The organism is Pseudomonas batumici (genome assembly GCF_000820515.1).
Classification (GTDB): domain Bacteria; phylum Pseudomonadota; class Gammaproteobacteria; order Pseudomonadales; family Pseudomonadaceae; genus Aquipseudomonas; species Aquipseudomonas batumici.
The window spans coordinates 1-111,704 of record NZ_JXDG01000045.1 but is presented as its reverse complement, the minus strand read 5'-3'; the positions used below and the strand labels follow the sequence as shown (position 1 = coordinate 111,704).

113 protein-coding genes, 2 tRNA genes and 1 pseudogene (1 of these 116 running past the window's edge) are annotated in these 111,704 nt (G+C 59.3%); 67 read left to right on the top strand and 49 right to left on the bottom strand.

All coding sequences use genetic code 11. The features are described 5' to 3' along the window. The 7 genes from UCMB321_RS17770 to UCMB321_RS17740 all read right to left on the bottom strand — a co-directional run. On the bottom strand, positions 1-634 hold the 5' portion of the coding sequence (locus UCMB321_RS17770; protein WP_040069271.1) for a glutathione S-transferase family protein. Its footprint begins 365 nt before the window's first position; only the first 634 of its 999 coding nucleotides appear in the window; it begins with the start codon at positions 632-634; its stop codon lies beyond the left edge, outside the window. A gap of 88 nt (positions 635-722) precedes the next feature. Further along, positions 723-1,706 (bottom strand): glycosyl transferase family protein, encoded by a 984-nt coding sequence (locus tag UCMB321_RS17765; RefSeq protein WP_209437188.1) that lies wholly within the window; start codon positions 1,704-1,706, stop codon positions 723-725. A 14-nt stretch (positions 1,707-1,720) separates the two neighbouring features. Then, on the bottom strand, positions 1,721-2,056 hold the full coding sequence (locus UCMB321_RS17760; RefSeq protein WP_040069266.1) for a TusE/DsrC/DsvC family sulfur relay protein: 336 nt from the start codon (positions 2,054-2,056) through the stop codon (positions 1,721-1,723). Beyond that, entirely contained in the window at positions 2,053-2,352 is a 300-nt protein-coding gene (tusB, locus tag UCMB321_RS17755) for a sulfurtransferase complex subunit TusB (RefSeq protein ID WP_040069263.1), read from the bottom strand. Before tusB ends, UCMB321_RS17760 begins: the two co-directional genes overlap by 4 nt. Next, on the bottom strand, positions 2,352-2,714 hold the full coding sequence (gene tusC, locus UCMB321_RS17750; RefSeq protein WP_040069260.1) for a sulfurtransferase complex subunit TusC: 363 nt from the start codon (positions 2,712-2,714) through the stop codon (positions 2,352-2,354). The genes tusB and tusC overlap by 1 nt, the downstream gene beginning before the upstream one ends. Before the next feature lies 1 nt (position 2,715). Next, positions 2,716-3,108: a sulfurtransferase complex subunit TusD gene (tusD, locus tag UCMB321_RS17745; protein WP_040069258.1), complete on the bottom strand. Its 393-nt coding sequence runs from the start codon at positions 3,106-3,108 to the stop codon at positions 2,716-2,718. A gap of 113 nt (positions 3,109-3,221) precedes the next feature. Then, positions 3,222-3,890 (bottom strand): Bax inhibitor-1/YccA family protein, encoded by a 669-nt coding sequence (locus UCMB321_RS17740; RefSeq protein ID WP_040069257.1) that lies wholly within the window; start codon positions 3,888-3,890, stop codon positions 3,222-3,224. 122 nt (positions 3,891-4,012) lie between these two features. On the opposite strand from UCMB321_RS17740, the gene UCMB321_RS17735 reads away from it, so the two are divergent. Further along, positions 4,013-4,100: transfer RNA gene (locus UCMB321_RS17735), tRNA-Ser, on the top strand. A gap of 180 nt (positions 4,101-4,280) precedes the next feature. On the opposite strand, the gene UCMB321_RS31080 is transcribed toward UCMB321_RS17735, so the two are convergent. Then, entirely contained in the window at positions 4,281-4,418 is a 138-nt protein-coding gene (locus tag UCMB321_RS31080; RefSeq protein WP_167337446.1) for a hypothetical protein, read from the bottom strand. Between UCMB321_RS31080 and UCMB321_RS30790 the strand changes: the two are divergent. The 5 genes and pseudogenes from UCMB321_RS30790 to UCMB321_RS17715 all read left to right on the top strand — a co-directional run. After that, positions 4,369-4,517: pseudogene (locus tag UCMB321_RS30790) on the top strand (MFS transporter); the annotation flags it as partial. The gene UCMB321_RS31080 and the pseudogene UCMB321_RS30790 sit on opposite strands and share 50 nt — an antisense overlap. A gap of 105 nt (positions 4,518-4,622) precedes the next feature. Beyond that, complete coding sequence (locus tag UCMB321_RS17730) at positions 4,623-5,180, top strand: polysaccharide biosynthesis/export family protein (protein WP_040069256.1); 558 nt, start codon at positions 4,623-4,625, stop codon at positions 5,178-5,180. A gap of 26 nt (positions 5,181-5,206) precedes the next feature. Next, positions 5,207-6,322 carry a hypothetical protein gene (locus UCMB321_RS17725; protein ID WP_040069369.1) on the top strand — a complete coding sequence of 372 codons (1,116 nt, stop codon included), beginning with the start codon at positions 5,207-5,209 and terminating at the stop codon, positions 6,320-6,322. A 20-nt stretch (positions 6,323-6,342) separates the two neighbouring features. Then, positions 6,343-7,893 carry a GumC family protein gene (locus UCMB321_RS17720; RefSeq protein ID WP_040069255.1) on the top strand — a complete coding sequence of 517 codons (1,551 nt, stop codon included), beginning with the start codon at positions 6,343-6,345 and terminating at the stop codon, positions 7,891-7,893. Positions 7,894-7,979: 86 nt separating this feature from the next. Then, a complete protein-coding gene (locus UCMB321_RS17715; protein WP_245220828.1) occupies positions 7,980-8,711 on the top strand; it encodes a CpsD/CapB family tyrosine-protein kinase in 732 nt (243 codons plus the stop codon). Between the two features lie 44 nt (positions 8,712-8,755). Here UCMB321_RS17715 and galE read toward each other — a convergent pair whose 3' ends face one another. The 3 genes from galE to UCMB321_RS17700 all read right to left on the bottom strand — a co-directional run bounded on the left by galE (position 8,756) and on the right by UCMB321_RS17700 (position 14,106). Then, positions 8,756-9,733: a UDP-glucose 4-epimerase GalE gene (galE, locus tag UCMB321_RS17710; RefSeq protein ID WP_040069253.1), complete on the bottom strand. Its 978-nt coding sequence runs from the start codon at positions 9,731-9,733 to the stop codon at positions 8,756-8,758. 87 nt (positions 9,734-9,820) lie between these two features. Further along, on the bottom strand, positions 9,821-12,484 hold the full coding sequence (locus tag UCMB321_RS17705; protein WP_040069251.1) for a glycoside hydrolase 5 family protein: 2,664 nt from the start codon (positions 12,482-12,484) through the stop codon (positions 9,821-9,823). Positions 12,485-12,489: 5 nt separating this feature from the next. Continuing rightward, on the bottom strand, positions 12,490-14,106 hold the full coding sequence (locus UCMB321_RS17700) for an O-antigen ligase family protein (protein WP_040069248.1): 1,617 nt from the start codon (positions 14,104-14,106) through the stop codon (positions 12,490-12,492). 96 nt (positions 14,107-14,202) lie between these two features. Here UCMB321_RS17700 and UCMB321_RS17695 point away from each other — a divergent pair, with 96 nt between their 5' ends. The 8 genes from UCMB321_RS17695 (at position 14,203) to UCMB321_RS17665 (ending at position 22,413) form a co-directional block, all read left to right on the top strand. Then, positions 14,203-15,579: an oligosaccharide flippase family protein gene (locus UCMB321_RS17695; protein WP_040069246.1), complete on the top strand. Its 1,377-nt coding sequence runs from the start codon at positions 14,203-14,205 to the stop codon at positions 15,577-15,579. 121 nt (positions 15,580-15,700) lie between these two features. Continuing rightward, entirely contained in the window at positions 15,701-16,657 is a 957-nt protein-coding gene (locus UCMB321_RS17690; RefSeq protein WP_040069244.1) for a glycosyltransferase family 2 protein, read from the top strand. 8 nt (positions 16,658-16,665) lie between these two features. After that, on the top strand, positions 16,666-17,187 hold the full coding sequence (locus UCMB321_RS17685; RefSeq protein WP_040069241.1) for a serine O-acetyltransferase: 522 nt from the start codon (positions 16,666-16,668) through the stop codon (positions 17,185-17,187). Between the two features lie 52 nt (positions 17,188-17,239). Beyond that, complete coding sequence (locus tag UCMB321_RS17680) at positions 17,240-18,217, top strand: glycosyltransferase family 2 protein (RefSeq protein ID WP_040069239.1); 978 nt, start codon at positions 17,240-17,242, stop codon at positions 18,215-18,217. A 7-nt stretch (positions 18,218-18,224) separates the two neighbouring features. After that, positions 18,225-19,160: a DUF535 family protein gene (locus UCMB321_RS30225; RefSeq protein ID WP_084615092.1), complete on the top strand. Its 936-nt coding sequence runs from the start codon at positions 18,225-18,227 to the stop codon at positions 19,158-19,160. 114 nt (positions 19,161-19,274) lie between these two features. Continuing rightward, the gene (locus UCMB321_RS17675; RefSeq protein WP_040069237.1) at positions 19,275-20,477 is read left to right on the top strand and encodes a glycosyltransferase family 4 protein; all 1,203 of its coding nucleotides are present in this window, start codon (positions 19,275-19,277) and stop codon (positions 20,475-20,477) included. Next, entirely contained in the window at positions 20,474-21,661 is a 1,188-nt protein-coding gene (locus UCMB321_RS17670; protein WP_040069234.1) for a glycosyltransferase family 2 protein, read from the top strand. Before UCMB321_RS17675 ends, UCMB321_RS17670 begins: the two co-directional genes overlap by 4 nt. Further along, positions 21,661-22,413 (top strand): WecB/TagA/CpsF family glycosyltransferase, encoded by a 753-nt coding sequence (locus UCMB321_RS17665; RefSeq protein WP_040069231.1) that lies wholly within the window; start codon positions 21,661-21,663, stop codon positions 22,411-22,413. The genes UCMB321_RS17670 and UCMB321_RS17665 overlap by 1 nt, the downstream gene beginning before the upstream one ends. Before the next feature lie 38 nt (positions 22,414-22,451). Here UCMB321_RS17665 and UCMB321_RS30785 read toward each other — a convergent pair whose 3' ends face one another. The 4 genes from UCMB321_RS30785 to UCMB321_RS17655 all read right to left on the bottom strand — a co-directional run bounded on the left by UCMB321_RS30785 (position 22,452) and on the right by UCMB321_RS17655 (position 26,877). Further along, positions 22,452-22,877 (bottom strand): hypothetical protein, encoded by a 426-nt coding sequence (locus UCMB321_RS30785; RefSeq protein WP_157015994.1) that lies wholly within the window; start codon positions 22,875-22,877, stop codon positions 22,452-22,454. A 208-nt stretch (positions 22,878-23,085) separates the two neighbouring features. Continuing rightward, complete coding sequence (locus UCMB321_RS30220; RefSeq protein WP_084615091.1) at positions 23,086-24,192, bottom strand: glycosyltransferase 61 family protein; 1,107 nt, start codon at positions 24,190-24,192, stop codon at positions 23,086-23,088. An 85-nt stretch (positions 24,193-24,277) separates the two neighbouring features. Next, positions 24,278-25,420: a hypothetical protein gene (locus UCMB321_RS17660; protein WP_040069228.1), complete on the bottom strand. Its 1,143-nt coding sequence runs from the start codon at positions 25,418-25,420 to the stop codon at positions 24,278-24,280. A gap of 35 nt (positions 25,421-25,455) precedes the next feature. Further along, positions 25,456-26,877: an undecaprenyl-phosphate glucose phosphotransferase gene (locus UCMB321_RS17655; protein WP_040069366.1), complete on the bottom strand. Its 1,422-nt coding sequence runs from the start codon at positions 26,875-26,877 to the stop codon at positions 25,456-25,458. A gap of 617 nt (positions 26,878-27,494) precedes the next feature. Between UCMB321_RS17655 and UCMB321_RS17650 the strand changes: the two genes are divergently transcribed. The 7 genes from UCMB321_RS17650 to UCMB321_RS17625 all read left to right on the top strand — a co-directional run bounded on the left by UCMB321_RS17650 (position 27,495) and on the right by UCMB321_RS17625 (position 34,384). Beyond that, positions 27,495-28,163 carry an ABC transporter ATP-binding protein gene (locus UCMB321_RS17650; protein WP_040069225.1) on the top strand — a complete coding sequence of 223 codons (669 nt, stop codon included), beginning with the start codon at positions 27,495-27,497 and terminating at the stop codon, positions 28,161-28,163. A gap of 1 nt (position 28,164) precedes the next feature. Continuing rightward, positions 28,165-30,642 (top strand): ABC transporter permease, encoded by a 2,478-nt coding sequence (locus UCMB321_RS17645; protein ID WP_040069223.1) that lies wholly within the window; start codon positions 28,165-28,167, stop codon positions 30,640-30,642. Next, the gene (locus UCMB321_RS17640; RefSeq protein ID WP_040069221.1) at positions 30,632-31,705 is read left to right on the top strand and encodes a lipocalin-like domain-containing protein; all 1,074 of its coding nucleotides are present in this window, start codon (positions 30,632-30,634) and stop codon (positions 31,703-31,705) included. Before UCMB321_RS17645 ends, UCMB321_RS17640 begins: the two co-directional genes overlap by 11 nt. A gap of 672 nt (positions 31,706-32,377) precedes the next feature. Beyond that, complete coding sequence (locus UCMB321_RS31655; protein ID WP_157015993.1) at positions 32,378-32,545, top strand: hypothetical protein; 168 nt, start codon at positions 32,378-32,380, stop codon at positions 32,543-32,545. A 194-nt stretch (positions 32,546-32,739) separates the two neighbouring features. Beyond that, the gene (locus UCMB321_RS17635) at positions 32,740-33,195 is read left to right on the top strand and encodes a hypothetical protein (RefSeq protein WP_040069218.1); all 456 of its coding nucleotides are present in this window, start codon (positions 32,740-32,742) and stop codon (positions 33,193-33,195) included. 153 nt (positions 33,196-33,348) lie between these two features. After that, complete coding sequence (locus UCMB321_RS17630) at positions 33,349-33,792, top strand: DUF3592 domain-containing protein (RefSeq protein WP_040069215.1); 444 nt, start codon at positions 33,349-33,351, stop codon at positions 33,790-33,792. A 4-nt stretch (positions 33,793-33,796) separates the two neighbouring features. After that, positions 33,797-34,384: a hypothetical protein gene (locus UCMB321_RS17625; protein ID WP_040069214.1), complete on the top strand. Its 588-nt coding sequence runs from the start codon at positions 33,797-33,799 to the stop codon at positions 34,382-34,384. A 99-nt stretch (positions 34,385-34,483) separates the two neighbouring features. Here UCMB321_RS17625 and UCMB321_RS17620 read toward each other — a convergent pair whose 3' ends face one another. After that, positions 34,484-36,100, bottom strand: a complete 1,617-nt coding sequence (locus tag UCMB321_RS17620; protein ID WP_040069212.1) for a tyrosinase family protein — start codon at positions 36,098-36,100, stop codon at positions 34,484-34,486. Positions 36,101-36,369: 269 nt separating this feature from the next. On the opposite strand from UCMB321_RS17620, the gene UCMB321_RS17615 reads away from it, so the two are divergent. Then, positions 36,370-37,383 (top strand): GlxA family transcriptional regulator, encoded by a 1,014-nt coding sequence (locus tag UCMB321_RS17615; protein ID WP_040069209.1) that lies wholly within the window; start codon positions 36,370-36,372, stop codon positions 37,381-37,383. Between the two features lie 111 nt (positions 37,384-37,494). On the opposite strand, the gene UCMB321_RS17610 is transcribed toward UCMB321_RS17615, so the two are convergent. Continuing rightward, the gene (locus UCMB321_RS17610; protein ID WP_040069207.1) at positions 37,495-37,770 is read right to left on the bottom strand and encodes a metal/formaldehyde-sensitive transcriptional repressor; all 276 of its coding nucleotides are present in this window, start codon (positions 37,768-37,770) and stop codon (positions 37,495-37,497) included. A gap of 73 nt (positions 37,771-37,843) precedes the next feature. Between UCMB321_RS17610 and dmeF the strand changes: the two genes are divergently transcribed. Beyond that, positions 37,844-38,779 carry a CDF family Co(II)/Ni(II) efflux transporter DmeF gene (dmeF, locus tag UCMB321_RS17605; protein WP_040069205.1) on the top strand — a complete coding sequence of 312 codons (936 nt, stop codon included), beginning with the start codon at positions 37,844-37,846 and terminating at the stop codon, positions 38,777-38,779. Between the two features lie 37 nt (positions 38,780-38,816). Here dmeF and UCMB321_RS17600 read toward each other — a convergent pair whose 3' ends face one another. Beyond that, positions 38,817-39,719 (bottom strand): LysR family transcriptional regulator, encoded by a 903-nt coding sequence (locus UCMB321_RS17600; protein WP_040069203.1) that lies wholly within the window; start codon positions 39,717-39,719, stop codon positions 38,817-38,819. A gap of 95 nt (positions 39,720-39,814) precedes the next feature. Between UCMB321_RS17600 and UCMB321_RS17595 the strand changes: the two genes are divergently transcribed. After that, positions 39,815-40,780: an NAD-dependent epimerase/dehydratase family protein gene (locus tag UCMB321_RS17595; RefSeq protein WP_040069200.1), complete on the top strand. Its 966-nt coding sequence runs from the start codon at positions 39,815-39,817 to the stop codon at positions 40,778-40,780. Between the two features lie 22 nt (positions 40,781-40,802). On the opposite strand, the gene UCMB321_RS17590 is transcribed toward UCMB321_RS17595, so the two are convergent. After that, positions 40,803-41,507: a cyclase family protein gene (locus UCMB321_RS17590; protein WP_040069198.1), complete on the bottom strand. Its 705-nt coding sequence runs from the start codon at positions 41,505-41,507 to the stop codon at positions 40,803-40,805. A gap of 238 nt (positions 41,508-41,745) precedes the next feature. Between UCMB321_RS17590 and UCMB321_RS17585 the strand changes: the two genes are divergently transcribed. Both UCMB321_RS17585 and UCMB321_RS17580 read left to right on the top strand, forming a co-directional pair. Then, positions 41,746-43,236: a beta propeller repeat protein gene (locus UCMB321_RS17585; RefSeq protein ID WP_040069195.1), complete on the top strand. Its 1,491-nt coding sequence runs from the start codon at positions 41,746-41,748 to the stop codon at positions 43,234-43,236. A gap of 248 nt (positions 43,237-43,484) precedes the next feature. Next, positions 43,485-43,832 (top strand): DUF6124 family protein, encoded by a 348-nt coding sequence (locus tag UCMB321_RS17580; protein ID WP_040069193.1) that lies wholly within the window; start codon positions 43,485-43,487, stop codon positions 43,830-43,832. Positions 43,833-44,018: 186 nt separating this feature from the next. Here UCMB321_RS17580 and UCMB321_RS17575 read toward each other — a convergent pair whose 3' ends face one another. The 4 genes from UCMB321_RS17575 to UCMB321_RS17560 form a co-directional block, all read right to left on the bottom strand. Next, complete coding sequence (locus UCMB321_RS17575) at positions 44,019-45,464, bottom strand: heavy metal sensor histidine kinase (RefSeq protein ID WP_040069192.1); 1,446 nt, start codon at positions 45,462-45,464, stop codon at positions 44,019-44,021. Further along, positions 45,461-46,132 carry a heavy metal response regulator transcription factor gene (locus UCMB321_RS17570; protein WP_040069191.1) on the bottom strand — a complete coding sequence of 224 codons (672 nt, stop codon included), beginning with the start codon at positions 46,130-46,132 and terminating at the stop codon, positions 45,461-45,463. The genes UCMB321_RS17575 and UCMB321_RS17570 overlap by 4 nt, the downstream gene beginning before the upstream one ends. A gap of 144 nt (positions 46,133-46,276) precedes the next feature. Then, positions 46,277-46,531 (bottom strand): DUF2790 domain-containing protein, encoded by a 255-nt coding sequence (locus tag UCMB321_RS17565; RefSeq protein ID WP_040069190.1) that lies wholly within the window; start codon positions 46,529-46,531, stop codon positions 46,277-46,279. A gap of 119 nt (positions 46,532-46,650) precedes the next feature. Continuing rightward, complete coding sequence (locus UCMB321_RS17560) at positions 46,651-47,562, bottom strand: AraC family transcriptional regulator (RefSeq protein WP_040069189.1); 912 nt, start codon at positions 47,560-47,562, stop codon at positions 46,651-46,653. Positions 47,563-47,666: 104 nt separating this feature from the next. Between UCMB321_RS17560 and UCMB321_RS17555 the strand changes: the two genes are divergently transcribed. The 8 genes from UCMB321_RS17555 (at position 47,667) to UCMB321_RS17520 (ending at position 56,078) form a co-directional block, all read left to right on the top strand. Next, entirely contained in the window at positions 47,667-48,227 is a 561-nt protein-coding gene (locus tag UCMB321_RS17555) for a carboxymuconolactone decarboxylase family protein (RefSeq protein ID WP_040069188.1), read from the top strand. A 49-nt stretch (positions 48,228-48,276) separates the two neighbouring features. Then, positions 48,277-49,347 carry an acyl-CoA dehydrogenase family protein gene (locus UCMB321_RS17550; protein ID WP_040069187.1) on the top strand — a complete coding sequence of 357 codons (1,071 nt, stop codon included), beginning with the start codon at positions 48,277-48,279 and terminating at the stop codon, positions 49,345-49,347. Beyond that, complete coding sequence (locus tag UCMB321_RS17545) at positions 49,344-50,186, top strand: ABC transporter ATP-binding protein (protein WP_040069186.1); 843 nt, start codon at positions 49,344-49,346, stop codon at positions 50,184-50,186. The genes UCMB321_RS17550 and UCMB321_RS17545 overlap by 4 nt, the downstream gene beginning before the upstream one ends. Continuing rightward, positions 50,152-51,351 carry an ABC transporter substrate-binding protein gene (locus tag UCMB321_RS17540; protein ID WP_040069184.1) on the top strand — a complete coding sequence of 400 codons (1,200 nt, stop codon included), beginning with the start codon at positions 50,152-50,154 and terminating at the stop codon, positions 51,349-51,351. Before UCMB321_RS17545 ends, UCMB321_RS17540 begins: the two co-directional genes overlap by 35 nt. Continuing rightward, the gene (locus tag UCMB321_RS17535; RefSeq protein WP_040069182.1) at positions 51,348-52,115 is read left to right on the top strand and encodes an ABC transporter permease; all 768 of its coding nucleotides are present in this window, start codon (positions 51,348-51,350) and stop codon (positions 52,113-52,115) included. Before UCMB321_RS17540 ends, UCMB321_RS17535 begins: the two co-directional genes overlap by 4 nt. A gap of 349 nt (positions 52,116-52,464) precedes the next feature. Continuing rightward, complete coding sequence (locus UCMB321_RS17530; RefSeq protein ID WP_040069180.1) at positions 52,465-54,207, top strand: ABC transporter permease; 1,743 nt, start codon at positions 52,465-52,467, stop codon at positions 54,205-54,207. Between the two features lie 14 nt (positions 54,208-54,221). Further along, positions 54,222-55,544, top strand: a complete 1,323-nt coding sequence (locus UCMB321_RS17525) for an ABC transporter ATP-binding protein (RefSeq protein WP_040069179.1) — start codon at positions 54,222-54,224, stop codon at positions 55,542-55,544. 213 nt (positions 55,545-55,757) lie between these two features. Then, positions 55,758-56,078: a hypothetical protein gene (locus UCMB321_RS17520; RefSeq protein ID WP_040069178.1), complete on the top strand. Its 321-nt coding sequence runs from the start codon at positions 55,758-55,760 to the stop codon at positions 56,076-56,078. 69 nt (positions 56,079-56,147) lie between these two features. On the opposite strand, the gene UCMB321_RS17515 is transcribed toward UCMB321_RS17520, so the two are convergent. The 7 genes from UCMB321_RS17515 to UCMB321_RS17485 all read right to left on the bottom strand — a co-directional run bounded on the left by UCMB321_RS17515 (position 56,148) and on the right by UCMB321_RS17485 (position 65,735). Beyond that, the gene (locus UCMB321_RS17515) at positions 56,148-56,726 is read right to left on the bottom strand and encodes a DUF4337 domain-containing protein (RefSeq protein WP_040069177.1); all 579 of its coding nucleotides are present in this window, start codon (positions 56,724-56,726) and stop codon (positions 56,148-56,150) included. Positions 56,727-56,811: 85 nt separating this feature from the next. Beyond that, on the bottom strand, positions 56,812-58,656 hold the full coding sequence (locus UCMB321_RS17510) for a DAHL domain-containing protein (RefSeq protein WP_040069176.1): 1,845 nt from the start codon (positions 58,654-58,656) through the stop codon (positions 56,812-56,814). Positions 58,657-58,863: 207 nt separating this feature from the next. After that, the gene (locus tag UCMB321_RS17505) at positions 58,864-60,216 is read right to left on the bottom strand and encodes an OprD family outer membrane porin (protein ID WP_040069175.1); all 1,353 of its coding nucleotides are present in this window, start codon (positions 60,214-60,216) and stop codon (positions 58,864-58,866) included. Between the two features lie 202 nt (positions 60,217-60,418). Next, positions 60,419-61,795 (bottom strand): nucleobase:cation symporter-2 family protein, encoded by a 1,377-nt coding sequence (locus UCMB321_RS17500; protein ID WP_040069174.1) that lies wholly within the window; start codon positions 61,793-61,795, stop codon positions 60,419-60,421. A gap of 72 nt (positions 61,796-61,867) precedes the next feature. Continuing rightward, positions 61,868-62,968 (bottom strand): DNA alkylation repair protein, encoded by a 1,101-nt coding sequence (locus tag UCMB321_RS17495; RefSeq protein ID WP_040069173.1) that lies wholly within the window; start codon positions 62,966-62,968, stop codon positions 61,868-61,870. A gap of 16 nt (positions 62,969-62,984) precedes the next feature. Beyond that, complete coding sequence (locus UCMB321_RS17490; protein ID WP_040069171.1) at positions 62,985-63,581, bottom strand: helix-turn-helix domain-containing protein; 597 nt, start codon at positions 63,579-63,581, stop codon at positions 62,985-62,987. A gap of 192 nt (positions 63,582-63,773) precedes the next feature. Continuing rightward, positions 63,774-65,735, bottom strand: a complete 1,962-nt coding sequence (locus UCMB321_RS17485) for an oxidoreductase (RefSeq protein ID WP_040069168.1) — start codon at positions 65,733-65,735, stop codon at positions 63,774-63,776. 207 nt (positions 65,736-65,942) lie between these two features. On the opposite strand from UCMB321_RS17485, the gene UCMB321_RS17480 reads away from it, so the two are divergent. Then, positions 65,943-66,986: an ABC transporter substrate-binding protein gene (locus tag UCMB321_RS17480; RefSeq protein ID WP_040069165.1), complete on the top strand. Its 1,044-nt coding sequence runs from the start codon at positions 65,943-65,945 to the stop codon at positions 66,984-66,986. A 75-nt stretch (positions 66,987-67,061) separates the two neighbouring features. Then, positions 67,062-67,844: a class II aldolase/adducin family protein gene (locus UCMB321_RS17475; RefSeq protein ID WP_040069163.1), complete on the top strand. Its 783-nt coding sequence runs from the start codon at positions 67,062-67,064 to the stop codon at positions 67,842-67,844. A 178-nt stretch (positions 67,845-68,022) separates the two neighbouring features. Here UCMB321_RS17475 and lpdA read toward each other — a convergent pair whose 3' ends face one another. The 4 genes from lpdA to UCMB321_RS17455 are packed head-to-tail and all read right to left on the bottom strand — an operon-like array spanning position 68,023 to position 72,996. Next, positions 68,023-69,411 carry a dihydrolipoyl dehydrogenase gene (gene lpdA / locus UCMB321_RS17470; protein ID WP_040069162.1) on the bottom strand — a complete coding sequence of 463 codons (1,389 nt, stop codon included), beginning with the start codon at positions 69,409-69,411 and terminating at the stop codon, positions 68,023-68,025. Between the two features lie 2 nt (positions 69,412-69,413). Then, complete coding sequence (locus tag UCMB321_RS17465; RefSeq protein WP_040069161.1) at positions 69,414-70,700, bottom strand: dihydrolipoamide acetyltransferase family protein; 1,287 nt, start codon at positions 70,698-70,700, stop codon at positions 69,414-69,416. Next, on the bottom strand, positions 70,701-71,756 hold the full coding sequence (locus tag UCMB321_RS17460) for an alpha-ketoacid dehydrogenase subunit beta (protein WP_040069160.1): 1,056 nt from the start codon (positions 71,754-71,756) through the stop codon (positions 70,701-70,703). A 4-nt stretch (positions 71,757-71,760) separates the two neighbouring features. Beyond that, positions 71,761-72,996 carry a 3-methyl-2-oxobutanoate dehydrogenase (2-methylpropanoyl-transferring) subunit alpha gene (locus tag UCMB321_RS17455; RefSeq protein WP_040069151.1) on the bottom strand — a complete coding sequence of 412 codons (1,236 nt, stop codon included), beginning with the start codon at positions 72,994-72,996 and terminating at the stop codon, positions 71,761-71,763. A gap of 195 nt (positions 72,997-73,191) precedes the next feature. Between UCMB321_RS17455 and bkdR the strand changes: the two genes are divergently transcribed. Continuing rightward, entirely contained in the window at positions 73,192-73,680 is a 489-nt protein-coding gene (bkdR, locus tag UCMB321_RS17450) for a Bkd operon transcriptional regulator BkdR (protein WP_040069147.1), read from the top strand. Positions 73,681-73,803: 123 nt separating this feature from the next. Here the strand turns inward: bkdR and csrA are convergent, their stop codons facing one another. After that, positions 73,804-73,995: a carbon storage regulator CsrA gene (gene csrA / locus UCMB321_RS17445; protein WP_040069145.1), complete on the bottom strand. Its 192-nt coding sequence runs from the start codon at positions 73,993-73,995 to the stop codon at positions 73,804-73,806. Between the two features lie 250 nt (positions 73,996-74,245). Between csrA and UCMB321_RS17440 the strand changes: the two genes are divergently transcribed. Beyond that, positions 74,246-74,626 carry a hypothetical protein gene (locus tag UCMB321_RS17440; RefSeq protein WP_245220827.1) on the top strand — a complete coding sequence of 127 codons (381 nt, stop codon included), beginning with the start codon at positions 74,246-74,248 and terminating at the stop codon, positions 74,624-74,626. Positions 74,627-74,771: 145 nt separating this feature from the next. Here UCMB321_RS17440 and UCMB321_RS17435 read toward each other — a convergent pair whose 3' ends face one another. Continuing rightward, the gene (locus UCMB321_RS17435) at positions 74,772-75,461 is read right to left on the bottom strand and encodes an endonuclease (RefSeq protein ID WP_040069143.1); all 690 of its coding nucleotides are present in this window, start codon (positions 75,459-75,461) and stop codon (positions 74,772-74,774) included. Between the two features lie 4 nt (positions 75,462-75,465). Further along, positions 75,466-75,744, bottom strand: a complete 279-nt coding sequence (locus UCMB321_RS17430) for a DUF1654 domain-containing protein (protein ID WP_040069141.1) — start codon at positions 75,742-75,744, stop codon at positions 75,466-75,468. Between the two features lie 360 nt (positions 75,745-76,104). Between UCMB321_RS17430 and UCMB321_RS17425 the strand changes: the two genes are divergently transcribed. The 9 genes from UCMB321_RS17425 (at position 76,105) to UCMB321_RS17385 (ending at position 83,903) form a co-directional block, all read left to right on the top strand. Next, positions 76,105-77,061, top strand: coding sequence for a sugar ABC transporter substrate-binding protein (locus UCMB321_RS17425; RefSeq protein WP_040069140.1), 957 nt, complete (start codon positions 76,105-76,107; stop codon positions 77,059-77,061). A 57-nt stretch (positions 77,062-77,118) separates the two neighbouring features. Beyond that, on the top strand, positions 77,119-78,672 hold the full coding sequence (locus UCMB321_RS17420) for a sugar ABC transporter ATP-binding protein (protein ID WP_040069139.1): 1,554 nt from the start codon (positions 77,119-77,121) through the stop codon (positions 78,670-78,672). Continuing rightward, positions 78,669-79,646 (top strand): ABC transporter permease, encoded by a 978-nt coding sequence (locus UCMB321_RS17415; RefSeq protein ID WP_040069136.1) that lies wholly within the window; start codon positions 78,669-78,671, stop codon positions 79,644-79,646. Before UCMB321_RS17420 ends, UCMB321_RS17415 begins: the two co-directional genes overlap by 4 nt. A 3-nt stretch (positions 79,647-79,649) precedes the next feature. After that, positions 79,650-80,669: a LacI family DNA-binding transcriptional regulator gene (locus UCMB321_RS17410; protein ID WP_040069134.1), complete on the top strand. Its 1,020-nt coding sequence runs from the start codon at positions 79,650-79,652 to the stop codon at positions 80,667-80,669. A gap of 23 nt (positions 80,670-80,692) precedes the next feature. Beyond that, entirely contained in the window at positions 80,693-81,613 is a 921-nt protein-coding gene (rbsK, locus tag UCMB321_RS17405; protein ID WP_040069131.1) for a ribokinase, read from the top strand. Beyond that, on the top strand, positions 81,610-82,014 hold the full coding sequence (rbsD, locus tag UCMB321_RS17400; RefSeq protein WP_040069129.1) for a D-ribose pyranase: 405 nt from the start codon (positions 81,610-81,612) through the stop codon (positions 82,012-82,014). The genes rbsK and rbsD overlap by 4 nt, the downstream gene beginning before the upstream one ends. A gap of 46 nt (positions 82,015-82,060) precedes the next feature. Next, complete coding sequence (locus tag UCMB321_RS17395) at positions 82,061-83,089, top strand: nucleoside hydrolase (RefSeq protein WP_040069126.1); 1,029 nt, start codon at positions 82,061-82,063, stop codon at positions 83,087-83,089. A gap of 5 nt (positions 83,090-83,094) precedes the next feature. Further along, positions 83,095-83,400 carry a hypothetical protein gene (locus UCMB321_RS17390; RefSeq protein WP_040069124.1) on the top strand — a complete coding sequence of 102 codons (306 nt, stop codon included), beginning with the start codon at positions 83,095-83,097 and terminating at the stop codon, positions 83,398-83,400. A gap of 170 nt (positions 83,401-83,570) precedes the next feature. Further along, positions 83,571-83,903, top strand: coding sequence for an I78 family peptidase inhibitor (locus UCMB321_RS17385; RefSeq protein ID WP_040069120.1), 333 nt, complete (start codon positions 83,571-83,573; stop codon positions 83,901-83,903). A 72-nt stretch (positions 83,904-83,975) separates the two neighbouring features. Here UCMB321_RS17385 and UCMB321_RS17380 read toward each other — a convergent pair whose 3' ends face one another. Further along, entirely contained in the window at positions 83,976-84,188 is a 213-nt protein-coding gene (locus UCMB321_RS17380) for a cold-shock protein (protein ID WP_003179963.1), read from the bottom strand. 293 nt (positions 84,189-84,481) lie between these two features. After that, complete coding sequence (locus UCMB321_RS17375) at positions 84,482-84,781, bottom strand: hypothetical protein (protein WP_040069116.1); 300 nt, start codon at positions 84,779-84,781, stop codon at positions 84,482-84,484. Positions 84,782-85,153: 372 nt separating this feature from the next. Here UCMB321_RS17375 and thrS point away from each other — a divergent pair, with 372 nt between their 5' ends. From thrS to UCMB321_RS17305, 13 genes are all read left to right on the top strand, one after another. After that, positions 85,154-87,076 carry a threonine--tRNA ligase gene (thrS, locus tag UCMB321_RS17370; protein WP_040069113.1) on the top strand — a complete coding sequence of 641 codons (1,923 nt, stop codon included), beginning with the start codon at positions 85,154-85,156 and terminating at the stop codon, positions 87,074-87,076. Next, positions 87,076-87,627 (top strand): translation initiation factor IF-3, encoded by a 552-nt coding sequence (infC, locus tag UCMB321_RS17365; RefSeq protein WP_209437187.1) that lies wholly within the window; start codon positions 87,076-87,078, stop codon positions 87,625-87,627. The genes thrS and infC overlap by 1 nt, the downstream gene beginning before the upstream one ends. Positions 87,628-87,687: 60 nt before the next feature. Continuing rightward, positions 87,688-87,882 (top strand): 50S ribosomal protein L35, encoded by a 195-nt coding sequence (gene rpmI, locus UCMB321_RS17360; RefSeq protein ID WP_002553160.1) that lies wholly within the window; start codon positions 87,688-87,690, stop codon positions 87,880-87,882. A 30-nt stretch (positions 87,883-87,912) separates the two neighbouring features. Further along, entirely contained in the window at positions 87,913-88,269 is a 357-nt protein-coding gene (rplT, locus tag UCMB321_RS17355) for a 50S ribosomal protein L20 (protein ID WP_040069108.1), read from the top strand. A gap of 110 nt (positions 88,270-88,379) precedes the next feature. Beyond that, on the top strand, positions 88,380-89,396 hold the full coding sequence (pheS, locus tag UCMB321_RS17350; protein ID WP_040069106.1) for a phenylalanine--tRNA ligase subunit alpha: 1,017 nt from the start codon (positions 88,380-88,382) through the stop codon (positions 89,394-89,396). A 27-nt stretch (positions 89,397-89,423) separates the two neighbouring features. Continuing rightward, positions 89,424-91,805, top strand: coding sequence for a phenylalanine--tRNA ligase subunit beta (gene pheT / locus UCMB321_RS17345; protein WP_040069103.1), 2,382 nt, complete (start codon positions 89,424-89,426; stop codon positions 91,803-91,805). A 3-nt stretch (positions 91,806-91,808) separates the two neighbouring features. Continuing rightward, a complete protein-coding gene (gene ihfA, locus UCMB321_RS17340; RefSeq protein WP_002553164.1) occupies positions 91,809-92,111 on the top strand; it encodes an integration host factor subunit alpha in 303 nt (100 codons plus the stop codon). Further along, positions 92,092-92,448 carry a MerR family transcriptional regulator gene (locus tag UCMB321_RS17335; RefSeq protein WP_017128239.1) on the top strand — a complete coding sequence of 119 codons (357 nt, stop codon included), beginning with the start codon at positions 92,092-92,094 and terminating at the stop codon, positions 92,446-92,448. The genes ihfA and UCMB321_RS17335 overlap by 20 nt, the downstream gene beginning before the upstream one ends. Positions 92,449-92,539: 91 nt before the next feature. Continuing rightward, positions 92,540-92,616, top strand: a tRNA-Pro gene (locus UCMB321_RS17330). A 229-nt stretch (positions 92,617-92,845) separates the two neighbouring features. Continuing rightward, a complete protein-coding gene (locus tag UCMB321_RS17325; protein WP_040069098.1) occupies positions 92,846-93,199 on the top strand; it encodes a hypothetical protein in 354 nt (117 codons plus the stop codon). A gap of 1,058 nt (positions 93,200-94,257) precedes the next feature. Beyond that, a protein-coding gene (locus tag UCMB321_RS17315; RefSeq protein WP_157015989.1) for an IS3 family transposase occupies positions 94,258-95,408 on the top strand; the annotation gives its coding sequence in 2 pieces (ribosomal slippage) (positions 94,258-94,492 and positions 94,492-95,408; 1,152 coding nt in all). A gap of 276 nt (positions 95,409-95,684) precedes the next feature. Then, positions 95,685-97,817: a Z1 domain-containing protein gene (locus tag UCMB321_RS17310; protein WP_040069094.1), complete on the top strand. Its 2,133-nt coding sequence runs from the start codon at positions 95,685-95,687 to the stop codon at positions 97,815-97,817. A 279-nt stretch (positions 97,818-98,096) separates the two neighbouring features. Then, entirely contained in the window at positions 98,097-98,516 is a 420-nt protein-coding gene (locus tag UCMB321_RS17305; RefSeq protein WP_052451289.1) for a DNA mismatch endonuclease Vsr, read from the top strand. On the opposite strand, the gene UCMB321_RS17300 is transcribed toward UCMB321_RS17305, so the two are convergent. The 5 genes from UCMB321_RS17300 to UCMB321_RS30775 all read right to left on the bottom strand — a co-directional run bounded on the left by UCMB321_RS17300 (position 98,509) and on the right by UCMB321_RS30775 (position 102,138). Then, the gene (locus UCMB321_RS17300; RefSeq protein ID WP_040069092.1) at positions 98,509-99,276 is read right to left on the bottom strand and encodes a GIY-YIG nuclease family protein; all 768 of its coding nucleotides are present in this window, start codon (positions 99,274-99,276) and stop codon (positions 98,509-98,511) included. The genes UCMB321_RS17305 and UCMB321_RS17300 overlap by 8 nt on opposite strands. Before the next feature lie 88 nt (positions 99,277-99,364). Continuing rightward, entirely contained in the window at positions 99,365-100,015 is a 651-nt protein-coding gene (locus UCMB321_RS17295) for an Eco29kI family restriction endonuclease (RefSeq protein ID WP_040069090.1), read from the bottom strand. Then, a complete protein-coding gene (locus UCMB321_RS17290; protein WP_040069089.1) occupies positions 100,012-101,226 on the bottom strand; it encodes a DNA cytosine methyltransferase in 1,215 nt (404 codons plus the stop codon). The genes UCMB321_RS17295 and UCMB321_RS17290 overlap by 4 nt, the downstream gene beginning before the upstream one ends. A gap of 63 nt (positions 101,227-101,289) precedes the next feature. Continuing rightward, positions 101,290-101,571: a helix-turn-helix domain-containing protein gene (locus tag UCMB321_RS31800; protein ID WP_084615088.1), complete on the bottom strand. Its 282-nt coding sequence runs from the start codon at positions 101,569-101,571 to the stop codon at positions 101,290-101,292. 216 nt (positions 101,572-101,787) lie between these two features. Next, the gene (locus UCMB321_RS30775) at positions 101,788-102,138 is read right to left on the bottom strand and encodes a hypothetical protein (RefSeq protein ID WP_040069088.1); all 351 of its coding nucleotides are present in this window, start codon (positions 102,136-102,138) and stop codon (positions 101,788-101,790) included. A 192-nt stretch (positions 102,139-102,330) separates the two neighbouring features. Here UCMB321_RS30775 and UCMB321_RS17275 point away from each other — a divergent pair, with 192 nt between their 5' ends. Continuing rightward, positions 102,331-102,696: a DUF3742 family protein gene (locus UCMB321_RS17275; protein WP_052451288.1), complete on the top strand. Its 366-nt coding sequence runs from the start codon at positions 102,331-102,333 to the stop codon at positions 102,694-102,696. 24 nt (positions 102,697-102,720) lie between these two features. Here the strand turns inward: UCMB321_RS17275 and UCMB321_RS17265 are convergent, their stop codons facing one another. From UCMB321_RS17265 to UCMB321_RS17245, 5 genes are read right to left on the bottom strand one after another with little or no spacing between them, the layout of a single operon-like run. After that, entirely contained in the window at positions 102,721-104,226 is a 1,506-nt protein-coding gene (locus tag UCMB321_RS17265; protein ID WP_040069086.1) for a conjugal transfer protein TraG N-terminal domain-containing protein, read from the bottom strand. Between the two features lies 1 nt (position 104,227). Further along, positions 104,228-104,572: a hypothetical protein gene (locus UCMB321_RS17260; protein ID WP_052451287.1), complete on the bottom strand. Its 345-nt coding sequence runs from the start codon at positions 104,570-104,572 to the stop codon at positions 104,228-104,230. Next, the gene (locus UCMB321_RS17255; RefSeq protein WP_040069085.1) at positions 104,569-105,966 is read right to left on the bottom strand and encodes an integrating conjugative element protein; all 1,398 of its coding nucleotides are present in this window, start codon (positions 105,964-105,966) and stop codon (positions 104,569-104,571) included. The genes UCMB321_RS17260 and UCMB321_RS17255 overlap by 4 nt, the downstream gene beginning before the upstream one ends. Before the next feature lie 47 nt (positions 105,967-106,013). Next, entirely contained in the window at positions 106,014-106,961 is a 948-nt protein-coding gene (locus UCMB321_RS17250; RefSeq protein ID WP_084615087.1) for a TIGR03756 family integrating conjugative element protein, read from the bottom strand. Beyond that, entirely contained in the window at positions 106,958-107,362 is a 405-nt protein-coding gene (locus UCMB321_RS17245; protein ID WP_040069080.1) for a TIGR03757 family integrating conjugative element protein, read from the bottom strand. The genes UCMB321_RS17250 and UCMB321_RS17245 overlap by 4 nt, the downstream gene beginning before the upstream one ends. A 215-nt stretch (positions 107,363-107,577) precedes the next feature. Between UCMB321_RS17245 and UCMB321_RS17240 the strand changes: the two genes are divergently transcribed. The 6 genes from UCMB321_RS17240 (at position 107,578) to UCMB321_RS17215 (ending at position 111,635) form a co-directional block, all read left to right on the top strand. Next, entirely contained in the window at positions 107,578-108,258 is a 681-nt protein-coding gene (locus UCMB321_RS17240; protein ID WP_040069078.1) for a site-specific integrase, read from the top strand. A 133-nt stretch (positions 108,259-108,391) separates the two neighbouring features. Continuing rightward, positions 108,392-109,546 (top strand): Shedu immune nuclease family protein, encoded by a 1,155-nt coding sequence (locus tag UCMB321_RS17235; RefSeq protein ID WP_040069076.1) that lies wholly within the window; start codon positions 108,392-108,394, stop codon positions 109,544-109,546. A gap of 183 nt (positions 109,547-109,729) precedes the next feature. Next, the gene (locus UCMB321_RS17230; RefSeq protein WP_040069074.1) at positions 109,730-109,969 is read left to right on the top strand and encodes a hypothetical protein; all 240 of its coding nucleotides are present in this window, start codon (positions 109,730-109,732) and stop codon (positions 109,967-109,969) included. A gap of 488 nt (positions 109,970-110,457) precedes the next feature. Then, entirely contained in the window at positions 110,458-110,853 is a 396-nt protein-coding gene (locus UCMB321_RS17225; protein ID WP_040069072.1) for a hypothetical protein, read from the top strand. Between the two features lie 101 nt (positions 110,854-110,954). Further along, a complete protein-coding gene (locus UCMB321_RS17220) occupies positions 110,955-111,170 on the top strand; it encodes a hypothetical protein (protein WP_040069070.1) in 216 nt (71 codons plus the stop codon). 9 nt (positions 111,171-111,179) lie between these two features. Beyond that, positions 111,180-111,635: a hypothetical protein gene (locus UCMB321_RS17215; RefSeq protein ID WP_040069068.1), complete on the top strand. Its 456-nt coding sequence runs from the start codon at positions 111,180-111,182 to the stop codon at positions 111,633-111,635. Positions 111,636-111,704: the final 69 nt, after the last annotated feature.

Here is a 111,704-nt window from a genome sequence, read left to right as displayed (position 1 = left end):
ACAGATCATCGAAGGCCGCTTCATAAGCCGCCTGTGAAGTGGCGAACCCGGCCCGATAGACGCCGTTGTTCACCGCCGGGTAGATACGCTCGTTCCAGCCGTCGATCAGCGGGCGCAAGGCCTCGGGATAGAAATCCAGACGATTGTCGGTGAGCGCATTGAACGCGCTGTTGAACATGCGGATGATTTCCGACGATTCATTGCTGACGATGCGCTGCAATTGCTTGTCCCACAGCACCGGCACGGTTACGCGGCCGGTGTAGTCGGCGGCATCGGCGGTGTAGCGCTGGTGCATGAAGGCCTGGTTATCCAGCGCATCGCCACTGGAGCCGTAGTCCCGGTCGAAGGTCCAGCCGTTTTCCAGCATCAGCCAACTGACCACGGACACGTCAATCAGGCCTTCCAGGCCCTTGAGCTTGCGCAGGATCAGGGTGCGGTGGGCCCAGGGGCAGGCCAGGGACACATAGAGGTGGTAGCGACCGGCTTCGGCCTTGAAGCCGCCCTCGCCGCTGGGGCCGGGCCTGCCATCGGCCGTCAGCCAGTTGCGGCGTTGCGCCTGTTCGCGCTGGAAGGCGCCGTCTTTACTGCTTGCGTACCATTGGTCGTGCCAACGACCGTCGATCAAAAGGCCCATCGGAAACTCCTCGGCAAGTGTGCTTTGGAGTCCAGTCTAAAGACCTTTGTTCGAATAAATAGCGCAAACCCTGGGGGTTAATCATCGATCAGATCGATATATCCCGGGCATCCCAGTAGCGACGGGCCTGTTCGAAGGCCTGTTCGCGGGGCGTGCCGAGGCCGCGCAGGGCCAGGGCCATGGTCGAGATCAGGGCCAGTTGCGGGTAGCTGTCCTCGACTTCGCCACGCCAGACGGCCTTGAGGTGTTCGGGGTCCAATGTCGCCGGTTTCACATGGCGCTGCTCGGACAGCGCGGGCCATTCCTCGTCCCAGCTTTCGCCATCGGTGGTGCCATAGAGATGGCTGCTGCTGTCCGGGTTGACCTCGATTTCCCCTCCATCACCCTTGATCACGATCACCGTGTCGCCCAGCAGGCCGCTGGCCTCGCGATGCACCGCCTGGTAGCCGGGATGGAAGATGCTTTGCAGGCCGCAGCGTGCGCCCAGTGGATTGAGCAGGCGCGCCAGGGAGTGGATTGGCGAACGCAGGCCCAGGGTGTTGCGCAGGTCGATCATGCGCTGTAAGGACGGCGCCCAGTCGCCCAGGGGCATGAAGGCGAGGTTGCCGTGGCCGATCGCCTGCTCGACGGCCGCCCAGTCACGGCACAGCGGAATTCGCAGCGTGTCGAGTAGCTGCTCGGTGTAGAGACGGCCCGCGGTATGCGCGCCGCCGCCGTGCATGAAGATCCGGATGCCGTTCTGCGCCAGGCACTTGGCGGCCAGCAGGTACCAGGGCAGGTGACGCTTCTTGCCGGCGTAGGTTGGCCAGTCCAGATCGATCGCCAGCCTTGGCGCCTGCAGGCGCTCGCGCAGGGCCTGGGTGAAGCCGGCCAGTTCCTCCGGGCTTTCTTCCTTGTGGCGCAACAGCATCAGGAAGGCTCCGAGCTGGGTGTCCTCGACCTTGCCGTCCAGCAGCATGCCCATGGCTTCGCGGGCTTCTTCGCGGGTCAGGCTGCGGGCGCCACGCTTGCCCTTGCCGAGGATGCGGACGAACTGGGCGAACGGGTGCTCGGCGGGCGTTTCGGTGATCAACGGCGTGTAGTCGGTCATAAGCAGTTCGTCGGTTTGGGCAGGCCCGCCAGCTTGGCGGCGAGTTTGGCGGGAGTGCCTTTGAACAAGCGATTGAGGTGCAGGCTGTTGCCCTTGTCGGCGCCCAGCTTCAAGGCGGTGTACTTGATCAACGGGCGGGTGGCGGGGGAGAGTTCGAACTCCTGGTAGAACCCGCGCAGCAGTTCGAGGATCTCCCAGTGCTCGGGACTCAGCTCCAGCTCCTCGCGCGTGGCGAGGGCGGCCGCGACCTCCGGCGACCAGTCGCTCAGTTCCACCAGGTAGCCATCCTTGTCCAGGGCGATGGCCTGCCCGTTCACCGTCAGCGTGCTCATAGCCAGGTATTGACCTTGTCGTAACGGATCGACAGTTCGACGAACGCCGGGTAGTCGACGCTGGTGGCCCAGGCCGGGCACTCCAGGCCGCGGGCTTGCAGGTCCTCGTCGAGGAGGAACAGGCGCAGGCTGTCGCCGCGCTCTTCCAGCGCCTCGAGCGGCAGGCTGCGCGGTTGCACGGCATGCACCGCGTCGCCACAGAGCAGCAGCGCATCCTCGCTGCCCAGCAGGCGCAGGCAACTGCCCAGGCGACTGTCGGTGAAAGGGGAATGGGACAACACATGCAAGGTCGACATCAGAGGGTGATCACCTGGTCATAACGGTTAACAAGCGCACCAAGCTCTTCGGCGGTGAGCACCTCAAGGTCTTCGCCGGCGACCTGGGTTGGGAAAATCCCCCGGTCGGCCAGGCTGTCGGCGCAGGCGTACAGCGCATCGATGCCGAACAACGACAGCGCCTGGAGGTTGGCGGTCAGGTCTTTCTGTTGCAGGGCCTTGGCGTTCTGCCCGGGCATCAACTGGAACACGCCGTCGTCCATGAACAGCAGGCCGATGGGCAGATCGAACGCGCCGCCGGCCAGCACGATGTCCAGCGCCTCGCGGGCCGCGGGACCGGACCAGGGAGCCTGGCGGCTGATAATCAGCAGGGACTTGGACATTTCAAGGCCCTCCGAAGCAGATCAGGCGGTCGGCGGCTTGTACCGCATCATGCAGCTGGCCCAAGCCGGACAAGGCCCAGGGCGCCGTCAGATTGACCGCCGAACGTTGATAGCGCTGGGCTTCTTCGTCGTCCAGCACGCCGCGCCGCAAGGCCGCCGCGATGCAGACCACGCCGTCGAGCTGGTGTTCGCTGACGAAGTCCGCCCATTGCCGGGGTAGGTCCTGCTCGTCCTGCGGCGTGACCACACTGCTCGACGCGCTGTGCACGCCGTCCTGATAAAAGAACAGCCGCACAATCTCATGCCCGCCGGCGAGCGCGGCCTGGGCAAACAGCAGGGCGCGACGGGAAGAGGGCGCGTGGGGCGCGGAAAACAGCGCAATGGCAAACTTCATGGGGGACTCTGTCAGCAAACCTGTGGTCATGATAAGGCCAGAACCCTCAAGAAGCTAAATCACAGGCAACAAAAAGCCCGCCGAAGCGGGCTTTTTGCTGAGCGGGGGGGCGATCAGTCGTCGCGGCCCATGACGCCGAAGATCTGCAACAAGCTGATGAACAGGTTGTAGATCGACACATACAGGCTGATGGTCGCCATGATGTAGTTACGTTCGCCGCCGTGGATGATGGCGCTGGTCTGGAACAGGATGCAGACCGAGGAGAACAGCACGAAACCGGCGCTGATCGCCAGCTGCAGCCCACTGATGTGGAAGAACATGCTGGCCAGGGTCGCGCCCAGCAGGACGAAGAAACCAACGGTGATGAAGCCGCTGAGGAAACTCATGTCCTTGCGGGTGATCAGCACGTAGGCCGAGAGGCCGCCGAAGACCAGCGCGGTCATGGCGAAGGCCGAGCTGACCACTTCGGAGCCGCCCTGCATGCCCAGGTAGCGGTTGAGGATCGGGCCGAGCAGATAGCCCATGAAGCCGGTGAGGGCGAACGTGGAGACCAGGCCCCAGGCCGAGTCGCGCAGCTTGTTGGTGAGGAAGAACAGCCCGTAGAAGCCGATCAGCACCACGAACACGTTGGGGTACCTGACGTGCATCTGCTGGGAGATGAAGGCCGTCAGGCCACTGAAGGCGAGGGTGAGGGCCAGAAGGCTGTAGGTGTTGCGCAGGACGCGGCTAACTTCTAGCTGCTCAGCCTGCACGCTGTTAACGGCGTAATCCTGTTCGCGCATGGCGACACTCCTTCGGGTTTGAAATGTTCAGTCGCAAAGATGATACCAGAGGCTCTGTAACAAGCTATCACGAGAGTTTGACAGTGTGTGTCATTCCGGTATTATGGCGCCCGCAATGCATGGGAGGTGTGGCCGAGTGGTTTAAGGCAGCAGTCTTGAAAACTGCCGACTGTAACAGGTCCCAGAGTTCGAATCTCTGCGCCTCCGCCATATTTGTATCTGAAGGCCCCGTATTCCGGGGCCTTTTTGCTTTCTGTGATTTCTGTTCCGCCATCCATTCCCCCACGCTGCTTTTGTGTGATTTTGCTCTGCCTCCCTCTAAAGGGGTGTGAATGCAGCGGTGTGAGCATCCCCGCCTGCCCGCGAAGGTGTCTCATGGCCCGATTTTAATCAGCCCCTCACCTTGGCTTCCAAACCAAGGGCCTCTTTCTCCTCCTGTTCGCGTACGAGATCCCCAAGAATTTTGCCGCGATTACCTGTGCTGAGCGTGGTGATCGGCTTCATCCTGGCTTCGGCGTTTTCGGCCATCGTGGTCTACGCTCAAGAACAAGTACCGGGCAACGTCAGGATGATTGCCGGGGGGGCTTCGGTCTGATGTTTGGTTTCGGCGGAGCCGCCAGGAAGCTCGAGGCGATTGCTGTTTGATCGTTTCTTTGGCGTCAAGGGAGAGGGAGTGCTTTCGCACGTTTTTATGTGAATCTCTGTGCATGCTACTTGGTCGGAGGGATCCTTATGTTGCGTTTGTTATTACCTGTGCTCTGCGCGCTACTGGTCTGGCCCAGCATTACCTGTGCCGACGAAAAAGCCACGGCTTATCTGCTAAGTCCGGGTGACGTCATTTCGGTTTCCGTTTGGGGCGAAGAGAAGCTGAAACAGGAGGTGCACGTACTTCCTGATGGCAGCATTACCTTCCCGCTGGCAGGACGAGTCGATGTTGCGGGGCTTGATGCCACTGCAGTCGCAAAGAAAGTCGCTGCCAGGCTCAAGGAGTTCATACCCGATCCGAACGTGAGCGTTGTCATCACGAGCACCGCAGGCAATCTCGTCTATGTGCAGGGTAAGGTGCTGAAGCCCGGCACCGTACAGATGACAGGTCCAACTGCAGTGCTGCAAGTTTTGAGCATGTCGGGCGGGCTCGACAAATTCGCCGACAAGGAGGAGATCAAGGTCGTGCGCCGCAATGGGGCTAAACAAGAGATCCTGCCTGTCCATTACAGCGATTTGATGTCCGGGCATGACATGTCCACCAATATTCAACTCCAGGCCGGCGATACGCTGGTCGTGCCTTAGCCTTGCGCGATGCACTGGGGATTATCTTGCCTGTGCTGCGAACGGCCGGAGTCGCGACGGCCATCTTGAGCTTGCCGTGCTCCGGTGTGGTTTATGCTGCTACTTGGCAATCAGCAATCGTTCTGCCTTCGACTGTCGAGTACGACAGCAACCCGCTGCTTGTTACGGAAAACAAGAAGGGTGTGACTCGTACGATCATCGCCCCCGATTACACGCTTGTCGGTACTTCAGACCGGGATCAGTGGCGGTTCGGTCTTGGTGTGAATCTGGTGCGTTCGTCCGATACGTCCATCGTTTCGGACCGCGAAGACCCCAACTTGCAGTTGGGGTGGCAGCGCGAGACCGAAACGGGCGGTTTTGGACTCACGGCGAAGTATGTTGAGAGTTCAACGCTCTCCACTGCGGTTCAAGAAACCGGTGTGATTGCCACCGATGGTACGCAAAAGCTGACCTCGTTCGGCGGCAACTGGAAGACCGCTCTCAGTGAGCGAACGACCTTGGTTAACGAAACCGACTACACGCATGTCACTTACGACCTCAATACACTGACCAACTATGACGAGCTTTCGAACCGCCTGAGCTTGAACTACGCATGGAGCGAGCGTGTGGAGCTATTCACGCGTCTTGGCGTGAAGCGTTATGAGCCGCAGCAGGGATCTGCGGTGCCTTCCTCAAACAGTTACACCCCCACTGTAGGCTTGAACTTTGAGATCTCCGAGCGGCTCAAGGGGGCGCTTTACGCAGGTGTCAATCAAGTCTCTGGCCCGAACAGCCGCCCCCGTGGCCAAGGCGGTTTTTCGTTGCACTATACCGGTGAGCGTGTTGATACAAGTATCGACGCCGCTCGTAGTACTGTCGCCAGCGGCGACGGCGGTTTTGTCGAGGTTGATAACCTGAACGCTACATGGAGTTATGCCCTCGACGACACCAGCCGTACCGGTTTTGATACCTCATGGCAAAAAACCAAAGGGCTAACGCCTAATACCCTGCGCAATGTCGGTGTCTGGTTCAGCCGGGATCTCTCGCCTTTCTGGGTGGCGCGCCTATCCTTCATGTACAAGGAACTCCAGCAAGCTGGCTTGCCGGATGCCACTGCAAACGTCGTCGGGTTGACCTTGACCTATAGTCCCCCCGACTTCTGAAATTCAGCAGGGTGATAAATATGACCTCTGAATACGAAATGTCGGCCAATGACTACATTGCTGTCATCAAGCACCATGCCTTGCTGTTGATCCTGAGTGTCGCGGTCATACTCGCCACGAGCGTAGTGGTCGCGATCTCTATCCCACCCATCTACGAGTCATCTGGCACTATTCTGGTCGAGTCTCAGCAGATTTCGCCAGACCTGGTGGCGTCGAACAACAATACCTTTGCCGATGAGCGCATCGAAGTCATTCGCCAGCGCGTGATGACCCGTGAGCATCTGGAAGGGATCATCGACAAGTACAATCTTTTTGCTTCGCAAAGCAGGCAGTTGAGCGTTTCCGAGAAAATCGATGAAATGCGCAATGCGATTACAGTCTCCTTGGTCAGTGCTGTCATCAAGGGGCGCGGAGAAGTGACGATTGCTTTCCGTCTTTCCTTTGAGCACCGGCAGGCAGAGATTGCCAACAAAGTGGCCAACGAGCTGGTGACGCTGTTTCTGGATGAAAACATCAAGCAGCGCACCGAGCGCGCCAGTGAAACAACAGAGTTCCTGACGCAGGAGGCGGACAAGCTCAGGGTCGAACTGGAAGCCCTGGAAAACCGCTTGGCAGACTTCAAGCAAGCGCACAGCAACGCGCTTCCCGAGCATCAGGAGTTGCGCATGAATATGTTGTCACGCGCCGAAACCGAGCTCAAAGAGGTCGACCGTGACTACAAATCTGCCCGTGAGGAGTTGCGCTTCAATGAGTTGGAGCTTTCCGCAGCAGCGACCAAGCATGAATTGCCCGGCCCGGCGGTTGATAAACAGCAAGATCTGGGTAGCCTCAAGGCGGAGTACACCCGGTTACGGTCGCTGTATACGGAAGCTCACCCCGATGTGCGTGCCGTCAAACGCAAAATTGCTGCACTTGAGGCTACCAAAGGTGCTGGTGGTGCAGCGGCTCCGGCCAGTCTGGACCTTGCCAAGGCTCAGGCCCGGATCGCTGCCACAGAAGCCCGTATCAAGTCGCTGGCCGATCAAAAGCAGGAAATACTCAAGAAAATAGCCGACTACGAGGCGCAAATTCTTGAGACGCCGCAAGTCGAGCGCGGCTTGGTCACACTGATGCGTGACTATGAAAACGCTCGTAAAAAATACGAGGAAATTCGCACCAAGGAAATGAGTGCGAAAATTTCCGAAAGCCTGGAGCAGGAAAACAAAGCCGAGCGTTTTGTTCTTCTGGAATCGCCATTGCTGCCTGAAAAGCCGATACGGCCGAACCGTAAAAAAGTGGTTGCCATGGGCTTTGTCCTCGCTCCGGTGGGCGCTGGCGCATTGGTGATGCTCCTTGAGATGCTGAACCAGCGCGTGCGCGGAGCTGAAGCCTTGGCCAGTGTGCTGGGTAGACGCATATTGGTTGCGATTCCCTACATCTACACCAGGGCGGAATTGGCACGCCGTAAGCAGTGGCGAACGCGATTGATCGTCAGCGGAGTCGTGATCATCGTGCTCTTTCTGGTGCTCCTGCACTTCTTCTACATGCCTCTGGACCTTCTGATGTTTAAAGCTCTGGGCCGGTTTGCATAAGGAATATAGCCATGGAAATAATCAAGCCCGATACCGAGGATTCCGAGCAACAGCCTTCGACAAGTCTCGTGACAGTACCAAAAGCCATGACAGAGACCGGGCAGTCTGCAGGTCTGAATGCGCTGAGTTATGTGCAAACCAAAGTTGTACCGCTGCGGCCAGATCATCTCGAGCGCAATCGCATTGTGGCGTACAACAAGAATTCGAATATGGGGGGGGCTTTCGATCTGCTGCGTACGCAAGTTCTGAAAGTCATGGAAGAAAATGGCTGGCGTACGCTGGCTATCACCTCGCCAACTCCGGAGGCAGGCAAGACGGTATTGGCTATCAACCTGGCAATGAGCATCGCCCACCACACCACCAAGACGGCGCTACTGGTGGATTTCGACTTGCGTCGTCCGATGGTGGGTGCCTGCCTGGGGCTGCCGATGGAGAAATCGCTCAATGAATTGCTGGACCATGAAGCGGAACTGCAAGAGGTTCTGGTCAACCCGACCTTGCCGCGCTTTGTCGTCCTGCCGACACGAGAGCCGATCCCTCTCTCTACCGAGGTGCTGTCATCGCCCACAGTGAGCTATTTGATTGCTGATCTGCGCGAGCGCTACGACTCGCGTATCGTGATTTTCGACTTGCCGCCGTTGTTGAGTTCGGACGATGTTATTACCGTCTTGCCTAAATTCGACTGCGTCCTGCTGGTGGTCGCAAACGGCATGAACAGCAAGAAAGAGATCGAGGAAAGCCTGTATCATCTGGGGACAGCCAATCTGATTGGCACGGTACTCAACAAAGCCGATCCCCCAAACCGCTCTTACTACTAGAGCGTCACCCTTAGGCGTTCGGCGTTATGCGCCAGCGCCGACTTTCAGTGCCAAGGGTACTTCTGCTCCCAGCTCCAGGCGTGCGCCACTATCTGTTCAAGTGAGACAAATTGCGGGTGCCAGCCAAGTAATGTGTTGGCCATGCGGGGATCGGCCACAAGGCGTGGCGGATCGCCGGCGCGGCGTGGCGCTTCGCTCACGGAGATAGCTTGGCCGGTCACGGCGCGTGCAGTGTCTATGACTTGCTGTACTGAGAAACCTTGACCGTTTCCGAGGTTGAAAGCCGTGCTTGCACCACCTGCCAGTAAATAATCCACGGCCAGTGCATGAGCTGCAACGAGGTCGACAACGTGGATGTAGTCGCGAATGCAAGTGCCGTCAGGTGTGTCGTAGTCACGGCCATAGACGGTGATGGTTGTGCGCCGACCGGAGGCCGCTTGCAGTATCAGTGGCACCAGGTGGGTTTCCCGTTCACGGCGTTCACCTAACTGTCCTTCAGGGTCTGCTCCGGCGGCGTTGAAGTAGCGCAGGCAGACCGATTTGAGCCCGTATGCACGGTCGAAATCTTCAAGCATCTGCTCCACCATCCACTTGCTGCGACCATAAGGGGTGATCGCGGCCTTGGGATGCTCTTCGTCGATAGGTACATACACCGGGTTGCCATAGACGGCTGCGCTCGAGGAAAAAATGAAGTTTTTAACCCCGGCACGAACCATGGCTTGTAGCAGCGTAAGGGTTCCAGCCAGGTTGTTTTGGTAATACTTGGCAGGTTCAGTGACGGATTCGCCCACCTGTATAAATGATGCGAAGTGGAACACGGCATCAAAGTGCTGTCCCGCAAACAAGACGTCCAGGGCTTGTGTGTTGGCGATGTCCAGTTCGACCAATCTCCCGCCCATCAACGCGCCGCGATGGCCTGTTGAAAGGTTGTCTGCCACCACCAGTTCGTGACCTGCTCGCAGTAGTTGCTTGACCATATGCGAGCCGATATAGCCTGCGCCACCCACCACCAAAAAATTCATCCTGATCTCCTGGAAACTGTTGCTGTGCAAGCACAGATTGGTACGCCAGTTCGATCCGCCTGATCATTACGTTACAAGACAGGTTAGCTATTGATTCGCCTGCGCGCTGGAGGATGCGGTATTGACAGGGCCTGGCTGTGCGTTTTGCGTGACGCCTTTTTTCAGAAACAACCAGTTCGACGCCTGCAAACCGTCGAACTTGATCGTATAGCGTCCATCCAGGTAGCTGGCGGGTAGCTTCTTCATTTGTCCAGGGATGCCGTGGGTGAACAGTGTCAAGCCTTGCGGCGCCTGGATTGTCAGGGTGCCTTCGAGGGGCTCGACATAAAAAGGTGTTTTGCTGTTGTCCTTGGGGACAGCACGGGTACCCAGCGAAATCAGTAAATCCTGCGATCGGCCGACAGGCGCGTCGTCCAGGCTTTGCACCACCACACTGGCATTAGCGGTCTTCACTTGAACCTGGATGCTGCCAAGGCTGATCGACTCGCCGCCGATCCAGCCGGTTGCTGCTTGGGTGCGTGGCGTATTGATGGTGTAGATGCCCAGTTTCCAGTTGCGCTTCAACTCGCCAGTGTCTGTCGTGGACTCGCTGGCATTGGCGTCCAGCAGCGACTGGTTGGGGTCATGAAACACCTGGGCATTGCTCGGGATAGCACTCTGTTGCAACCAGGGCAATTGCGGCGTCTGTGGCATGGCGATTTCCAGCTTGCCTTTCTCCATGGCGGTGCGCAGTAGAACCGCGTTGGCGGGTGTGATGCGTTGGTTGAACAGGGTGCTTGGCGTCGGCGCGAAGACATAGGTCGTTGTGGCTTCGCGAACGTCTGCACGGCGATAAAGCAAGGCGGCGGCGGGCAGGGTGGCCAGCATTGCAGGGTCGTTATAGGCGTGCCAGTTGTCGGCCGTTATCCATTCGCCGGTTAGCGGCTCCTGGCTGTAGGCATATTGCATCAGCGCATCCCAGCCCTGGTGGCTGGCGGTGCCGGCCATATAGAGTGGCAGCGAGTGGCGGTCAGGTGCCGGGAAAGGTTCAGTGTTCCACTCGGTGACGGTCAGGGGTTTGCCTACGACTTGGCCGGCGGCAATCCAGTTCAGTAAACCGTCGCTGGTGAGCGGGTTTTTCTCCAGCTGCCCAGGGCCACCGTAGCTATGGACGTCGATCAGGTCGCCGGCGGTAAGGGCCGGTAGGGAGCTTAGGCTGTCGCCGCCCCAGCTACTGGTCGTGGCGATGGGGACCTTCACGCCTGATTCACGCAGGTGCTGAATCATGTCTACGTTGAAACGTCGCTCCAAATCGTTAAGGAACAGCTTGGCGGGGCCAGGCTCCCAGGAGCGCCAGGTCTGGCTTGCAGATAGATGGTGCTGGTTCGCAAAGGCCTCGGCCTCGGCCATGTAGATCTGGTTGTGCTTTGGCACTCGTTTGTCTGGTAATAGGGCGTTGCCAAAGTGCTGGGTGACATCGTTTTCGTTGGTAATCAGTACGGCGGCGATCGCCGGATCGTCTTTGTAGGCGAGTCCGGTGTAGGTGTTTACATGGGTCAAATAGGCTTGGGCAAAGCGCTTCATGGCCTGCTGAATGGTGATGTTTACATAGGCATAGCCCTTGAGATCGGCGTTGTTCTGGCCATTCTTTGGCATTTCATCGAAGCCATAGATGTTGTCGTTTGCCGTTAAGGCTCGCTCGACGTGCATATCGAGCCATACATAAATGCCCTCGTCTTTGAGGCACTTGATCCACCAGTCGATTTTTTTCAATGAGTCCGGGCTTAGTTGCTGAGTGTCAGGCGTGAGGTTGCTGTCGCGAAAGATGTTTGGGCTGACCCATGGGGAGTCATGGTGGTGCAGTCGTACGAGATTGAAACCGAGTGCCGACAGACGTTTGGCCTGCAGCTTGATTGCATCGTCTGGCGTACGAAACAGCGTATAGGCCGTCAGGTTAGTGCCCCAGAAGCGCGCTGGGGTGTTGTCGGCGAATAACAGTTGCTCGCCGGATACTTTGACGAAGCCGCGCTTGCCTGCAGGTTTTTCGTGAGCGTTAAGAAAGGACAGATCGACCGGCGAGGTTTTCCAGTCGAGCGTGTCACTCGGCCAGCTCCTTGTGTCCGCCAGCCCGAAACGCTCGGTTGTGGTCGGACCGAGTACCACATCGCCCGATAGGCTCAAGGTGGCTTTGAAATTTTGGCGGCCGGGTTTGATCGTGTTCTTGTAAAAAAAAGCACGCACCTGAGATTGATCACCCGGTTCAAAGTACACACTTGCCAGTGCAGGCTCAAAACGCATTTCGATACGTCGGCTTTGTGTATTCCCCCAGGACCAGCCGCGGTTGTCGGGTAGCAAGGCCGGCTGACCCATTTCTCCATCGTAAAGGGCAGGATCGAACTTGAAGACGATGCCCCCGCCCATCACGTCCGGCATCATGCTGTGTGCATCCAGGGCAATGTTCCAGGTCAACGTCTGCTCGTCTTCCTTCTGAATCTGCGCAGTCACGTCGAAATCCAGGTTTTTGTTCTTGCCTGCAAGGGAGTAGCTATAAGGGCTGTTCACCTTGAACGCGGTCGGCAAATCCGTCCATTCCCAGTGGCTCCCCCAAAAGGCGAATGAAGAAGAAACGACAGGGTTGCCACCGCGCGCCAGCATGGGCAGACCGCTGCGCTCATCCACGCTGGAGACCCAGTCCGACGCCCAGGTGCTAAACGGCCAAACAGCAAGGAGAACCACTAGCAACACATGGGCGCGGTGAAAAAAACAGGTCATGAGCGTTACCAGGGTTGAAGGTTGGCGCTCGCAGTGCTTGCCGTCTCAGTGCGCTTGAGCCTGCGCACCATCTGAGCATAGGACACACCCAGTCCGGCCACCGACCAATACACCACGGGGATCACCGTGATACTGCTAACGGTAAAGATGGTCACCAGTATCCCGGCCAGTACCGCCAACAGCGCACGTCCGAGTCGGCGCGCCTCATCGTCTTTGTTGGGGATCGAACGCATTGCTGTGCGGATGCCGAGCAGCACAGTGGCGAAAAAAACCACGAATAGCGTCAGTCCGATCAGGCCCATGTCCAGCGCCAGGGCGATATAGGTATTCACAATATCGATGACGCCCTGGCCCTGAATCATGGACTGCATCTCAGGCGTGTTGCGGTAATCGAAAGAGCCCAACCAAGGGTTGCGCCGGATGACGATCATTGAGTTATCAATCAAGCGCTGCCGGTACGTGATGTTCTCTACCTCTACCGTACCGATGAACGGTAGTAGATCCAGGACTTTTTGCCCACCGGGCACGATGGCCAGCAGGAGAAGGGCGAGCACTCCGGCGATTGCCAGAAGCATCAGGCGTTTGACAGCTTTACGGCCGGTGGCGATGAACACGGTGATCATGACGGCTGCACCGATCCAGGGGCCACGCGACAGCGGTGCAAACAGACCGCCAGCCAGCAGGAGCGCGCCGAGGCATTGCTGCAATCGGCTGCGTATACTCGCACACAAGAACAGGTAAAAGCCGATGGCCACGCTCATGACGTAACCCAGTGCGATTGCCTGGCCGGTGCTGGCGCTGGCGCGTAATGAATCACCACGAGTCAAGTAGCTGGACATTTCCCAGTGCATGTCCAGGGCATCAATCAGCGCGTTGTACAGCAGCCAATGGCGGGTAAATTCGACGAGACCAATAAGCGCCAGCAACATGGCGGCGAGTACAAATCCCAACAGGGCATCCTTGAAGTCGCTGAGTTCCTTCAGTGTCCTGCTGGCAACGTAGTAAGGCAAAAAAACGTCTGTGAACAGGTAGAGCGTCTGGCGCAAGGTGTCGGTCAGTGTGGTTTCACGCAGGTAAAGCAGGCTCGTCAGCAAGAGGTAGGCCGCTAGCAGCTTGTCAGGCCAGATGCGTCCGAACCTCAGTGTGCCTGCTTGCCTGCGTAGCCTGAAAAAAGCCGGCAACAACAGACACAATGCGAGCAGTTTGTCAGGCCAGGTGCGTCCGAACCTCAGTGTGCTGGCTTGCCCGCGTTGCATGAAAAAAGCCGGCAACAACAGACACAAGGCGAGCAGACGAATATGGTTAAGTGCAAAAAAATAGTTGATCAGACCGAAGCCGGGAACCTCTACCGGGGCCGGCGGGATGAGAAACAGCAGAAGGAAAAACAGTGCCAGAGGATTGCGTTCGCGTTGTCGTGCGACGGTCAAAATGATAGCGGCAATGCCCGCGTACACCCAGAAGCTGTGCGAGACAAAGGCCAGTAGCGTCAAGGCGAACCACAGATTGCGGCGACGAGTGAAGTCGTGGTGTGGGATCAGGTCTGCTGCTGGTCGACGCGCCAAGGCAAAAACGATGCCAGCTAAAACCAGAATGACGATCAACGCGCGAAGGTGCTCAGGCATGGATTCTTGAACTCATGGATGGGTGAGCAACGGCTAGTGAGATGACCAATTGTAGCTATAGTAACGTGCGTACCCTTTGAGTTCGGGGTTGATGTCATGCCTCCAAGTGATTTATCGCCATCGTTGAGCCTTCGCCGGCGAGCGATATCTGCTGGGGCATGGAATCTGGGTGCGCTTGTTGCCTCTCAAGCATTTCGCTTGGGCGGCAACCTTGTCATGGCCCGTCTGCTGAGGCCGGAAATTTTCGGTGTAATGCTCATCGCCACCACCGTTTCGATGGTTCTGCACTTGCTTGCCGATGTCGGTTTGCGCCAGAACATTATCCAGAGCCCGCGCGGTGACGATCCCGTGTTTCTTAATACCGCCTGGACAGTGCAGATCCTGCGTGGCGTTGTCCTTTTTGCTGCGACACTGCTAATCGCGGGCTTCACCTGGTTTGCGCAAGTCATCAATCTGTGGCCGGCCAATTCCATCTATGCCGCACCGGAGTTGCCGCTGGTGTTGGCCTTTACCGGTTTTACCGCGATCATCTTTGGGCTCCAGTCGACGAAATTCGACTTGGCCGTTCGCGATTTCCAGCAAAAGAAAGTGGTGCTCCTCGAGTTTGCGGCCCAACTGGCGGGGCTGCTGGTGATGCTGGTCATCGGTTACTTCACCCGGTCTGTCTGGTCGCTGGTGATTGCAGGTCTGGTCATGGCCATGGTCGGCACTGCTATTGGTCATCTATGGTTTCAGGGCCCGCCTAACCGTCTACAGTGGGAGCGCTCTGCGCTTAAAGAGTTAGTCGTCTTCGGCCGTTGGATTCTGTTGTCTTCGGCAGTGGGCGTATTGGCCATGTATGGTGATCGCATCTGGTTCGGCGGCAGCATGTCGGCCAATGAACTGGGCGTCTATTCCATTGCGGTGCTGATTTTGGGCACTCTTCAAGCCGGAGTGCTCAGGTTGGCCGGGGCCGTGGCCCTGCCGGCCTTCAGTGAAGCCTCAAGAAGTAATGACACCGCGCGGCTCCGCGTTTTGTATTACCGCTTCAGGTTGATTTTCGATCTTGCTTTGCTGTTTGTCTGTGGACTGTTCTTGACCGTCAGTCCGCTCATCGTGGGTTGGTTATACGATGAGCGTTATGCCGCTGCCGGCACCATGATGGCCGTTCTTTCACTTTCTTTTTTCACATTGCGCTACACGGTGGCGCATCAAGTTTGGCTTGCCTTGGGACTCACAAAGTACCAAGCCATGGATAACATTATCCGCATTGTCTCGTTATGGGTGCTCCTGCCGCTGCTGCTGGCGATGGGCGGGGTAAAATATGCGATTTGGGGCGTTGCCCTGCATACGTTCCCTACGCTGATCCTGATTGTTTATGTCAATTGTCGTGTGGGGCTGTTCGATCTCAAGCGTGAACTGGTGGTGCTGCCAATGCTGGTCGTGGGGGCTTTGTGTGGAGAGTTAGTGTTGGGCGTTGCTGAATGGCTTTGATTTGAATAGGCACCTCTTGTTTTCAGCGGTTTTGGAGGCGATCTAATGAAAATGATGTCGATTTATAAAGGGTTTTGTAATCCGACGATGAGCGTTCAGCACTTTTTGGGGGGGCAATCTAATGATTAGTGCACCTCTTGATGTGTTAGTGGTTAACTACAATACAGCGACTCTGCTGCAGCCCATGTTCAATGCGTTGCGCGAGTCAAAGAGCGCTGATCGAACGCGCTATTTAGTGGTGGACAATGCCTCTGCCGATAATTCACTGGCGTGCCTGGCAACTATTTGTCCAGAGGCATTGCTGCTGGCCAATGAAAATAATGTTGGCTTTGGTCGTGCCAACAATCAATTGGTTGAGCACCTGCAGGGCAAGTACGCGTTGCTCCTCAATACCGATGCCTTTGTGGCTGCTGATACCCTGAGCAAGACCCTCGGTTATATGGAGGCTCACCCTGATTGCGGAGTCCTCGGCGTTCGGTTGGTTGGGCGAGAGGGTGATTTGCAGCCCTCCTGTCGCTATTTTCCGACGCCGTTGAATGTCTTCCTCTCGCGTACAGGGCTTCAACGCTTTTTCCCTGTGGTGAAGAGAGTCGACGACATGGACTGGGATCATGCCTCGGTCCGTGAATGCGACTGGGTGCCCGGCTGCTATTACTTGATCCGCCGTGAAGTCATCGATCAGGTTGGCTTGTTCGACCCGCGCTACTTTCTTTACTACGAGGAGGTCGATCACTGCAAACGCGTTAAACAGGCCGGTTGGAAGGTGGTTTATTACCCGCATACCACGGTGGTGCATATCGGCGGTGAAAGTGCCAAATCGGTTGTCGAACTCAATGTGGTCAGTCGACAGATACCCAGGTTACAAATCGAAAGCGAGCTTTTGTACTTTCGCAAGCATCACGGTCTACTGGGTTTGGCCTCACATATGTTACTGGTGAGCCTGGGTGATCTGATTCTGGCGCTCAAGGCTCTATTGAAAGGCCGCGGCCGGGCCGCCATAGGGGCGTGTTGGCAGCATGCTCGTGATACTTGGGCGTTGCTGCGCGATACCCAATTGGCTAGCCAACCCACACGGTAGGTCAACTTATGTTCGAAAATATACGTGCGGATTTGCGTGCACACGCCGGTGATTGGGCGGCTCAGGGGTTCTGGGTGATGCTGGTTTATCGCTTTGGGCGCTGGCGCTACGGTGTGCGCCCAGCCTTGTTGCGTAAGTTGCTCTCCTTTATATACAAAGTGCTCTTCAAATGGGTGCAGATCGTGACGGGTGTCGAGCTGCCGTGTGAGGTGGTGATCGGTCGCAACTTCGTCATCGATCATTTCGGCGGAATCGTGATCAGTGGTTATGCTCGGTTCGGCGATGATTGCCGCATCCGCAATGGCGTGGTCGTGGGGCTCAAGAATGTGGATGAGCCGATTGCCCCGGTGATGGGGAACAATGTTGATATCGGTGCCGGGGCCAAGGTGCTGGGCAATATCCGCATTGGTAACAACGTCGTGATTGGTGCCAATGCCGTGGTGCTGACAGATGTACCGGACGACTCGGTGGCAGTGGGCGTGCCGGCGACTATCAAGAAAAGGCAGCGTGCAGAAACAAGGGAATGCTGATGAACCCTCCGCTGGACGATATCGAGCCGTTTTACATCGCTGAGTGAACTCAATGGCTACTGGCATGGGTGTCGTTGTTATCGGTCGCAATGAAGGCCTACGGCTTGAGCGTTGCCTGGCTTCACTGGGCGGTGCGGCGCAGAAGGTTATTTATGTCGACTCTGGATCAACGGATGGTTCAGTCCAGATGGCACGACGGCTTGGGGTCGAGGTGGTTGAGTTGGATATGTCGATTCCCTTTACGGCTGCGCGCGCGCGCAATGAAGGATTTGCCTGCGTGCAACGTTTATTGCCGGCGATGCGTTATGTGCAGTTTGTCGATGGTGATTGCGAGATGGTTGGTGGCTGGTTGCCCCGGGCGCAGGCCTTTCTTGATGCACAGCCTGAGGTTGCGGTGGCCTGTGGACGGCGCCGTGAACGTTTTCCACAGCGTTCGATTTACAACTTACTGTGTGATCTTGAATGGGATACCCCGATAGGTGAGGCCAAGGCGTGTGGTGGCGATGCGCTGATACGGGCTGACGCCTTCGCCGCAGTGTCTGGTTTTCGAGCGGATCTTATTGCCGGGGAAGAGCCTGAGTTGTGTGTGCGTCTGCGTGCGAATGGATGGAAGGTCTGGCGCCTGGCTGACGAAATGACCTTGCACGATGCGGCCATGACCCGCTTCGGCCAATGGTGGCGGCGTACCCTGCGTGGTGGCTATGCCTTTGCCGAGGGCACATTTTTGCATGGGGCCGCACCGGAGCAACATTGGCAGCGCGAGTCGCGCCGGGCCTGGCTCTGGGGCTTGGGTGTCCCGCTGGCGACTATGATCGCGAGTTTGATGCTGGGATGGTTTGGGCTGCTTCTGCTGCTGGTCTATCCACTGCAGGTGGTGCGCTTGGCTCGCCGGGGCGATAGATCAGCGCGCGAAAACTGGCTGCAGGCCTTCTTTCTGGTGCTGAGCAAATTTCCCGAGATGCTCGGGCAAGTCAAGTTTCTGTTGCACAGATTTGGCGCCGGCAAGACGACGTTGATCGAATACAAGTGAGACGGCTATGAATGATTGGCTGATACTAAAAAGCGTGTTTTCTTTACATGCAGGGTATTCCTTCAGGGCATTGAAAAATAAGCTTAAATTACTGATTTTAGTTGGAAAAAACTGGCCCGAGCTAAAGTTGTTTTTGCGGCGTATGTCGAATGCCCTGGGCAAGACCCGTTTTGAGAAGTTGGGAGGTGATTGTGTGGGGGTTGTTCATTGGCCGTACATCAGCAGATGCTGGAGATCTCAGGATAGACTGAGTGTGTTGGCCTCGCATTACGAAGTGGTCACAAAAAGCTGTCCGCAGCTATTACTTCTGGGACGAAATGACAGCTTGATGTTGAGTAACTTGTCGGCGTGCTCGGTGGGTTGTTCCTTGGTTCTAGATCGTCCGGTATGGTTTATGCGTGAAGGAGAGTTGGTGCTGAATTTGTTTCAGGGTGATTTGCGTATTGCATCAATAGCGTTCACCTTGTGTCGTACGGAAGTTGAGTTATGTATTTTTATCGGTGCCGTTCAAGGGATACACAAAGGCGTAGAGAGTGATAGGTCTTTGGAGATTTATAGAGCACTGACAAAAGATTTTGAAGGCCTTCGCCCAAGAAGTCTTCTGATCGAAGCCATTAAGCATATTGCAAGAAGTGTGGGTGTTGAAAGGATTTATGCGGTAGGGGATGGATATCGTCATCATCGTCATCCGTATTTTGGGGCTGAAAAAGCTCAAGACCTAGCGGCTAATTATGATGTCATCTGGTTGGAACATGGAGCGGTTCCGTCCGGGCGCGAAGATTTTTTTGAAATTCCCATGGTGCTGTCCAAAAAAGCGCTTGATTGTATTCCTGCCAAAAAACGTGCCATGTACCGCAGGCGTTATGAGCTTCTGGATGATATTTTTACAAGGATAGACAGTGTGTTAATAGGCAGCTGTGCAACTAACACAAGCGCTCATTAGGTCGATAAATGATCGGAACAAACGCCGTGGTGTTTGTTGACGTTCTTGATAATTGTACTACTGTAAAAGTACCTGTAGTAATCATTCACTGCAATGACATCTAAGCGGGTTCCTATGCGTATCGCTTATTTGATCAATCAATACCCCAAGGTCAGCCATAGCTTCATTCGTCGTGAGATTTTGGCGTTGGAGCGCCAGGGCTTCGTGGTGCAGCGCATTGCTCTGCGTGGTTGGGATGCCGAGTTGGTGGATGCCGAGGACGTGTCCGAGCGCAGTAAAACTTTCTATGTGCTGCAGGGCGGAGTCAAAGAGCTGCTAGTGCCTGTGCTGCAGGTACTGCGCGCCCAGCCGCAACGCTTTTTTTCGGCGTTGTGGCTGGCGCTACGCATGGGCCGGCATGCCGATCGGCCCTGGCCGTACCATCTGGTCTATTTGTCCGAGGCATGCCGTCTGCTGTTTTGGTTGCAGGCGTTCGGCGCTGAGCATGTGCATGCGCATTTCGGCACTAACTCAACCGAGGTGGTGATGCTGGCCAATGCACTCGGCGGGCCAGCGTACAGTTTTACGGTGCACGGCCCGGAAGAGTTCGACAAACCGCAGTTTATTCATTTGGCCGAGAAAGTCCGGCGCGCGGCTTTTGTCGCGGCTATCAGCTCTTATGGGCGCAGCCAGCTGTTTCGCTGGGTAGCTCATGCGCACTGGGCAAGGGTAAAGGTGGTGCATTGTGGTCTGGAGCGGGCGTTTCACGATGTACCTGCAGTTGCCGTGCCGTCCGTACCGCGGTTGGTCTGCGTGGGGCGCTTGTGTGAGCAGAAGGGCCAACTGTTGTTGCTTGAGGCCGCCCGTATCCTGGTAGCGCAAGCCGTGGTGTTCGAGATCGTACTGGCCGGCGATGGGGAAATACGTGCGCAAATCGAAGCGCTGATTGCACGGCATGGCTTGCAAGCGCAGGTGCGAATCACTGGCTGGATTAGCAGTGAGCAAGTGCGGGCGGAAATTCTTGCGGCGCGGGCCTTGGTGTTGCCGAGCTTCGCCGAGGGCTTGCCGGTGGTAATCATGGAGGCCATGGCCTTGCGCCGGCCAGTACTGACGACCTATGTGGCGGGCATTCCCGAGTTAGTGCGTCAGGGTGAGAACGGTTGGTTGTTTCCCGCGGGAGCGGTGGATGAGTTGGCAGCGGTGCTGGCGGACTGCCTCGCGCAACCTGTCGAGGTGTTGCAGCGGATGGGCGAGGCGGCTTATCAGAGAGTGCTGGAGCGACACGATATCGATACCGAAGCGGCCAAGTTGGCTAATTTGTTCAGGGCGCAAGGATGATCACCTTACTTGATTGGCTGTTCAGCACACTGCTGGTGCTCATAGTCCTGCCGGTGTTTGTGCTGTTTTTGCAGGTGCTGCTGGCCTGCCTGCCTGTGCGGTTGCGCTCGTCGGCGCCAAGATCGCGGCCGCGGGTGGCGGTGTTGGTACCGGCACACAACGAGTCCTCGGTGATCGTCGCGACGTTAAATACCATTCGGCCGCAGTTGCTGGAGGGCGATCGCTTGTTGGTGGTGGCGGACAACTGTTCTGACGACACGGCCGCGCTGGCTCGCACGGCGGGAGCCGAGGTGGTGGAACGCAGCAATGATCAGCAGTGTGGCAAGGGTTATGCGCTGGATTTTGGGGTGCGTTATTTAGCGAGCGTAGCGCCGGACGTCATGATCATTGTCGATGCCGATTGCCAGGTGGGTGAGGGCTCTATTGAGCGTTTGGCAATATGTTGTATCGACTCAGGGCGGCCAACGCAGGCACTTGATTTAATGTGTGCTCCAGCAGGTTCCGGGCTAAAAGTGCGGTTTGCCGAGTTTGCCTGGCGTGTGAAGAATCTGGTGCGGCCGCAAGGTTGGGCTTGGCTGGGTTTGCCCTGTCAGTTAATGGGGACGGGAATGGCTTTTGTCTGGCGGGATCTGGCTTTGATCGATTTAGCCAGTGGTCACATCGTCGAAGATTTGAAGATGGGCTTCGATTTCTGCCGCAACGGCAAGCCGCCTCTGTTTTGCCCCGATGCCCGGGTGACCAGTTATTTTCCGCGCAGTGATGAAGGTTTAAGTACCCAGCGTACGCGCTGGGAGCATGGTCATCTCGGGGTCATCCTGGGTGATGCGCCAAAGTTGCTTGTAGAGTCGATCAGCCGGCGTAACTGGAACCTCCTGGCTATGACGCTGGATTTATGGGTCCCTCCGTTGGCCTTATTGTCTTTAGCGTTGGGGACTGTTTTCAGTCTGTCATGGTTGGTGTTTATGCTGTGTGGAGCCTTGGCTCCAGCATTAATCGCTTCTGCCGGGGTGGTCATATTGAATGTGACTATCTTGCTGGCATGGAGCCAATTTGGTCGCGAGATTATATCTTTTTCAGCCTTGTTGTATGCGCCGTTCTACGCGATGAAAAAAATCCCCCTGTATCTAGGCTTTTTGTTTAAGCGCCAAGTTGAGTGGGTGCGTTCGAAGCGAGATGACAATTAATGAGCGCTTTTGCATGGAAGCACAACTGGCAAACGATTATCCAGAAACTCAGGGTGGTCAGTGATCTCGTTGATGAGCAAGGCTTGATTGAAACTTTATCCAAGCCTGACGCGGCGACAGTACTTGGATTCGTCAATTCCTTTGCCATGAACTTGGTGGCGGGCAACACCGATTACTATAAGGCGCTGTCCGCTGCTGACGTGTTACTACGGGATGGCTCCGGCATGGCTATCCTGTTTCGCCGACTCGGCTTGGTGCCGGGGCTAAATATGAATGGCACGGATTTTATCCCCAAATTACTGGCCGCGTTCAAGGGCCGGCGCGTGGCTTTTTGGGGCACTGCAGAACCCTTTCTAGCGAAAGCGGTGCAGCGTAGCGAAGCGGTATTTGCGGTCAATATAGTTTCTGCTCACCATGGTTTTGCTGAGGTGGATGCCTACATTAACCTTGCCCGGCAACTGCAGCCAGAATTGGTTGTGCTGGGCATGGGTATGCCCAGGCAAGAAGCCGTTGCTGCCAGGCTGGCTGTCAGCGGCGTGCCATGCCTGATAGTGTGCGGCGGGGCGATCCTGGATTTTCTCGGCGGCAAGGTTGTTCGGGCTCCGCAATGGGTGCGTCGCCTCGGTTGTGAGTGGGTATTCAGGCTGATGATTGAGCCAAAGCGGTTATTCAGACGCTATGTGTTTGGTAATCCAATATTTTTGTTGCGCACGCTGATCTGCAGAGATGCGCCTACATTAAGGAAACCCTGAGAATCCGACCATGGGGAGGCATTCTATGAAAGTACTACCTACACCTTCCGTCGATTGGCAAACACGATAAATCCAAACAACACGGAAGAAAATAACCAGGCTGCCGCAGGAAGCGATAACGCACGCCGTTGATTGATATAAGAATTGGCTGTCCCAGCCAGACCTATACCCTGGACATGTCGACCAACCCTGAACTGGCCATTGGCAAGCGCCGCAATTAAACTGTTACATGAAGAAGCGCCACCTGGAAGAGACAAAGGCACGTTAATGCTGTTTCTGGAAATAAACAGCGCGCCACCCGCGTGCTCTTGGATCAGCATGCCTGGTTGAGGCCTTAAGTCCTCGCCAGAGTGGCTCATGCAACTGGATTTATAGACCAAACTGGCCGCCTGAGCACTAGAAACAGTCGCGCCATTCAGGAGTGTTAATAACAAAACGGATTTAATAAAAAGTGTCAGGTGCATAATATCGCCCCCCCTGAGCAGAGGAGTATGCTTTTGTCGGACGAAGGATTCCTTATCAAGTTAAATTGAGCATAGTAGGCACATCGCTGCTACGCCAACAGTACGTCGTCACGATAAATATAAATAAAAACTCAGTGTAACTTCGTCAAAATAACGTCACAATAAACCCGTCAGTCATCAATCGAGGAGCGTGGTTCAGATCAAGTCTTCATGAAGGGAATAGGTCTAGAGTGCGTTCAACCTCATCGGGGTCGATTGTAAAACCATTGCCCTCTGGCGTTCCCACCACAAAGCCAAAATTCTGCTGATCGCGATCCGTTAGATACTTGTAGTAACAGATGAAACGATTCGGCGGCTGCAGAGCCAGCAGTGAGCCACCAGGCTGAAGTACATTGACACCATGTACGAGATGACTCCCCTCGACCCCCACCACGGTTTTTGCTCCAGCGCAGGTCGCTACGATGGTCGGAACATCGGTTTTCGAAGGGTCGAGAATGCGAAAACCCCTGCGGTTATGCAGATGTTCAGCGAGTTCCATTTCATTGTGTAACAGTCGCGATTCACCGCTGCCGCCTCGCAGAATGAAAACTCCGGGGTGAGCGCTGTACCTGACGTGCGACAGTAATTTTTCACCCATCGCGCGAAAGCGTAAATGTCTATTTCGATTTTGACTGAGATCATCGAATATCACGAGCTCACGAAAAAACGCATTGCGCAAACGAACCGGTGTTATGCCAAGCCAGTCCTCATATTCGGGAGCCTGGGGAAAGAGAGGACACCGGGTGGATGGCGCGGTCGTCACCGGAACGCCCTCGTCGCAGGCTAATGGGTAAGTTGCACAGTCTTCCATCAGCCAGGAGCCAAACCATTTGTTTCCACCTGCTGTACAGTAAATCGCCCCGCGCTCCATCTCGGTTTCCACGGAGATTTTTGGAAGCCAACCCGATCTAGGCGATAACCAGGATTTTGCGTTGCCCTTGTAGAGTGTTCCATCTATCAGCCAGACATCTTTAAGCAGGTGGCCCCGTGTTGGACCATGATCAACGCGGCCTATTCCTTCCATTGTACGACGGGGGTGTTCGTAAGGAAAAAAGCGTTCTTCCTCCCATCCGGTCACACGTTCGAGTTGATTGGGCAGGAAAAAAGCCGGCGGAGAAATGGATGTTTCGCCAGGCGCAATATTCCAGCTTTTCACCGCTGCACTTTGCGGGGTTTCCGCCGGCTTTCGCATCACCCGCGCTCTTACAATATGCTGGTATGCAGCAAGGCTCCATTTTGTCCGGTGGCTGCTCGTTAATACCCGTAATTCCGACATATTATGTTCACTCACATCCGCCTCTACAAAAAACAGTTAATGGCGCAAGCGCCTAAACTGCATTTTTTTAATATCAGAAAGCTGCTCAGGTGGATATGATCCTCTCCACAATGGGCGGGGACTTCAAATGAGCATAACGACTACGTAACCTGTCGAGAAGAAGTTCGCTTGGGCTCTTGGCGCAGTAGAGATAAATTTTGTGTAGCCCGCCAAACCCCATGTTGATATAGCGAGTTACCACTGCCTCATCGTTTTGCCCGTCCGGCAAACCAAGATGAAGTGTCAGTTTTTTTTCCTCGACAGCAAATAACGGTGTATGCCAAAGGAGTTGGGCTGCACCCACCTTGGGGAGTCGGACAAACATATAAGCGTGGTTGCCCAGCGTGTCAACATCAGCGCCACGCCTTCTTTTCCATTCGAGAAGTCCATCGTCTGGACGGGCCAGGCAAGTACCGATGTCATAATAGTCAAAGCCATTGTTTATTGCCCACTCAAGCTCCATGAATGTAGTGATCGAGTTGACTTCATTCAGCCTTTTGGCATCTGAAAAAACCGCCTCAGGATAGCCAGCGCGTATCATGCTCCAGTAGCGTTTTCCGGATCGAGTAATGACGCACGCCAGTTGGCATGCAACAATTTCGTCTTCCAACAGTATTAGATCGAGCCGGCCGACAGTCTTTGCTATCCTGAACACTTCAGGTGTGGCAATTTGCGAGGCGGCAGTGCCATGCCTTGCGATGGCATAGGGTTGAAGCATTTCCCTGTCGGCTCTTTCAATTTCGTCATCCGTCAGCGCCTGCTTCATTCGGTAGCGCGACTGGTTCTTGCGTATGTTTCGACGTAACTTACTATCGTATCCCGCGGTGATATCGTCAATGGAGCGACCCAGCGGCACGATAGCACTCAGAAAGTGAGGCACATACAACGCCCCCAAGGTTGGCATTTCACTGACCAGAACCGTACGGTTCGATTTATCCGATTCCGATTTGCTGTCGGCCACAGGAGACTCCACCCCCATGAGAACCTTGGCCATTTCCCGCTGTGCTCTCCTTCCCACATAGAGGATGTCGTAAGGACTGTCTTTGTGCAGCTTGAATCTGACAATCTCCCAGCGCCAGAAACAGGCTCGCCCAAGTAGGTCTCGCAGCCAGGCTGCGGTTTTTCTTAGCTCAAATCGTATTGAGGGAGATATGAGTTTTCGGATCGGCACCGCTAGATACGCTTTCATTTCCGGCACTCTTTTTAACTTGCCTTCAAGACTGGCTAATAGGCTTGCTTGCCGGTGAGGGCAAACAGCGTTCGCAGAAGAATGACGAAATCGAGCCAGAGCGACCAGTTGTTGATGTACTCAATATCAGACTCAACACGCTGGATCATCTGCTCTATATCTTTCGTTTCACCGCGAAAGCCACGCACCTGAGCCAGGCCTGTGATGCCAGGCTTGATATTGTGACGTGCAAAGTAGTCTACGATGCCAGGCGAGTACTGCGCATCATGCTGAATAGCGTGTGGGCGAGGCCCCACCAGGGACATTTCCCCCATCAAAACGTTGAACAACTGTGGTAGCTCATCCAGGCTGGTTCGCCGAATGAAGGCTCCCACCCTGGTCATGCGCGGATCATTCTTTTCTGCCTGCTTGACGATGCCGTCTTCCAGCTGATGGACGACCATGCTTCTGAACTTCCAGATACGAAAAACTCCACCCCACCCCATGCGCTCCTGTCGAAAGAACACCGGTCCAGGGCTATCGACCTTGATGGCAATCGCTATAGCCACCAGCAAGGGAGCCGCCAGAAGCAAGATGAGAAAAGCCAAGACTTTGTCCTCAAGATTCTTCAGAAACAGACGCATCCCCATCAACGGAGTTTCAGACAAAGCCAGCACGGGAATACCGGCAATTTCACGAACGCTGTGATTGATCAAGCGCAGTGAAAAAATGTCCGGCACCCAGTTAATAGCAATGTGCTTATCAAGCAGCTTTAAGTAAATATTTTTAATGACCTCCGAGCCATCCAGAGGTGTAACGAAATAGACGGTATGAATGGAATGTCGCACGATTAACCCGTCAAGGTCGGAGATATTACCCAGTATCGACAAACGTTGCGTGCTTTCTGAATCCTCCTTCCCCCGATCATCGCCCGCCTCAATCAACACACAACCAACCACCCGTTCACCCAGCCAGGGATTATTGCTTATTTTCTGGTGAAGGAAGCTAGCCAGCTCCCCCGAGCCAATAATAAGAGCGGCTTCCAATTGATTCGGGTGGGTCAAGAGTTTCTTCTGCACTTCGAGTGTCGCCAGGTGCAAAAGCAATTGAGCGAAATATCCAACAATAAATAACTGCGCAACCAATAAGCGCGAGTACTGTTCACTTTGTTTGGTCAGAAAGGCCATGACCACGATAAAACCAAAAGCGGCAAGCCACGCCTTTAAAAGCTTAAATGCTTTGATGGTAAATCCAACATTGCTTCGGTAAATAGCATAATGGTCGTACACGACGGCCAACGCCCCAAGCAGCAACAGGAGCATGATGACATAAGCCTGCGTGATAACGCCGATATGATAATCGATCAAATACCATGCGACACCGATCACCGCAACAAAATCGAGACCGGCCTGAATAGCGTTACTGGTACTGCTTCGTCGCTGGAGTATGGAGCGGCTACTGCTGGGTTCGAATATCATCATTGGACCTCAGCTCAAATACATCTTCATCGAATTCACCCCTTTGGAGGTCAATGCGGGATATGAGCCGCCAGCCGTGGCACAGCCAATCTCATGAAATCTTGTAAGCGCTTATCTGCAGCAGTAGGCGCTTCGCAGGCTCTCCACATCCGTCTTTCCACGGTATAGCCCAGCGCGGACAAACCATGTCATCAAACCGACGTGTTCCTCATGTTGAAAAATGGTCAGGGGTTAGGCGATCTGCCATCAAGTGCCGTCAGACAGCGGCTCTGCCTGTGGTTGAGGCATCGCAGACGCTGTAAAGAAAGCGACAAACGGTCGTAAGGCTTGAGTTAAAGGGGTTGACAAGATGTTGGTGTGTCATTTTCGAGTCATCTATTTTTTGACGCTTTGGCGCGTTAGAGGGCATTTCTTGCGCTTTAAGTGCGTGCTGCTTGTAAAAAAAAATTGCCAGTCACTCACTCGCCATACCGATCAGGAGCGAGAGAGGACTCATGACGAGATACCTGAAGGAACTGCTGCTGGTTTTGTACGTGCTCAACATCGGGAAGGGGAGACTTGGGCGTTCAATCCTGTCCGCTATCCTTGATCTCACTTTCTGTTGAACGAGCGTTCCCATGCTTGAAGTACACGGCGTGTTCAAGAGCTACGCCACCCCGCAAGGTCCGCTGGCGGTGTTGCAGGGTGTCGACTTGCACCTGGCGCAAGGCAGCAGCCTGGCGCTGATGGGCGAGTCCGGCAGTGGCAAGAGCACCTTGTTGCACTTGATTGCCGGGCTCGACAAGGTCGATCGCGGCAGCATCCGCATGGGCGATCAGCGCCTCGAACAGATGAACGAAGGGCAACTGGCAAATTGGCGGCGTGCTGAAATCGGCCTGGTGTTCCAGCAGTACAACCTGATTGGCAGCCTGCGGGTCGAGGACAATCTGGCATTCCAGGCACGCTTGGCCGGGCGTCATGACCTGCGTTGGCAGGCGCACCTGGTGGCGCGGCTGGGGCTGGGGGATTTACTCCAACGTTATCCGGAGCAATTGTCCGGTGGCCAGCAGCAACGGGTTGCTCTCGGTCGGGCGCTGGCGTCGCGTCCGTGTCTGCTGTTGGCCGATGAGCCGACCGGCAGTCTCGATGAACACACCAGCGACGAGGTGCTCGACTTGCTGCTGGAACTGCTCGATGACAGCCCCAGCAGTTTGTTGATGGTCACCCACAGCCCACGGGTCGCCGCACGGCTGGCAGAAAAAGTGCTGTTGCACGGTGGACGCCTGGTCGACGCAGGCCAACGCTGATATGGACGTTCTGCGTGAAACCTTGCGAGCGCTGCTCAGCCATTGGCGTCAGCACCCGGTGCAGTTTTTCAGTGTGCTGACCGGGCTCTGGCTGGCCACCAGCCTGTTGACCGGGGTGCAGGCGCTGAACAGTCAGGCGCGAGAAAGTTACGCTCGCGCCAGTCAACTGATTGGCGGTGAACCCCAGGCCAGCCTCAGCGCGCCGAATGGCGCGACCTTCTCTCAGGGGGTGTTCGTCGACCTGCGCCGGGCGGGTTGGCCGGTGTCACCGGTGTTGCAGGCGCGACTTCAACTCAAGGGGCATGAAGACCTGCGCTTGCAGTTGATGGGCATCGAGCCGTTATCGTTGCCCAGTGGTTCGGCGCTGGCCGGACAACACCTCGACATGGCGCAGATGGTCGATTTTGTCGGCCCGCCGGGCCGTACCTGGATTGCCCCTTCAACCTTGCAGGCGCTCGGTTTGCGTGAGGGCGCTCAACCGCAAAGCCTGAACGGGCAGACTTTGCCGCCGTTGCGCAGCCAGGTCGACATGGCCCCCGGCGTGTTGTTGGTGGACATCGGCGTTGCCCAGCAGGTGCTGGGTTTGCCGGCACAGGTGTCGCGACTATTGTTGCCCAGGGATTTCGCCGCCACCGAGCCTCAGTTACCCGCCGAGTTAGCCGGTCAGTTGCAGCTCAAGCGCAGCGGTGAGGAAAACAACCTGGCACGGCTCACCGAAAGCTTTCACCTGAACCTCGACGCGCTGGGGTTTCTGTCGTTCGTGGTCGGCTTGTTTATTGTCCACGCGGCTATTGGTCTGGCACTGGAGCAACGTCGCGGGTTGTTCAGAACCCTGCGCGCCTGTGGCGTCAGCGTGCGGAGACTGATCTTCTGCCTGAGCCTTGAATTGGGTGGGCTGGCACTGCTCGGCGGGATGGCCGGAGTGGTCAGCGGTTACCTGTTGGCCAGCCTGTTGTTGCCAGACGTTGCCGCCAGCTTGCGTGGTTTGTATGGCGCCGAAGTGGCGGGGCAGTTGAGCCTCAGCCCGCTGTGGTGGTTCAGCGGGCTCGGATTGAGCCTGCTCGGCGCACTGCTGGCCGGGGCGAACAGTTTGCTGCGGGCGGCGCAATTGCCGCTGCTGGCGTTGGCCAATCCGCAAGCCTGGCATCAGGCTCACGCGCGCTGGTTGCTGCGTCAGGCCTGGGTGGCGGCAGTCGCTGCGGTGATCGGCCTGATCGCGTTGCTGTGGGGTGACAGCCTGGCCAGCGGTTTTGTGTTGATGGCGGCGTTGTTGATCGGTGCCGCATTGAGTTTGCCGGTGCTGCTCGATGCTGTGTTGAATCGGCTTGTGCGGCGTAGCCGGTCGGTGCTGGGGCAATGGTTTCTCGCCGATTGCCGTCAGCAGTTGCCTGCCCTGAGCCTGGCCTTGATGGCGCTGCTGTTGGCACTGGCGGCCAACATCGGTGCCGGCAGCATGACAGCCGGTTTTCGTCAGACGTTCAGTGATTGGCTGGAGCAACGGCTGACTGCCGAGCTTTACGTCAACCCACAGAACCCGGCACAGGCCACCGAACTGCAGCAATGGCTGCCGGAACAACATCTCGGCGCGGTGTTGCCGAGCTGGCAGGTTGCGGTGTCGTTGCAGGGCTGGCCAGCGGACCTTTACGGGGTGATCGACCATCCAACCTATCGCGAGCATTGGCCGTTGCTTGAAGCGCTGGGCGAGCATCCCTGGGATCAGTGGGTGGCGCATGACACGGTGATGCTCAGCGAACAACTGGCCCGTCGACTCAAACTGCGGCTCGGTGACCACCTGAGCATTCCCACGCCACAAGGTGCATGGTCACCGCAGCTGATCGGGATCTATGCCGACTACGGCAACCCCAAGGGGCACTTGCTGGTCAACGCCGAACACCTGCTGCGTCACTGGCCGCAACTGACGCCGAGTCGCTTCAATCTGCGTATCGATCCGGCGCAAATCCCCGCGCTGCTGACGGCGCTACAAACGCGCTTTGCCCTGGACGACAGCCGCATTGTCGATCAGGCCCGGCTAAAGGGCTGGTCGACGCAAGTGTTCGAACGGACCTTCTCGGCGACGGCGGCGCTCAACAGCCTGACTCTCGGCGTGGCCGGTGTGGCGCTGTTCATCAGTTTGCTGACCCAGAGTCAGAGCCGTCTCGGGCAACTGGCGCCGCTGTGGGCGCTGGGCGTGACGCGCCGACAATTGATGCTGCTCAACCTCGGGCAGACCTGGTTGCTGGCACTGCTCACGCTGGTGGTGGCGTTACCCTTGGGACTGGCGCTGGCCTGGTGCCTGGACACGGTGATCAACGTTCAGGCGTTTGGCTGGCGCCTGCCGTTGCGGGTGTTCCCGCTGCAACTCGTGGAATTGATGGGGCTGGCGATGTTGGCGACGTTACTGGCCTCGGCCTGGCCATTGTTCAAGCTCTATCGCACGCAACCGGCGGACCTGCTGAGGAGCTTTGCCCATGAGGATTAACCGGGCCGTTGGCGTGTTGTTGCTGGCATTGACCGGTTGCGATGGCTCGTCGACGCACGACGAAAGTTTCGCCGGGCTGGGCAGTGAAGCGGCTGCGTTCAAACAGGTGACTCCGGGCCGGGTATTCAGCTTTCCGGTCGATCACGGTGCGCATGACGGTTACCGCGTCGAGTGGTGGTACATCACCGCCAACCTCAAGGACCCGCAGGGCCGGGAGTTCGGCGTGCAGTGGACACTGTTTCGCAATGCCCTGAAGTCCGGACCCGAGCAGCCGGGCTGGGCCAGCCAGATCATCTGGCTCGGTCATGCGGCGGTGACCTCGGCGACCGTTCACCACGCCGCCGAGCGTTATGCCCGCGGTGGCGTCGGCCAGGCCGGGGTTCAGAACGTACCGTTTGCGGCGTGGATCGATGACTGGCGCCTGAACACTCAAACCGACACCGCGAACCCTTTGGCCGAAATGCACATGCAGGCCAGCGGCAAGGGCTTCAACTATCGGCTGCGACTCACCTCAGATAGGCCGTTGGTGCTGCAAGGCGAGCAAGGCTTCAGTCAAAAATCCGAACGGGGCCAGGCGTCGTACTACTACAGCCAGCCGTTCTTCCAGGCCAGCGGCAGCCTGGAAATCGACGGCGCAACCTATCAGGTCAGTGGCCCGGCGTGGCTCGACCGTGAGTGGAGCAGCCAGCCGCTGACGGCGAACCAGACCGGTTGGGACTGGTTTTCCCTGCACCTGGACAGTGGCGCGCAAGTGATGCTGTATCGGATTCGACAGAAGGGCGCAGGGGTGTACCTGACTGGCAGCTGGATCAACCCGGACGGCAGCGTTGTGCAACTCTCGCGAGACGAAATCAGCCTCACGCCGTTGGCGTCTTCCGAGGTGGCCGGGCGGCGTTTGCCGACACGCTGGTCGATCAAGGTCCCGGGCAAAGGCCTGGACATCACCAGCAGCGCGCTGAACCCCGGGGCCTGGATGGATTTGCGCATTCCCTACTGGGAGGGGCCGGTGCAATTGAGCGGCAGCCATACCGGCAACGGGTATCTGGAAATGACCGGGTACTGATCCAGAGCGCCGCCCGGTACAAAATAAAAAGCCCTTGATTTTCAAGGGCTTTTTCGTTTCTGGAATTCAAGAAGCACACAACCGTGTGGATGTTTGTGACCACAGCAACGCGCTTTTCCTCCAGTGTCCGGCTGGCGATAGTATTTTTCCATCCTGCCGCTCTTCCCCCTGAACAAAATCGTTCTAAAAAGCCCGGCCAGCGCTTCGGGCTTTTTGCTATTCTTAAGGTCGTAGGTGAAGACGCAGACTGATGCGCAAGAGGATAGCAAGGAAACGTGGGGCGCGTTCCGAAGGGTACACGGTTAGAAAGATCTCCGCGCTGAGATCCAGCCCTTATGCCGTGTGAAGCAGAACAGCGCAAAACTGTTCTGTGAGAGTCCTGATAAACCTTGTAAGCCGGAGACCAGCACCGGCCACCTACTTGATTTTTAAAGCCCGCCATGTGCGGGCTTTTTCGTATCCGTAGGCGCAAGACTGATACCGGCTGATTTCACGGGTCAATCGCTGTCTTTGCCAGTGAATTATTGAGCTGATTTGCAGTCTGAAATTTTACCCTTACCAGCTTTTAGGACATCCAAATGAAGCGCGCAGTGATAATGCTCCTGGCCATTTCGAGCCCTCTCCTGCTGGGGGGCTGCGTGCCTGTCTGGGACGATGAAGGCGGGTACGGTTATGAATATGATCACGGTCGCAGATATGACCAGGGCGACGATAATGATCAAGGTCGAGGCCATGGATATTATCGTCGTGACGACGATCGACGGTATGATCGCCATCACCGTCGTGATCACGAGGATCAGGATGACTGATCCCTTGAGACTCAATGAAAGCCCAGTCTAGTGCTGGGCTTTGTTGTTTTGTGGAGGCCTCATACCGAACGGTCAAAACAGCCAATGAACAAAATATAAACTTTTTGGAACTTGAGGGATCAACAGTATAAGGAGTGACTTGAATCGGGATACCACCGTTTTATGGTATAGCGCTCAGTGGTGGCATCCCTGCATGGGTTCTGCAAGAACCCGGGAGTCGTCATCATGAAAACCTTGCGCTTACTTGCGGTATCGGCAGCCGTCTTGGCAGCCTTGACAAGCTTGTCTGCAACGGCAAGGCAGGCGGTCACTAACGAGCCGATAGACTACTCCGCGGTGCAGTTGGAACAACAGCAGCAAAACGGAATCGCCTATCTGTCAGGCGGTATCGGACTCGATGAGTCGAGGGCCATTCAGCAGACCAAGGGATACAACCTGCATATGACCTTCTCCACCGGTCCGAGCAATGAATATGTGCCGGATATCAACGTGAAAATCCAGAGCATGCAAGGGCATGAGCTGCTGACGCTGAATGAGGTCGGCCCTATCGTTTATGTCAACTTGTCACCTGGGAAATATGTCATTGTCGGTACTCGTAATGGACTCGAACAACGAAGCACCGTTGAGGTTAAAGGCGGCGCTGTTCGTGATCTGAACCTCCACTGGAGCGATGCCGCATAACCGCTGATGCCAGGAAGTCATTAGCCTTTCTTCAAGTGCTACACTCACAAAAAAGCCCAGCCTCGTGCTGGGCTTTGTTGGTTTTTGGATTTCCTCTCGAAGCTTTCTTGCTATCCTGAGTTTCCTCTTTCATGGACGAATACCGAGACAAGCATGGCTAACTTCACCCCGTCACGCATCGGGAAGATACTGCAGGGTCTGCTTTTTGCCCTGATTGGTATCGGCCTGTTGGGCATTACCGTCAATCTCACTCTTGAACGACGCGAACTCCTCGCCCACGCAGAGACCGCCGATGGCATCGTCAGCCACTTGAATGCCGGTGGTTCGCATCCCGAGATCGCCTTCACCACCCGCAGTGGTGAAAAGATTTCCTACCCCCAGGGCGGTATTATCTTCGGCTATCAGCAGAATCAGCCGGTGCGGGTGTATTACCTACCCGAGCAACCGGCTGGCAGCGCCGTCGTCGATGACCCGGGCGCTCTGTGGGGGCCTTCCGGGCTACTGGGTTGCCTCGGTCTGATGTTCACCTTTGTCGGTCTGGCGATAGTCATTCATCAGCGCGGTTGCGGTGCGGTTCATTCACATAAAGGACTTTGAACGTATGAGCTACAACATCCCCATCCCGGTTAATGAAAGCCGCTGGAAGTATCAGACCGCCAGTGGTGGCGGTCTGACCGTGGTCATGGTGGCGGGCAGTGGCGGTTCGATCATTTTGCGCTCGCCCCAGGGCGAGGACATCAGCTACCGCTACGGCGGCGTCGGGGTGGGTGCCGGATTTGGCGCGCGGCTGCCGCGTTTCGGCAAGATAAATATCCAGATTAAGGGTAAGGGCGTGAGTGGAGCCGGCGCGGCGGAGGCTTTTACTAGCTTCGGCAAGGTGTTTGTCAGCGACTCCTTGGTCGGTCGTGACCTGACCAGTGATGACATCACTGGGCCTTGCATGTACACCGAAGTGGGGGGTGGGCTGTTGGTCGGCGGTTCGGCCACGGCCCTGTTGTTCGGGCTTGATCCCAAGCTGCTGGCATTGGCGGCTGCTCTGAACTCCAACCCGGCAACCTCGCTCATTGCCTCCACCACGGTCAACCGGCAGTTGCTGCAGTCGGCCAAGGGGGCGGTGGTCATGGCAGGCATTAACGTTGGCGTGCAGGCCGGTGGTGGCGCCGCGATCTACATGGGCTATCTGTTCTAGCCGCGCATCGGCTCTCAAGCGAGTCGTGGCAGGGCAGGCGCAGCGACCGAAGATCGACTTCGGTCGCCGCACCGGCAGTGGGCAAAGCCCGCTGTGGAATCAGTAGGTTTCCAGTTTGAACGGCGCGTCCGCGGTGTCGAGCTTGCCGGCGCTGAGCAGACCTGCCGCATTTGGCCGCTTCAGGACCGTGTCACGGGTCTGTATTTCCACCTCGATACTGCCCTCGTCAATCGCCGAGTCATCGGCGTTGAGTGGCAGCTTGAAGGTGGCCGTGGCTTCCAGGTGCGTCTGGCAGTTCATGCAACCTTCGACGTGCCAACGGCTGAGGATCGCCCGGGTACCCAGGTACTCTCGCTTGCCGTCGACCTTGGCATAGGCCGAGATCAGGAACGAGCCACGGATTTTCGCCCGGTTGATACGGCTGACCCGTAGGGTCTTGCCGCTGGGCTGCGCTGCATCGGCCTTGAACAGCAACTGCTTGGCGGGTTGGGCATAGGCATCCAGGGAGCCCGTGCCATAGACGTAGCCCAGTTGCTTCTCGATGTTGATGCAGTCACGGGTGGTGAAGGGTTTGCCGTCGGCCTTGACGAAGGGATCGAGGCTGGTGTCCAGGCTCAGGATGGCGTTCGGGTCCAGGCCCGCGGCGCCCGCAGGGGGTTGTATTTTGTAGGGTTTATAGTAGGAGGCGCCGGGATCGTTGGGGTCGATGCTGAATTCATCGGTGGTCCCTTGCCGGCGCTGCCAGATCCAGAACACGTAGTCGATAAAGCAGTGGTGGAAGAAGAAAATCGGGTCCAGGCCGGCGGTTTCATTCTCGCCCATATCGCCGTTGGCCCCGGGAATCGCTGAACTGTCGCCCGCGCCCGGGTAGTCGAAACCGCCGACCGCCAGGTGCATGAAGTTGTGGGGTTCCTCCAGCGGCACATAGTGCGTGCCCGCCGGGGCGGTCTTGTTCTTCTCGCCGGTCGAGGTGGTATTGGAGAACAGCGTGTAGTTCGGGGCGTCCAGGCAGCTTTCGAAACGACTGAACACCTCGCCGCGCCACTTGCCACCGATCTTGATCTTGCCGCTCAGCCAGGTACTGACGTTCTCATTGAGGTAGGTGATGTTCTTCGCCGTGTCCTGGAACTGTGCGTTGTGTGCCTCCGTGGCTTTGCGGTCAGCTTCGGTGCCCACCAGCCCGGACAGCGGATAGCGCACGGTCTCGTAGCCTTCGGGCTTGCTGTAGATGATGGGGTTGTCCGGTGTCACCGGGAGCTCATCGGTGATGGTTTGCGGGAACACGAAAGAGCGCAGCGGGTTTTCGATCTTCTGCCCGTCGATCACGAAGTATTCCTGGGTCAGGGCCGAAGGAATGCCGTTTTCTCGCGACTCGTCGCTGCATTCATCCCAGAACGGCAGGGTGACGTTTTCACATTTGGGGATGCTGCGCAGCGCCTCTTCCAGGCGCCAGAGATAGGCGCGGTGCCAGCTCGGAAAGAGCACCGTGCCGTGCTGGCAGTAGCCGCCCCACCAGTTGGGGTCGGTCTTGCCTTGACCACGGAACGGCTCGCCATGCAGGCCACCGATGGCGAAGAAGGAGTTGGGGTCGTTGGCGGGAAGATCCTTGATGCCTTTCCAGGCGCGGATCAGGGCTTCAAGTTCATCTTTCTTGCCGTGGTCATAGTCGTGCTGGATATCACTGAGAGAACGGCGTACGCGTGGGGCGGATGACATGGTGACCTCCTTGTTGCCGGATGGCCCGAAAGGCTCGGGGGGGGTTACTGCGCCATCATCAGCATATCTGCGATCTGGCAACGTGCCAGTACGAGCGCCGAACGGTTGAGGTCCCGCGTTCGGGGACGCTGCGTCACGGGTTTCAGTTGGCCTGATCCGTCGCATAATGGCGCCAGAGGAAGGGATCTCTTACACTGCTGGCGCCTGGCGCGGGGCTCTATCCATGCACCGGACGACAGAGTGGTCAACGCAATCGAGTGGTTCATACAGTGATCGAACGGCGCCAATTCAGCGGAGGGATGAAGGGAAAGAACCTCCGCTACCTGAATGAAAAAACGGGTCAGTCTGGGCAAATGACCCGGACAGGCTTCCTGTTGCTCGAGCATTTCTCGCTGCCGGCGTTCACCCAGGCACTGGATACGCTGGTCACGGCGAATCTGCTACGACCCGGGTTGTTCTCTTCCCGAACCTTCGGCCTGAATGACGGGGAGGTCATCAGCGACCTGGGCCTGGTCATTCGACCCGATGCCCGTATCGATTGCGCCGCCCTTCAAGATCTCGATCTGCTGGTCGTTTGCGGCGGCTACCGGACCGAGCTGAAGGCCGACGATGAGTTCATCGGCCTGCTGAGGGCCGCGTCGGACCTGGGCGTCAGTCTGGCCGGCTTGTGGAATGGCGCGTGGTTCCTGGGCAGCGCCGGCCTGCTGGACGGGTATCGTTGTGCGATTCACCCCGAGCATCGTCCGGCACTCGCGGAAATCTCCAAGGCGACACAGGTCACCAGCGAGCCCTATGTCATCGATCGGGACAGGCTCACCGCGTCCAGCCCCTCCGGGGCTTTCCATATGGCGCTGGACTGGATCAAGGGCCTGCACGACAAAGCCCTGGTCGAGGGTATCGAGGACATTCTGGCGTTCGAGGAGTCTCGCTACCGGCGCATAAAACCGGCGGAAAATGTCTGTGTGAGCGCGCCGCTGCGCGAGGTGGTCAAGCTGATGGATGCCAACCTCGAGGAACCGCTGGAACTGGAGCAACTGGCGGTCTACGCCGGTCGTTCCCGTCGGCAGCTCGAGCGTTTGTTCAAGGAACAACTGGGCACCACGCCGCAACGCTATTACCTGGAACTGCGCATCACCGAGGCGCGTCGACTGCTTCAGCACACGGAGCTGTCCCAGGTCGATGTGCTGGTGGCCTGCGGTTTTGTTTCGCCCAGTCATTTCAGCAAATGCTATAGCGCGTACTTCGGCTACAGGCCTTCCAAGGAAACGCGGCTGGTCAAGTAAAAGGCTTCTTGAGCCGCGGCAGATGCGTGGTTCGAGCGGGCTGACGCCGTCGGGCCGAGCAGGAGAGGGCGCGCCTCCCGCGTGAGGCGTTCCGCACCAGGCCCGGCGACCTCACTTCAAATACGAACGCAGCGCCGACACCACCTCATCCACATCCTCTCGACGCTGGGCCGGCGTGACATCGTCCGCGCCCAGGTGCTCGCGGATATGACCTTCCAGCACCTCGGCCATCAAGCCGTTGATCGCCCCGCGGATCGCCGCGATCTGTTGCAGCACGGCGGTGCACTCGACTTCCATGTTCAAGGCGTTTTCCAGCGCATCGGCCTGGCCCTTGATACGCCTGACACGGGTCAGCAGGCGTTTTTTATCCTTGATGGTATGCGGCATAGAATTGTTCCATTGTGCGTTACCTATACTGGGGTATAGTATATTTCGACCTTGTCATCAGGACTGTAGCCCAATGTCTTCGCCCAATGCTACTCATCACAACTGCCATTCGAAAATCCTCAACGATGGAAATCCGCTGGCGGAGACCAGTACCCGGCGCGCGATGATCCTGACCGCGGTGATGATGGTCGCCGAGATCGCCGGCGGCTGGTACTACAACTCGATGGCGCTGTTCGCCGACGGCTGGCACATGAGTTCCCATGCCTTGGCATTGGGGCTGTCGGTACTGGCCTACGGCGCGGCCCGGCGCCTGTCCAGCGACAACCGCTTTGCCTTCGGTACCTGGAAGATCGAAGTGCTGGGCGGCTACACCAGTGCGTTGTTCCTGGTGATGGTGGCGGGGCTGATGGTGTATCAGTCGGTCGAGCGGCTGATTTCGCCCGCGCCCATCCACTATGACGAGGCCATCGTCATCGGCATCGTCGGGTTGATGGTCAACCTGGCCTGCGCCTGGCTGCTCAAGGACGGCCATGCCCACGATCACCACCACGACCATCATCACGGCGAAGCCCATGAACACGCCCACGATCTGAACCTTCGTTCGGCCTACCTGCATGTCGTGGCCGATGCGGCCACCTCGGTGCTCGCGATCCTGGCGCTGATCGGCGGCAAGGTCTGGGGCGCGGCGTGGCTCGACCCGCTGATGGGGATTGTCGGCGCGGGGCTGGTGGCGAGCTGGGCCCATGGGCTGATCCGCCAGACCAGCCGGGTGTTGCTGGACGCGGAAATGGATGCGCCGGTGGTCGAGGAAATCCGCGAGGTCATCGCCGCCAGCCCCATTCCGGCCTCCATCAGCGATCTGCATGTCTGGCGGGTCGGGAAGGGGCAGTTCGCCTGCGTGCTAAGCCTGGTGACGCGAGCGCCGGTCACGCCCGACTACTTCAAGCAGCAGTTGGCAATCCATGAGGAACTGGTGCACGTCACGGTCGAACTTCATCTGGCGGCGTGACGCAAACCGTCTATTCGCCGGGTGACGGCCTTCGAACTCATTCTTGGTGCGTGACGCGGGTATGGGCCTGGAGGCACTCCACCAGCGCATCGAACGTCGCCTTGCAACGGGGGCTGGTGCGCAGGTCCTCGTGCATGGTCACCCAGGTTTCCAGCTGGAAACCGAGCTGCTGTGGCAAGAGCCGAACCAGTGTCGGCATGCGGTTCGCCAGCGCGACCTGACAGAAGCCGATGCCACAGCCGGCGCGGATCATCGCCAGTTGCGCCAGGTTGCTGTCGGTGCGCAGCGCGAAGGCCTCGCGGTTCCAGCCGGGCAACTGCTTGCTGGCGGCGCGCAGGAACGGCGTGGGCACATCGAAGCCGATCAGCGCATGGCGTGACAGGTCGGCCAGTGTGGCAGGCGTGCCGTTGCGTTGCAGATAGTCCGCGTGTGCATAAGCACCCACTTCCACATTGCCGATACGCCGGGCGATCAGTTGATCCTGTTTCGGCGCGGTCATGCGCACCGCAATGTCGGCCTCCCGTTGCAGCAGATCCTGCACCTTGTCGGTGGCCAGCAGCTCGATCCTGAGTTGCGGATGGGCCTGGTGCAGTAGCGCCAGCGTGGGGGGCAGGACCTCGACCGCGATGATCTCGCTGGCGGATATCCGCACCGTGCCGCTCACCGCCTGGCCCTGGCCCGTGGCGGCCCGCTCCAGCGCGGCGGCGGTGTGTTGCATGGCCTCGGCATAGCCGCGCAGCGCCAGGGCGGTTTCGGTGGGCAGCAAGCCGGTCTGCGAGCGGGTGAACAGCGGTTGCTTGAACGAGGCTTCCAGCGCGGCGATGTGACGGCCCACAGTGGGCTGGGCGATCCCCAGCGTGCGTGCGGCGCCCGAGAGCGAGCCCTCCGTCAGCACGGCAAGCAACGTACGGTACAGTTCCCAACTCATGCTCTGGTCCATGCATAAATGTATGGCGGATAGCTTGTGCTATGCAATTTATTTCCAGAAGGGGCGGGGTCAGACTCTGTTCATCACCACCTTTCTGGAGAATCGACATGGCAGCACTGGGCAACAAGGTCCTGGTCCTGGGGGCAAGCGGCGGCATTGGCGGCGAAGTGGCGCGGCAACTGCGCGACGGCGGCTGGCAGGTGCAGGCGCTCAAGCGCGGCTTGGCCACGGCGGCTGAACAGCGTGACGGCATCCAGTGGTTGCGGGGCGATGCGCTCGAGCGTGACGACGTGGTGCGTGCGGCGCAGGGCTGCAGCGTGATCGTGCACGGGGTCAACCCGCCGGGTTATCGCCACTGGGCCGAGCAGGTGCTGCCGATGATCGACAACACGATTGCGGCCGCCCGTCTTGAAGGTGCGACCATTGTGTTGCCGGGCACGGTCTACAACTACGGTCCGGATGCGTTTGCCGGGTTGGACGAGCAGTCGGCGCAGCGTCCGTTGACCCGCAAGGGGCGTATTCGTGTCGCGCTTGAGCAGCGCTTGCGGGACGCGACGCGAGACGGGGTTCGAGCGATTGTGCTGCGCTCGGGCGACTTCTTCGGACCGCAGGCCGGCAACAGCTGGTTTTCCCAGGGGATGATCAAGCCCGGGCAGGCGGTGAAGGTGATCAATCTGCCGAGTGATCCGGGCGTCGGTCACCAGTGGGCCTACCTGCCGGACGTGGCGCGGACCATGGTCGAGCTATTGGAGCGTCGAGAGCACTTGGCGCCTTTCGCGACCTTTCATATGACCGGGTATTGGGACGCCGACGGTACCCAGATAGCGACCGCCATCCGCCGCGTGGTCGAACGCGCCGGCGGCCGGGCGAGACTGCGGCGTTTTCCCTGGTGGCTGGTGGGACTGGTCTCGCCGTTTGTGACCACCTTTCGCGAGATGCTGGAGATGCGCTACCTGTGGCGCAAGCCGCTGCGCATGAGCAATGCCCACCTGTTGAGCGTACTGGGGACGGAGCCGCATACGCCCTTGGACCAGGCAGTGGAAACCACGCTGAAAGGGATGAGGTGCCTGTAATGGCGTACGAACCCACACGAGATCAGGGCACGAATGCCAGCACGGAAGCGGGGGAGCCGGATCCGTCCTTGAGTTGCAGAACCCCAATGACCAGCGTTGCCCCTTTGGCGGGCAGTTGATCCAGATGGGTCAGGCACTCCAGGATGATGCCGTTTTTCGCCAGGACCTGGCGGTTGGTGGCAAATGCCGTGTTCTGGCCCGGGTCGACCCCGTGGGTGTCGATACCGACTCCCGCGACTTCGCGCTCTTCGACCAGCAGTCTTGCCGTGTCGGCGCCCACCCCGGGGAAGTGCAGGCCGCCTTGCGGATCTTCATTGAAAAACCGCTTGGGATCGCCCCACAGGGCCTGCCATCCGGTATGGAAGAGCACCACGCAGCCCCGGGCGATGCGCCCATGCTCGTGCTCCCAGTTCTCGATGTCCTGAGGACTGATCACATAGTCGGAATCGGCTTGTGCCTGCGCTTGCACATCGATCATCACGGCCGGTCGCACCAGCGAATCCGGCGGGTAGGCATCGATCCCGACGCCATCGGGGTAAAAACTGTTGGGCGCATTCATATGGGTGGCGCTGTGTTCGCCCATGCTGAAGTTGCGCAGGTAGTAGCCGTCCTGTTCCTGTGAGGCCACCCCGGTGAAGACGACGGCCGGGTCGTGGGGCCAGAGGGGGATGGATGGCGTAATGACGTGGCTGAGGCTGATGATTTTCTGAAACTGGATACTCGGCATTCCTTTGGCTCCCTTGTCCTCGGTGAAACCGTGGATGATAGCGGCCTCGTTCGACAAGGGTTGAGTCGAGCGTTGCTTGCCACTCCCACGGATTTTCCTGGCGGGTTGAATGGAACCGGCGTCACAGTGCTGACAATCAATCGGCCGGATTCGGTTGCGCGCGTGCAATAAAAATTTACTCCCGCCGAGAGAAATGAGAAAAGCTTTCCAGCCTTTTCCATGGATTCGGATCCCGCTCATGCCTCGATCAAAGTTGTTTGCCCAGCTTTTTGTCGCCCTGTTTGTCGGTGCCGGGCTCTGGTACATGTGGATGATTACCAGCGCCAAGCTGGGGTGGGGCGGGAGCAGCCCCGACCGGCAGCAGCTTGGTGCGGTACAGGACAGCCGGCAGCGCGCGATGACCCAGTACTGCACGGGCGTGGTCGTGACCCCGAAGGGCACCTGGCTGGTAGGGCGCATGGACGGTGACGCGAAACAGCTGCAACCCTCCGCTGACGTGGTGAACCTGGATGCCGTGCTCCATGGCAAGCCGGTCGAGGCCAAGGATCAGGAGTCGGAAGGTTCGGGGGCGTTCTCCAGCTTTCTCTCCCACCGGGACAAGGAAACCTCCTTCATCTCGCGCCTGGACGCCCAGGGCCAGTTTCAAATGGTGGCCCATGTCAGTGACGCCGCCTGCCTGGTGGCCAGCCCGGATGGGGCCAGTGTTTTCCTGCTGACGGGCCTTGAGCGACCCGAAGCCGCTGGCGCGAGCAGCGATGACATCAGTCAGACGGTGATCTTTCGCAGCGACGATCAAGGCAAGCGTTGGACCTGGTTGACCAAGGGCCTGTTTCCCAAGGCCAATCAGCTTGCCTGGGCCTTGAAGCCCTACTTTCATGGTCCGGATGACGTCTGGGCCTGGGGTACCCCGAGCGGAACCGACAACGAGAGCGGTGAAGACAAGCTGGGCGCCATCTCCACCGGGGTGTTTTACTCGGCTGATCGCGGCGCGAACAGCACGGAAATATTCGCGCCGGAGTCGTTGCTGGTGCCTGCCGAGTATGCCCAGGGCAAACGGCCCGAGATTACCGAATGGCGCACGGACCTGGGGACTTACGGAGAAACCCAGACCTATGTCACTCAACTGGATGACCAGCGCGCGTTTATCTGGGTTTCCCAACGCTTCTGGGGCCGCAATCCTGGCGGTGATAGCGGCAGTCTGGCTTTCAACATCACGACACGGGCTCAACTGCTACGCAAGGCGGGGCAGTGGCAGGTGGGGGCCGTGCAGCGCGAGGAGGGTCTGTTTATCGATCAACTGGTGGAGAACGGCGCCGGGCGAGTGATGGGCCTGATCGACCAGGGTGATCATGGGCAAGATGTGGTCGCTGAGTTCGATACCGCCAAGCTTGCCTGGAAGCCCATGGGTGAACTGCCCAGCGTGTTCGCGCCGTTGGCGTCGGAGAGTCAGTTGCGTGAGAGGAATTTCTGGGTGGGGCAGAACAGCCTGCTGATCAACACCTCGAGCGAACACCGGCCGCCGCGTTGGCTCTACTGGTGGTCGGATGCGCGAATCTCCGCCGACGGGGTGTTCTACTCCAGGGACTGGGGGCGTTCCTGGCAACGGCTGGCTATCGACGGTTACCTGGGGATCCTCGGCTTCCAAGGGGCGCAGGACCGGGTGATCTGGGCCAAGGGCAATTGGTACAACAGCAATGATGGTGGGGTTTATTCCTATGGTTTGCAGTGAGGGCTGGGTTGTCTTGTAGCTGATGCTGCAAGACGGTCATTTTTCGTCGGAGGTTATGCAAGACAACCTGCTTTCCCTTGACTGGAAATTCCTGGAAATATCTACCCTGTTGCTCCTGGTTGGACAGGTGGCTAACCTGCATCCCGTCACCGCAAAATCGGTGGTACAGATGTGCAAGTCTGGAATTCTGTTAGGACGTACAGCGCCCTTTGCCCGGGTATTTTTATCGTTCGCCAGGAGTTTCAGACATGCTCAAGATCACGCCCAATGCTCCGGTTTCACCCGACCTTGAAACCATTGACCCGCAAATCGTTGACCGTGCGTTGGCTTATTACAATTTGCCGCAGGGCACGAGTTCGAAGCGATGCGGTGCCCACTCAACACGCAAGAACAACACCGAACCTCAAAGTCGTGAAGACATCCTGGTCGACGCCAGTGCGATCCTGGAGTCCGCTGCGGCCACGGCCTACGAACATGCCGATAACCTCACAGGGCCTGACCGCAAGGTGGCGCTGGGGGTGGTGCGTCTGATCGAACTGGCGCAGGGGCGGGTGGATTCGGTGTTGGAGGACGAGTTCACCAGCGGCGCTCGCTGATCACGGAAAAGGCGAGGCGTTGCTCGATACCTGTCAGTTAAGGAAATGGGATATTGAGAACGCCACGTAACCTTGTAGGAGCTGGCTTGCCGGCGATGGCGTCCGCATCGGCACCGCAAGGCTCAAGGGCCTCATCGCTGGCAAGCCAGCTCCTACAGGGACCGCGTTAACCGGGAGTGGGGCGTTTCACGACGATGCCGAGGCAAGAGGCGTCCGGGTCGTCTGAAAGTCGGCCTGACGCTCTTGCTGATCCCGCATGGGAAAAAACAGCTCGAAACAGGTCACGCCATTCTCGCTGGTGACGCTGTAGCGGCCACTGTGCAACTGCATGATGGTCGCTACGATCGAAAGCCCCAGGCCATTGGACTGGGCCGAACGCTCGCGCGATTGGTCAACGCGGTAGAAACGCTCGAATAACCTCGGCAGGTGTTCTGCCGCGATCGTCGTTCCGCAGTTGCGCACGCGCAGATGGATGCCATCTTCGGACGGTGCGGCCTGGAGCAACAGTTCGGAATGCGGAGCGCCATATTTGATCGCATTGGCACACAGGTTGGCCAAGGCGCGACGGAGCAGCGTTGGCTCGGCCCAGATCAGGCCGTCGCCCTCCGCGCGGATGGTGATATCGACGTCCGCGGCCAGACCTTCAAAGTAATCGGCTACGCGTCCCAACTCGTCGGCGGCGTCCAGCTCCTCGCGCTGATCACGCGCGCTACCGGGGTCGGTACGCGCCAGGAACAGCATGTTGTCGAGCATGCGGGCCAGGCGTTCGAGTTCTTCGACGTTGGAGGCGAGCAACTGCTGGTAATGCTCCACGCTACGGTCCTGCTGCATGGCGACCTGGGTTTCACCCAGCAAATTGTTGATCGGCGTGCGCAGTTCGTGGGCCATGTCCGTCGAGACCTGGCTCAGTTGCGCAAAGCCCTTGGCGAGTCGCTCAAGCATGGTGTTGAACGAGTCGATCATCGGGAGCAACTCCTTCGGGGCGCCTCGGCTGTCGAGTCGCTCTGTCAGATTGCCAATGCCGATACCATGGGCTTGACGCGTCAGGCGTCTGAGGGGCAACAAACCGCGGTGAACCACCACATATCCCGCCAGCGCCAGGACAAAGGCGGCGAGACTGGCAAGGACGTAGACGCTGAGACGATAGCGGGCGAGCACCGCGGTTCGTTCGATCATCAGGCAGCCAATGGTCACTTTCAGCTTGCTGGAGCCGATACTCGCGGAGATGGCCCCAAAGGGCGTACCGTTCACGGCGGGCAGATGCTGGACATCGGTCAGTACCAGGGAATGCTCCATGGCCACGGGCGTGATGTCGGGAAGATCGATCCCACTGGGATTGATCTCCAGTAAAGGGGCTTCCCCTGAAACGCCAATAGTGAGTACGGACTGGCTATTGAACAGCATGTTCTGAAACAGCTCAGGCTTGGTCCTGATCAGTTCCAGCATATTGCTGCCATTGAGCACATTACGTAGCTGATTGATGCGGTAGATCAGGGTGGCCTCGTCGCGTCGTATCAGTTCGTGCTCAAGATCGTGGTACAGCGCGACACCGGTGGTTGCCATCAGGGCGAAGGCCAGCAGGACAAACACCACCGCCAGGCGCAGGGTCAGGGAGTAATGACGAAGGTTCATGGCTGCGTGTCGAAGCGGTAGCCAATGCCCCGCACACTGTGGATCAGCTTCAGCTGGAAAGGGTCGTCGATTTTCAGGCGCAGGCGCCGCACGGCCACATCCACCACGTTGGTGTCGCTGTCAAAGTTCATGTCCCAGACCCGGGAGGCGATCAGTGAACGCGACAGCACCTGATCCTGATGCGTGGCGAGCAGGTGCAACAACGCAAACTCCTTGTTGGTCAGCGTCACTCGCACGCCGGCGCGGGTGACGCGGCGTTTGAGTACATCGATCTGCAGGTCGGCGATCTGCAGTTGCTCTTCCTCCCGGGTCGGGCCTCGGCGGGTCAGGGTGCGCAGGCGTGCCACCAGTTCGGCGAAGGAAAAGGGCTTGATCAGGTAATCGTCGGCCCCCAGCTCCAGGCCTTTGATGCGGTCGGCGATGTCATCCCGCGCGGTCAGGAACAGTACCGGGGTGTCGGCTTCCTTGCGCAGGCGGCGCAGGACTTCCCAGCCGTCCATCTTCGGCATCATCACATCCAGCACGATGACGTCGAAAGGCGTTTCCAGGGCCAGGTACAACCCCTCGACGCCATCGCGGGCCAGGCTGACGGAGTATCCCTGCTCCTGCAGGCCATTGAGCAAGTAATTGCCCGCCTTGGGCTCGTCTTCCACTACCAGGATGTTCATGGGGATGACCTTGGTTCGGTTTCGGTATTCGATCCACAAAAAGCGGACCTGAAAGCCGCGAGCAGGTAGCGCAAGTATAGTCCTGTCACCAGGTGGCGTTGCGTAGGGCCTGCTCGTGGACAGTCGTGTGCATAAGGCATTCCATCAGTTTTGGTTCGTGCAGCGCCCTTGAACCGGATAGTCCAGCACATGTTCCCGACCCTGATGATCCAGATAGTCGAGACGGGCCGGAATGATGCCACATTGGTCGGAGAGGTCAGTCGTGGAGATGACTTTCGCGACGTCCAGGTGGACAAGGAAATCGGTCTTGTCGTGGATCACCGTCGAGGTGTCGGTGGTATAGGCGAAGGCCGAGCCGGTGGCGAGGAGGGTGGCGAACCCGAGAATGAACAGTTTCATGGCAGTATCTCCCTATCTAATGTGAGCTGCCTGTTGTTTGGCAGTGAGTTCACAATAACCAGGCGACACCAACAGCCGACGAACAGAACGATGACAAAGTTGTAATGCAATCGTGTCTCTCAGCGGCCCTCATGCTGCCGACGATAAGCCCCCGGCTGCACCCCAAGCGCTTTGGCAAATGCCCGGGTGAACGCCGCAATCGATTGATACCCCACCGCCGCGCACACGTGTTCCACCGTGTTGTTGGCCCGCAGCAACTGGCAGGCATGGCGCATCCGCAACGCCAGCAGCACCTGCCCCGGTGACTGCCCGGCCAGTTCGTTGAAGCGTTTGAAAAACGCCGAGCGCGACAGCCCGGTGCAGGCCGCCATGCTCTCCAGCGACCAGCTTTCCCCGGGCCGTTCGATCAACTGTTCCAGCAAGGGCGCAAACCCCGGATGCCGCGCCAGTGCCACCAGTCCGCCAAGACCCGGGTTATCCGCCACCTGCTGGCGCAGCACATACAGAAACAGCAAATGACTCAAGCGCTCCAGCAGCGCCGAGGAGGGCGCCGGTGACCGCTCGCACTCGGCCAGGATCAGCCCGAACAACGCCCGCGCGGCGCTCAGCGACGGATCGCCCGCGCGCAGGACAATCCAGTCCGGTAGCCCGTCGATGATCAGTGACGACAACCCGGACTTGAAATGAAAGAACCCGCACACCAGCCCCACGCCATCCTGGGCGGTGCTGTCCAGCTCGGTCATCGCCTGGCGCGGCAGGCGTTGCGCTTCTACGCTGTCCCGGGCACTGGACAACCGATAATCCAGGTCCCGCAGCAAAAACACCGCGTCCCCGGCCTCCAGGCGCAGGCTTTCCTGCTGCCCGTCAATGTGCAACCAGCAATATCCCTGCACGATCAGGTGGAAACTCGCCCGCGCCAGGCCCTGGGTGCTGGCGTGCCAGCCACCGCAATAACGGCCCACATGGAACAGGCTCGCTTCGAACTCCAGGCTTTTTAATAACCAATCAACCAGAGGGCTGGACGAAATCATCTAATGGAAACACTCAGGAGCAAGGAATCGCTACTTTTGAATATGGATCGGAATTCTTATAACCAACAGACTTGCAGGACCACCCTACAACAGGAGTCCACTCCATGTCGCGCGTCACTCTACATACGCTGCAAAGCGCTCCCGAAGCGGCCAGGCCTTTCCTGGAGAGCGCCCGGAAGAACTCCGGGTTCATCCCCAACCTGCTCGGTGTGCTGGCCAATGCACCGGCGGCGCTGGAAACCTACGTTACGGTATCGGCGCTCAATGGCAAGACCGGGCTGAGCCTGGCCGAGCGTGAAGTGGTGCAACTGGTGGCCGCCACCACCCACGGTTGCGACTTCTGCGTCGCCGGGCATACGGCGGTGGCCTTGAACAAGGCCAGGTTGCCGGCTGAAGTGGTCGAGGCCTTGCGCGGACAACACGAGCTGCCCGAGGAAAAGCTCGAAGTCCTCGCCGCCTTCGCCCGGGAAGTGATCGCCACCCGCGGCAATGTCAGCGACCAGGCCTTCGGCGAATTCCTCGCCACCGGCTACACCCAGGGCAATGCCCTGGAAGTGATCCTCGGGGTGAGCCTGGCCACCTTGTGCAATTTCGCCAACGTCTTCGCCCGCACGCCGCTCAACCCTGAGCTGGCACAATATCGCTGGCAAACGACGGATCAATGATGGATCGGCGCCGGCTATTTCCCGGCGCTTTGTTCAAGGAGAAAACCACATGCTCGATCACGCATTGAGTCAATGGCTGGATGCCCAAGCCCAGGCCCTGGACCTGGGACAGTGTGACCCACAGGAGGTGATTGCCCGGCTGGCGACGGCGCGGGTGCTGCGGATCGGCGTGCCGCAAAACCAGGGCGGTAGCGGCGGTACGGCGGTCGACGCGGTGGAAGGTATTGCCCGGGTGGCCCGCCATTCCCTGGCGGCCGCCTTTGTGTTCTGGGGGCAGCGAGCCTTTATCGAATACCTGCTGCACAGCCCCAACACGGCCTTGCGCGAGCAGCTGCTGCCGTCCCTGCTCAGCGGCGAGCTGGCCGGGGCCACCGGGCTGTCGAATGCGATGAAGTTCCTTTCGGGCATCGAGTCGCTGCAGGTCCGCGCCCGCGAGCAAGACGATGGCTGGCGTCTCGAGGGCCGCCTGCACTGGGTGACCAACCTGCGCAAGAGCGGTTTCGTGGTGGCGGCCGCCATCGAGCGCGAGGAGGGCGGTGCGCCGTTCGTGCTGGCGATCCCGGATGCGGTGGCCGGCCTGCAACGCTCGGATGACCTGCAACTGATGGGCCTGCAGTCGAGCAATACCGCCGCCTTGGACTTCAAGCAGGTGGAGGTCAGTCGCGACTGGTTGTTGCACGATGATGCCCGGGTCTTTCTGCCGGCGGTGCGTCCGGCCTTCCTCGGCCTGCAATGCGGCATGGCCATCGGCCTGGCGCGACAGGCGCTGAGCGAGGTGGACGGGCACCTGCAGGACCATCGCTCGATTCTGCGCGAACCCTTGCTGGAGCAGCGCCAGGCCCTTGAGCAGACGGTGGACGAACTCAAGAGTGGCTTGCTCGACGGGCGCTTCCTGGCCCAGCCACGGGCCTTGTTCCAGATCCGCATCGGCCTGGCCGAAGCTGTCGCCCAGGCGCTGCAACTGGAATTGCAGGCCAGCGGCGGCAAGGCCTATCTGAGTGAGTACGGCAGCGGCTTCGCCCGGCGCTGGCGCGAGTCGGCGTTCGTGCCGATCGTGACCCCGAGCCTGGTGCAATTGCGCGCCGAACTGCAACGTCAGTCCCGGACAGCGGCAGTATGAGTGCGGCCTTGCTGGATGCCCGGCAGATCAGCCTCGGCTACCCCCGCGAACAGGGCTGGCACGCGGTGCTGGAAGGCTTCGACCTGCAACTGCAGGCCGGGGAGGTGGTGTCGATCCTCGGCCCCAGCGGCGTCGGCAAATCCAGCCTGCTGCGGGTCCTGGCCGGTTTGCAGGCGGCCCACCAGGGCCGCGTGCATTTCCTTGGCGAGCTCCTGGACGGCCCGCACCCGCGGGTGGCGGTGGCCTTTCAGGATCCCAGCCTGCTGCCGTGGCTCAGCCTGGAAAAGAACGTCGCCTTCGGCCTGGACTTTGCCCGCCAGCCGCACCTGGATGCCCAGGAGCGCCAGGCGCGGATCGACCACGCGATTGCCGCCGTCGGCCTGCAACATGCACGGGGCCAGTACCCGGCGCAGTTGTCCGGCGGCATGGCGCAGCGCACGGCTTTGGCCCGCTGCCTGGCCCGCCAGCCCCAGGTGTTGCTGCTGGACGAGCCCTTCGGCGCCCTGGATGAAGTGACCCGCGCGGACATGCAGCAACTGCTGCTGGAGGTCATCGCCGAACACAACACCGCCGCGGTGCTGATCACCCACGACATTGACGAAGCCCTGCTGCTTTCCGAGCGGATTCTGCTACTGGGTCACAGCCCGGCGCGAACCCTGGGCGAGTGGCGCATCGACCTGCCACAGCCGCGTGCCGAACTGGTGGAGGAACTGGGCGCCCTGCGTATCGAGATTCTCAAGACCCTTCGGCGGGCGAGCCGCACCCCACACCCTCATTCTTTGCTCGAACCTTCGGAGATGGATCATGTGTCTGGACGACTTCACCCACACGCGTCGTGACTTCCTCAAGCTCAGCGCCTTGCTGACCGCCGGCGGCGCCTTGCCGCTGCTGGGCAGCCTGCAGGCCCGCGCCGCCGCGGAGCCCGACGCGCCGGTGCGCATCGGCTACCTGCCGATCACCGACGCCACGCCGCTGCTGGTGGCGCACAACAACGGCCTGTTCGAAGCCGAAGGCATCCAGGCTGAGCGCCCGGTGTTGCTGCGCAGCTGGGCCCAGGTGATCGAGGCGTTCATTTCAGGGCAGGTCAACGTGATTCACCTGCTGTCGCCGATGACCGTCTGGGCGCGCTATGGCAGCAAGGTGCCGGCCAAGGTGGTGGCTTGGAACCATGTCGGCGGTTCCGGCCTGACCGTGGCGCCGGGGATCACCGAGGTCAAGCAGTTGGGCGGGCAGTCCCTGGCGATTCCGTTCTGGTACTCGATCCACAACGTGGTGGTCCAGCAACTGTTGCGCGACAACGGCCTGCAACCGGTGAGCAAGGCCGCCAACAGCGTGTTGGCCGCCAACGAGGTCAACCTGGTGGTGCTGCCGCCCTCGGACATGCCGCCGGCCCTGGCGAGCAAGCGCATCGCCGGCTACATCGTCGCCGAACCGTTCAATGCCCTGGCCGAGGAACTGAAGGTCGGCCGGGTGCAGCGTTTTACCGGCGATATCTGGCGCAATCACGCCTGCTGCGTGGTGTTCATGCACGAGCAGGACCTGAACAACCGGCCCGAGTGGTCGCAGAAGGTGGTCAATGCCATCGTCAAGGCCCAGCTCTGGACCCGTGACAACCGCGCCGAGGCGGCCAGGTTGTTGTCCAAGGACGGTGCCAATCGCTATACGCCGCACACCCCGCAGGTGCTCGGTCGGGTGCTGGCGCCGAATGCCACCGACCGCGACGCCTACCTCGCCAGCGGCGCGATCCGGCATGACCACTGGGATGAACAGCGCATCGACTTCCAGCCGTATCCGTTCCCCAGTTACACCGAGGAACTGGTCAGGCGTCTCAAGGACACCCTGATCGAGGGCGACAAGGGTTTTCTCGCCGGCCTCGATCCGCAGCAGACCGCCCGCGACCTGGTGGACGACCGCTTCGTACGCAACAGCCTGGCGGCGGTGGGCGGGCTCAAGGCTTTCGGGCTGGCGGAAAGCTTTGCCCGCAGCGAGGAGTTTGGCCTTTGAGCGGCAAACCTTCCTCATCGCTTCTGCAAGGGGGGCTGGGCGTGGCGGGGCTGCTCTGCCTGGGGCTGCTGTGGTGGCTGGGCGTACACCTGTTCGGCAGTCCCGACGGCCTGTCGGCGCGTTTCTCGCCCGAAGCGACGCTGGCCAGCCTGGTGGAGTTGCTGGGCCGGGCCGAGCTGTACGAACACCTGTTGGTCAGCCTCAAGCGTATTCTGGTGGGGCTGCTGCTGGCCTTGCTGATCGGTGTGCCGCTGGGGCTGCTGATCGGCAGCTATCGCCCGCTGGAGGCGGCGACCACCCCGGCGTTTCAGTTCTTGCGGATGATCTCGCCGTTGTCCTGGATGCCGGTGGTGGTGATGCTGATGGGCGTGGGCGACCAGCCGATCTACTTCCTGCTGGCCTTTGCCGCGGTCTGGCCGATTCTGCTCAACACCGCGGCCGGGGTGCGTCAGCTCGATCCGCGCTGGCTGCAACTGAGCCGCAGCCTCAGCGCGACCCGCTGGGAAACCCTGCGCCAGGTCATCCTCCCCGGTGTGCTCGGCCATGTGCTGACCGGCGTGCGGCTGTCCATCGGGATTCTCTGGATTGTGCTGGTGCCCTGCGAAATGCTCGGGGTCAGCGCCGGGCTGGGCTACTTCATCCTCGATACCCGTGACCGCCTGGCGTACTCGGAGCTGATGGCCATGGTGCTGTTGATCGGCGTGCTGGGCTTCGCCCTGGATGCCCTGGCGCGGGGACTGCACCGGCGTTGGGCGCACGCCTGACGCCAACCACGTAATTTATGAGGAATTTACATTAATGTAACATTTTGAAATGTATAATCCCGCGCTGAACCACCTCCCAGGTTTCAGCTCACACCTCCAGGAGATTCGAACTTGGACCCTGCCCATTCTCGGTGGGCCACGTAGCGGGATTTACAATGGGATAGGCCGGTGCGCAGCCGTCGCCCCGGTATCCGGTCTGTAGCGTTCAGTGCGTGGCCTTGCCTCGACGATTTCCCCACCACTTCTCCAGAATGTGCTGTGCTTAGACTGCCGGCGCTGCACCGCTTCGTGCGTTGCTACCCTGGAGTCCGTGGGCCTGTATTTCAGAACGCTGCTGGAATCATTGACGATGAATAAAGTATTACGCCATTACATCCCGGCAAGCACGCGGCGCCTGTTGCCCAATCGCTGGGACCTGATCGCGCTGCCGCTGGTGGTGGGTTTCCTGCTGTTTTTCTCGATCGGCGCGCGGGAAACCTGGGCACCGATCTCCACCTTGCAAACCCAGGTGGTTTCCCTCGATCCGGCCGACCTGCCGGAGTATGCGGTACGCACCACCCTGCGCATGCTTGCGGCGATGGTGGCGTCATTGGTCTTCACCTTTCTCTACGGCACCCTGGCGGCCAAGAGCAAGCGCGCCGAGAAGCTGCTGGTGCCGGTGCTGGATATCCTGCAATCGGTGCCGGTGCTGGGCTATATCTCGTTCACCGTGACCTTCTTTCTCCTGCTGTTTCCCGGCCGGGTCCTGGGCGCCGAGTGCGCGGCGATCTTTGCGATCTTCACCAGCCAGGCCTGGAACATGACGTTCAGCTTCTACCAGTCGCTGCGCATGCTGCCCCGGGACCTGACTGAAGTGTCCGAGAGCCTGCACCTGTCCGGCTGGCAGAAGTTCTGGAAGCTCGACGTGCCGTTCGCCATGCCGGGGCTGGTGTGGAACATGATGATGAGCATGTCCGGCGGCTGGTTCTTCGTGGTCGCCTCGGAGGCCATTACCGTCGGCGACAAGACCATCACCCTGCCGGGTATCGGCTCCTACCTGGCCACCGCCATCGAGCAGCGCGATGTCACGGCCGTGGGCTATGTGATCCTGGCGATGGTGGTGGTGATCCTGGTCTACGATCAGTTCCTGTTCCGTCCGCTGGTGGCCTGGGCGGACAAGTTCCGCATGGAAGACACCGCGGCCCAGGGCGGCGCGCCGGAATCCTGGGTGCTGAACCTGATCCAGCGGACCCGGGTCATCCAGCGCCTGATCCGCCCGGTTTCACGGCTCGTCACCCGTATCGGCCATCTGCGCCTGAGCCTGCCCCGGGCCAAGGTCCGGGCCAGTGCACCCAACCCGTCGACTTCACGGGTGATCGACTGGGTCTGGGGCCTGTTCATTGCCTTGCTCGCGGCTTATGCGCTGTATCACATCACCCTCTACGTCAGCAGCGAAGTGACCTTCGGCGATGTCGGCGAAGTGATCGGCCTGGGCGCGATCACGCTGCTGCGGGTGACCTTGCTGATCGGCGTCGCTTCGCTGATCTGGGTGCCGCTGGGGGTGATGATCGGCCTGCGTCCGCACCTGGCCGAGAAGATCCAGCCGTTGGCACAGTTCCTCGCGGCGTTTCCGGCGAACCTGCTGTTCCCGGTGTTCGTCATCGTGATCCTGCACTTCAACCTGAACCCGGATATCTGGCTGAGCCCGCTGATCGTACTGGGCACCCAGTGGTACATCCTGTTCAACGTGATCGCCGGGGCCAGTGCCTTTCCCAACGACTTCCGCGAAGCCGCCGCCAACTTTCATATCCGTGGCTGGCAGTGGTGGCGCAAGGTCATGTTGCCGGGGATCTTCCCGTATTACGTGACAGGGGCGATCACCGCTTCCGGCGGCGCGTGGAACGCCAGTATCGTGTCCGAGTTCGTTTCCTGGGGCCAGGACAAGGTCGTGGCCCATGGCCTGGGGGCGTATATCGCCCAGACCACGGCGGCCGGTGACTTTCCGAAGATCACCCTGGGCGTGGTGGTCATGTCGGTCTTCGTGGTGGCCTTCAACCGTTTGCTCTGGCGGCCGATGTACGCCATCGCCGAAAACAAACTTCGTCTGAATTAATCCGAGCCGCTCTCATGAACAGTCAAATCGAATACACCAGCAGCGCCCGTGAAATCTATTCGCTCAGCAACGTGAGCAAGGGCTTTGGCAATGGCAAGGATGAGCGTCAGGTACTCAGCGAAGTCGACCTGCACCTGCACGAAGGCGAAGTCGTCGGGTTGCTGGGGCGCTCGGGCTCCGGCAAGTCGACCTTGCTGCGGATCATTGCCGGCCTGATCCAGCCGACCTCCGGCGAAGTGCTCTACAACGGCGAAAACCTGGACGGCCCGGCCAAGGGCGTGGCGATGGTGTTCCAGACCTTCGCCCTGTTTCCCTGGCTGACCGTGCTTGAGAACGTCGAAGCCGGCTTGCAGGCCTTGCAGGTGGAGCCCAAGGAAGCGCGCAAGCGGGCCCTGGCGGCCATCGACCTGATCGGTCTCGACGGTTTCGAAAACGCCTACCCGCGCGAACTGTCCGGTGGCATGCGCCAGCGGGTGGGGTTTGCCCGCGGCCTGGTGGTCAATCCGACCCTGCTGCTGATGGACGAACCGTTTTCCGCCCTCGACGTGCTCACCGCGGAAAACTTGCGGACCGACCTGCTGGAGTTGTGGAGCGGCGGGCAACTGCCGATCAAGTCGATCCTGATCGTGACCCACAACATCGAGGAAGCGGTGCTGATGTGCGACCGCATCCTGGTGCTATCGTCCAACCCCGGGCGCGTGGTGGCACAGATCAAGGTGCCGTTCGCTCACCCGCGCAACCGCCTGGACCCGATCTTCCGCAAGATGGTCGACGATATCTACGCGCTGATGACCAACCGCCGCAGTGCCGACGCCCGCACCGGCAAGGCCGAACTGCAACTGGGCAGCCGGCTGCCGGAAGTTCCGACCAACCTCATGGCCGGTCTGATCGAAGCCCTGGCGGCCGAGCCCTATCATGGCCATGCCGGCTTGCCGAACGTGGCCGAGCGGTTGCTGCTGGAGGTCGACGACCTGTTCCCGGTGGCCGAGATGCTCGAGCACCTGGGCTTTGCCGAACTGCGCGGGGCCGATATCAAGCTCACCGAGGCGGGCAAGCGTTTCGCCGAGGACGGCACCCAGGAGCGTAAGGTGATGTTTGCCGAGCACCTGCTGCGCGCCGTGCCCCTGGCGGCGCGGATTCGCCAGGTATTGCAGGAGCGTAACGGGCATTGGGCGCCACGGGTGCGTTTCGAGCAGGAACTGGAAGATTCCCTCAGCGAGGACTTCGTCGAGCAGACCCTGGAAAGCGTGATCAGCTGGGGTCGTTACGCCGAGATCTTCTCCTACAACGACACCACTGAAACCTTCAGCCTGGAAGACGTGGAAGGCGAGATCTGACCTGACTGCGAAACCTTCGCAGATCCGCGAAATACGAAGTTTTCACCTGGCCGTAACAGGTCGGGCACATGCCGATGATTAACTTCTCCCTCGCCTCCGGTTGTTGCGGAGGCGGGCCAGTTTGAAGGGTCGAGACGGTAAGTCGTAGTGAACCGTGTGCCGGTCGACGTCATGGCCGGGCACCTCTGCTGATCCCAACTTAAGGAGAGTCCGATGTCCATCGGCGCAATTCCGGCTGCAAATCCTGCCTCTGTGCGTATTGCCGGTCAGTCCCAGGCGACCCCGACACCTGCACAGAAAACTTCCACCACTACCAGCACCAGTACCACCGCCAGCACCGTCGCGGACGCCTTGAAGGAAGCGACCGAAACCGCGGCACAAACCGCCCAGGAAGCCAGCCACGGCGACCGCGCAGCGCAGAAGCTGGTGCAAAAGCACCTGCATCACACCGCCCACACCACCACGGCCGCCCCGAAAGCCGTTGCCAACGGCAGCGGTCAGCCGGTTGGGGAAACCATCAATACCAAGGCGTAAGTTGCGGTAACACGGCTCTATCAGTCAGCCCGGCCGGTGCCGGACTGACTGACGCAGGGCCTCATCGCTTCAGATATGCAACGCGGCCAGGCCGCCCAGCACCACGCTGACACCCACGGCGGTGTAGGCCAGGCGCTTGAGCCATTCCTTGCGGGTCAGCAGGGTGATCGCCGCCAGCGAAATGGCAATCTGGATCGCCGTCATCGCCTGGGCCCAGCGGTGATGCTGGTGCAGGACCTGTTCCGACTTGGTATCCCACTCACGACTCTGGGCCTCCAGGCCTTCGGCCTTCTGCCGCACGACTTCCTTTTCCTTCTTGTAGCGTTCTGCCTCGGCCGTGTAGTGCGCGGCATCCAGGCCTGGAATATGGCTGGCCATCTCCGACAGGTTCTGCCGGCTGGACTTGGCCTGATAGTAGTTCCACTGGTTGGCGGCTTCGGTCTTGAAGATGGCGGCGTTGTTCTTGTCCATCGCCGCTTCGCTTTCCGTGGAGCCCGCCTGGTAGCTGAGCATGGCGCCAATGGTGGCCATGATCGCGGTCATCACCGCGATCCGGCTGGCAAAGCCGTCACCCCGCGCATGGGCATGCTCGGTGGCGTGTTCGATGTGTTTTTCGTGGGGGCTGGGGACTTCGAAGTCTTCTGTCATGGCGACGGATCTTTGGATGAAAAGAGCGGAAGCCCCCAGTTTAAAGCCTGTGCTGGCAGAAGGCTCTCCCTCAATGATGAATATTCTAATAGGCCGACAGTTGAGAGGTATTCGCAGGCGCGGGCTCCTCTTTCATGTGGACCGTGTTCAAGGGGATCTCCAGGGTGAACACCGCCCCTTTGCCCGGCCCGTCGCTGTGGGCGTACAGGCGACCTTTCATCTCCACCGCCGCCAGGGCGCAGCTGTGCAGGCCGAAACCGTGGCCGTCCTTGCGGGTGGTGAAACCGTGGGTGAAGAGCCGTTTCATGTTTTCCGGCGCAATGCCTTCGCCCTCATCCTTGACGCTGAGGCGCAGGGTCTTGCCGTCGACGACCCGCACGCCGAGGGTGATGTCCCGTTCGCGGTTGCTCAGGTCGGACACCGCATACTTGGCGTTGCTGATCAGGTTGATCATGATCAGCAGCAGCCGGTGCTTGTCGCCGAGGATGGTCGGTACCGGCTGGTAGTCCTTGAGCACCGTGACCTTGTGCCGGTTCAGGGCGCCGGTGTTCATGCGCAGGGCGTCTTCGAGCAGGTCGGTGATGTTCAGGGGTTCCAGCAGCTTGGCCGCACCGGCATAGGACTGCTGGGTGGCGACGATCTCCTTGATGTGGTCGACGCTTTTGCTCAGTTGCGCCAGCTCCTGGACGATCTCCGCGTGCTCGGTGTCGATGGCCGCGACCAGTTGGTTGAAGTAGGCGGGCAGCAGCTTGCCTTTTTCGTCGTGGCTGACAAAGTCGCCCAGGTCGCCAGCATGCTCGTTCATCAACTGCACGGCCTTGCCCAGTCCCTGCACCTTGCTGGCGCGGAGCTTGCGGGTCACGAGGTCAGCGGAAATATTCACGCTGTTGAGCACGTTGCCGACGTTGTGCAGGACGTTGGTGGCGATTTCCGCCATGCCGGCCGTGCGGGCGGTGTCCATCAGTTCGCTCTGGGCTTCCTTGAGCTCGCGGGTACGTTCTTCCACCCGCTGTTCGAGGCGCTCATTGGCCGCCTGCAAGGCGCTGTTCATCTGGTTGATCAGCGCATAGCTGCGCAGTTGGCGAATGATCAGGTAGAACACCAGCAGGGCCATGAGGGCCGCACAGACGCTGAGATAGATCTGGTACTGGCGGTCCTGCAGCTCCGCGCGCCGCTGGTTTTCATTCAACAGTTCGTTGATGCCGTCCAGGCTGGCGGCGACCGGGATGAAGCCGATGCGGTCGAGCAGGTCGTTGACCAGGGGTTGCTCGCGCACCACCACGTTGGCCTGGTCGATCAGCCTGTCGATGGACGGGACCAGGGCCGCCGGAAGGCTGTTCTTTTGCGTGGTCAGGTGCTGGATCTGGCGCTCGACCTTGTCGGCCTTGAGATTGGTCACGTGCTGCGCATATTCCAGCGCGCTCAAGGTCAGTTTCGACGCGCTGTACAACACGCTGAGGGTTGCCACCGGGTGCTCGACGCTATAGGGCTCAAGGTCGGTCTGGATGGTGTCCTCTATCGACGACAGGGTTTCCAAGTCGTCGCGCAAGGCGGTGTTGTGCGCCTGGAACTGCTCGATCACCTTGTTCTTTTCCGCCGTGGCGTCCAGATAGGCCTTCTTGCGGGCCTGCCAGATGCCGGAGTTGTCCAGGTTGCTGTTCAGTGCGACCAATTGATCCCAGCGTCTGCTGGCATCCGCCGTGGGGATGGCGAGCAGGTTGTAGTTGTACTCATCGCTGATCCGGGTCTTGATGATCTTGGCGTCCAGGCGGGCGTCCAGTTGTTTGAGCTGGCGAATCAGGTCGCGGGAATCGAAGTAGGTGGAGGTTTCCCGTGCATTGGATTTCATGAGCAGGAAAGCCAGGAAACTGACGAGGATGACAAACAGCGTCACCAAGGCATGGCCTCTGTATCTGCTCCATAGCGTCATGGGGTACTTCCTGTGTCCGATCAACGGGGGGGCTTCGGGCCGTTTTCACGAAGTGTAGTGCCGCTGCGTCTCCAAGTGCTGGAAAAGTGTCATTTCTTTGCCTTTGAAGTACCGTTCCCGGGCCGTACTCCCAAGCCGTACAGGGTCTGGGGCAAGCCCGGTTTCACAGTGCTATCGGTTGTAACTGTCAGGCCCCGCGTTGGTTTCCTACCAAAGCGGTACTACATAACTCACGTAGAAGCGGTTTTCATCCTGAATGGTCGCGCCAGTGATATCCGGGCTTGCATGGGCATTCTGCCAGCGTACGCCGAGGCCTTTCAGCTCGCCGCTCGGGACGTTGTAGGCCAGCGAAATGTCGCGTTCCCATTCCTTGGCATTGGGGTCGGACGGGGTACGGATCTGGTCGCCGTGGACATAGGTGGTAGCGAAGACCAGGCCATCCACACCCAACTGGGCGAAGTCGTATTTGTACTGCGCCAGCCAGCTGCGCTCACCGGCGTGCTGGAACTTGTTCAATTGCATGTTGGTCAGCGCCGGGGTGTCGGCGCCCGAGCCCGGGCCCTGCATGGAGGCCCCGCTGTTCAGGCCCGAATCCAGGTACGGGAAGTCACTGCTGCCGCTGTTCTTCTGGGCACCGAGACCGATGGTGTGGCCGGCCAGGCTGTAGCTTTCCATCAGGCTGATGGTCGACTGGTTGATCCGGCCCTTGGTCAGGCCATTGCCGTAGTAACCGGCGCCTGCGTACTGGCTGTCGCCATCGGCGTTGGCGCCGACACCCAGGCTGCGGTAGGCACGGAAGTCGCTGTCGATGGCGCCGACGGGCAGGGCGTCATGCCGCTTGGCGCCGAGGAAGGCCTGTTGGTAGTAGTCCGACAGGTTCGAGTACCAGGCGCTCAGGGTGGTGCCCGGAATCCCGGCGTAGTCGGCACCGCCGTAGAGGAAACGATCGCTCTTCTTGGTGCCGCCGGCGGTGATCATGCCGGTGTCGCCGGTTTCGTTGCGGATCTTGGTCTGGGTGATGTCGCCGACGGTAAAGGTGAAGTTGTCCAGGTCCTTGGACACCAGTTGCGCGCCGGTGTTGGTCTGGCGGTACAGGCGGCCGTCGGTGTTGGCCAGCATCGGGTTGTTCTGGTACAGGGTGCCGACCCGCAGTTCATCCTTGAGGAAACGCGCCTTGAACGTCGGGCTGAGCACGCCGAACTGGTCGGCGGACTTGCCGTTTTCCAGCGGGAACATGCTGCCGGGGTAGCGGCCCTGGTGGGTCTTGTCGTCCAGGTCGCCGCCCGAATCGAGTTTCAGGCCGTAGAACGCCTGCAGGTCAAGGCCCACGCCGATGGTGCCTTCGGTGTAGCCGGACTTGAAGTCGAACTGGAAGCCCTGGCCCCAATCGTGATAGCTCTTGGCTTTGGCCGTGCTGCCACTGATGCCTTGACCATCCTGGTTCAGGTAACGGTTAAGAAGGGTCACGTCGGCGTGACTGTCATTGATGAAGTCCGCATGGGCATAGAGCGTGACACTCGCCAGGGCGGCACCCATCAGGGGGCTCAACAGCTTGTTCATTGGGATCGGATCCTAGTCACAGAATTGAAATAAGAGCTGCAAACTCTTGAAACAATTAAAAGGTCGGTATGTGACAGTTCCGCGTCAAAGGCAGGCTTCAGGACATGAACTTTAGTTTAATAAGTGCCTGATTCTGGTCAGGTTTTTTCCCTGGAAAAAGGCTCGGGACGGCGGCTTTCGTGGCCGCCGTCGGTATCGTCGATCACGCTTTCGGCGATTCCGGCAGGAACCAGTTCAGCACCAGCGCACAGATCCCGCCGGTGGCCACTCCGGACTCCAGCACGTTACGCAACGCCGCCGGCATGTGCGCGAGGAATTCCGGCACCTGGGAAACCCCGAGGCCCAGGGCCAGCGATACGGCGATGATCAGCAGTGCCCGGCGGTCCAGGTGGATGCTGGCGAGGATATTGATACCCGAGGCCGCCACCGCGCCGAACATCACCATGGCCGCGCCGCCGAGCACCGGCTCGGGCACCGCCTGGATCGCGCCGGCTACCGCAGGGAACAGGCCGAGCAGCACCAGCATCAGGGCGATCCATTGGCCGATATGCCGGCTGGCGATGCCGGTCAGCTGAATCACCCCGTTGTTCTGGGCAAAGATCGAGCTGGGAAAGGTATTGAACAGCCCGGCGAGCAACGAGTTGGCGCCGTTGACCAGCACGCCGCCCTTGATCCGCTGCATCCACAGCGGGCCTTCCACCGGCTGGCGCGAGACCTTGCTGGTGGCGGTGACGTCACCGATGGCTTCCAGGGAGGTCACCAGGTAGATCACCAGCATCGGAATGAACAACGCCCAGGAGAAATCCAGGCCGAAGTGCAGTGGCGTCGGTACCTGGAACACGGCGGCCTCGTGCATGCCGGTGAAGTTCAGGCGTCCCAGGTAACCCGCCAGGGCATAGCCGACCGCCAGGGCGATGACGATGGCGCAGCTGCGCATCCACACCAGCGGGATACGGTTGAGGACCACGATGATCGCCAGCACCACGCCGGACAGCAGCAGGTTCTCGCCGTTGGCGAAGGTGCCGTTGGCCATGGCGCTGAAGCCGCCACCCATGCTGATCAGGCCGACCTTGATCAGGGTCAGGCCGATCATCAGCACGACGATGCCGGTCACCAGCGGAGTGATCATGCGCTTGACGAAGGGCAGGATCCGCGAGATGCCCATTTCGACGAAGGAGCCGGCGATGACCACGCCGAAGATCGCTGCCATGACCGCTTCCACCGGCGTACCTTGCTTGACCATCAGCGCGCCGCCGGCAATCAGCGGGCCGACGAAGTTGAAGCTGGTGCCCTGGACGATCAGCAGCCCGGCGCCGAAGGGGCCGAAGCGGCGGCACTGGACGAAGGTGGCGATGCCGGAGATCACCAGGGACATGGAGACGATCAGGTTGGTATCCCGGGCCGAGACCCCCAGGGCCTGGCAGATCAGCAGGCCGGGGGTGACGATGGGCACGATGATCGCCAGCAGGTGCTGCAACGCCGCGAGGATACCGATCGGCAGGCTGGGGCGGTCCTCGAGGCCGAGGACCAGTTCGTTGGCCTGGAGCTCGGCGGTGGGCGGAGTCTGGTGAGCGGTCATGGCGGGGCCCTGGAAAAAATGAGGTCGCGATTCTACTGGGCCAGGCACGGGGCGCCCAGCTTGCTGTGGCGCTTATTCGAGAATGTCGAAGCCGCTGCTGCCCAGGCGCTCGCCATTGACCAGCAAATGCACGGCGTGATGACCGCTGTAATGCTTGCGGGTGGTCAGTTCGCGGATGTGCTGGCGGCGGCTCAGGGCCTCGCTTGCGCCGGCGGCCAGGTGCAGGGTCTTGAGCTTGAAGACCTTGGTCGAGGTGGCGCCCGAGGCCTTCACGTAGTCGATGCCGTAGTCGATTACCAGCTTCTGGCTGGCCGCCGCGGTGGAGGCCAGGGTGAAGGAGAGGGTGACGCTGTCGCCGAGACGGATCGCCGCGGGTTCGACCTTCAGGTCCAGCACCTCGACCTGGGCCTTGGCGCCGGCCCCCATCAGCGCGAGGGCACGGGGGTTGCCCTGTTTGATCAGGTTGCGCAGGGCGTGACGGGCGATCCAGGCGGTGCGCGGGTCGTCCAGCGACCAGCCCTCGATCAGTTCCAGCACCCAGTCGGGATGGTCCTTGGTGATGTCGTTGAGGTGGTTGGCGACCGATTTGCGCACGTATGGGCTGTCGTCGGCCTTGAGCGGGTCGAGTATCTCCGCGGCGAGGCGCGGGTCGGCCTGGATCCGGGCCAGCCGGAAGGACCACGGCAGGCGCGGTCGCGAGCCTTCGCTGGCGAGGCGGCGGACGTGCTCGTTGGGGTCCAGGGACCAGGTTTTCATCACCGCCAGGGTGCGTTCGAAATCGTTGAGCAGGAAATGCCGCACGGCGAATTCCGAGGAGCCGAACGCGGTGAAGTATTTCAGCGCGTCCATGGACAGGTCGAAGTCCTCGGCACCGTAGCTTGCGACATAGTGCGGCAGGCACATGGTGACAAAGCCGCTGTTCAGGCGCGGGGCGAGCTGGCGCAGCACCTTGAGGGACTGTTTGTAGCTCAGGGGCAGCACCGCGTGCAGGCTTTCGCTGACCCGGGCCAGGCGCTGCATGATCGACAGTTCGTCGAGGCCCTGATGGGTTCGGCTGAGAAAGCCGGCGCTGTCGAAGTCGGGGTACACCGCGCGCATTTCGTGGGCGATATGCAGCAGGCGTTCGCTGTTGAAGATTTCCTTCAGGGCGGGAGCGGCTTGTTCGGTGCTCATGGCAGGACCTTTTGCGTTAGAACGTCGGCGGTGTGATGACCCAGATGACCACGGCATCGACTTCGCCGGGGTTGCCGTAGCGGTGCGGTTCCTGGCTGGAGAAGCTGAAACTGTCGCCCTCGGCCAGCTGGAAGTGGCGATCGCCGACCCACAGTTCGAAGCTCCCGGACAGCAGGTAGCCGGCTTCTTCGCCTTCGTGGCTGTAGCTTTGCTGGCTGTAGGTGCCCGGCGGGAAACGTGAGTGGAGGATTTCCAGCTGGCGGTTGGGTTGCGGGGTCAGCAGCTGGTCGACGATGCCGTCTTCGTAGTGCACGCTCAGGCGGCTGTTCTTGCGCACCACGTAGCCGTTGTCTTCGGGGGCGGTGGTGGCTTCGCTGGCGAAGAACCACTGGATGGTCACGCCCAGGCTGCGGGCGATATTGAACAGGGCCGGGATCGACGGGTAGGCGAGGTTGCGCTCCAACTGGCTGATATAGCCGGCGGTGAGTTCGGCCTGGGTCGCCAGTTCGCTCAGGGTCATGCCCCGGCGCTTGCGCAGGCCGCGGATGCGCGTACCGAGAAACTGCGGGCCCGTGGCGGCGCTGTCGCCGGCGGGCGTTGGGGCGTTGCTCATGGCCTGCTCCAATCCTTGAAAGGGCCGCAGTATAAGGCACTTGTCGGGTGCTGAGGGGGAGCCCTGAAATCTGTGATCTGGAACGCGAACTTGTGGGAGCCGGCTTGCTGGCGATGAGGCCGGTGAGTCTTGCATCGCTTGATCGGACGCCATCGCCAGCAAGCCGGCTCCTACAAGGGGTGGTGTGCGCCGTCAGAGGTCCCAGGCGACTTTCAGGCCTTCGTAGATCGCTTCCTCCACCGTACGCGGGGCCAGGCAATCGCCGATCCGGCGGAACTCCACCAGCCCCTGCAGCTCGTCGCCGAGGGTATCGACCGGTTGATGCCCCTGGCATAACACCAGGGTGTCGACCTCTTCGAACAGCATCGGATCGCCGTTGGCGGTATGTTGCAGGTACACGGTGCTGTCGTCGCAGCCATAAAGTCGGGCATAGGGTGTGATAGGAATGCCGAGGCGGTGCAGCTCACCGGCCAGTTGATCGCGCACATACAGCGGCAGGCTCTCGCCGCAGTGGGTGCCATTGACCGCCAGCCGGACCTGATGCCCGGCCCGTACCAGGCGCTCGGCGATGCCGGGTCCGATCCAGTCGCAACGCCAGTCGACCACCACCACCGAGCGGCCGATCTGCACTTCGTCACGCAGCACCTGCCAGGCATCCACCACCTGCAACTCGCCGCCGCGCTCGAAGGGCGGCCAGTAAGGCTCGGCACCGGTGGCGACAATCACCAGCTCCGGCCGCTCGCGCTCCACCAGCGCACGATCGACCCGGGTGTTGCGCACCACGCGCACGCCGGCCAGTTGCATTTCCCGCTGCAGGTTGGTGCTGGCACCGCCGAACTCACTGCGTCTTGGTAGCAACTGCGCCAGCAATACCTGGCCCCCCAACTGCGCGGCGGCTTCGTACAAGGTCACCTCATGACCGCGCTGCGCCGCCACGGCCGCCGCTTTCATCCCGGCCGGGCCGCCACCGACGACCATCACGCGTTTGCGCCGCGCCGTGGCGGTCAATTGCCCGTACTGCAACTCGCGACCGGTTTCCGGGTGCTGGATGCAACTGATCGGCAGGCCCTTGTGGAAGTGGCCGATGCAGGCCTGGTTGCAGGCGATGCAGGCGCGGATATCGTCGCTGTGGCCGCTGTCGGTCTTGTTCGGCATCTGCGGGTCGCAGATCAGCGCCCGGGTCATGCCGCAGACATCGGCCTGGCCACGGGACAGGATCAGTTCGGCCTCCTGGGGCTGGTTGATCCGCCCGGTGACGAACAGCGGAATCGCCAGGCGCGCCTTGAAGGTCCCGGCTTCCTTCGCCAAATACGCCGCCTCGATGGCCATCGGCGGCACGATATGCACCGCCCCGCCAAGGGAGGCCGAGGTCCCGGCGACGATGTGCACGTAGTCCAGTTCGCCTTGCAGTTGCACCACGGCAGCCAGGGATTCGGCCTCGGTCAGGCCTTCGGCGTCGCGCTCGTCGGCGGAAATCCGCAGGCCGACGATGAACTGCTCGTCGGTGGCCGCGCGCACGGCGGCGAGCACTTCCCGGAGGAAACGCAGGCGCTGTTCCAGCTCGCCGTTGTAGCCGTCGCTGCGCCGGTTGACCCGCGGGTTGAGGAACTGCGCCGGCAGGTAGCCGTGGCTGGCGACCACTTCCACGCCGTCGATACCGGCCTGGTGCAGGCGCCGCGCCGCCGCCGCGTAGCCGCCGACGATCTCGTCGATCATCGCCTGGTCCAGCGCCCGTGGCATGACCCGGAAGCGCTCGTTGGGCACGCCGGACGCCGAGTAGGCGACCGCCAGCAGGCCGTCGCTGGACTCCATGATTTCCCGGCCCGGATGGAAGATCTGCGACAGCACCAGGGTGCCGTGGGCATGACAGGTCTCGGCCAGCCGCCGATAGCCGTCGATGCAGGCATCGTCGGTGGCCATCAGCACATGGGAGGTGTAGCGCGCACTGTCGTGAACCCCCGCCACCTGCAACACGATCAACCCGACACCGCCCTCGGCGCGGGCCCGGTGATAGGCGATCAGTTGTTCGTTGACCCGGTTGTCGGTCGGCATGGAGGTGTCGTGCCCGCTGGACATGATGCGGTTCTTCAGGCGCTTGCCACGGATCTGCAAGGGTTCGAACAGATGACGAAAGGCGTGCGGGGACGTCGACATGGCAAGGCTCCAGGCGGCCCGGGATCAAGGACGGGCGGTCGTTATTGTTTGATCATGAAAATTTACCTGTAGTAAAAAATCAACTTGTTTTTTTACTTTGCGTTGCGTAGCTTCGAATGGCGCCCGGGACCTGGGCGTACCTCATACAACAAGAAAATGGATCACCCCGCGCCCAAGGCCCGGGGGATACCGCACGAGGACTCATCGATGAAATCGAACACCCGCAGGTACGGTTTTTATCCCTTGCTCCTGACGCTCGCCCTGGGCAGTGCCCAGGCCGGCCAGGACATGGTGGTGGTCGGCTACGGCGGCGCCGGGCAGAAGGCCCAGGACACGGCGTTCTTCCAGCCTTTCAGCGCCAAGGACGGCAGCAAGCTGATCCAGAGCGAATACAACGGTGAAATGGCCAGGATCAAGGTCATGGTCGACACCGGCAGCGTTGACTGGGATGTGGTGCAGATCGAAGGACCGGACCTGCTGCGCGGGTGTGACGAAGGCATGTACGAGCGCCTCGACTGGAAGCAATTGGGGCATGCCGGGCAACTGATCCCCGACGCCGCCCAGGACTGCGGTTCGGCGGCGCTGGTCTGGAGTGTCGCCATCGCCTACGACACCGACAAGGTGGTGCGGGCGCCGGCCTCCTGGGCCGACTTCTGGGACGTCAAGACCTTTCCCGGCAAGCGCGGCCTGCGCAAGCGCGCGGTGTACAACCTGGAGTTCGCGCTGATGGCGGATGGGGTGAAGGCCGAGGACGTGTACACGGTGCTGAGCACGCCCAAGGGGGTCGACCGCGCCTTTGCCAAGCTGGACCAGCTCAAGCCCTACATCCAGTGGTGGGAGGCGGGCGCGCAGCCGGCGCAGTGGCTGATGGCCGGCGATGTGGTCATGACCTCGACCTACAGCGGACGGGTGGCCGCCGCCGCCCAGCAGGGCAGCCACCTCGTCCTGGTCTGGCCGCAGAGCCTGTACGGCATGGACTATTGGGCGATCATCAAGGGCTCGAAGCACGTCGACCAGGCCAAGCGCTTCATTGCCTTTGCCAACCAGGCGGACGCCCAGGTCAACTACGTGCGGCAGATTCCCTACGGTCCGACCAATACCGAGGCCGCCGCCAGGCTGGATCCGGGCCTGGCGAAATGGGTGCCGACGGCGCCGCAGAACCTCAAGGGCGCCCTGTCGATGAACGTGGCGTTCTGGGTCGACCACGGCGAGGAGCTCGAAGAACGTTTCAATGCCTGGGCAAGTAAGTAAAGTAGGGGCCGCCGGGCGCCTTGCGGGCGTACCGGCTACCCGATCCGATCCATCCTGCCTGAAGGAGTCACCCGCTTGAACGACCTTCTGCACAGCGCCGCGCCGGCGGCTATCGAACGTCAATTGCGCGAGCAACTGGCGGCCTGTTACCGGTTGATTGCGCACTTTCGCATGACCGACCTGATCTTCACCCATATCTCCCTGCGCCTGCCGGGGCCCGAGCATCATTTCCTGATCAACCCCTATGGGCTGATGTTCGAGGAAATCACCGCGTCGAGCCTGGTGAAGATCGGCCTCGACGGACGGGCCGTGGAGGATTCGCCGTATCCGGTGAATCCGGCCGGGTTCGTGATTCACAGTGCGATTCATGGCGCCCGCGAGGATGCGCAGTGCGTGTTGCACACCCATACCCGGGCGGGTTGCGCGGTGGCGGCGCTCAAGTGCGGCCTGTTGCCGGTGAACCAGATTTCCATGGAGTTCTACGGGCGTACGGCCTATCACGACTATGAAGGCGTGGCGCTGGACCTGGACGAGCAGGCCCGCCTGGTGCACGACCTGGGGGACAAGTCGGTGATGGTGCTGCGCAACCACGGCCTGTTGAGCGTGGGGGAGACGGTGGGCCAGGCTTTCCTGCGCATGTATTACCTGGAAAAGGCCTGCGAGATCCAGGTCACGGCCCAGGCCTGTGGCGAACTGGTAGTGCCGTCCCACGAGGTGTGCGCGCATACCGAGCGGCAGTTCAATGATCCGGGGCGGCCGGTGGAGGAGGGGCAGTTGACCGACCCGGATGCCATGGAACTGGCCTGGGCGGCGATGTTGCGCTTGCTGGATCGGGTGGCGCCGGACTATCGGGACTGACGCCACCCGAATGGACAATGCAAAACCCCTGTAGGAGCCGAGCTTGCTCGCGATCGAGTGCGAAGCGCTCGCAAAACCGGTGAACGCGGTCTTTCTGAAAGACCGGAGACTCCGGGTTTACGACCGCTGCGCGGCCGATCGCGAGCAAGCTCGCTCCTACAGGTCAGGTTTCAGCGGGTTACAGGTGCAAGGCATGCCCCAACGCCCGCAGCGCCGCTTCCTGCACCGCTTCACCCAAGGTCGGATGGGCATGGATGGTCCCGGCGATATCTTCCAGGCAGGCCCCCATTTCCAGGGACTGGCCGAACGCCGCCGCCAGTTCCGATACCCCGACACCCACCGCCTGCCAGCCGACAATCAGGTGATTGTCACGCCGCGCCACCACCCGCACGAAACCGCTTTTCGATTCCAGGGTCATGGCCCGCCCGTTGGCGGCAAACGGGAAACTCGACACCAGGCAATCCAGCCCGTCCGCCTTGGCTTCGTCTGGCGTCTTGCCGACCACCACCAGCTCGGGATCGGTAAAGCACACCGCGGCAATCGCGGTCGGATTGAACTCGCGATGCTGGCCGGCAATCAGCTCGGCAACCATCTCGCCCTGGGCCATGGCCCGGTGCGCCAGCATCGGCTCGCCGGTCAGGTCGCCGATGGCCCAGACATTGCGCATGCTGGTGTGGCAACGGTTGTCGATCTTGATCGCCGCACCGTTCATCTCCAGCGCCAGGGCTTCCAGATTCCAGCCCTGGGTCCGCGGCTTGCGTCCCACGGCCACCAGCACCTGGTCGGTCGCGATCTTCAGGATTTGCCCCTGGGGATCGCGCACCTCCAGGGTGCTCGAGGTGGCATCGAAACCTTCGACGCTATGCCCCAGGTGCACGGTGATGCCCAGGGCCTTGATCGACTCGGCCACCGGCTGGGTCAGTTCGCGGTCGTAGGTCGGCAGGATCCGCTCGCGGGCCTCGACCACCGTCACCTCGGCGCCGAGCTTGCGGTAGGCAATCCCCAGTTCCAGGCCGATGTAACCGGCGCCGACCACGGTCAGGCGCTTGGGAATCGAAGTCGGGGCCAGGGCCTCGGTGGAGGAGATGATCGGCCCGCCGATCGGCAGCATCGGCAGGTTCACGGTCTGCGAGCCGCTGGCCAGCAGCAGGTGTTCGCACTGGATGCGCAGGCCGTCGACCTCGACGTGCTTGCCATCGATGATCTTGGCCCAGCCATGGATCACCTTGACGCCGTGCTTCTTCAGCAGCGACGCGACGCCGGTGGTCAGGCGGTCGACGATGCCGTCCTTCCATTCGACGCTCTTGCCGATGTCCAGGGTCGGTGCCGAAACCTTGATCCCCAGCGGCGAGACGTTGCCACTGTAGCCCTGGGTGGTATGGAACTGCTCGGCCACATGGATCAGCGCCTTGGACGGAATGCAGCCGACGTTCAGGCAGGTGCCGCCCAGCGCCTGGCCTTCCACCAGCACGGTGGGAATGCCCAGCTGGCCGGCACGAATGGCCGCGACATAACCGCCGGGGCCGCCGCCGATGATCAACAGGGTGGTGTTTTGGGTCTGTTGCATGATCACTCCACAAACAGGCTGGCGGGTTGTTCGAGCAAGCCGCGAATGGCCTGGATGAATTGGGCCGCGTCCATGCCGTCGACCACCCGGTGATCGAAGGAGCTGGACAGGTTCATCATCTTGCGGATGACGATCTGGCCCTTGATGACCATGGGCCGCTCGACGATGCGGTTGACCCCGACAATGGCCACTTCCGGCAGGTTCAGCACCGGCGTGCTGACGATCCCGCCCAATGCCCCGAGGCTGGTCAGGGTGATGGTCGAGCCGGACATCTCCTCGCGGCTGGCCTTGCCACTACGGGCGGCCTGGGCCAGGCGATTGATCTCGTTGGAGGTGCCCCACAGGTTGAGGCTCTCGGCGTGGCGCACCACCGGCACCATCAGGCCGCCGTCGGTCTGCGCGGCGACCCCGACATGCACTGCGCCATGGCGGGTGATGACCTGGGCATCGTCGTCGTAACGCACGTTGATCTGCGGGAAGTCCCGCAGGGCCACGACCATCGCCCGCACCAGGAACGGCAGCAGGGTCAGCTTGCCGCGGCTGTCGCCGTACTTGTGGTTCAGGTGGACCCGCAGCTCTTCCAGGGCGGTGACGTCGACTTCCTCGACATAGCTGAAATGGGCGGCGCGGCGCTTGGCGTCCTGCATGCGCTGGGCGATCTTGCGGCGCAGGCCGATCACCGGGATCTGCTGTTCGTCGGTGCGCTTGGCGTAGCTGGCGACCGCCGGTGCCGGTTGGTCGGCCTGGGCCAGGTAGGCGTCAAGGTCGTCGTGCAGGATGCGTCCGGCCGGGCCGCTGCCGTGGACGAAACGCAGTTCGATCCCGGCATCCCAGGCGCGCTTGCGCACGGCCGGGGAGGCCAGCGGACGCTCGTCGGCGGCACGCGCCACGGGGGCCGGGCGGGCGGCCACGGGAGCGGTCGGCGCCGGTTTGGCGGCGGGCTTGCTCGGTGCCTCGGGGGCGGCGGGCGGCTTTTCCGCGACGACGGCCGGCGCGGCTTTCGGCGCTGGCACCGGCGCTTCAGCGCCTTCGCGCACGTTGCCGGCGCCTTCCACTTCGATGCTGATCAGCACGCTGCCGACCGCCATCACTTCACCGGGCACACCGCCCAGGGCAATCACCTTGCCGTGGACCGGCGAGGGAATGTCGACCATGGCCTTGTCGGTCATGACGTCCGCCAGCACCTGGTCTTCGACCACCAGGTCGCCGACCTGCACGTGCCATTGCGACAGTTCTACTTCTGCGATGCCTTCACCGATGTCCGGCATCTTGATGACATGAGTACCCATTCAGACCTCCATGACCCGTTTCAAGGCCGCACCGACACGCGTCGGGCCGGGGAAATAAGCCCATTCCTGTGCGTGGGGGTAAGGCGTGTCCCAGCCGGTGACGCGCTCGATCGGTGCTTCCAGGTAATGGAAGCAATGCTCCTGGACCAGGGCGATCAGCTCGGCACCGAAGCCGCAGGTGCGGGTGGCTTCGTGGACGACGACGCAACGACGGGTTTTCTTCACGGAATTGACGATGGTGTCCAGGTCCAGCGGCCAGAGGCTGCGCAGGTCGATGACTTCGGCGTCGACCCCGGTTTCCTCGGCGGCGGCCTGGGCCACGTAGACGGTGGTGCCGTAGGTGAGGACGGTCACTTCGCTACCGGGGCGGGCGATGGCGGCGCAGTCCAGCGGCACCGTGTAGTAGCCCTCGGGCACGGCGCTGGCCGGGTGCTTGGACCATGGCGTTACCGGACGCTCGTGATGGCCGTCGAACGGGCCGTTGTACAGGCGCTTGGGTTCGAGGAAGATCACCGGGTCATCGTTCTCGATGGCGGCGATCAGCAGGCCCTTGGCGTCGTAGGGGTTGGACGGCATCACCGTGCGCAGGCCGCAGACCTGGGTGAACATCGCCTCCGGGCTCTGGCTGTGGGTCTGGCCGCCGTAGATGCCACCGCCGCAGGGCATGCGCAGGGTCATCGGCACGCTGAACTCGCCGGCGGAGCGGTAGCGGATACGCGCCGCTTCCGAGACGATCTGGTCGGAGGCGGGATAGAAGTAGTCGGCGAACTGGATTTCCGCCACCGGGCGCAGGCCATAGGCGCCCATGCCGACGGCGACGCCGACGATGCCGCTTTCCGAGATCGGGGCGTCGAATACCCGCGAGGTGCCGTAGCGGCTCTGCAGGCCTTCGGTGCAGCGGAACACGCCGCCGAAGTAGCCGACGTCCTGGCCGAATACCACTACGTTGTCGTCGCGCTCGAGCATCACATCCATGGCCGAGCGCAGGGCCTGGATCATGGTCATGGTGCTGGTAGCCACGGCGTTCTCCGTTTGCAATTTGCTGTGATCGTTCATCGGCTTATAACCCCAATTCCTGGCGCTGCCGACGCAGATGGTCGGGCATTTCCTTGTAGACGTCTTCGAAGATGCTCGCGGCGCTGGGTATGTGCCCGCCGGACAAGGTGCCGTACTGTTCGGCCTCCTTCTGCGCGGCGATGATCTCGGCTTCCAGTTCGGCGCTGACCGCGGCGTGTTCCTCTTCGGACCACTGGCCGATGGCGATCAGGTGCTGCTTGAGGCGCATGATCGGGTCGCCCAGGGGGAAGTGGCTCCAGTCGTCGGCGGGACGGTACTTGGACGGATCGTCGGAGGTGGAGTGCGGACCCGCGCGGTAGGTGACCCACTCGATCAGGGTCGGCCCGAGGTTGCGCCGGGCGCGTTCGGCGGCCCAGGCGGAGGCCGCGTAGACCGCGATGAAGTCGTTGCCGTCGACCCGCAGCGAAGCGATGCCGCAACCCACGCCACGCCCGGCGAAGGTGGTGGCTTCACCGCCGGCGATGGCCTGGAAGGTGGAGATCGCCCACTGGTTGTTGACCACGTTGAGGATCACCGGGGCGCGGTAGACGTGGGCGAAGGTCAGGGCGGTGTGGAAGTCCGACTCGGCGGTGGCGCCGTCGCCGATCCAGCCCGAGGCGATCTTGGTATCGCCCTTGATCGCCGAGGCCATGCCCCAGCCGACGGCCTGGACGAACTGGGTGGCGAGGTTGCCGGAAATGGTGAAGAAACCGTGGTCGCGGACCGAGTACATGATTGGCAGCTGCCGGCCCTTGAGCGGATCGCGCTCGTTGGACAGCAGTTGGCAGATCATGTCCACCAGCGGCACTTCCCGGGCCATCAGGATGCTCTGCTGGCGGTAGGTGGGGAAGCACATGTCGTCGAGGTTCAGGGCCAGGGCCTGGGCGCTGCCGATGGCTTCCTCGCCGAGGCTCTGCATGTAGAACGACATCTTTTTCTGGCGCTGGGCAACCACCATGCGCGTGTCGAAGATGCGGGTCTTGAGCATGGCGCGCATGCCTTGGCGCATGATCGCCACCGGCACGCCTTCGGCCCAGGGGCCGAGGGCCTGGCCCTGGTCGTCGAGCACACGGATCAGGCCCTTGGCCAGGTCGGCGGTGTCGGCGGGTTCCACGTCGATCGGGGGTTTGCGGACCTGGCCGGCATCGGTCAGGCGCAGGTAACTGAAGTCGGTCTTGCAACCGGGACGCCCTGAAGGTTCAGGAACGTGCAGGCGCAGCGGTTCGTACGCTGGGGTCATGGCTTTCTACGCTCTATCTTGTGAATTTCTTGTAGTGGGCGCGCTAGCTGGCAATCATTCCCTGGGTAAGGGAAATCTTGTCCTACAACAATCATAGGCCGGACTCAGGAGAATATTTCTCTCTGTTTCATTGCACTCAAGACGATTTGCAGATAAAAAAACTGCATAAGCATAAAAAACAGGTGTTTTTGTCTCATGCGCAAACTGGATCGCACTGACATCGGGATTCTCAACAGCCTTCAGGAGAATGCCCGCATTACCAACGCCGACCTCGCCCGTTCGGTCAACCTGTCGCCGACGCCGTGTTTCAACCGGGTCAAGGCCATGGAAGAGTTGGGGCTGATTCGCGAGCAGGTGACCTTGCTCGATCCGGAATTGCTCGGGCTGCACGTCAATGTGTTCATCCATGTCAGCCTGGAAAAGCAGGTGGAAGAGGCCTTGCAGCATTTCGAGGCGGCGATTGCCGATCGACCGGAAGTGATGGAGTGCTACCTGATGGCCGGGGATCCGGACTACCTGATCCGCGTGCTGGTGCCGACGATCCAGTCGCTGGAGCGGTTCATGATGGATTTTCTGACCAAGGTGCCGGGGGTGGCCAATATCCGCTCGAGTTTTGCCCTCAAGCAGGTGCGCTACAAGACGGCGCTGCCGTTGCCGGCGGGCGGTTTGATCCTGGGCAGTTGAGAACCTGGGGCCGTTGAGAACGTAGCCCGGTTGAGCACGTCGCTGAGCCAGTAGCGAGGAGAGGGGGGAAGCTTTCGTCAGCCGCGACCCAGGAACGGCAGGGCTGACGAGGGAGCGGGTTGCTTACTTTGGCTCTTTGTCACCGGCAGACAGGCCGGCCTGGATACGCTGGTAAATCTCTTCACGATGCACGGCAACGTCCTTGGGGGCGTTGATGCCTATCCGGACTTGCTGGCCGCTAACGCCCAGAATCGTGATCGTGATGTTGTCACCGATGTTGATGCTTTCACCGACTTTGCGGGTGAGTATCAGCATGTCTTTCTCCTTGATTGTTACTAAGGTGCCTTTCTCAGGCATTCCTGGCTTAGGTCTTACACACAGAATACCGCTAAGTGCATCCGAACGGGTGGTTCATTACAGGCGTCATTTCATTCCATTTAATTCCCCGGGGTCGGAAAACCGTCGGTAATTCAGCCTGATAAGACCCGAGCAGCCAGTGGAACGAGGTTAAGACAGGCTGCAAGGTGATAAAATCACATTAACTGATGATTACGGGAGACGCCTTGTGCGCAGAATAGCAGTGATGGTGGCATTCGTGGTGCTGGCCGGTTGCGGTGATGGGTCGGGAAACAAGGTCGAGCCGGCGAAAGTGGCCTCGACGCCGGCGGCGGTGGTGGCGCCTGCGACTGGCTGGGATCTGCTGATCAAGGACGACAAATCCAAGGCCCTGACCGACTGGACGGCCTGGCTGATCGAGCACGGTTATCCGTTCAAGATCCTCGACAACGGCCAGGTGATTGCCGGACCGTTCGCGACCCAGGCCATTGCCGAGCAGAAAAAGGCGCAGCTGGCCGACAAACAGCACATGGACTCCGAGGTGGTGGAGCACAAGGCGCCTGCCGCGAGCCCAGCGCAAGATACCGCCGCGCCCGCCACGGGCTATTGAGCGGGCAATCGATACCTTGTGTTGAAACACGACCTTGTGGGAGCCGGCTTGCTGGCGATAGCGGTTTTTCAGGCGACGACGATGTCGACCTTCAGATCGCATCGCCAGCAAGCCGGCTCCCACAAGTCCGCAGTCAATCTGTGACTCAGCCGCAGGCCTTGAGGTTCACCGGCCCGACGAACTCGTTGCCGCGGCCCATGACACAGGCCACGCTCTGGTTGCGCTGGCGTTCCCAGGCCTGGACCGGATAGGTCTTGTTCCAGGCTTCATACAACTGCCGATCCTGTTTCGACAGGCGCAGGCCGTACTGCTTGCTCATGTAGAAATAGGTGCGGGCGATCATGCCGCGAATGGACGGGCGCGGCATGACCTTCTTGGCCTTGAAGTCGACCTGGGTCAGGCAGGCGCCATATTGTCCTTTCTGCACCGGCAACCAGCCGAAGCTGAAGTTGCTGCGGTCGCCATTGACCTCGCCGATGCTCGGCACCAGGTTGTGCAGGTCGGCCTCGGCGCGCTGGTAGGTCTTGTCGTTCTGGCTGCAACTCTTGCGTCCGCCCTGTTGCCAGCACTGGCGCTGATGGCCGATCTGCCAGGCCGGGACAATGTGTTCCCACTCGATGCGCGCCGCCCGCTGGGCATTCTTGCGCGGCACATAGCCGCAGGCCGCCAGGTCGACCCGGTTGCCGTTGTACTTGCAGCCGCAATAGAACTCCGTGGACTGCGGCGCGTAGAGCCGCCAGGCGACTTTCTTGGCTTCGGCGAAGGTGCGTGGTGCCTCCGCCTGGGCCGACAGCACGCAGAAAAAACACAGCAGGGCGATAACGCGGACAATCATTGGTTCAGTCTTCCTTCGGCACAACCCAGAAAATCTGTATGCCACCGTCGTCGCGGTAGGCCAGGGTGACGTTGTCGTTCTCGGCGATTTCCTCGAGCAGTCGCTCCCACTCGTCCACCGGTTCGTCCGGCAGGCGAAAGAGCAGGGCGGCCTTGGCGTTTTGGGCGGTGGGCGAGTTGATGATTTTCTGTACCCGCAGGCCCATGCGTTCGTAGGTGCTGGGCGCGGAGGAAGCTGAAGTTGGGTTTGCCACGGAACAATCCTTAATTAGCTGTACGTGCATACAGTATTTAACTGTAGGTCATTTCGCAACTGTCAGGGAATGATGAGGTGCTTCTGACAGCGTCTTTTGCGATTTGGTGTACGCCAATCGAAAAAATTATCTGATTTTACAGAGAGATGCGCAGCGGATCGGCCGGCCGCCGGGCTCAGGCAGGGGGGGAATTCTTGCCCGAGCGCGTCGGGATATTCGTGATTGTCAGATCGGCGACTATGCTGTGACGGACCGTTGACAAATCCTCGCAAGATTCGCATAGTTGGGTGACGCAAACGTTTGCGCTAACTCTTTCCAGGGCTGTGCACACGCATTTCCCGTCACGCTCCTGGCGTTGCTCACAACAATCATAAGATCCGGAGTAAACCCATGAAGTTGCCATTCGCTGGACGTCTTCTGGCTGTCGCCGTACTGGCTGCCGCCTCCGCTACCTTGCCGCTGTCCCAGGCCTTCGCCGCCGATGCCGCCAAGCCCAAGGTCGGCCTGGTGATGAAATCCCTGGCCAACGAGTTCTTCCGCACCATGGAAGACGGCGCCAAGGACTACCAGAAAGCCCACGCCGCTGATTTCGACCTGGTCTCCAACGGCATCAAGAACGAAACCGACACCACCGCGCAGATCGACATCGTCAACCAGATGATCGTCTCCAAGGTCAACGCCATCGTCATCGCCCCGGCCGACTCCAAGGCCATGGTCTCGGTGATCAAGAAAGCCAAGGATGCCGGGATCGTCGTCATCAACATCGACAACCAGCTCGACGCCGGCGTGCTGAAAAGCAAGGGCATCGAAGTGCCGTTCGTAGGGCCTGACAACCGCAAGGGTGCGCGCCTGGTGGGCGAGTACCTGGGCAAGCAACTGAAGGCGGGTGACGAGGTCGGCATCATCGAAGGCGTGTCCACCACCACCAACGCCCAGATGCGCACCGCCGGTTTCACCGACGCGATGAAAGCCGCGGACATGAAGATCGTCTCCGTGCAGTCCGGCGACTGGGAAATCGACAAGGGCAACGCGGTCGCCTCGGCGATGCTCAACGAATACCCGAACCTCAAGGCGCTGCTGGCCGGCAATGACAGCATGGCCCTGGGCGCCGTCTCCGCCGTGCGTTCGGCGGGCAAGGCCGGCAAGGTGCAGGTGGTCGGCTATGACAACATCAATGCCATCAAGCCGATGCTCCAGGACGGTCGCGTGCTCGCCACTGCCGACCAGTTCGCCGCCAAGCAGGCGGTGTTCGGCATCGAAACCGCACTGAAAGTCATCAAGGGCGAAAAAGTCGACAGCAAGGACGGCGTGATCGAAACCCCGGTCGAGCTGGTACTCAAGAAGTAAACCCCTCGCGGTTCAATGGTGCCCGCTCGTCCTGAGCGGGCGCATGGAGACTTTCCTATGTCATCTTCCGCTCCGAACGCTGTCCTGTCGGTCAGCGGTATCGGCAAGACCTATGCGCAACCCGTGCTCAGCAACATCGACCTGACGTTGCTGCGCGGCGAAGTGCTGGCGCTGACCGGTGAAAACGGTGCCGGCAAAAGCACCCTGTCGAAGATCATCGGCGGGCTGGTCACGCCGACCACCGGGCAGATGCTGTTCAATGGTCGCGCCTATGTGCCGGGCAGCCGGACCCACGCCGAAGAGCAGGGCATCCGCATGGTCATGCAGGAGCTCAATCTGCTGCCGACCCTGTCCGTGGCGGAAAACCTGTTCCTCGACAACCTGCCCAACCGCTGTGGCTGGATCAGTCGCAAGCAGTTGCGCAGCGCCGCCATCGAGGCCATGGCCCAGGTCGGCCTCGAGGCCATCGACCCGGACACCCTGGTCGGCGATCTGGGCATCGGGCACCAGCAGATGGTGGAAATCGCCCGCAACCTGATCGGCGATTGCCATGTGCTGATTCTCGATGAGCCGACCGCGATGCTCACGGCCCGCGAAGTCGAAATGCTCTTCGACCAGATCACCCGCCTGCAGGCCCGTGGCGTGGCGATCATCTATATCTCCCACCGGCTCGAAGAACTGGCCCGGGTCGCCCAGCGCATCGCGGTATTGCGCGACGGCAACCTGGTCTGCGTCGAGCCGATGGCCAATTACAACAGCGAGCAACTGGTCAACCTGATGGTCGGCCGCGAGCTGGGCGAACATATCGACATGGGCGTGCGCAAGATCGGCGCGCCCGCCTTGACGGTCAAGGGCCTGAGCCGTTCGGACAAGGTTCTCGACGTCTCCTTCGAAGTCCGTGCCGGTGAGATCTTCGGTATTTCCGGTTTGATCGGCGCGGGTCGCACCGAGCTGCTGCGGCTGATCTACGGCGCGGACAGTGCCGACAGCGGCACGGTGGCCCTCGGCTCGCCGGCCAAGGTCGCGGACATTCGCTCACCGGTGGATGCGGTCCGCCATGGCATCGCCCTGATCACCGAGGATCGCAAGGGCGAGGGGTTGCTGCTGACACAATCCATCAGCGCCAATATCGCCCTGGGCAACATGCCGGCGATTTCCAGCGCCGGGCTGGTCAACGGGCGTGACGAGTCGGCGCTGGCGCGGCGTCAGATCGACGCCATGCGCATTCGCAGTTCCAGTCCCGATCAACTGGTGTCCGAGCTGTCCGGCGGCAACCAGCAGAAGGTGGTGATCGGCCGCTGGCTGGAGCGCGACTGCACGGTGTTGCTGTTCGACGAGCCGACCCGCGGGATCGACGTCGGCGCCAAGTTCGATATCTATGCCTTGCTGGGTGAACTGACCCGCCAGGGCAAGGCGCTGGTGGTGGTTTCCAGCGACCTGCGCGAACTGATGCTGATCTGCGACCGCATCGGCGTGCTGTCCGCCGGGCGCCTGATCGAGACCTTCGAGCGTGACGCCTGGACCCAGGACGAGTTGCTCGCCGCCGCCTTCGCCGGCTACCAAAAACGTGATGCGCTGCTCCACGAAGCGGCGCCCAGGAATGCCCTATGACAACTCTAACTGCTGCCAGCAAGACCTCGCGTAACTTCTATGGCCTGGGCACCTACCTGGGCCTGGCGGGCGCCTTGCTCGCCATGATCATCCTGTTTTCCAGCCTGAGCAGTCATTTCCTCTCCTATGACACCTTCAGCACCCTGGCCAACCAGATTCCCGATCTGATGGTCCTGGCGGTGGGCATGACCTTCGTGCTGATCATCGGCGGCATCGACCTGTCGGTGGGGTCGGTGCTGGCCCTGGCGGCCTCGGCGGTCAGCGTGGCGATCCTCGGCTGGGGCTGGGGCGTGTGGCCGGCCGCCGTGCTGGGCATGGGCTGCGCGGCGCTGGCCGGCACCGTGACCGGTTCGATCACCGTGGCCTGGCGCATTCCGTCGTTCATCGTGTCCCTGGGGGTGCTGGAAATGGCCCGGGGCCTGGCCTACCAGATGACCGGCTCGCGCACCGCCTATATCGGCGACTCGTTCGCCTGGCTGTCCAACCCGGTGGCCGTCGGTATTTCGCCGTCGTTCATCATCGCCTTGCTGGTGATCATCGTCGCCCAACTGGTGCTGACGCGGACCGTGTTCGGCCGCTACCTGATCGGCATCGGCACCAACGAGGAAGCGGTGCGCCTGGCGGGGATCAATCCCAAGCCCTACAAGATCCTGGTGTTCAGCCTGATGGGCCTGCTGGCCGGTGTCGCGGCGCTGTTCCAGATCTCCCGTCTGGAAGCGGCGGACCCGAACGCCGGCTCCGGCCTGGAACTGCAGGTGATCGCCGCGGTGGTGATCGGCGGGACCAGCCTGATGGGCGGTCGCGGTTCGGTGATCAGCACCTTCTTCGGCGTGCTGATCATCTCGGTGCTGGCGGCGGGACTGGCGCAGATCGGCGCCACCGAGCCGACCAAGCGCATCATCACCGGCGCGGTGATCGTGATCGCGGTGGTGCTGGACACCTACCGCAGTCAACGCGCCCGTCGGCGGGGTTGAGGCATGGCAACCATCAAGGATGTGGCGGCGTTGGCCGGGATCTCCTACACCACCGTGTCCCATGTGCTGAACAGGACGCGGCCGGTCAGCGACAAGGTGCGGCTCAAGGTCGAGGCGGCGATCGCCCAGCTCGACTATGTACCCAGCGCCGTAGCGCGCTCGTTGAAAGCCAAGACCACCGCGACCATCGGCCTGCTGGTGCCCAACAGCCTCAACCCGTACTTCGCCGAGCTGGCGCGGGGGATCGAGGATTACTGCGAGCGCAACAACTACTGCGTGATCCTCTGCAACTCCGACGACGATCCGGACAAGCAGCGCAGCTACCTGCGGGTGCTGCTGGAGAAACGGGTCGACGGCCTGATCGTCGCCTCCACCGGTGGCGATGACAGCCTCGGCGCCGGATTGGCGGCGGTGCGCACGCCCATCGTGATTGTCGACCGAGGCATTGCCGGGATCGAAACCGATCTGGTGCGCATCGATCACGAGGAGGGCGCCTACCTGGCCACCCGGCACTTGCTGGAGCTGGGGCATCGGGCGATTGCCTTTATCGGCGGCCCGGCCGATACCAGCGTGGCGCAGATGCGTCTGGCCGGTTATCGAAGGGCACTGGCGCAGGCGGCGGTGCAGGTGCCCGAGCGCTGGGTGGTGGAAAGCGACTTCACCAGCACCGGCGGTTACCAGGCGGCGGCCCTGCTCCTGAAAGGGGAGCGGCCCAGCGCAATTTTCGCCGGCAACGACATGCTCGGTATCGGCGTGTTGCGGGCGGCGGCGGAACGTAATATCCGCGTGCCCAGCGAGTTGTCGGTGATCGGCTTCGACGATATCCAGATGAGCCGCTATGTCTATCCGGCGTTGACCACGGTCGGCCAGTCGATTCTCCAGTTGGGGGAAACCGCGGCGGAGATGCTTTTGAACAGAATTGCCACGCCACTTCTGGCAGTCGACCGGCGGATCGTGACGCCAAGTATTGTCCTGCGTGAATCGACGGCCCCGGTGCCGGGCGTGTTTGCGCAATACCGCTGAATCGAATTGATGGGTACTGGTGTATGCAAGCAAAAGTAGTGGTGGTGGGCAGCCTCAACATGGATCTGGTCACCCGTGCCGAACGCCTGCCACGGGCGGGTGAGACCCTGGTGGGCCAGTCGTTCGCCACGGTGTCCGGCGGCAAGGGCGCGAACCAGGCCGTGGCGGCCGCTCGCCTGGGCGCCTCGGTGTCGATGATCGGTTGCGTGGGGGACGATGCCTACGGTCCGCAATTGCGCGATGCATTGGTGGCCGAGGGCATCGATTGCCAGGCCGTCAGCGTGGCGGCGGGGGTGTCCAGCGGCGTCGCGCTGATCGTCGTCGACGACAACAGCCAGAACGCCATCGTGATCGTTGCCGGTGGCAATGGCTGCCTTTCCCCCGAAATGCTCAAGGGCTTTGATGCGGTGCTCCAGGACGCGGATGTGATCATCTGCCAGTTGGAGGTGCCGATGGACACCGTCGGCTACGCGCTCAAGCGCGGGCGCGAACTGGGCAAGACGGTGATCCTCAACCCGGCGCCGGCCAGCGCGCCGTTGCCGGCCGACTGGTATGCGTCGATCGACTACCTGATTCCCAATGAAAGCGAGGCCTCGGCCCTCAGCGGCCTGCCGGTGGACTCCCTGGAGAGTGCCCGGGCCGCCGCCACCCAACTGATGGCCGCCGGGGCAGGGAAGGTGATCGTCACCCTCGGTGCCCAGGGTTCGCTGTTCGCCGATGGCCAGGGCTTTGCGCATTTCCCGGCGCCCAAGGTCAAGGCGCTCGACACCACGGCGGCCGGCGACACCTTTGTCGGCGGTTTCGCCGCGGCCCTGGCCCGAGGGCAGGGCGAGGCCGAGGCGATTCGCTTCGGCCAGGTCGCGGCGGCGCTGTCGGTGACCCGTGCCGGTGCCCAGCCGTCCATTCCCCACTTGTCCGATGTCCAGGGTTTCAAATCGCCATGAAAAAGACACCGCTGCTCAATATCGCCCTGTCGCGCCTGATCGCCTCCCTCGGCCATGGCGACATGCTGGTCATCGGCGACGCCGGCCTGCCGGTTCCGCCGGGCGTGGAACTGATCGACCTGGCCCTGACCCAGGGCATTCCCGACTTCGTCAGCACCTTGCGCACGGTGCTCAGCGAAATGCAGGTGGAGAGCCATGTGCTGGCCGAGGAAATCCTGCTCAAGCGTCCGCCGGCCCTGGAACACCTCGACGCACTGAACGTCCAGGGCGCCATGGGGCAGCGCCGCCTGCTCAGCCATGAAGAATTCAAAGTGCTCAGCCGCAGTGCCAGAGCGGTCGTTCGTACCGGCGAATGCCAACCCTATTGCAACGTCGTGCTGGTGGCCGGCGTGACCTTCTAGTTTTTCTTTCCCACACAAGCTTTCTTTCCCGCACAAGGAGTGTGCCATGCAACGCTATGCTCAGATCTTGCAACATTGGTTTCGGAGTCTGCTGATTTTGTCCTTGCTCACTGCTACAGGCGCCCAGGCGGCGGAAAAAATCGACCTGATCATCGACACCGACCCGGGGGCCGACGATGTGGTGGCCTTGCTGTTCGCCCTGGCCTCGCCGCAGGAATTGAATATTCGCGCGCTGACCACCGTGGCCGGCAACGTGCGTCTGGACAAGACTTCGCGCAATGCCCGACTGGCCCGCGAGTGGGCCGGGCGCGAAGAGGTGCCGGTGTATGCCGGTGCGCCCAAGCCGCTGCTGCGCACGCCGATCTATGCCGAGAATATCCATGGCAAGGAAGGCCTCTCCGGCGTGACCGTCCACGAGCCCAAGGCCGGCCTGGCCAAGGGCAATGCCGTCAACTACCTGATCGAGACCCTGCGGGCGGCCAAGCCCCACAGCATCACCATTGCCATGCTCGGGCCGCAGACCAACCTGGCGCTGGCCTTGACCCAGGATCCCGAGATCACCCAGGGCATCAAGGAAGTGGTGGTCATGGGCGGCGCGCACTTCAACGGCGGCAACATCACCCCGGTTGCCGAGTTCAACCTGTTCGCCGACCCGCAGGCCGCCGAAGTGGTGCTCAAGAGCGGCGTCAAGCTGACCTACCTGCCACTGGACGTGACCCACAAGATCCTCACCAGCGATGAACGCCTGCAGAAGATCGCGGCGTTGAACAACAATGCCAGCAAGGTGGTCGGTGATATCCTCAACGAGTACGTCAAGGGCGACATGGAGCACTACGGTATTCCCGGCGGTCCGGTACACGACGCCACCGTCATCGCCTACCTGCTCAAGCCCGAGCTGTTCAGCGGACGCCAGGTCAACATGCAGATCGACAGCCGTGAAGGCCCGACCTTCGGCCAGACCATCGTCGACTGGTACGACGGCCTGAAGCAGGCCAAGAATGTGTTCTGGGTCGAAAATGGCAATGCCCAGGGCTTCTTCGACTTGCTGACCGAGCGCCTGGCGCGCCTCAAGTGAATCCCATGCAGATCGATCTGAACAACCCCGACAACCTGACCCTGGACGCCGTGCGCCAGATGCTCGCGGCGGCCAGCGACGAGGTGCATACCCAGTTGCGCGTGACCCGTTCGGGCATCGCGTACATTTCCTCGGGAGTTGTCGGCGGCGCGCAGATCGACGGCCTGCTGTTCCGCCTGGAAACCTGGGCGGCGGGCTCCGGCTACGTCGGCAAGGTCGCGGCGGCTGACGAGGTCTGGGTCATGCAGGTGTTCAATGCCCTGCAGCAGAACTGGCCCAACCCGCCCTTCGACTACATCGACATCTACTGAGCGGCATCACCCGTTAATATTCAGTCACGATTCCCTGGGGAAGTCGCTCGACAGGTCAGGCAGACTTGTCGGTCGCCGAGGTCGGAATCGACGTGTCTGGCACCTTGGGTGCAACCAATGGCGAAAATCGCGGTCGCACTCACTCTACCTATTATTTGAAAGGAGGCTCCATGCCTTGGAAGCTTGCATCCCTGGGGGCGCTGTTCGCCTTGTCGGTACTGGCCGGTTGCACCACCAGCGCGTCGTCCGCGGCTAAAGAGTCGGCTGCACCCAAGGACTCGGTCACCCAGGCCGGTGACGGTCGTTGCGAGGCCAAAGGGGCCGATTTCGCCATTGGCCAGTCGGCCTCCGCCGCATTGCTGGAGCAGGCCCGCAGCCGCACCGGCGCGCAGAGCGCCCGGGTCCTGGGACCCGACGACATGGTGACCCTGGAGTACCGCTCGGACCGTCTGAACCTCAACACCGACAGCAGCGGCAAGATCATTCGCGCCAACTGCGGTTAAGGCTTCCGGGCTTTTCCAGCGCCCATAAAAAACCCCGTCGCATGGACGGGGTTTTTTCAGTTCGCGGAAAACTTACTCCGGACGAACCTGTGCAGCTTGCATACCCTTTTGGCCTTTCTCAGCCACGAAGGAAACGGTTTGGCCTTCTTTCAGGCTTTTGAAACCGTCGCTTTCGATAGCTTTGAAGTGTACGAACAGGTCGTCACCGCCACCTTGAGGAGTGATGAAGCCGAAGCCTTTTTCATCGTTGAACCATTTTACGGTGCCGGTTTGGCGATTAGACATGGTGTATCTCCAAGAAACATATATTTTCAGTAGTACTGTGCTGCTCAGGCCAACTGGGCACACTGGGCTATCATAGTCGAAATGTTCGACTTGGGAGCCCCCCCTGGCGGCGGATTGCCCGTCAGGCGTGCCCCGTTTAGCTGTCAGATTGGCTGAAAGCCCCGGTTTTAAAGGCTTTCAGCCGAAGGGACAGCCCCTAAAAAAACCCATAAAAGCTGCGTAAATATTGATAAAAATCATGCTTTCGAGCTTTTTTCACCCGGCTTGAGGCCTAAAAGGCTCCTGGTGGCGGGTTACTTCTGCACCTTGCACACGGCGATTTCTTTCAGGGCGCGCTCACGCAGCTCGGCGGGCGGCAGCGTCTTGGAGTTCATCAGTTGCTGGATTTCCTGGGTGGTGAACTTCGTCTCCAGCACATTGGCCCCGCAGGTGCAGTGCTGTTTGGCGACGTTGGCGTTGACGCTCTGGCTGGCCGCGCCAACGCAGTCTTTCATGTAGGCGTCCTTGGCGCCGGCGGGCCAGGCAGCCTGCGCGCTCAAGGGCAGCAGCAGGGCGAGCGGGGCGGCGAAGGCGAAGAGGTGAGTCAGGCGCATGTTCGGGTACTCCTTGGAAACGGGTGGATACGCTGTTGCTAGGTGTTTGAGCGGCAGAGCGGGGCGCAAGTTCACCCGCAGGGCAGAAAACCCCTGCAACTTTAGCAGGTTGCGAACGAGGCGATGACCGTTCATCTGTGCTAGCATCCACGCCTTGGCTATTTTCGGTATCGCTTGCGTGTCTTGCGCTCGATGCCGCGCCATCAACCCTTTTTTGAACTCCAGTCACTCTGGTTCGTTTCCGGTTGGCCTTGCGGCTCCTGCCACTGTGCGGCAGGCGTTTTTCATAAACGGCTGGACGAATCGCGTACTGGCTGCTCATCCCAACCCACGTGACCTTTGGTAGGGGTCACCACTAGGAGAGGAGGCGCCATGCCCACTATTACTCTTCCCGACGGCAGTCAACGTTCGTTCGATCACCCGGTTTCCGTAGCCGAAGTCGCCGCTTCCATCGGCGCCGGCCTGGCCAAGGCCACCGTGGCCGGCAAGGTCAACGGCAAGCTGGTCGACGCCTGCGACCCGATCGACAGCGACGCCACCCTGCAGATCATCACGCCCAAGGACGAAGAGGGGCTGGAGATCATTCGCCACTCTTGCGCCCACCTGGTTGGCCACGCGGTCAAGCAGCTGTACCCGACGGCGAAAATGGTGATCGGTCCGGTCATCGATGAAGGTTTTTACTACGATATCGCCTATGAGCGTCCGTTCACCCCGGACGACCTGGCCGCGATCGAGCAGCGCATGCAGCTGCTGATCGAAAAAGACTACGACGTGATCAAGAAGGTCACGCCGCGTGCCGAAGTGATCGAGGTGTTCACCCAGCGTGGCGAAGACTACAAGCTGCGCCTGGTCGAGGACATGCCGAATGAAAAGGCCATGGGCCTGTACTACCACGAAGAATACGTCGACATGTGCCGTGGCCCGCACGTGCCGAACACCCGTTTCCTGAAGTCGTTCAAGCTGACCAAGCTGTCCGGTGCCTACTGGCGCGGCGATGCCAAGAACGAGCAGTTGCAGCGCGTCTACGGCACCGCCTGGGCCGACAAGAAGCAGCTGGCCGCCTACATCCAGCGGATCGAAGAAGCGGAAAAGCGCGACCACCGCAAGATCGGCAAGCGCCTGGGCCTGTTCCATACCCAGGAAGAAGCGCCGGGCATGGTGTTCTGGCACCCCAACGGCTGGACCCTGTACCAGGTGCTCGAGCAGTACATGCGCAAGGTGCAGCGTGAGAACGGCTACCTGGAGATCAAGACCCCGCAAGTGGTCGATCGCTCCCTGTGGGAGAAGTCCGGGCACTGGGCCAACTACGCCGACAACATGTTCACCACCGAGTCGGAAAGCCGCGACTACGCCATCAAGCCGATGAACTGCCCGTGCCACGTGCAGGTGTTCAACCAGGGCCTGAAGAGCTACCGCGAGCTGCCGATGCGCTTGGCCGAGTTCGGTGCCTGCCACCGTAACGAGCCGTCGGGTGCGCTGCACGGCATCATGCGCGTACGCGCCTTTACCCAGGACGACGCCCACATCTTCTGCACCGAAGAGCAGATGCAGGCTGAATCCGCGGCGTTCATCAAGCTGACCATGGATGTCTATGCCGACTTCGGCTTCAAGGACATCGAAATGAAGCTGTCCACGCGTCCCGAGAAGCGCGTGGGCTCCGATGAGCTGTGGGATCGCGCCGAAAGCGCACTGGCGGCCGCGCTGGACAGCGCCGGCCTGCCGTATGACCTGCAGCCGGGCGAAGGGGCGTTCTACGGTCCGAAAATCGAATTTTCGCTCAAGGACTGTCTCGGTCGCGTGTGGCAGTGTGGTACCCTGCAGCTCGATTTCAACCTGCCGATCCGTCTGGGCGCCGAATACGTGTCCGAAGACAACAGCCGCAAGCACCCGGTCATGCTGCACCGCGCGATCCTCGGTTCCTTCGAGCGTTTCGTCGGAATTCTGATCGAGCACTACGAGGGCGCGTTCCCTGCGTGGCTGGCGCCGACCCAGGCCGTGGTGATGAACATCACCGACAAGCAGGCTGATTTTGCCCTCGAGGTGGAAAAAACTCTGGCCGAAAGCGGATTCCGTGCCAAGTCCGACTTGAGAAATGAAAAAATTGGCTTTAAAATCCGCGAGCATACTTTGCTCAAGGTTCCCTATCTTTTGGTTATCGGAGATCGGGAAGTCGAGATGCAGACTGTCGCTGTGCGTACTCGTGAAGGTGCAGACCTGGGCTCGATGCCCGTCGCCCGGTTCGCCGAGTTCCTCGCGCAAGCGGTTTCCCGGCGTGGTCGCCCAGATTCGGAGTAATTATTATTAAGCGTGAAATGAGACAAGATAAACGAGCTGCACCGAAAGCCCCGATCAACGAGAATATCTCGGCACGCGAGGTTCGGTTAATTGGCGCTGATGGCGAGCAGATTGGCATCGTCTCGATTGATGAAGCGCTTCGGATTGCCGAAGAAGCCAAGCTGGATCTGGTGGAGATTTCCGCCGATGCAGTGCCACCCGTTTGCCGGGTGATGGACTACGGCAAGTCGATTTTCGAAAAGAAAAAGCAAATTGCTGCTGCGAAGAAAAACCAGAAGCAAGTGCAGGTTAAAGAAATCAAGTTTCGTCCAGGGACGGAGGAAGGGGATTACCAGGTAAAACTGCGCAACCTGGTACGTTTCCTGAGTGACGGGGACAGGGCCAAGGTTTCCTTGAGATTCCGCGGTCGTGAGATGGCCCACCAGGAGCTGGGGATGGAGCTGCTCAAGCGGGTTGAAACTGACCTGCAGGAGTACGGCTCGGTCGAACAGCATCCTAAGATGGAAGGACGCCAGCTGATCATGGTCATCGCCCCGAAAAAGAAGAAGTAACCACCAGGGCACGGCAGGCCTTGCGGTTATGTTTATCAACTGAATGCGGAGTATCCGAACATGCCAAAGATGAAAACTAAAAGTGGTGCTGCCAAGCGGTTTCTGAAAACTGCTAACGGCATCAAGCACAAGCACGCTTTCAAGAGCCACATCCTGACCAAAATGTCGACCAAGCGTAAGCGTCAACTGCGCGGTAGCAGCTTGCTGCATCCGTCTGACGTGGCAAAAGTCGAGCGCATGCTGCGCCTTCGTTAATTTTTGGTTCAAGAATAGAGGAAGTAACTCATGGCTCGTGTAAAGCGTGGCGTCATTGCCCGTAAGCGTCACAAAAAGATTCTGAAACTTGCAAAAGGCTACTACGGCGCTCGCTCGCGCGTATTCCGTGTTGCCAAGCAAGCGGTCATCAAGGCAGGCCAATACGCCTACCGCGACCGTCGTCAGAAAAAACGTCAGTTCCGCGCTCTGTGGATCGCTCGTATCAACGCAGGTGCTCGTGTTAACGGTCTGTCCTACAGCCGTTTCATCGCCGGCCTGAAAAAAGCGTCCATCGAGATCGACCGTAAGGTTCTGGCTGATCTGGCAGTGAACGAAAAAGCGGCGTTTGCTGCGATTGTCGAGAAAGCTAAAGCCGTCCTGGCTTAAGTACCCCCCGACAATCACCGGGTCTTGCCTGTGTAGGGCCTGGTGTTAAACGTCATGAATAGGGGAAGAGCCTTAAAGCTCTTCCCCTATTTCGTATCTGGAGTCTGTACATGGAAAACCTGGACGCACTGGTCTCTCAAGCTCTCGAGGCTGTGCAAAGCGCTGAAGATATCAATGCCCTGGAGCAAATCCGGGTTCACTACCTTGGCAAGAAAGGTGAACTGACTCAGGTGATGAAGACCCTGGGCAGCTTGCCGGCAGAAGAGCGTCCGCAGGTCGGCGCCCTGATCAACGTCGCCAAGGAGCGTGTCACAGAGGTTCTCAATGCGCGCAAGGCGTCGTTCGAGGAGGCGGATCTGGCCGCCAAGCTCGCCGCCGAGTCCATTGACGTGACCCTGCCTGGCCGCGGCCAGACCTCCGGTGGTCTGCATCCTGTCACCCGGACTCTGGAACGTATCGAACAATTCTTCACCCACATCGGCTACGGCATTGCCGAAGGTCCCGAGGTGGAAGACGACTACCACAACTTCGAAGCGCTCAACATCCCAGGCCATCACCCGGCCCGGTCGATGCATGACACCTTCTATTTCAATGCCAACATGCTGCTGCGCACCCATACCTCGCCGGTCCAGGTCCGCACCATGGAAGCAAAGCAGCCGCCGATCCGCATCGTCTGCCCAGGCCGTGTGTACCGTAGCGACTCGGATATCACCCACTCGCCGATGTTCCACCAGGTCGAAGGCCTGCTGGTCGATCGCGACATCAATTTTGCCGACCTCAAAGGCACCATCGAAGAGTTCCTGCGGGTGTTCTTCGAGAAGGAACTGGCGGTGCGTTTCCGTCCTTCCTACTTCCCGTTCACCGAGCCGTCCGCCGAAGTCGACATGGAATGCGTGATGTGCAGCGGTAAAGGCTGCCGCGTCTGCAAGCAGACCGGCTGGCTGGAAGTCATGGGTTGCGGCATGGTTCACCCGAACGTGCTGCGCATGTCCGGGATCGATCCGGAAGCGTTCCAGGGCTTTGCCTTCGGCATGGGCGTTGAGCGTCTGGCCATGCTGCGTTACGGCGTGAACGACTTGCGTCTGTTCTTCGACAACGACTTGCGGTTCCTCGCGCAATTTCGCTAGTCGTAACGAATCTATTAGGAGAACAGGATGAAATTCAGTGAACAATGGCTGCGTGGCTGGGTAAGCCCGCAAGTGAGCCGCGACGAGCTGGTGGCTCGTCTGTCGATGGCCGGTCTTGAGGTCGATAGCGTCACGCCGGCCGCCGGTGTGTTCAGCGGCGTGGTCGTCGGTGAAGTCCTCAGCACCGAACAGCACCCGGATGCCGACAAGCTGCGTGTGTGCCAGGTCAGCAACGGTTCCGAGACCTTCCAGGTCGTCTGTGGCGCGCCGAATGTGCGCCCGGGCCTGAAGATCCCGTTCGCGATGATCGGTGCCGAACTGCCCGGCGACTTCAAGATCAAGAAAGCCAAGCTGCGCGGCGTCGAGTCCAACGGCATGCTCTGCTCGCAAGTCGAGCTGCAGATCGGCGAAGACAACGATGGCCTGATGGAGCTGGCGGCCGATGCGCCGGTGGGCGAGGACATTCGTGTCTACCTGAACCTGGACGACGCCAGCATCGAGGTCGACCTGACCCCGAACCGTGGCGACTGCCTGTCCCTGGCCGGTCTGGCCCGTGAAGTCGGCGCGCTGTATGCCGCTCCGGTGACTCGTCCGGTGGTACCGAGCGTGCCTGCCACACACGACGAAGTGCGTTCGATCGAAGTGTTGGCGCCGGCCGCTTGCCCGCGTTACCTGGGGCGCGTTATCCGTAACGTCGACCTGTCGAAGCCGACCCCGCTGTGGATGGTCGAGCGCCTGCGTCGTTCCGACGTGCGCAGCATCGACGCGGCCGTCGACATCACCAACTACGTGATGATCGAGCTGGGCCAGCCGCTGCACGCCTTCGACCTCGCCGAAATCAACGGCGGCATTCGCGTGCGCATGGCTGAAGAGGGCGAGAAGCTGGTATTGCTCGACGGTCAGGAAGTCAGCCTGCGTAGCGATACCCTGGTGATTGCCGACCACACCCGCGCCCTGGCGATTGCCGGCGTAATGGGCGGCGAGCACAGCGGCGTCGACACCGCGACCACCCGTGACATCTTCCTGGAAAGTGCTTTCTTCGATCAGATCGCCGTCGCTGGCAAGGCCCGTTCCTATGGCCTGCACACCGACGCCTCGCACCGCTACGAGCGTGGCGTGGACTGGCAGCTGGCCCATGAAGCCATGGAGCGCGCCACTGGCCTGCTGCTGGAAATCACCGGTGGCGAAGCCGGCCCGATCATCGAAACCGTCAGCGAAGCGCACCTGCCTGCCGTGGCCGCGGTGACCCTGCGTGCCGAGCGCATCACCCAGATGCTGGGCATGGAAATGGACTCGGCCGAGGTCGAGCGTCTGTTGACCGGCCTGGGCCTGGGCGTTTCCGCGAGCGGAGCAGGGCAGTGGCGCGTTGAAGTGCCAAGCCATCGCTTCGATATCAGCCTGGAAGTCGACCTGATCGAAGAACTGGCACGCCTGTACGGCTACAACCGCCTGCCGGTCCGTTACCCGCAAGCGCGCCTGGCGCCACAGGCCAAGGCCGAAGCCCGTAGCGACCTGCCTGAGCTGCGTCGTCTGCTGGTGGCCCGTGGTTACCAGGAAGCGATCACCTACAGCTTCATCGACCCGAAACAGTTCGAACTGTTCAACCCGGGCGTCGAGCCGTTGCTGCTGGCCAACCCGATCTCCAACGACATGGCCGCCATGCGTTCTTCGTTGTGGCCGGGCCTGGTCAAGGCGTTGCAGCACAACCTGAACCGTCAGCAGGATCGCGTGCGTCTGTTCGAAAGCGGCCTGCGTTTTGTCGGTCAGCTGGAAGGCCTGAAGCAAGAGCCGATGCTGGCCGGTGTGGTCTGCGGCAGCCGTCTGCCGGAAGGTTGGGCGCAGGGTCGCGACACCGTCGACTTCTTCGACGTCAAGGCTGACGTGGAAGCGCTGCTGGGCTTTGCCGGTGCGCTGGATTCGTTCACCTTCGTGCCGGGCAAGCACCCAGCGCTGCACCCGGGTCAGACCGCGCGCATCGAGCGGGAAGGGCGTCTGGTCGGTTTCATCGGCGCGATCCACCCCGAATTGTCGAAAACCCTCGGTCTCGACCGTCCGGTCTTCGTTTTCGAGCTGGTACTGGCTGAAGTGGCGTTGGGGAAAATGCCGAAATTCAGCGAGTTGTCGCGTTTCCCTGAAGTGCGTCGTGACCTGGCGTTGCTGGCGGACAAGGGCGTGGCGGCCAGTGCGGTACTGGACGTAATCCGTGAAAATGCAGGCGAGTGGCTCACAGAGCTCAGGCTCTTTGACGTCTATGAGGGTAAAGGTATTGATCCGCATAGAAAAAGCCTTGCAGTTGGCTTGACCTGGCAGCATCCATCGCGCACTCTTAATGACGATGAGGTGAATTCCGCGACCCAAAGCATCCTCACCTCGCTTGAAAACAGGTTGAACGCCACGCTAAGGAAGTGACGTATGGGGGCTCTGACGAAAGCTGAAATGGCGGAACGTCTCTACGAAGAGCTGGGCCTGAACAAACGGGAGGCCAAGGAATTGGTCGAACTGTTTTTTGAGGAAATCAGGCACGCTCTCGAAGACAACGAGCAGGTCAAACTGTCGGGTTTTGGCAATTTTGACTTGCGGGACAAACGCCAGCGGCCTGGCCGCAATCCAAAAACGGGAGAGGAAATCCCGATCACGGCTCGCCGTGTGGTCACCTTTCGTCCAGGGCAGAAATTGAAAGCCCGAGTTGAGGCCTATGCTGGAACCAAGTCATAACGACGAGCTTCCGCCGATCCCAGGCAAACGCTACTTCACCATTGGTGAAGTCAGCGAGCTGTGTGCGGTCAAACCGCACGTGCTGCGTTACTGGGAGCAGGAGTTTCCTCAACTCAACCCCGCCAAGCGTGGTGGCAATCGCCGGTATTATCAGCGCCATGACGTGCTGATGATCCGGCAGATTCGCGCGTTGCTGTACGACCAGGGGTTCACCATCGGCGGGGCGCGTCTGCGTCTCTCCGGCGATGAGGCCAAGGATGACAGCACCCAGTACAAGCAACTGATCCGCCAGATGATTTCGGAGCTGGAGGATGTGCTGGTGGTGCTGAAGAAGTGATTCAAGGTTTTAAAATACTTTGACATTTCAAAAGCTTGCGGTATATTTCTCCTCGCTTCCACAAGAAGCAAAACCCAGTTTCACGCCTAGTCGGGGCGTAGCGCAGTCCGGTAGCGCACTAGCATGGGGTGCTAGGGGTCGAGTGTTCGAATCACTCCGTCCCGACCATATTTTTGAAAAAGCCCAATCTGAGAAGGTTGGGCTTTTTTATGTCTGCGATCTTCGGGTGGCTTTGTTGTTTTTGCCGTGGTGACTTTTTGAGTGACCTTGGTTTTTCTTTCAGGCCTGCTTCCTTTTCAGGATCGTGAGCCCTCGTACACTTTCCGTGTGTGGGTTTCTGACCGCTTTTTTGTTGCCTGAAACCTGGGCAGCGTGCTGGATTTCATGCTGAGGTGATATGGATACGGCCTCCCAACAGCTTCACCGATTGGTCTTCGAGGCGTTGCTTGTGCCAGGGCTATTATCATTTGCTCTGGTTATTGCTCTGAGCTTCCTGCGTAGAGAATTTCAAAACCTTTCCCGTTGGTGGTTGTACGGGTTTGTTGTTATCGCTTTCTTCTGCATCACTTGCCTGCCGCACGCATGGCTGATTTTCTTTCCTGAGCCCTGCGTTATTCGGTTCACCTCTCCGACAAATATGTGTGATTACTCCGCCTTCTCTCATCTTCAGATGGGGTTGTTTGCCGGGGGGATTGGTGCGTTGATGGCTAGGCTGGCTCTGATCATTTGGGATCGTTTTGCTAGGACGTGAATGCCGGGTACGAACACGTTCATCCCATACCCCCTGCGTACGGTTGGCGATACATGGCATTCGCCGTCAGCCGAAGCCAACCGTGCCTTTTGGTGCCTCCTCCCGTAAAACGCAACCCGCCGAATCTTTCATGGCGTCCATCAAATCAGTGAGTGATGGCTTTTCGCGACTACGGCCCAAGTCTGCTGGTACTATGTGCTTGGTCACATTATCTTTTCTGGTTCTATATGCAGTATCTACATATTGATTTTCTGTCTTTTACCGGCGGTGGAAATAGCCCGGGGCAGATTCGCTGCGGGTATGCATAGCCGACGCGTGAGTTCATCGTCTGCCAGACGAATCGTTGGTCAGGGAAGAAAACCGAAAATTGGAATGTGTATGGATACGATGCAACCCGCCAATGTGATGCCGGCCAGCGACGCACAGCTACCTTTCGATACAACGCTCCTCTTCAAGGCACTCCTGTATCGGTTGCTAGGACACGCGACATGATCTGGACGACCATCCTTCTCGTGCGTGACGTACTTCGAACCGAATTAGTCTGGCAGCCATCGACATGAATTTCGATGCCGCTCGATGCGAGAGTCTTGTTCTCGATACGCGGCAAAAGTAGTAGGAAAAAGCAAGGTTACGAGGTTTTTCAAAGACTTACAGAATTCAGGGAAAAGCAACATGACCACCGAGCCCGCTAACACGAGCACAACAGGCGTTACGGACTTGATCCGCGCTCGGGTATGGAAGCAGCGTGGCGTCCGATTTTCTACTGCCGTTTAAGGCTATTTCAAATAACGCGGGCAACACGTGAAAGGATGAGTGGAGCGGCATGGTGAGTGTGAGAAGAGGCGTTCTGTGTAATGCCGTTGTGTGTAGTGTATTTTTTGTTGGCATTGGCCAATGCTTGGCTTTCGAACCGGGACCGATTGATCCATTGCGACAGTTGGATGTCGTACCCACAACGCCTGCCAATCGGATGTTTGATCCGTCGGTAGCAACGGATGAATCGCCCCGGGTTTCGTAGACACCTCTATGCCTTAGAATGAGGCCAATCAGGAGGTGCCATGAGCAACCCGCGTTACACCGAAGAATTCAAAATCCAAGCGGTCAATCAAGTGACCGAAAAGCAGCTTCCCGTGGCAGACGTTGCGGCACGCCTTGGCGTATCGACTCACAGCCTTTATGCGTGGATCAAGCGCTACAGCAAGCCTCAGGAAACCCGTCAGCAAGACGATGATCAGCAAGCTGAGCTTCGTCGCCTGCGAGCGGAGCTCAAGCGGGTCACGGAAGAGCGAGATATCTTAAAAAAGGCCGCCGCGTACTTTGCCAAGGAGTGCGGCTGAAGTACGCCTTTATCAAGCAGCAGGCCGCCGATTATTCCATTCGACGGCTTTGCCTGGCGCTGAAGGTCCACCCCAGTGGTTACTACGCGTGGTTGTCTGAGCCGCAATCTGTGCGCGCCAAAGACGATCAGCGCCTGCTGGGTTTGATCAAGCATTCGTGGCTGGAGAGCGGCGGCATTTATGGCTATCGCAAAATCCATGACGACCTGCGTGAAGTTGGTGAGGACTGTGGCCGCCACCGAGTCGCTAGATTGATGCGTCTTGAGGGGTTGCGCTCTCAGACAGGGTATCGCCGGCGCCCAGGGAGGTACGGAGGTAAACCAGCGGTCGCCTCACCCAACTTGCTAAAGCGCCAGTTTGATGTAGTCGAACCCAACAAGGTCTGGGTAACAGACATCACCTACATTCGCACGTATGAAGGTTGGCTGTATTTGGCTGTGGTGCTGGACTTGTTTTCTCGTCAAGTTGTTGGCTGGTCGATGAAATCGCAGATGACCAGCGACTTGGCTATTGATGCATTATTGATGGCTGTCTGGAAGCGTAAGCCAAAACAGGAGGTGATGATTCACTCCGACCAGGGCAGCCAGTACAGCAGCTCCGATTGGCGCAGTTTTCTGAAGGCCAACAACCTGGTTGCGAGCATGAGTCGTCGAGGTAACTGCCACGACAACGCGGTAGCTGAGAGTTTTTTCCAGCTTCTGAAACGGGAGCGGATCAAGCGGAAAATCTACACCACGCGGCAAGATGCTCGTAGCGATGTGTTCGATTACATCGAGATGTTCTACAACTCAAAACGCCGACATGGTTTCAACAATCAGCTATCACCGGTAGAGTTTGAAAAGCGTTACGCAATGAGCTTTCAGGGTGTCTAGAAAATCCGGGGCGATTCATTGCGGACATGAAAACTGAGTACCCGGAACGCGTATCAGATGTGGCGTTCGACACGATTTCGGCGGTCTGGTAGCTACAATCGTTGCACCAGAGCTGGGTGGAGGGGGCTCTGCTCGGTGCTATGCTGTGTTGGCAGGGGCTACAAGGAAAACGACTACGCCAAGAGTTTATGTTGGTTCAGGTCAATGGGAGCTATGCCAGACTGAATCCAGTTGTTATGAGTCAATAGATACACCACTAGCTGCATGGAGGCGAGAATGGGATTTTACGCACGGCTACGTGATAAAAGAAATGATGACGATCACTTGCAAAAATGTGTGGAGAACGTCGTTGATCAGCTCGAGTCCGCGAAAGATCCTAATAAGCCGGGGATGCTGCTAGGGAAGATTCAGTCAGGCAAGACGCGTGCCTTTCTAGGTGTCATCGCGCGTGCATTTGATCGCGAATATGATATTGCCATTATTTTAACAAAGGGGACGAGAACCCTCGCCAATCAAACCGTAAAGCGTATCGGCCGAGATTTTAAAGAGTTTATTGATGGCGACGAAATTGTACTGTTCGATATCATGGCTGCGCCGTTACCACTTACTAAATCCGAGCGCAGACGAAAAATAGTAATTGTTGCTAAGAAACAGGCGCAAAATCTGGATAGGATTCAAAAGCTTTTTGAGGGGGAGCACCCCGAGCTGAAAGAGCGCCGCGTTTTAATTGTTGATGATGAAGCCGACATGGCAAGCATTAGATTCACCAAGAGGCAAGGTAAAGAGACATACGATCAAGGCACGATCGCAAATCAGATGGATGCGTTGCGTGGCAGTATAAAAGACGTATCTTTTCTCCAGGTGACGGCCACTCCTTATGCGCTCTATTTGCAGCCAGATAGTTATGAGGGAGCAAAAGAGGCAGAAGAGGTTTTTTATCCGAAGAGACCTAGCTTCACAGAGTTGCTGCCTATACATGACGCCTATGTTGGGGGGGAGGCATACTTTGGGGGATATGGAGCAGATGATCCTCGTCACTATCTTTATATGGAAGTTGAGGAGCGAGAGCATGACGCATTGAGATCTAATGATGGGCGAACTATCAGGGAGGATCGCCTCTGGACTAGTGATAATATCAAGGTTTTACGTCTTAGTCTTGTTACATTTTTGTTGTCAGTTGCGATTAGGAGGCGACAACAGCAAGAGCTGGATCAGCCTCTTCAGAAATATGCAATGATCATGCATAATGATACTCAGAGGGAAGCCCATAATTGGCAGTGGGAAACTGTTAAGAAGTTACGTGATGCATTTGAGGAGGCAGTTCAACAGAGGGATCATCGCCTTCGGGCTGTTTTTGAAGAGGCGTATAGTGATATCAGTAGGTCTGTTGATGCTGATCGTGGGCATCTTCCGGATAAGAAACTAGCATATAGTGATGTGTGTAAGCTGATAGATGATGGTGAGCTTAATGTCCAAAGAGTAAATTCGGATGTTCAGCTCGAGCCCCTCCTTGATCCTGAAACTGCAGAGCTAAAGTTGAGAGCTAAAGCCAATATTTTTATTGGTGGGAGCATCCTTGATCGAGGTATTACTGTTCCAAATCTCCTGGCTTTTTATTACGGTAGAAACCCCAAGAGGATGCAAGCAGATACAGTTTTGCAGCATTCCCGGATGTATGGTGCGAGGCCTCAAGCCGATCTTGCTGTGACCCGGTTCTATACTTCCCGAGGTGTGTATTCAAGACTGGTCCAAATACACAGTTTAGAAACCGCTCTTCGCGAAGCATTTGAGGACGGATCGCACGATCAAGGTGTTGTTTTTATTCAAAATGATGCAAGAAATGGAATTGTTCCTTGTGCGCCCAGCAAGATATCCCTTAGTGACGTAGTTGCTGTAAAGCCAAATGAAATTTTGACGCCTACTGGATTTAACACGGTGGCGAGTACGTACCTGAAAAAATTAGTCAAAGAAGCGGAAGAACTAATTCCTCAGGGCTGTATTGGTAGCAGGACCTTCTCCGAAATTGGTCTTAAAGATGCAGTAGCGCTTCTTGACATAATTTCAAGTTCCTTGGTGGCGGACGATTCGCCTGGATTCGACTGGGATGCCATGAAGGGGTTGCTTCATTATTATGCGAACAAGGCTTCTGGAAAAATACTAATTTTGGTCGAGGAGGGGCGGCAACTATCAAAGTCCGCGTCGGGCGACAGATCGGGTTTGTCAATTCTTGGTACCGCCGAACTTCGTAATTTGGTGAAGGCACCAACTAGGGTGGCCCCAGCCCTTGTTATTCTGCAACAAGAGGGTGGCCCAGCTCTTGGATGGAAAGCAGGACCATTTCTATGGCCAATGCTAGCGAGCCCGCCTCAAGCAAAATCTTGTGTGTTCGCAACAAAAACTGCCACGTAATTTCCATCGTTATTTGCTAATTGAGTAACTAGAATTGAGGTTATGTCGATCATAAAGGCATTAACTCTGCTCTCGCTTTGAGGGATCTACTCTTGAGCGAGGCTGAAAGGTACCTTCGAGGTTAACGAGGCCATGAGCGACTTGGTCAGGTCGGGAGAATAGGCAATCACAGATCTCCAAGGTACCCGTCGCCGCCTTATGCTGTCTATCTAGCCGGTAGCTTCAAGCTGTGAACACTGCCGGATGAGTGGACGAGGTCAATTATCGCGGGAATCAATCATGGTGGACAGTGTCACACCCGCTGAACGCAGCCATGTCATGTCTCTGGTGAAGGGGAAGAACACCCGGCCGGAGATGGTGGTGCGCAGGCTGGTTTATGGAGCCGGATTTCGATACCGCTTACATGGTGCCAAGCTGCCAGGGAAGCCCGATCTGGTTTTTGCTGGCAAGAAGAAGGTAATTTTTGTCCATGGGTGCTTCTGGCATCGGCATAAGAATTGCGCCCTGGCGCGCATCCCCAAATCTAATCAGGAATTCTGGCGAGCGAAGCTTGAAGGCAACCAAGTGCGCGATGAATCCAATCTCCAAAAACTGAGCGAAGCCGGATGGGACGCGTTAGTTATTTGGGAGTGCGAGCTACGAAATCTGGACGCGCTAGAGCAGCGCATTCGACTTTTCTTGGCGAAATCGGCTACGTAGCAGACTGGATAACCTCTCCTTGTGGGTAGTGCTCCTGTTCCTTGTAGATGATCACATAGCCTGGCAAAGCGGTGATTTGCCAATCATCCCCCAAAGCGCTTTTGACCTGGCGTAAAATGCTCCGAACGCTATTTTGCTCAGAGTGCAGTCGCACCGAAGCCCCCTCAAGATCGGGATGAGGCCTCTTGGACTTGCCACCCTTGTTCTGGAAGCGAATCGTATAGTCCAACTGATCTTTCAACTGCCTGAGGATTTCTGCTGCACTGTGATTCTCCGCTGGCTGGACGATCTCTACCTCAAAATCCAAGTCGATGGGATACAGGCTATCAAAGTGTTTGTCCTTGACCTCTGACTTGTCTCTGTTACGTCCGGGATCATTAGAGCCGAACCCACTGAGATTCCATGCGAGCGGATTCTTCAAGGCTCGGTAGTGTTTGATCAGTAAGTCCTCCAGATCCATGGCGGTGAAAACATAGACCCGCACAGCCTTGAAGCTGATCTGCTCCTGACTAAGGTTCAGCCGGGAGCGAATCTTCTTCGCATGGCGCGACAATCTACGTCGCAATCCCGCGTCTGCGTCTGTCTTTCCGACATAGACTAAGTCGCCATTGAGGAACAACTGGTAGACCCCTTGTGCCTCTGGCGTATTTGAAACCATTTCCTCTGTCAACGGCCCCGACGTCATCTCTTCGAACAGGTTCACCAGTTGTGTTAACAGCGCCGAAGGCAGGTCAAACTCCAGCTCCTTGAAATACTCCATGTGTTCTCTTTTTCCACCGCCCGTAATTTACCGTGATGATGGAATCAGGGAGTTCACTCCTGGCTCCTTTCATCACGGCGCCGTTGTATTACTCGCCCTCGGCCTCGATGAACTGAGCAGATAAACAGGCTGGTAGAACCCTCAGGTAGGTTTCGGCGTCTTGGGCAATCTGCGCCGCAGTCTCGGGTCGCTCCGCCAAACTCAGTGCCCAGGCACGTCCCGGGTGCAATACGTCCCAACGTGGCCGCATGCCTGCGTGTCGCCCTTTACCAGGGTTGTGGTTCCCGAAGCCGTCGATTAACGAGTTCCAAACAGGCGTGAATCTGGCGATGATCAGTGATTCGCCCAGTGGAATCCAAATATCGTCTACCACCAGAAAACGGCAGTGGAAGTCCTCAATATTAAGATTCTCGGCCGCCTTGATGCTCTCGGCGTGCTCTTTCAGCCGCTTGTGCAAAACCTTGCCAGCCGCCAACTCCTGATTCGCTCCCATTCGTGCTCCGGCGGGAACCGCCTTGCCCACATAGATTGGAAGCAGGAACTTGCCGTCACTGTTCAGGCGGGAAATTGGCTGATAGGCCGAAAAGTCCCCCGTGTAGTAGATCGCGTAGATTCCCGCGCCCTCGAATACAGGTAGATCGCTAAGCGGGTGAGCCTCCTTGCTTAACAAGGCCTCGGCGACACTGGCACCAAGGTTTTTTTTGTCCAACGGATTGAATGGAATGACCTTGCCTGTCACGCGCTCTTCCTTTTAATACCTTGTTCGATCTTGGCGAGTCGGGTTAACTCGGCCAATGCTAATTGCTCCGCGACACTGCTTGCCACGCGTTGTGCCAGGACGACTGGCACGGCATTTCCAAGCTGGCGCATGGTTTCGGTCCAGCTTCCATGAAAGCGGAAACCGTCGGGGAATGTTTGTATTCGTGCGCTTTCGCGGATGGTGAAGTAACGCACACTTCCATCGTCCCTCACCAGCATGTTTTCGCCACCAGGAACGCCATGGTCTCCCGCCTTCAGTGTCTTGGCTGGCAGATCTAAAGGGCTCCCGGTATGGCCTGGATAGACGCGCGCGCCCGGTTGGAACAGATGGTTAGGCACATGCAAGGCAGCTCGCGATTCCGGGTCGGGAAGACCTTGAATCGCATCGCGCACGGTTCGCCATGGCAGCGTCTGTGGTGGTTCCTTGGCCTGACGCAACTTGGCCACGCGCGTAGCAAATTTGGCGGGGCTTGCTGGTTGCGGAATTCCATGACGCTTCCAATATGCACCGGTGACCCACTGATCATAAAGCAGCGCATCGTGGCTATGTGTGGGGGCGGGGAATGACCACTCGATCCCAAGATCGTCACGGAAGCCAATGATGAACACGCGCTCGCGCTTCTGCGGAACCCCATAGTCGGCCGCGTTCACCAGTGTTGGGATCACGTTATACGTCAGTCCCTTGCCTTTGCGCTTGCCCGATGTTTTTTCAACCTGCAGACGCGCCAAGTGGTCGGCCCAGTCCTCGTCTTGGTTCGGAGGTAGTTCGGGAAACTCCAATTGCAATTGGATGTAGTGGAAGTAGTTCACGAATGTTGAGCGCGTCAGGCCTTTGACGTTCTCCACGATAAAAGCCTTGGGCCGAAGGTGGCGGATCACCTCGACCGTTGCGGGAAACATGTCCCGATTGTCCTGATGGGCCTTATGCTTGCCGCCGATTGAAAACGGTTGACATGGAGGGCCGCCCGCCAGCAGTTCAATATCCTGCGGAATTGAGGACCAGTCGAATTCGCGAACATCACCCTCGTGTAGATTCCAGCCCGCCAGGATGGGATAACCACGCTTCTGGTTTTCTCTCACGGTATCGCAGGCCCATTTGTCCCACTCCACCACGGCGAGATGCTCAAAACCGGCAATCTCGCATCCCATCGCAAGCCCGCCGGCGCCAGCGAAAAGCTCAACCGATTTCATTGCATTACTCCATCACCAGAGAACTGGCTCTCTATCCAACAGTTTAACGGTGGTCGCATGCTTTTAAGCCTCTAGGCCAGAGAACGCCGAGCGCCCGTGTGTTTGCGTGGTTTCTACAGGGCGCTCACACCGGTCTGATGGGGTTTCAATCAAGGCCAGTTCCATTCCCACTGCGGCTAGAACGGCTAAGAGCTTTCGGCTGCCGAACTCGGAGGTTCGGCCTCGCTCGAAGCGGGACAAAGATTCGGCCGTCACACCGCTACGTTTGGCAACATCCAATTGCTTCAGGCCCAGCGCGCGGCGTCTAGTCGCCACCTCCGCACCAAGCTCTCGCAGTGTTCGCATACGTCATCTCCAAGCGAGCAACACGCCGACGCGATTATTGATGTATACATCAAGATTGGCAAGGTACGTGTTTCATTCCAAAGGAGTTTTGTCACGCTCCTCTGTCCCTCCGTCGAGTTCGCGGGTTATGCCACGCATCTCCGTTTGCAGCGTTGTTTCTAGGCGCACACGTGCCCTAGAGGGCGACGTGACCGGGCATGTGATTGAAGGAGCCTGTCAGGTGTTGAACTGCTTCGAGCGACTGCAGGAGTCCCGCGAAGCCCAAGTGTTTACTTGCATCGTGCAGGTTCTCAAGTGCGGTGAGCCGCAGTCATACTGGGGCAGGGTGGGTTCAATAGGCAGGAACAGGAACGTGACGCTTCTGTGTGCTGATGTGATGATCCAGAGCTTTTTCGCCGCTCCAGGTAACTCTCTCCAGTCACCGCAGAGGTGGCGGTCAAGATAGATCTCTACGTCCAACAGGTTTTGCACGAGCGCCTCTACACCATAGGTCCTCACGATTTCACTGAGAGAAAAGAACTCTCCAGGAATCCGCTTTTCAAGCGCCTCGGCTTCATATCTGAGCATGGACCCAGTGCCAACTTCACGCCTGAGGGTACGGTGAACTCAGCAGCAATGGTGTGTGCCTGCTGAAAAATACCTGCTGATTTTGCGAATTCCCCTACGAGCATGTCTCGTATCCATCTGCAAAGCTGATGGGGCAGCAGGCCCCCAAGGCACTGAAGCAAGCCCAATCATGAGTGCAGGGAAGGTGTGAATATGGACGAGAGGAAGAATCAAGGATTTGCTTACCGACTGGGCTATCGCCTTGGGCGCCTGCAGGGCACCTGTCGCAGGATTGAAACCACCCTGGTTCGGTGGTTTCAAAAGAAAAGCATACCGCCTATGGCAACGCGGTCTGTGTGTTGGATCGTGAATCTGGCCGTTGCAGGGCTGCTTTTGTACCTGGCGTTTTGGGTTGCATTGTTCGTGTTAGGTGCCTTAGCCATTGCGGCCGCTGCAGCCATGGCACCCGATCATGACGATGCCTCAGAACCTATGGCGAGTTTCGACAGTGAAGGGCTTTGTCCTGACCCTGACTCACTTGAGTACATGAACGACCCGAGGTTTGATCATGACCTATAGTCTTGGGCGGCCCGCTATTAATAGTTATTTGAGGATTTTCTGTATCGTGCCTTTGCCTTTCTCCCCTTGCTGCTGGGCTCCGCTGGTTGCATCCATTAGCCCTTTAAGGACTGTTCCTGTTCGTACGCCGGCCCAAGATAAGGCGCTCATCCAAAATGTTGGCAGCACAATAAACAATGCGGCCATCACATAGTTCAGCAGCATATCTGCCACCGTGTTGTTCAGTCCCATCAGCGGGTTCAGGCTGGAGTGGGGTGAGTTCCAGCCGTACAAGGCGTCAAGGATGGTGGTGTCGATCCAGCGGGCGAGCTGGAACCAGAAGTCTACGAAGATCATCGCGAACTGCACCACCGACACCGTGACGGCGGCTTTCACGTCGTAGGTGCTGAACATCAGCACCAGCGGTATGCAGATCACCAGGGCCATCTTCAGTGCTGCCATCACCATGGGCAGGGCCTGGCGCACAACGTCCATGGCCGGGAAGTAGGCCGTGGTGCCTACAGTCAGTCCCACGCTACCGGTCGCGCGGCTCATGACGTTGAACATTGATCCACCCACCTGGCCACCGTAGTCGGTGTAGACCTTGCCCTGCGTCATATGCTGACTGCTCGGCGACACCACCTGCCGAATGATCGCGTCATTCACTTTCTCCTGGGGCATGAAGCTGGCCCACCGGATAAAGCGATCCAGCAGGCTGCTGTCCACCTGGGTGAGCAACCGCGTCCGAAGCCCCTGGCCACTGTCGGCCCACCACTGGTTGCAAGTCGGGTAACCGCCGCCATGGCTGACCTCGGCCAACCCCATGTCTCGCACCGGGTCGTAGGGCCACTCGGCCCGTGGGGTCTTGGAGTGGTAGGTGTCGTAGTAGCCGGATTGCTGGTTGAAATACTGAGAGCCGATCCAGTTGATGTCGTGGGTCTGTTCGTCGGTGAGTGTGGGGCGGCTCATGAACAGCTTGGCCCGGGCGTAGCCGTAGCAGTCGTTGGTGAAGTCGGCGACCTCTTGCGTGAGCACCGGGTCATGCAGCCGGGTGGTGTTGACCTGCATACGCATCTGCCGCAGATCCGTTCCGCACGGAATAGCCGCCACTGCCGCACCGGTCACCGCCTTGGACATCGAATGCACGAACCACCACCAAACCGGCACGCGGGCGCTCTGGTTGTTCAAGGACGTGAAGGAGCGACCCCAGCCGGTGTCCTCGGGTGCCGGCACCTGGTACTGGCATTGCTGTGAACGGCTGTCATCGAACTGCAGCGTCGTGAGGTTGAGCTCAATGAAGGGCACACCCGCAAACATGATCACGGCGGTGGCCAGCCATAGGCGGTTCTCGATGCGGGTGGCTGCGAGCAGACCTTTGTTGCCCTCATCGGCACCTTCATCGCGGGCCCTGAGCCATTCCTGGAGCAGGATCGCAAAGATCGGTAGGGCGAAGAGCCCGGAGTCCATCAGCACGTCCCAGATGCCGTTGCCGACGAGCCAGCCCACGAGGGTCAGGTAGTACTCCAAGTAGTCGTTGGTGTAGAGCGTCATGTCAGCCTCCTAGCTGGGTGTAAGCGCGGGACATCTCCATCAGGACCAAGGCCAGCACGACCGCGATTTCGGCTTTGCGCCATCGCAGGTTTGCCCCCGGTTTTCGCTTGAGCAGACGCGCGCGGTACTTGAGCCACCCCAGCAGGGCAACGCTGTAGAGCCCCATGCGCCAGGCAAAGAAATACCAATAGGTGTGAGCTCTCCAGGCCTGCCAGGCCGGCAACCCCTGCATCACATACACGCCACCCAGGTTGAAAGCGGCCGCGATGAGGATGACCAACAAGGCGACGGCGATGGGGGCCCAGACACCCCAGCCTTTGAAGCGAGAGAAGAAGGGTGTGTTCATGGTCGTTGAGTCCTTCTGCCGCTGTTGATGTCCTTCTCCACCGCTTCGAGGCGGTTGGTGTCCGGGTCGCCTTCGTAGATGGTGCGTGAGTTGTCCTTACGCTCGGTATGGCGGGCGATGATGGCGGCTGGGGAATTGCTGGTGAGGGCGCGGCGCAGTTCAAGTTCGGTGCGCAGGTTGGTGATCTCCTGTTGCAGGGACTCACGCTCCTGGTTCACTGCGGCCGTGGCGATCTCGTTGGCGGCGACATTGGGTTCCTTGTTGCCGGCCAACAGGGCGCGCTGTAGCAACAGCGCTTTTTCCAGCACGCTGGTGACGGCGATCTCCGACGCCAGGCGCTGGGCCAACAGCTCCTGGTCGGGCTCATCGCGCAGCGCGGTGATGACGCCCCGGGTGATGGGCATTGAGCTGCTGCCTGCCGCGGCGAGGTTCTCCAGGCTGGGTGGTTGGGTACCGGCAATGAGCGCTTGCAGCGACTGGAGTTTGCTTTCGTACTCCTCCTGAATCAAAGGCGTCAGGCCCACGCCTGCGGTGGTGCTGCTCTTAGTGCAGCCTTCGCAGGTCTGCTGCTCCACTTCGCCCAGGACACGGTTAGCGAACGTGGCGGCCTCATCGGGTGAGCGCCATACACCGCAGAGCATGCCGTTGTTGCAGTCGGCGGGGGCAATGGCTCCCGTCTCCGTGGCGCCACGGCCGTTGAGGAGGTTGTAACCGGCCTTGGTGACCGTGTTGACCACCCGGATCGGTGGCTGACTTCGGCCACCGGCTTTATCACCGCCCACCCAGGGAATACCGGTATTGCCTTTATCCGACTCGGCCTGGGCCGTCACCGCGACGGCATCGCGGTTCTGGCCCATGGCTTCCTTGAGCGCCTGGCCTTCAGCGAGCGAGCCCCAGCCACTCTGGCTGCCAGCCACGTTGACCATGCGCTCGGCCATGGCGCGGCAACTGGCCTTGGAGCGATCGAAGTCCAAACGGGCCTGCAAGATGCCGTTGGTGAGCAGGTTGTACAGGGCCGGGTCCGCCCGCTGAATGATCAGCGCCGGCAGTGAGGCGACGGCGCCGGTGGCGTTCTGAATCAGGCTGCCCATGATGCTCTGAAAACCATCGGTGAGCCCGTTGAGTTGGTTGTGCAGGGTGGTGGACAGGTCCATGTTTCCGCACATGAGGTTGCTGTTCCAACCCATGCCCACTCCGATGCTGCGCATGTTGCCCGCGCGTCCCATAGACACGGCATTGCCGCCGCCAATTCGGTACAGCACGTCGTCACCGATCACACTGCCGGTGCTGCTAAAACTGGGTGGCGCCGCGAAGGCAGGCAAGCCCGAGAGGGCCGTGAAGAGGACCAGCCAGGGACCGGCTGAAGACCGTTGAAACACTGACATCCGAGTCATGGGTGAAGCTCCGTTTCGTAAGAGACAATGGAAAGACGGGAAAGGCGTTATTGAGGTCCGGTGCTGCCGAGAAAGGTCTGACCCTCTTGCTTGCAGCAGGTGTAGGGGCGCCACAGCGACCAGGCGTAACCGCCGTCCTGGGCCTGAAGGTGAGGGCCCGGGTGAGGAAAGACCGAACAGGAGGGACTGAGCACCGGTGTCAGCGACTGCCACTTGCCCGTGCGGGGATCGGATTCACGCAGGTCCCCCGCGGGCCAGTAACCTGGGCTCGGCAGAGCCAGAAGCGGCCGGTAGACATGCAATTGGCCCGGGCGGGTGACGATGTCGCCCGCGCGTTGGGCCATCACGGCAGAGGCCTTGTAGTCATCGGGCTGGTGCAGGAAGCCGCTGCGCGGGTAGACGCTGCCCCACAAGTTCAGTGACAGTCGGCTGCCGATTTCACGCAGGCCTGGAATCAGCGAAGGCGGGTAGATGCTTTCCGGAATGCCATGGCGCCAGCCGAGGGTGTCCAGCGTGCTGAGCAGGTTGGGTACATAGGGTGTGCCGGCACCCGCGCAGGTGTAACCCGAACCGCTGGCAAAGGCATTGAACGCCGCGATGCCTGGGTGACCGATCACATCGACGTTCTTGAAGACCGAGAGGTTGTTCTCGTTCACGTTGTTGGTGGTGCCGCTGCCACCGCCTTGGGCCGTCGGGTTGGCCGGGCTCAGGAGCCTGACTTCGGTCCAGGGATTCTGGCCCGTTGAGGAATAACTGGAGACCACAGCATCGGGTACGTAATGCCGGACCTTGGCCGATGTCTTGACGCTACAGCCGAAGGGCGTGCACCGCAGCCAATAGCACACCCCTACGACCTGATACTCCAGGCAGCTCGGAGACGATACCGAAGGGACGATGGTGGCGGTGTCCAGGGCGAGGCTCGGGATCGAGTAGGGAAGGGCCAGGAGAACCGCTACCCACGACCTAACACGCTTACGCGGCAAACCCATACTCATGGCTGATCCCTCCTGAACTGCTCAATCTTCGCGAGCGCTCGCTCAAGGTTTGGATCGCCGTAGACGACGTAGCGCTGGTCAACGACAACGGCTGGCATCTTGGTGACGCCGAGGCTCCAGGCTTCCACCACGTCCTGGTGGGCCTGGCTGATCTCGGCCGCCGCTTCGGTTGTGAGGCTTTCCTGAAAGAGAGCCTGCGCCAGGGCAGGATCCGCCGGCAGTTGACCGGACAGCACAGCCTCCAGGTGATCAAGACGATCCAGGTGAATCAGGCGAACGTCCGCCGTCACCTCAACGGGATGGGCTGAGTCCGTGATGACCCAGGTGCTGGCGAAACAAGAGGGGGCAATGGTCAGCAAGGCAGACAGGCCGAGCGAAGGAAAAGAAGGCGATAGCGTCATAGCAAAGGTCCGGGTAAGAGAAACCCGGATCGTCTCCAATACGACGCACGATCACAGCAAGAAAACAGGATTAGGGGGAGGGGCTTTTTTGGAAGGTGTGTGGTGGGACTTTCCGTGAATACTAAGGTGCGCGGGCCTGTAAGCTATTCAGGAGGCCCGCTGCCAACTCTCTCAGGATCGTCCGCGATTCGCCACCAATCCTGACAGAGAGCCCCATGACTGCCCCCATCCGCCGTGCAACATCCCTTCGCCCTGGACAATTCAAACACCTAATCCGCGTTGCTTCCGTCACAGGCCGCATGCCTGAGCGTGACGTGATGCTGCTATGGCTCACGCACACCACCGGCATTCGCGTCACCGAGCTGGCCTTGCTGGAGGTCGCAGATGTGCTGTATCCCAGCGGAGCCATTAAGCCCGAAGTATATCTACGCGCAGATATCACCAAGGGCTGTCGGCCGCGCAATGTGTACCTGACCCATCCACGATGCCGCGCCGCCTTGGAGGGGTGGATCGCATTTCGCTTGCGCCGCCGCTGGGGCCTTTCCGGCACCGAAGAATACCTAGGGCTACGCCCAGGTTCCAAGCTGGTCACCACACACAAGGGCCAAGCCTTTGAACTGGCGTTCAAGCACCGTGAACTGGACGGAGGGCCAGAGGTTTACCGGGCCTGTGATTCGCTCCAGCAGACTATCAGCAGGCTATACCGGCAGGCCGGTATCAAGCAGGGATCTTCGCATAGCGGCAGGCGCTCCCTAGCGGCCAAGGTGCTAGCGGCAACAGGCGATGTTGAGACGGTGCAGACCATTCTTGGCCATTCCTGTCTTGATCACAGCAAGCCTTATTTGACCGTAGACCAAGCGACAATTCGACATGCATTCGAGGTTGCACTGGCATAGCGACATCAGTAGTGTCTGTAGGGTGTGCCTCAGTGCATGAATCGATCTAGACGCTAGCAACACCGAGATGCACAAAGCGCCGCTTACATACGGTGCCCCCAAGGTCCGTATCTTTTAGGCATAAGGACACCGCATGGACAGCTATCAGAATCCCGAGCCAGGAAAGACATACATCAGTCCTCAACTAGATTCTTTCGGCGACAAAGAGAGGAAGGTCAGGATCGCGACCAAGTTGATTGAGCATCCCGAGACCTATGCTTTCGCCAAAATCAAAAACGAGCTTGTACTTCGTCACAAAGACGGCGCGAAAAGCTGCATAACGGCTAAGTTCTTTGAAGATGATCGAAAGATGTTCGTACTGAACATCCAAGGTTACACGGTAGCCACAGACAAGCCCCACAATGCGAGTTTTTCATTTATAGGGGATGAAATCGGAAAACTTGTGGAATTTCTGCATCACGTCCAATCGATGCCTCTTGAGGGGCGCGGGCCTAAGAAGGTAACGGACGAGAATCTTCGCGGGCTTGTTTTATCCAGCAACCAAGCAAGAGCCATGTTACAGGATAACCAAGAACTTTTTGCTGAGGTGATAAAGTCAGCCGTAACAAAGGAGGACATCATCGCAGTTGGCTACCGCAAACGTCAGCTTGAGGCGTTCGAGAGGTTGCTAAACGACGAAGCGTATTTTGAAAAGATTAGAACGAGTCTCAACTGTAAAGACGAGATGCTATGGCAACGGTTTTTCGAAAAAAATCCTTGGATCTTTGGCTATGGCCTAAGCTACATTTATGCCTCATCATTAGATGATAAGAAGCTAGAACAAGTTGTGCAAGGATATTCCATATCCAATCATGGAAAGCGGGCGGATGGGCTACTCAAAACGAGAGGTATGATTTCAAGTCTTTGCTTTGCTGAAATCAAGACTCACAAAACGCCTCTTCTCCAGAGTAGGCATTATCGCGCCGGATGTTGGGCTCCGTCCAACGAACTAGCAGGCGGGGTCTGTCAAACTCAAGTAACCGTTTCATCGGCTGTAGACTCAATCCAGGCTAAGCTAGCGATAACTGACGAAAGCGGAAACCCGACAGGCGAAGAAGCATTTAACTACATGCCTAAATCTTTCCTTGTCATCGGTAGCCTGCAAGAGTTTGTTAGCGAGCATGGTATAAACCAAGAGAAATACAGGTCATTTGAGATGTATCGACGGAACACCAGCAATCCAGAAATCATAACTTTCGATGAGCTTTATGAGCGCGCCCGATTTATCGTAACGCAGCATGACCGATAATCGACGCGCTTTCAGAAGTTCACTCTTGAATCCAGAGGGATTATGCCCGGTCCCATGCCGGGGTGCCTCGCCCAGCGCGGAAAAATCGAGTAACGCCCAAGCCCAGCCATGTGCTGGGCCGAGGCCGTAGGAGAGGCGCAATTTTGTGCCTTGAGTAAATGACGAACAGAAGGGAAGACTTGAATGGGACTGAAGAACAGCGAAAGCCAAATCGGAGTTTTGAGGGCTGCTGCGCATTTCATCCGGACCGGGCGTATGGATCTAGGGGCAGAACTGGTAGAGGAATTGTGCCCTCATAACGTGCATGTTACCGGTGTGGGTGACTTCGACCGTTGCCAGCTAGTGCGGTTGAACCTGGAGCGTGGGTTCAAGTTGGAAGGGCTTGATTCCATTGAGCCAGGTTTCGACCACGAAAAGCGCTGACACGACGAGCATGGCCGAAACCGTCGAAGTAAGCAGGAAAAGTAGCAGTACCGCCCAAGCCCAGTCATACGCTGGGCCGAGGCCGTAGGAGAGGGCAATTTCTTGCCCCCTGGATTGAGCAGGGAACCCCCTATGTATCCGAAACGGCAACATTTCAACCTACTAAAACCCATCACGGAATCAGCGTACCACGGCCTGAAAGGCTATCTAGATAGCCTTTTCGACCAATCTCGATTGGTAGCCGCAGGTTTGATGTGGCCCCATGAAAGCTTGGACTTCCATGTCAATTGCATCAAGGAAGGGGATTCTTGCTATGCATCTTTCGCTGTATCGGTGTCTTCGCCAGCGGTGCCGGACATCATTCTTTCGGATCGCCTATTCGATGTGGTCGTAGATCGCTTCAGAAGCACCACTCATGATGTTTATGTTATCGGTGAGCCGGGTAGCGGCGCCCTAAACCTTGTAAGCAAAGGTACATAGGAAAGGTTATGGATATCATCGCATTACTACAGCAGGCGCTGGACGCTTCAAACAAACTTCGCGACTTAGCCAAAAAAGTTGGCGATGCTGATTTTAAAATGCTCGTTGCGGATCTGCATTCGGCTCTTGGTGACGCAAAGCTTGAATCCGCCGAACTTAAATTGAAGCTCGCGGCGGCTCAAGATCAGATAGCCCTTCTCCAGGCACAGGTTAAGCAGAAGGCAGCTGGAAAGCCGACCTATACAAGCGAAGGCGTTTACAGTTTTGATGGAGAGACTGGAAGATTTTGCACCTCTTGTTGGGATGTTGGTGAGCGTCAGGTGAGGCTTACCAGCATGTCACCTGAATTCGATTTCGCAGGTAAATGGAAGTGCCCCAAGTGCAAAGCGCACTATGGTGCTTAGGACTGATCCAATCTGATGGGAATTGGCCGGGTACAACCCGCTGTAAAGTACAGCCGGATGAGCAAGGTCATGAGTTTTTCATCGAATCGTGGAGAATGATAATGCTTTGGAAAAAACTTCGGGCCCATACTAGTCATTATCAATATGTGGCGGTTTTAGAGGCAGAGGAAGTAGGCAATAGGAATATGCTTTACGGCCAAAGAGAGTTTCGTCTGATGCTAGCCGATGGTACTACCGTTAAGCACACCTTTGAGGGAGAAGAATATCAGCAATGGTGGTCCTCCTTTTTGAAGGGCGGCCAAGTTGTTAACCCGTAGGAAAAGACCATGAATGCAATCAGGACAGAGCTTGAGAAGGTGGCCCTTGCGTGCAGGGTTGGGCTCATTAGCCTCGTTGATGCAAAGGGCTCAACCTTTAACGGATTCCCCTCAGGCGCGTGCGGGGTCGCTTCTGACATTTTGGGGCGAGTAGTTTGGGAAACGCTTCAGTATGAAGGGGAGTACGTCTGCGGTACACGTCACCCAAAGCTGAAAGACGGAGCAACCCACGCATGGTTTGAGGTCGGTGATTTCATCATTGATATCACATACGACCAGTTTCAAGCTACTGGACTATTCGGCTGGGTTTTCGACCGTAACGATGGCTGGCATGCGCAGTTCCGATCCCAGGAGCGACGTCAGGGGTTTTGCATGCCCTCCGGGTGGCCGGCATACCCGTTGGATGGCTACAAGGCTGCCCGCGACGAGGCCAAGAAAGTAGGCCTGATCTGTAAGCCGGATTAAGTAGGAAAAAGACCGATGGCCATCAAAGTTACCTTCAAGCCAGATGGGAGCGAGTTTCGGGCTCCTGGC

Bases quoted from the DNA above. Each gene is read 5' to 3' on its own strand.
- UCMB321_RS17760 (WP_040069266.1), bottom strand. From the start codon at position 2,056: ATGAGCACGCTGACGGTGAACGGGCAGGCCATCGCCCTGGACAAGGAT.
- tusB (WP_040069263.1), bottom strand. From the start codon at position 2,352: ATGTCGACCTTGCATGTGTTGTCCCATTCCCCTTTCACCGACAGTCGC.
- tusC (WP_040069260.1), bottom strand. From the start codon at position 2,714: ATGTCCAAGTCCCTGCTGATTATCAGCCGCCAGGCTCCCTGGTCCGGT.
- tusD (WP_040069258.1), bottom strand. From the start codon at position 3,108: ATGAAGTTTGCCATTGCGCTGTTTTCCGCGCCCCACGCGCCCTCTTCC.
- UCMB321_RS17740 (WP_040069257.1), bottom strand. From the start codon at position 3,890: ATGCGCGAACAGGATTACGCCGTTAACAGCGTGCAGGCTGAGCAGCTA.
- UCMB321_RS31080 (WP_167337446.1), bottom strand. From the start codon at position 4,418: ATGGCCGAAAACGCCGAAGCCAGGATGAAGCCGATCACCACGCTCAGC.
- UCMB321_RS17730 (WP_040069256.1), top strand. From the start codon at position 4,623: ATGTTGCGTTTGTTATTACCTGTGCTCTGCGCGCTACTGGTCTGGCCC.
- UCMB321_RS17720 (WP_040069255.1), top strand. From the start codon at position 6,343: ATGACCTCTGAATACGAAATGTCGGCCAATGACTACATTGCTGTCATC.
- UCMB321_RS17715 (WP_245220828.1), top strand. From the start codon at position 7,980: ATGACAGAGACCGGGCAGTCTGCAGGTCTGAATGCGCTGAGTTATGTG.
- galE (WP_040069253.1), bottom strand. From the start codon at position 9,733: ATGAATTTTTTGGTGGTGGGTGGCGCAGGCTATATCGGCTCGCATATG.
- UCMB321_RS17705 (WP_040069251.1), bottom strand. From the start codon at position 12,484: ATGACCTGTTTTTTTCACCGCGCCCATGTGTTGCTAGTGGTTCTCCTT.
- UCMB321_RS17700 (WP_040069248.1), bottom strand. From the start codon at position 14,106: ATGCCTGAGCACCTTCGCGCGTTGATCGTCATTCTGGTTTTAGCTGGC.
- UCMB321_RS17695 (WP_040069246.1), top strand. From the start codon at position 14,203: ATGCCTCCAAGTGATTTATCGCCATCGTTGAGCCTTCGCCGGCGAGCG.
- UCMB321_RS17690 (WP_040069244.1), top strand. From the start codon at position 15,701: ATGATTAGTGCACCTCTTGATGTGTTAGTGGTTAACTACAATACAGCG.
- UCMB321_RS17685 (WP_040069241.1), top strand. From the start codon at position 16,666: ATGTTCGAAAATATACGTGCGGATTTGCGTGCACACGCCGGTGATTGG.
- UCMB321_RS17680 (WP_040069239.1), top strand. From the start codon at position 17,240: ATGGCTACTGGCATGGGTGTCGTTGTTATCGGTCGCAATGAAGGCCTA.
- UCMB321_RS30225 (WP_084615092.1), top strand. From the start codon at position 18,225: ATGAATGATTGGCTGATACTAAAAAGCGTGTTTTCTTTACATGCAGGG.
- UCMB321_RS17675 (WP_040069237.1), top strand. From the start codon at position 19,275: ATGCGTATCGCTTATTTGATCAATCAATACCCCAAGGTCAGCCATAGC.
- UCMB321_RS17670 (WP_040069234.1), top strand. From the start codon at position 20,474: ATGATCACCTTACTTGATTGGCTGTTCAGCACACTGCTGGTGCTCATA.
- UCMB321_RS17665 (WP_040069231.1), top strand. From the start codon at position 21,661: ATGAGCGCTTTTGCATGGAAGCACAACTGGCAAACGATTATCCAGAAA.
- UCMB321_RS30785 (WP_157015994.1), bottom strand. From the start codon at position 22,877: ATGCACCTGACACTTTTTATTAAATCCGTTTTGTTATTAACACTCCTG.
- UCMB321_RS30220 (WP_084615091.1), bottom strand. From the start codon at position 24,192: ATGTCGGAATTACGGGTATTAACGAGCAGCCACCGGACAAAATGGAGC.
- UCMB321_RS17660 (WP_040069228.1), bottom strand. From the start codon at position 25,420: ATGAAAGCGTATCTAGCGGTGCCGATCCGAAAACTCATATCTCCCTCA.
- UCMB321_RS17655 (WP_040069366.1), bottom strand. From the start codon at position 26,877: ATGATATTCGAACCCAGCAGTAGCCGCTCCATACTCCAGCGACGAAGC.
- UCMB321_RS17650 (WP_040069225.1), top strand. From the start codon at position 27,495: ATGCTTGAAGTACACGGCGTGTTCAAGAGCTACGCCACCCCGCAAGGT.
- UCMB321_RS17645 (WP_040069223.1), top strand. From the start codon at position 28,165: ATGGACGTTCTGCGTGAAACCTTGCGAGCGCTGCTCAGCCATTGGCGT.
- UCMB321_RS17640 (WP_040069221.1), top strand. From the start codon at position 30,632: ATGAGGATTAACCGGGCCGTTGGCGTGTTGTTGCTGGCATTGACCGGT.
- UCMB321_RS31655 (WP_157015993.1), top strand. From the start codon at position 32,378: ATGAATATGATCACGGTCGCAGATATGACCAGGGCGACGATAATGATC.
- UCMB321_RS17635 (WP_040069218.1), top strand. From the start codon at position 32,740: ATGAAAACCTTGCGCTTACTTGCGGTATCGGCAGCCGTCTTGGCAGCC.
- UCMB321_RS17630 (WP_040069215.1), top strand. From the start codon at position 33,349: ATGGCTAACTTCACCCCGTCACGCATCGGGAAGATACTGCAGGGTCTG.
- UCMB321_RS17625 (WP_040069214.1), top strand. From the start codon at position 33,797: ATGAGCTACAACATCCCCATCCCGGTTAATGAAAGCCGCTGGAAGTAT.
- UCMB321_RS17620 (WP_040069212.1), bottom strand. From the start codon at position 36,100: ATGTCATCCGCCCCACGCGTACGCCGTTCTCTCAGTGATATCCAGCAC.
- UCMB321_RS17610 (WP_040069207.1), bottom strand. From the start codon at position 37,770: ATGCCGCATACCATCAAGGATAAAAAACGCCTGCTGACCCGTGTCAGG.
- dmeF (WP_040069205.1), top strand. From the start codon at position 37,844: ATGTCTTCGCCCAATGCTACTCATCACAACTGCCATTCGAAAATCCTC.
- UCMB321_RS17600 (WP_040069203.1), bottom strand. From the start codon at position 39,719: ATGGACCAGAGCATGAGTTGGGAACTGTACCGTACGTTGCTTGCCGTG.
- UCMB321_RS17595 (WP_040069200.1), top strand. From the start codon at position 39,815: ATGGCAGCACTGGGCAACAAGGTCCTGGTCCTGGGGGCAAGCGGCGGC.
- UCMB321_RS17590 (WP_040069198.1), bottom strand. From the start codon at position 41,507: ATGCCGAGTATCCAGTTTCAGAAAATCATCAGCCTCAGCCACGTCATT.
- UCMB321_RS17585 (WP_040069195.1), top strand. From the start codon at position 41,746: ATGCCTCGATCAAAGTTGTTTGCCCAGCTTTTTGTCGCCCTGTTTGTC.
- UCMB321_RS17580 (WP_040069193.1), top strand. From the start codon at position 43,485: ATGCTCAAGATCACGCCCAATGCTCCGGTTTCACCCGACCTTGAAACC.
- UCMB321_RS17575 (WP_040069192.1), bottom strand. From the start codon at position 45,464: ATGAACCTTCGTCATTACTCCCTGACCCTGCGCCTGGCGGTGGTGTTT.
- UCMB321_RS17570 (WP_040069191.1), bottom strand. From the start codon at position 46,132: ATGAACATCCTGGTAGTGGAAGACGAGCCCAAGGCGGGCAATTACTTG.
- UCMB321_RS17565 (WP_040069190.1), bottom strand. From the start codon at position 46,531: ATGAAACTGTTCATTCTCGGGTTCGCCACCCTCCTCGCCACCGGCTCG.
- UCMB321_RS17560 (WP_040069189.1), bottom strand. From the start codon at position 47,562: ATGATTTCGTCCAGCCCTCTGGTTGATTGGTTATTAAAAAGCCTGGAG.
- UCMB321_RS17555 (WP_040069188.1), top strand. From the start codon at position 47,667: ATGTCGCGCGTCACTCTACATACGCTGCAAAGCGCTCCCGAAGCGGCC.
- UCMB321_RS17550 (WP_040069187.1), top strand. From the start codon at position 48,277: ATGCTCGATCACGCATTGAGTCAATGGCTGGATGCCCAAGCCCAGGCC.
- UCMB321_RS17545 (WP_040069186.1), top strand. From the start codon at position 49,344: ATGAGTGCGGCCTTGCTGGATGCCCGGCAGATCAGCCTCGGCTACCCC.
- UCMB321_RS17540 (WP_040069184.1), top strand. From the start codon at position 50,152: ATGTGTCTGGACGACTTCACCCACACGCGTCGTGACTTCCTCAAGCTC.
- UCMB321_RS17530 (WP_040069180.1), top strand. From the start codon at position 52,465: ATGAATAAAGTATTACGCCATTACATCCCGGCAAGCACGCGGCGCCTG.
- UCMB321_RS17525 (WP_040069179.1), top strand. From the start codon at position 54,222: ATGAACAGTCAAATCGAATACACCAGCAGCGCCCGTGAAATCTATTCG.
- UCMB321_RS17520 (WP_040069178.1), top strand. From the start codon at position 55,758: ATGTCCATCGGCGCAATTCCGGCTGCAAATCCTGCCTCTGTGCGTATT.
- UCMB321_RS17515 (WP_040069177.1), bottom strand. From the start codon at position 56,726: ATGACAGAAGACTTCGAAGTCCCCAGCCCCCACGAAAAACACATCGAA.
- UCMB321_RS17510 (WP_040069176.1), bottom strand. From the start codon at position 58,656: ATGACGCTATGGAGCAGATACAGAGGCCATGCCTTGGTGACGCTGTTT.
- UCMB321_RS17505 (WP_040069175.1), bottom strand. From the start codon at position 60,216: ATGAACAAGCTGTTGAGCCCCCTGATGGGTGCCGCCCTGGCGAGTGTC.
- UCMB321_RS17500 (WP_040069174.1), bottom strand. From the start codon at position 61,795: ATGACCGCTCACCAGACTCCGCCCACCGCCGAGCTCCAGGCCAACGAA.
- UCMB321_RS17495 (WP_040069173.1), bottom strand. From the start codon at position 62,968: ATGAGCACCGAACAAGCCGCTCCCGCCCTGAAGGAAATCTTCAACAGC.
- UCMB321_RS17490 (WP_040069171.1), bottom strand. From the start codon at position 63,581: ATGAGCAACGCCCCAACGCCCGCCGGCGACAGCGCCGCCACGGGCCCG.
- UCMB321_RS17485 (WP_040069168.1), bottom strand. From the start codon at position 65,735: ATGTCGACGTCCCCGCACGCCTTTCGTCATCTGTTCGAACCCTTGCAG.
- UCMB321_RS17480 (WP_040069165.1), top strand. From the start codon at position 65,943: ATGAAATCGAACACCCGCAGGTACGGTTTTTATCCCTTGCTCCTGACG.
- lpdA (WP_040069162.1), bottom strand. From the start codon at position 69,411: ATGCAACAGACCCAAAACACCACCCTGTTGATCATCGGCGGCGGCCCC.
- UCMB321_RS17465 (WP_040069161.1), bottom strand. From the start codon at position 70,700: ATGGGTACTCATGTCATCAAGATGCCGGACATCGGTGAAGGCATCGCA.
- UCMB321_RS17460 (WP_040069160.1), bottom strand. From the start codon at position 71,756: ATGAACGATCACAGCAAATTGCAAACGGAGAACGCCGTGGCTACCAGC.
- UCMB321_RS17455 (WP_040069151.1), bottom strand. From the start codon at position 72,996: ATGACCCCAGCGTACGAACCGCTGCGCCTGCACGTTCCTGAACCTTCA.
- bkdR (WP_040069147.1), top strand. From the start codon at position 73,192: ATGCGCAAACTGGATCGCACTGACATCGGGATTCTCAACAGCCTTCAG.
- csrA (WP_040069145.1), bottom strand. From the start codon at position 73,995: ATGCTGATACTCACCCGCAAAGTCGGTGAAAGCATCAACATCGGTGAC.
- UCMB321_RS17435 (WP_040069143.1), bottom strand. From the start codon at position 75,461: ATGATTGTCCGCGTTATCGCCCTGCTGTGTTTTTTCTGCGTGCTGTCG.
- UCMB321_RS17430 (WP_040069141.1), bottom strand. From the start codon at position 75,744: ATGCACGTACAGCTAATTAAGGATTGTTCCGTGGCAAACCCAACTTCA.
- UCMB321_RS17425 (WP_040069140.1), top strand. From the start codon at position 76,105: ATGAAGTTGCCATTCGCTGGACGTCTTCTGGCTGTCGCCGTACTGGCT.
- UCMB321_RS17420 (WP_040069139.1), top strand. From the start codon at position 77,119: ATGTCATCTTCCGCTCCGAACGCTGTCCTGTCGGTCAGCGGTATCGGC.
- UCMB321_RS17415 (WP_040069136.1), top strand. From the start codon at position 78,669: ATGACAACTCTAACTGCTGCCAGCAAGACCTCGCGTAACTTCTATGGC.
- UCMB321_RS17410 (WP_040069134.1), top strand. From the start codon at position 79,650: ATGGCAACCATCAAGGATGTGGCGGCGTTGGCCGGGATCTCCTACACC.
- rbsK (WP_040069131.1), top strand. From the start codon at position 80,693: ATGCAAGCAAAAGTAGTGGTGGTGGGCAGCCTCAACATGGATCTGGTC.
- rbsD (WP_040069129.1), top strand. From the start codon at position 81,610: ATGAAAAAGACACCGCTGCTCAATATCGCCCTGTCGCGCCTGATCGCC.
- UCMB321_RS17395 (WP_040069126.1), top strand. From the start codon at position 82,061: ATGCAACGCTATGCTCAGATCTTGCAACATTGGTTTCGGAGTCTGCTG.
- UCMB321_RS17390 (WP_040069124.1), top strand. From the start codon at position 83,095: ATGCAGATCGATCTGAACAACCCCGACAACCTGACCCTGGACGCCGTG.
- UCMB321_RS17385 (WP_040069120.1), top strand. From the start codon at position 83,571: ATGCCTTGGAAGCTTGCATCCCTGGGGGCGCTGTTCGCCTTGTCGGTA.
- UCMB321_RS17380 (WP_003179963.1), bottom strand. From the start codon at position 84,188: ATGTCTAATCGCCAAACCGGCACCGTAAAATGGTTCAACGATGAAAAA.
- UCMB321_RS17375 (WP_040069116.1), bottom strand. From the start codon at position 84,781: ATGCGCCTGACTCACCTCTTCGCCTTCGCCGCCCCGCTCGCCCTGCTG.
- thrS (WP_040069113.1), top strand. From the start codon at position 85,154: ATGCCCACTATTACTCTTCCCGACGGCAGTCAACGTTCGTTCGATCAC.
- rpmI (WP_002553160.1), top strand. From the start codon at position 87,688: ATGCCAAAGATGAAAACTAAAAGTGGTGCTGCCAAGCGGTTTCTGAAA.
- rplT (WP_040069108.1), top strand. From the start codon at position 87,913: ATGGCTCGTGTAAAGCGTGGCGTCATTGCCCGTAAGCGTCACAAAAAG.
- pheS (WP_040069106.1), top strand. From the start codon at position 88,380: ATGGAAAACCTGGACGCACTGGTCTCTCAAGCTCTCGAGGCTGTGCAA.
- pheT (WP_040069103.1), top strand. From the start codon at position 89,424: ATGAAATTCAGTGAACAATGGCTGCGTGGCTGGGTAAGCCCGCAAGTG.
- ihfA (WP_002553164.1), top strand. From the start codon at position 91,809: ATGGGGGCTCTGACGAAAGCTGAAATGGCGGAACGTCTCTACGAAGAG.
- UCMB321_RS17335 (WP_017128239.1), top strand. From the start codon at position 92,092: ATGCTGGAACCAAGTCATAACGACGAGCTTCCGCCGATCCCAGGCAAA.
- UCMB321_RS17325 (WP_040069098.1), top strand. From the start codon at position 92,846: ATGGATACGGCCTCCCAACAGCTTCACCGATTGGTCTTCGAGGCGTTG.
- UCMB321_RS17310 (WP_040069094.1), top strand. From the start codon at position 95,685: ATGGGATTTTACGCACGGCTACGTGATAAAAGAAATGATGACGATCAC.
- UCMB321_RS17305 (WP_052451289.1), top strand. From the start codon at position 98,097: ATGGTGGACAGTGTCACACCCGCTGAACGCAGCCATGTCATGTCTCTG.
- UCMB321_RS17300 (WP_040069092.1), bottom strand. From the start codon at position 99,276: ATGGAGTATTTCAAGGAGCTGGAGTTTGACCTGCCTTCGGCGCTGTTA.
- UCMB321_RS17290 (WP_040069089.1), bottom strand. From the start codon at position 101,226: ATGAAATCGGTTGAGCTTTTCGCTGGCGCCGGCGGGCTTGCGATGGGA.
- UCMB321_RS31800 (WP_084615088.1), bottom strand. From the start codon at position 101,571: ATGCGAACACTGCGAGAGCTTGGTGCGGAGGTGGCGACTAGACGCCGC.
- UCMB321_RS30775 (WP_040069088.1), bottom strand. From the start codon at position 102,138: ATGCTCAGATATGAAGCCGAGGCGCTTGAAAAGCGGATTCCTGGAGAG.
- UCMB321_RS17275 (WP_052451288.1), top strand. From the start codon at position 102,331: ATGGACGAGAGGAAGAATCAAGGATTTGCTTACCGACTGGGCTATCGC.
- UCMB321_RS17265 (WP_040069086.1), bottom strand. From the start codon at position 104,226: ATGACGCTCTACACCAACGACTACTTGGAGTACTACCTGACCCTCGTG.
- UCMB321_RS17260 (WP_052451287.1), bottom strand. From the start codon at position 104,572: ATGAACACACCCTTCTTCTCTCGCTTCAAAGGCTGGGGTGTCTGGGCC.
- UCMB321_RS17255 (WP_040069085.1), bottom strand. From the start codon at position 105,966: ATGACTCGGATGTCAGTGTTTCAACGGTCTTCAGCCGGTCCCTGGCTG.
- UCMB321_RS17250 (WP_084615087.1), bottom strand. From the start codon at position 106,961: ATGAGTATGGGTTTGCCGCGTAAGCGTGTTAGGTCGTGGGTAGCGGTT.
- UCMB321_RS17245 (WP_040069080.1), bottom strand. From the start codon at position 107,362: ATGACGCTATCGCCTTCTTTTCCTTCGCTCGGCCTGTCTGCCTTGCTG.
- UCMB321_RS17240 (WP_040069078.1), top strand. From the start codon at position 107,578: ATGACTGCCCCCATCCGCCGTGCAACATCCCTTCGCCCTGGACAATTC.
- UCMB321_RS17235 (WP_040069076.1), top strand. From the start codon at position 108,392: ATGGACAGCTATCAGAATCCCGAGCCAGGAAAGACATACATCAGTCCT.
- UCMB321_RS17230 (WP_040069074.1), top strand. From the start codon at position 109,730: ATGGGACTGAAGAACAGCGAAAGCCAAATCGGAGTTTTGAGGGCTGCT.
- UCMB321_RS17225 (WP_040069072.1), top strand. From the start codon at position 110,458: ATGGATATCATCGCATTACTACAGCAGGCGCTGGACGCTTCAAACAAA.
- UCMB321_RS17220 (WP_040069070.1), top strand. From the start codon at position 110,955: ATGCTTTGGAAAAAACTTCGGGCCCATACTAGTCATTATCAATATGTG.
- UCMB321_RS17215 (WP_040069068.1), top strand. From the start codon at position 111,180: ATGAATGCAATCAGGACAGAGCTTGAGAAGGTGGCCCTTGCGTGCAGG.